The following is a 112,685-nucleotide window of genomic DNA, read 5'->3' on the forward strand; positions in this document are numbered from 1 at the left end:
AATGTAACCGTGAATGCGGTCGCGCCGGGCTTTATCGAGACCGACATGACCGCCGCCCTGCCGGAAGCCGTCCGTGCCGAAATGGCAAAGGGCATCCCCGCAGGCCGCGCAGGAAAGCCGGAGGATGTGGCAAATGCAGTGGCATTTTTCGCCGCAGAACAAAGCAGCTATCTCACCGGGCAGGTGCTCTGTGCAGACGGCGGCATGGCAATGTAAAAGGAGAAAACTCTCATGGAAAAACGCAGAGTCGTGATCACCGGCCTTGGCACCGTGAACCCGCTGGGCAACAACACCGCCGACAGCTGGGCCGCTGCCAAAGCGGGCAAATGCGGCATCGGCCCCATTACCCAGTTCGATACCACCGATTTTAAATGCAAGCTGGCAGGCGAGGTGAAGGGCTTTGACCCGGAAACCATCGTGGACAAAAAGGAAGCCCGCAAGATGGCCCGCTTTACCGTTCTGGCCCTTGCTGCCGCCGCCGAAGCAGTTGCAGACAGCGGTCTGGACACCGAAGCGGAAGCCAAACAGATCGGTGTCATCCTTTCCAGCGGCATCGGCGGTCTGCCCACCATTGAGGAGCAGCACACCCGTGGTGAAGAGAAGGGCATGGAAAAGGTAAGCCCCTATTTCGTGCCCATGTCCATTGCCAACATGGCAGCGGCACAGGTGGCCATCCGCTTTGGTCTGAAGGGCATGTGCACCTGCCCGGTGACGGCCTGCGCCGGCGGCACCAATGCCGTAGGCGATGCCTTCCACCGCATCCGTGACGGCTACGAGACCGCCATGGTCTGCGGCGGTGCAGAGAGCTGCATCAGCCCTCTGGGCATCGGCGGCTTTACCAGCATGAAAGCGCTTTCCACCGCGACCGATCCGGATGCAGCCAGCCTGCCCTTTGACGCACGGCGCGGCGGCTTCGTGATGGGCGAAGGCAGCGGCGTGCTGGTGCTGGAAGAGCTGGAGCATGCCCGTGCCCGCGGTGCGCACATCTACGCCGAGGTGGTGGGCTACGGTGCCAACTGCGATGCCTACCACTTCACCGCCCCCGCCCCCGGCGGCGCAGGTGCCATCGACTGCATGGCGCTGACGCTGGCGGATGCAGGCATCGCACCGGAGCAGGTGGACCACATCAACGCCCACGGCACCGGCACCCACATGAACGATGCCTGCGAGACCGCCGCCATCCATGCAGTGTTCGGCGAACACGCAAAGCAGCTGACTGTGGTGAGCACCAAGAGCATGACCGGCCATCTGCTGGGCGGTGCGGGCGGCATCGAAGCCGTATTTACAGCACTGGCCCTGCATGACCAGTTTGCGCCGCCCACCATCCACTATGATCAGCCCGATCCCGAATGTGATCTGGACTATGTGCCGAACGCTGGCCGTGCACAGGCCATGACCTACGCACTGAGCAACAGTCTGGGCTTTGGCGGGCACAACGCCTGCATCGCCCTGCGCAGATGGGAGGGCTGACCCATGGCAGAACCCCGCACCGTGCGTGCAGACGCAAACGCCCTGAACAGTGAGCAGATCGCGGCACTTCTGCCGCACCGCTACCCCTTTGCCCTTGTGGACCGCATTCTGGACTATGAGCCGGGCCAGTGGGCCATCGGCCGCAAGTGCGTGAGCCGCAACGAGGAATTTTTCTGCGGGCATTTTCCCGGCCAGCCGGTGATGCCGGGAGTGCTCATTCTGGAAGCACTGGCCCAGACCGGTGCCGTTGCGGCGCTCAGCCTGCCGGAGAACAAGGGCAAACTGGCCCTCTTCGGCGGCATCAAGAATGCCCGTTTCCGCAAACAGGTCACCCCCGGCGATGTGCTCACCCTGCACTGTGAACTGGTAGAGCAGCACGGCCCGGTGGGCGTGGGCAAAGCCTCGGCATGGGTGGACGGCAAGTGCGCCGCCACCGCCGAGCTGACCTTTGTGCTGACCGACCCCAACGCCTAACAACACCCCTGTGAGTTTAAAAAAGCTCACAGGGGTGTTTTTTTCGTTATTTTGCCATTGAGAAGCCGCTTCGCTCTCTCAGCCAAGCGCCACATCCAGAACCATCATCAGGTGGGCCGGATCACCCTGCAGGGCGCGCTCGCAGCAATGACCCCCGCCGGAATGTCATGGGGCACCACGCTTCCGGCACCGATCACCGAGCCTGCATCATCTGTATTTGTTCAGGACAGCATCCGGGATATGGCAGTAACTGCAGTCTTCAGGGTGCCGTTCCAGATGGTGCTGATGCTCCTCAGCGCTCCGGACATAATTTGTCAGCGGCAGCACTTCCAGCATGATCTTGTCCCGGTCCTCCCGGCCGTTTATAAAAGCTCTTGCTTCTTCCAGATGTCTGGGATCTGTACTGTACAGCCCTGTCCGGTACTTTTTTCCAACGTCCACGCCCTGTTTGTTCAGGCTGTAGGGGTCGATGATCTCAAACAGGTGTGCCATCAGTTCTGAAATGCTTGTGCTTTTCTCATCATAGACCACTTTTACGCATTCTGCATATCCATCGTATGGGCCATCCAGAGAACTCGTTGTTCCGTTGGCTCTGCCGGCTTCAGTCATCTGTACACCAGGCACTGTGTCAAAAAAATGCTGTACGCCCCAAAGGCATCCGCCTGCGATATAGACCGTTTCCATCTTGATTTTCCCCTCCTGTTGATCATATATCAGCTTTGCTCCTATTCTACCACGCTTTCCCACTGTCGGAAAGATGTCGGAAAACAAAAATGGCCCCGGAGGGCTTATCGCAGCTCTCCGGGGCCGCTTTATGTGCGTTTTGCTTCTTTTGAGGTCATTTTACTGAAAGAGCTGTCCCCATAAAAATCGCTTTCAGCATTTTCTCTCATCTCATTCTTCTCCGATGCCCAGATACGCATCAATGTCCATGATACCCTCCCCGCCGAGTTTCACCAGATTTTCAAAGGGCACCACGGTATTGCCCACCTGTAGGGTGCGGAACACCGGGTCGATGCGGTCTGCTTTTCCTGTCAGTGTGATATAGTTGCCCACTGCCGGAATCTCCGGGTGGGCGGTGTCCTCCTTGAAGTACCGCACTGTGATGGTCATGCCCTTGGTGACCTGTATCAGACGATCGGACAGAGCCGACATTTCTTCCTCGGTCAAAATGCGCTTGGTCACCCGCTCGGTGCGCTGCTTTTCTGCGGCAAGCTGCTCGTCATAGCCCCGCAGCGGAGAGAAGGGCGAAAAGATTTTGGCACGGTTCTGAAGGGTCATGCGGGGGTGCTTGCGAAGGGATTCTTCCGTCCGGGGGCGTTCCATCTCTATGATGTCCCCGTACTTTTGGGCGGTCTCCCGCCCAATTTTGCTATTTTTGTAGTTTTTCATCCGAACCTCCTGCGCTGTGACCGCCGATCTGCGCATTGCGCTGGCGCATGGTGGCACCCTCCTCGTAGCTGCTGGCTTTCAGCACAGCGTTTTTGCCGTACTTGTTCTTGATGCCCAGCATGGCTTGCTGGAGTTTTTTCTCCTTTTCCAGCTTCTTGGTGTCGGTGAAAAAGTCCACCTGATAGATGCCCTCGTCCGGGGTGACCTTGTTGGCATTGATGGTAATGCGCCGCACCGTCAGCGCCGGGTCGGTGATACGCTCAAACAGCTTTGCGCTTTCGTTGATGAGGGTGCTGCCCAGATTGGTGGGGACCTCAAACCGGACGGTGCCGTGTGCCGCCTTGGGGATGATTCTGCCGTAGCGGTCGGTCTGGGTCAGACCACGGTAGCCGCCCTTGTCCACATTCTCCCGGTCGTAGCCTACTTCCAAGGTGATGGATTCCGTCACCAGCTTTTTTTCGGTGAGCCGGAACATCAAGATTTCCGCCATTTCCCGGACAATGAGCTTTGCCTTATCGTTGGGGTAAGGGCAGGTCAGCACCTGCCCCTCGCTGATGCTGTTGGTGCTGGGCTTGTAGCTTTTGATTTGCTCTATGCCGCAGGGCTCGCAGCCCCATGCGTGGTCAATAAGGATCTCTGCATCTACGCCGAAAATCTCATACAGTCGATCTTCTCCGTGGATAGAAAACCGTGCCAAGTCCCCCATTGTATAAATGCCGTGTGCTTCCAGCTTTTTCACTGTTCCGGGACCGGTCATCCAGAAATCCGTCAGAGGTCTGTGGTTCCACAGCAGATACCGATAGGACTGCTCGTCCAGCTCCGCAATGCGGACACCATCCTTGTCCGCCGGGATGTGCTTGGCTACGATGTCCATGGCCAGCTTTGCAAGGTAGAGGTTGGTGCCGATGCCTGCCGTTGCGGTGATGCCGGTGTTGTACAGCACCTCCCGCACCATGGTCATGGCAAGTTCATGGGCACTCATGTGGTAATAGGGCAGATAGCCCGTCACATCAATAAAAACCTCGTCGATGGAGTAGGGGTAGATGTCTGCCGGGGACACATATTTGAGGTAAGTTTTGTAGATTTGGGTGGACACGTCCAGATACCGCTGCATCCGGGGCGGTGCAACGATGTAGCTCAAGCCCAGCGCCGGGTCTGCGTTCAGGGCGTTGGCATCGAAAGAGGTGCTGGCAAAGTGGTACTTGCCATCCTCTCCCCGAACTGCCTTTTTCTGCCGGATGGCAGTCTGCAGCCGCTGGGCGTTGACCTCTTTCACCCGCTGGACAGCTTCAAACAGCCGCGCTCTTCCGGGTATCTTATATGCCTTTAAGGAGGGCGACACCGCAAGGCAGATGGTCTTTTCCGTGCGGGATGCGTCTGCCACCACGAGATTGGTGGTCAGGGGGTCCAGATGGCGGTCTACGCACTCCACCGAGGCATAGAAGCTTTTCAGGTCGATTGCCAGATAGGTGCGCGGCGCTGCCATACTTCAGCCCTCCTTTGTATAAGGCACAACCATTTATCTTATTATAATAAATCTTTACGCTGTTTTCAAGATGAAGCGGCTATTTTATCTGTGATTCAGACAACAAAAAAGAGTGAAAGCATTTCAATCTGAAACGCTGTCACTCTTTTTAAGGGCTGCTGCCCTGTTTAATACAAGATTCCTCAAAATGTGATGTCCCTGTTTGCCCAGATACAGCTCCACGATCATCCGTCCGTTTTCGGTGTTGCAGAAATCCTCTCTGCAATAGCCGCAGAGCTTTCCATCTGCCTGTGCCACATATATAAACTGAAAATACCGCTGAGGACATCTTCCAACCGGAAAAGTTCCTCGGCGGTATTCGTTTAGCGGGTGCATTACGGCCTGCGGAGGTTCTTATGCAAAACTTTCTGTCCGCATCAAAGGTATTTCTGGATGGTCGGCACAAGGATATTCATATTGATCGGCTTTGCGATATGATCGTTCATTCCGACATCCAATGCTGCCTGTTTATCTTCGGAAAAAGCATTTGCCGTCATGGCGATGATAGGGATGCCCGCCTTTTGGGGGTCATCCATCCTCCGTATCTTCTTTGCCGCATCGTAGCCGTTCATCACAGGCATCTGGATATCCATAAGGATCATCTGATACGTTCCGTTCGCAGCCTTTTCCAGCATATCCACACATTCCACGCCGTCTTTGGCGCGGTCTACCGTGCAGCCCTCTTCCCGCAGCAGTTCGACGGCGATCTCCGCATTGAGGTCGTTGTCCTCGGTCAGCAGGATCCTTGTACCGCACAGGCACTTTTGATCCGAAGGGTTTGTTTCTCGTTTCGCCTGTGTTTCATCCCCGGACGCAATGCGGCAGGGAATGGTCACAGTAAACTTGGAACCAACACCGATCTTGCTCTCCACTTCCACGGTGCCGCTCATCAGCTCAACCAGTTTTTTCACAATGCCCATTCCGATGCCGCTGCCCTCCACCTTGCTGACGGTGGAAGTACGTTCCCGTTCAAAGGGTTCAAAGATATGCTTCTGGAACTCCTGCGACATTCCGATGCCGTTATCGGCAACCGTGACCACCATATCGCCCCAGCCCTCTTTTTTGCCGGGCTTCTGCGTGACATCGCAGTGGATCGTGCCGCCGGCTCCCGTGTATTTGACCGCGTTGCTGACAAGGTTTGTACAGACCTCGGTCAGGTGCGGAATATCCGCATAGACATACGGATACAGCAGATGTGCTGTCACCGTAAGCGTCTGCCCCTTGCTGTCTGCCTGATTCTGGAACATCGCAACGCAATTACGGAAATCCTTATCGACATCCGAAACAGAATACTCCATCTCCGTCTTGTCATTCTCGATCCGGGCAAGATCCAGAACGTTGTTCAGCAGCATCAGCAGGTTCTGTCCGCACACCTGAATGTTCTCCATGTATTTTTCCAGCTTTGCAGGGTCGTCCAGATGCCGGGAGGCAAGGTCTGCATAGCCGATAATGGCGTTCATGGGCGTGCGGATATCATGCGACATATTGAACAGGAAGGTGGATTTGGCGCGGTTCGCACTCTCCGCGTTTTCCACAGCGACCTGCAATTTTGCATTCAGTTCCTGCGTATCGTTTGCGGCTTTTCTTGCAGCAGCTTCGGCTTTACGCGCCTTCTGGAGCAGCTTCAAAATCGTGAGCAGAACAACTGCAACCGCAATGCTGCTGACCAGCAGAACCATAAAGAAGTTATCCTTTATAAAATCGATCAGGGTAACCTTCCGCGAGGAGCTCTTATACATCGCCAGAGAGCTGGTAAGCATATTGGCTGGCATTGCCTTGATCGTTTTGTTCAGGATGGACAGCAGGCTGCGGTTTCCGCTATTGACCGCAAAGCAGGAATTGGCAGGGTTAGGCAGCGGAACGCTGTAAAAGCCGTATTTCTTACTGTAATTTCCCTCACTGCTGATCCCGGTGACAAAACAGTCTGCCTGTCCGTCCTTGACCAGTTTTATCGCATCCTCCTGTGTATCGCAGTCCACGATTTCCCACTGCGGATAATAAAACGCAATGTACCTTGTTAGGGAAATCTTGTTTTGGGGAACGGCAACGCGGTTCACTTCGTTTTCGATAAAGAGCTGTTTGTTCGTGACCGCCATCATATTGGAGGTCCACGTTGTGTTGGTGCAGGCAACGCGATATTCTTCAGCCAGATTGGGACTCTGGTCGAAATGGAAGACCATGTCGATCTCGCCTGATTTCAGCGCATTGAGTTCCGCCTCTTTGTCGTCATAGCCGACCAGATGGAATTCCAGCTCCTGATTGCCCAGACAATCTGTTGCAAACTGAATATAATCCGTGATTGTCCCGGTAATCTCCCCGGTGGCAGGGTCATAGGTGCTGACGCCGCGATCACTCGTCAGAAAGCCCATTCGGATCGCACCGTGCTTTCTGAGCCACGCCTTTTCCTCTCCCGTAAGGATGGGCTTATAATCCAGCGAGAAATACTTTTTACACAGATCCGCTGTATAAAAAGGAGCCGCTTCGTCCAACGCGCGCATCGCATTGTCCAGTTCTTCCTTGAGATCAGAACGGTCTTTGTTGAGCACATAGTAGATGCTGGATTTTCCCACGCGGGTTATGGTCGAGATGCCAAGCTCTGCCCATAAGGATTCTTCCAGCGAAACAAAGCAGTCGATCTCGTGGTTTGCCAGCTTTTGCTTCACATCCTCGTTGTTGGAGATGTTGACGTGCTGCGTTTTTATGCCGTATTTTTCCTCCCATTCGGTCAGCATCACTTCCGGTTCCGTTCCCATCAGAACACCGACCTTTTTGCCGTTCAGCGTTTTGAAGTTGGAGGCGGAGATGTCTGCACGCGAAAGATCGACGTAGAGGTAATATTTTTCTTCCCCCATCGGCTCGTCCGAAAACAGCATTTCCTCAGCGCGATCCTCCGTATAAGAAATACCGCCCATGATGTCGATTTCGTCGTTTTTGAGCTTTTCGAAGCAGTCTGACCAGTCGCAGGTCACATATTCGAACTGCCAGCCTGTATAGCCGGATAAGGTCTGCAGTAATTCGTAGCCGTAGCCCTTTCTTGCGCCCTTCTCGTTGCAATAGTTGAAGGTGTCCTCAAACGAGCCGACGCGGATGATCTTTATTGGGGCGGTTTCTGCGACAGCCTTCACAGGGAGCACGACTGACAGCAACAGCAGCAGACTCAGCAGCGCACAGACGCTTTTCCGTGTCAGGGAGCGCATGGTTTCGCTCATTCCAGAGTTTTTCATTTCATCCAATCTTTCTCCGCCCTAGACGGTCTCATTCCGTTTTATTTCCATTGCACAGGTTTCAAGAAGTTCATGGCAGCCTTGATCGCATCCTGTTGTCAGCAGCTTTTTGAACAGTATATATACCAACGTATCTAGCATGTATTGTAACATTATGACAGAAGCATTTCAAGAGTTTATGCTTGTGAACACTATTTGGTCAGAAGTTCTGCGAACTCTGCATCCAACTCCTTGACCTTCAGCAGTTTTTGCAGCCCGGCTTCGTCAAAGGCAGCTTTCGCCGCCTTGTGCAGGGTGATTGCCTCCCGGTGAGCTTCCAGAAAGGCCTTGCTGTAATCAGCTTGCGTGAACCACAGCGGAAAGACCCTCATAAGATACAGAAAAGATTTCTGTATTTTTCTTGACAGTTTTCCCATATTCTGTTTTAATACATCTGATAAAAGGGAGTAAAGGGCAGTGTTCCGGCTTATTCTTCGGGAGACTGCTGCATGGCAGCGTCATCACGGCAGAAATGCCCGATGTCATGTGTTCGCTTGAGACTTTTGTCACAGACAAGGTGCTGTGGCAGGAGTCTCTTTTTTCTTGTCACCGTACCGGAGCACAATAGGAGGCAAGAAAACTATGAACTTTCTGAACACATTCGCAAGTCTATTTTCCAATTTTGGAAACCTGACTTGGCAGATGGTGGTGATGTGGGGCATTGGTGCATTGCTCATCTACTTTGCCATCGCCAAAAAGATGGAGCCGAGCCTGCTGCTGCCCATGGGCTTCGGAGCCATTCTGGTCAATCTGCCGCTGTCCGGTGCCATCACGCAGGGCGATACCGTAGGCCCCATTTCCGCCCTGTTTGAAGCAGGCATGTCCAACGAGCTGTTTCCCCTGCTGCTTTTCATCGGCATTGGTGCTATGATCGACTTTGGCCCCCTGCTGGAAAAGCCGTGGCTCATGCTCTTTGGTGCCGCAGCGCAGTTTGGTATTTTCTTCACCCTGTTTCTGGCAGGCTTCTTCTTTGATTTGAAGGATGCTGCTTCCATCGCTGTCATTGGTGCAGCGGACGGTCCCACCGCCATTTTTGTAGCTAACACCCTCAACTCCCAGTACCTTGGTGCCATCATGGTGGCAGCGTACAGTTACATGGCTCTGGTGCCCATCGTGCAGCCGCCGGTCATTAAACTGCTGACCACCCAGAAGGACCGCCGCATCCGGATGCCCTATGAAAAGGGCAATGTCAGCCAGCTGACGAAGATCCTGTTCCCCATTGTGGTAACCATCATTGCCGGTATGGTAGCTCCTGCCAGCGTAGCTCTAGTTGGTTTTCTGATGTTCGGCAACCTGCTGCGGGAGTGCGGCGTACTGAATGCCCTCAGCGAAACCGCGCAGAATGTGCTAGCAAACCTCATCACCATCGTGCTGGGCCTGACCGTGGCCGGACAGATGACCGCTGACAAGTTTGTCCGGCCCGATACCCTGCTCATCCTTGCACTGGGTCTGGTAGCCTTCGTTTTTGATACCGCAGGCGGCGTGCTGTTTGCAAAGCTGCTGAACCTGTTCCTGCCCGAAGGCAAAAAACTGAACCCGATGATCGGTGCAGCCGGCATCTCCGCCTTCCCCATGAGTGGCCGTGTGGTCAACAAGATGGGATTGGAAGAAGATAACCAGAATTTCCTGCTGATGTACTCCATCAGCGTCAACGTTTCGGGGCAGATCGCATCCGTCATTGCAGGCGGCCTGATTCTGACCCTGATGGCTTAACGGAGGTACACTTATGCTTCATCTTTCTTCGTGGATGACCACCCTGCCCATGATGCTCATCGGCATGGTCGGCATTCTTCTCGTCATTGGTGTCATTGTTCTGGCTGTGATGCTGCTCAACCGGCTGACAAGTCGGAAATAATTCATCCCATCAAGTAGAGATGTCAGAACACAAAAACCCCCGAAGAGCTTTTTACGGTTCTCCGGGGGCTGGTTCTATGCGCCGGTGTTCCTCACACCGGTGCACAAACGTTATTCGATTTCAATGAGATTGGGATTCGCAGGCAGAGCCTTCTGCTGCTGCGGTGCGGGCAGCACGATGTGCAGGATGCCATCCTCGAACTTTGCGTGGATGTCCTCCTTCTTCACGGCATCACCCACATAGAAGCTGCGGGCACAGGTACCGGAGAAGGTCTCACGGCGCAGATAACGGCCATCGTTGTCCTTCTCATCATTGGAGTGGCTGCGGACGGCCTGAATGGTCAGGTAGCCGTCGCTCAGTTCCATCTGAACGTCTTCCTTCTTGCAGCCGGGCAGGTCAACAGCCACATCATAGTTGCCATCGGCGGTCTGCTTCACATCGGTTTTCATCATGTTTGCGCCGCGCTTGCCGAAGGCTTCACGCTCTTCACGATTCATTGCACGCTCCAGCGCACCGTCGTTCCAGAACGGATCAAAGAAATCATCGAACAGATTTTCATGGAAAACAGCAGGCATAAACATAAAACAACCCTCCAATCCCGGCGTTCGGGTCGGGCATAAAATCAAGATCGTGCATCAGGAGCGGAGTCTTCCCGGGAGCCTTGCGGTTCCCTCATGCCCCTTTCTCCTGAGCACGCCACTGTTATAACACTGTTTATTAGCAGTGTCAATAGTAGAGTGCTAAAATTCATAAAAGAATAATACTTTTATAATATTTCATGCAATTCTCGGCAAAATCGTTTGCACTGGATTCAATTTTTTCTTCTCTGATCGTAGTCTTTCGCTGTGACAGAACGGATGCAAGCCGTTTCTTCAGAACCAGACGATCCATTGCCCGCGTAAACAATGCAGTTGTCAAAAAGTCTCTCTGTCCTTGCAGCGTCTTGCGTTCTGCCGGTCCACCCGCTATAATAATGTAGAAACCGAGATGAAAAGAGCGTGATATTGTGGAAGAGACCGAGATCAGTCATTTTCTCCACATTCTGGTCCGAATGGGCGAAGCTTTACAAAACAGTGGCGCAGAAGTATTCCGCGTTGAGGACACTTTGAACCGGATCGCAATCGCCTATGGGGCAGAAGATGTGAATGTATTCGTGATCACATCCAGCATCGTGGTCACGCTTACCATGCCCTCGCTGCCGCCGCAGACCGAGACCCGCCGCCTGCGTCACGCTGCCAGCAATGACCTGCTGACATTGGAAAAGCTCAATGCGCTCAGCCGCCGTATCTGCACAGCACCTCCTTCCATAGAAGAGTTTCAGCGCCAGCTGAATGACATTCTGGCACAGCATCCGGACCCAAAACTGCATCTTACCGGCAGTGTGTTGGCTGCTTCCAGTTTTGCCATTTTCTTTGGTGGAAATCTCTGGGACGGCCTGCTGGCCGGCGGTATTGCCGTTCTGATTTGCTGGATGGAGCGCTATCTCTCGCCTTTTTGTATGAATGGCGTAGAATTTCAGTTTATAGCATCATTTCTCAGCGGTGTCTCCACTCTGCTGCTCTGCCGCTTTGGGATGCAGTTTCATGCCGATAAAGTTCTGATTGGCATCATCATGCTGCTGATTCCCGGCATCATGCTGACAAATTCCATCCGGGACATCCTACTTGGGGACATTATTTCCGGCTCTCTTCGGCTGGTGGAAGCCATTCTGATGGCCGCCACCCTTGCACTCGGCATAATGGCCGCCATCTGGTTGATGGGAGGGATTTCCGCATGATACAGGTTTTTTCGCAGTTGCTCAGTGCTGCCCTTGGTTCGGTCGGTTTTGGACTGATCTTCAATCTGAACCGGCGCTACTTACCCGCCGCCGGTGTAGGCGGACTTCTGGCATGGCTGGCTTATCTTCTTGCCGCCAACACCCTGCGCAGCGTCTTTCTTGCCAATCTGTTGGCCGGTTTCTGTACCGCTCTGTATGCCGAAATTCTTGCCCGATGCTGCAATGCACCCTCTACGCCTTTCTTCATCACCGCTGCCATTCCTCTCATTCCCGGAAGCACCCTCTACTACTGCATGAACGCAGTCGTCTCCAATGATTTGTCTGCTGCAGGGCATTTCGGAGAGCAGACCTTTCTGGCCGCTCTTGGAATTGCCGGCGGTATGGCAATCGCATGGTGTCTGGCCGATTTGAGCCGGAAGCTGCACGCACTTGCAATCCGTTCTTCGGGAAAGCAGTGATCTTCCACATTGAAAAATGCCCCTGTCAGCTTTGGTTTCATCCCACACAGCTGACAGGGGCAATATTGTTATAACATTTTGATAAAATCGCTTTTGACGCTCATTCTGAAGGGCTTTCCGGGGAGCCTTTCAGCTCTCCTTTTTTTGCCTTCTCCCGAGCACGCCACTGTTCTATACCGCGCCGTTTATCAGCAGCGTCCATAGCAGAGTGCCAAAGTCCGCAAAAGAATCATACTTTTTTAAATCCATGGAATCTTTTTTATACAAATCACCGTATTTTTTCGTGCAAAAGCCAAATTGTCAATCGGGAACGGATCCTATAACGCCAACTGTGATTGCATCAATAGCCGCTGATGTAGGCGGCAGGGCATCCTGTGCGCTGTAATCCATTTTTCGTTCCTCCCTCATGTGGTTTTCTTCATCCTAAAAAAATGAGATAGGCAACCCCTTTTGGGGAAGTCTATCTCATTTTTTTGTTGGGGCTTTTTTGCAACAGCCCCCCTTTTATAACAACCCTGCCTTACAGTTTGGGAGAAATGCTTAGTGCTTCAGTTCCAGCAGCGCATCGCCCTGCTTTACGGTGCCACTGGCTTTAGCCACGACAGCGGCATAGTCATCAGTATTGCAGACAATGAGCGGCGTAGTCACGGGATAGCCTTCGGCCTTAATGGCTTCCAGTTCAAAGCGGATCAACGGCTGACCTTTCTTTACCTTGTCGCCCTCGTTGACGAGGTAGGTGAAGTGCTTTCCGCCCAGCTTGACCGTATCGATGCCGATGTGCATCAGCAACTCCGCGCCGTCAACGGTGGTCATGCCCACGGCATGGTGGGTGTCGAAGGTGGAAGAGATCTCACCGTCAGCAGGTGCCACCAGTTCACCATCGGTGGGCTCAATGGCAATGCCATCCCCCAGTGCACCGCTGGCAAAGGCTTCATCCTTCACCTCGGCCAGCGGCACTACAGTGCCGTTCAGGCAGGCAGACAGCACGGTATCCTTTGCTGCGGGGGCCGCCGGGGCGGGTGCTGCGGGCGCCGCCGGGGTCTTAGGTACATTTTCCAGATAATCTTCCAGCTTTGCCTTGATGACGGCCACCTTGGGGCCGTATACCACCTGCACACCGTCGCCCTTGCAGATCACGCCGGAGGCACCGGAGGCCTTGAGCACATCCTGTTTGACCAGCGCAACATCCTTGACGGTGCAGCGCAGGCGGGTGGCGCAGCAGTCCACGTCGGACAGGTTGTCGGCACCGCCCAGACCTTCTACGATCAGGGCGCTGACCGGATCATCCCCTGCGGGAGCGGTGCTGCCGGAAGCGGCGCTGCGGGCGTTCACGTCCGCACGGGTGTACAGCTTGACTTCCTCGGCATCGTCACGGCCCGGGGTCTTGTAGTTGAACTTGGAGATCATAAAACGGAAAATGATGTAGTACAGTACAAAGTACACCGCACCGACCACGACCACCCAGATCCAGTGGGTCTTGGCGTTGCCCTGCATCGCGCCGAACAGCACCAGATCGATCAGACCGCCGGAGAAAGTCATGCCCACGCCCACGTTCAGGATATGCATGAGCATGAAGGACAGGCCCGCCAGCACGCAGTGCACGGCGTACATGGGCAGAGCCACAAAGATAAAGGTAAATTCCAGCGGCTCGGTGATGCCGGTGAGGAAGGCGGTCAGGGCTGCGGAAAGCAGCAGGCCGCCTGCCGCCTTTTTCTTTTCCGGCTTGGCGCACTGGTACATCGCCAGCGCCGCGCCGGGCAGACCGAACATCATAAAGGGGAACTTACCGGCCATGAAGCGGGTAGCGCTGACCGAGAACACCGTGGTGGACTTGGAGGCCAGCTCTGCAAAGAAGATGTTCTGGGCGCCGGTCACGGTCACACCGTCGATGATGGCGGTGCCGCCCACAGCGGTCTGCCAGAACGGCATATAGAACACATGGTGCAGGCCGAAGGGGATCAGTGCGCGCTCCAGCAGGCCGTAGATAAAGGTGCCTGCGTAGCCGGAAGCCAGCACCAGTGCGCCCAGCGCAGCAATGCCATTCTGCACCACCGGCCAGATGTAGAACATGGCGATGCCGACCACCAGATACACGATGGAACTGATGATGGGCACAAAGCGGGTGCCGCCGAAGAAGGCCAGCACCTGCGGCAGCTCGATCTTATAGAACTTGTTGTGCAGGGCTGCCACGCCCAGACCGACCACGATACCGCCGAACACGCCCATCTGCAGGGTGGTGATGCCCAGCATGGTGGTGGTGGAGTTGGCGGGCATTGCGTCCACGCCGCCTGCGGCGTTGATCATGGCCTGAATGGCCGTATTCATAATGATATAGGCCACCGCACCGGACAGAGCGGCCACCTCTTTTTCCTTGCGGGCCATGCCGATGGCCACGCCCATGGCGAACAGCAGGGCCAGGTTGTTGAACACGGCGCTGCCGGTCTGGCTCATCACGTCCAGAATGGTGTAGATCAGGGTACCGGGGTGGATGACGCTGTTCAGGCCATAAGCCGCCAGCATCGTCTCGTTGGTGAACGAGCTGCCAATGCCCAGCAGCAGGCCCGCCACGGGCAGCAGTGCAATGGGCAGCATAAAGCTGCGTCCGACACGCTGCAGCACGCCAAAGATCTTGTCTTTCATCTTCAGTTCTCCTTTTCTCAAGTTCGTATCCAGCATATATATCCACACGCAGGCGTGGCCTGCGGAGAATCAAAGGTACGGCAGGCGGGCGGCTTATTTCCCCATCCGAATCCGTTTCAGATGGATCGTAAGGAACACCAGTTCCTCGTCCGAAAGCTCCTTGTGCCAGGTGTTGCGGACATATTCCGCAATGCAGCAGGCGCATTTGTAGTGTTCGCTGCAATTGCGGGCGATCAGGGCGCGGAACACTTCGTCGTGGGTATCGTTTTCCTGCTCCTGTTTTCCTTGAAATACACGTTGCGCAAAAAAGCGCAAATGCACTGTAAAGCGGCTGAAATCCAGCGCATCCCGGTCAAAATGGCAGTCGTAGAAGCACTCCACCACCTGCACGCAGCCGTCCACAAAGCGGGTGACATCGTTCACCACGCTCATGGTGGTGTTGAGCTCCGCATTGACGATGTGCAGGGCGATGAAGCCGCCCTCGTCATCCGAGAGATCTGCCCGGCAGCGCTGGCGGATGATCGCCAGACAGTCCATGCCAAGACGGTACTCCTGCGGATAGAACTCCCGGATCGGTGCCATGAGCGGGTTGGAAAAGCGAATCCCCTGCTCACTGCGCTGGATGGCAAAACTGATATGGTCGGCCAGCGTGATGAGCATGCTCTCGTTCAGCGGGTAATTCACCCGACTGCGGATCATCTCCACCAGCTCGTCGGTGAGCAGCAGATGCTCATAGGGGATCTGTTCCAGCAGCTCCACCAGCTTCTGCTGCACGGCAGGGCTGGTCATGCGGTAGCTGCGCTCCACCTTTCCGGCGTCCAGCTTGTACCCCGGCTTTGCGCCAAAGCCCAGCCCGCGCCCGGTAACGATCAGCTCGCAGCCGGTGGGGTCCACCACCCGCAGGATGTTGTTGTTGATTGGTTTTTTGACGGTATATTGCATCGTTTCTCCTCCTCAGGTTGAAAAAGGCAATAAAAAAAGACCACTCTTGACACAGCAAACATACCGAAGGCTGAAACACGCTTTCGGCTTGTGCTATGCAGAGTTGGTCTAGCCCGCCAAACGGTAACAATCCAACGACGCTGCTCACGTACATTTTTCTTTTTTGTAAGGCACGAACAAATTAAGCACTTGAATGGAAATTTATTCTATGCTTGATTACAATACCATATTCTTTGCGGAGTGTCAAGATGGGAACGGGTTTCTTTTTCACTTTATCAATTTTGCCCAAACTCAGGTGATTTTCTACAGCAGATTGACAAGTAAGAATATTCCTTTTTTGCTTTATATGTGCAGTTGTTTTCAATCGAGATCATTGCGGAGAAAGCTGTGCTCCATCTCGTAACTCATCACCTTCACAAAAATTCTTTTCATTGTTTCTCGTTGCAACCACCTGCTTGGCACACCCTGTTTTCATTTAACTGCGTTTTCTTCTTCCTCAACGACCTGTTCCGCGCATTTCGTTGCACTGGCATACTGCGGATATGCTGTTTCGATGCGGTAGATCTTCCAGGACGCCCGGTTGCCGTCATAGGCAAACTCCACACCGGTATCTACGGTGGCTCTCACAAAATGGATCGCATCCGGGTTTCTTGCCACCAGATTGGCACGCAGACGTTCGCCCGCCGTCAGGCAGGTGGAAATGCCGGTCTGCAGCGCAAAGAGCGTTGCTTCATCCTCCTTGCTCAGACCGAGGAAAACCTTGCAGCGAATGGGCAGATCCTTGCCGCCGTTGCAGGCCCGGCGTGCCTCCACCGTGTTCTGCCCATCAAAGACGTAATAGCGGCCATCCCGAAAGCTGACCTTCGGATCATACTCCTTTTCGCTGATATATAAAAACGCCGTCCGGGTTCCCCCTGAACGGCGTTTGGAAAAGGTTTTGTATGGTCTCTCTTAATTTGCCCCCGGCACCCCTGAGAAAGGGAAACATTCAGGCGGTGGATTTGCACCACTCCATTGGCCTCTCGGCCACCCCGTCTTCTTTATGACCGGGCCGCGAATTACGGAAGTATCATTGTCTGGAAGTACCTGAAGCTGCATATTCAATTTTCAAGGTTCGTCGGCTCCGGTTTCCGTTCCCTCTCGGGCCCGGTCCGTTTCCGTGACATGATTGTATCGTACTTTCGCAGAAAAGTTTATGGACTTGTAGTCCAAGTTGCCCACCCTCTTAGTCCAAGTTCTGGGATACAACAGACAAAAAAGAGGAGTTGAGTCCATTCATCAGACTCAACTCCTAAGTAAGACGAGAAAATTCGTCTTTCTGTTAATTGTCAAAGGTGCATTTTCCGCTCGACTTCATAACGCAATCGAGATATTACACTTATAGGATAGCATAATTTAAAATTGCCACTTTCTAATAGTCCCCTGATGTCAAGATATCACAGCGCAAAAAGAGTGTCAACAAATTATTTATTGACAGATTTTCAATGAAACATCCAACTTTTTGAATTGCGCTGTTCCATCACTCACCGCTGCAAAAAACTTGCATTTTGTTCCACATCTACTATACTAAAGGATGTATCGATTATTCTTGAAAGAAAGCGGATGCTATGGAATTTCAAATGAAGTTAAAGCGATTTCTCAAACAGGAGACCGTTCTTTCGGTCGCCGCCGTACTGGCCGTGCTCTCCATGTTCTTTGTGCCGCCGGATGCAGACTACCTCGGTTACATCGACCTGCGCACGCTCGCTATTCTATTTTCCCTAATGACCATCATGGCCGGACTGCGGCGGCAGGGCGTTTTTGACCGGATGGGCCGGGCGCTGTTGGCACGGACCGGCAGCACCTTGCAGCTGGTGCTCGTTCTGGTCGGACTGTGCTTCTTCGGGAGCATGATCATCACCAACGACGTTTCCCTGCTGACCTTTGTCCCCTTTACCTTTGTGGTGCTGAGCGGCCTTGCGCCGGACACCCGCCGGGCGCTGACCATCCCGGTGGTGTGCATGCAGACCATCGCGGCCAACCTTGGCAGTATGCTCACGCCCATCGGCAACCCACAGAACCTCTACCTCTATGGCAAAAGCGGAATGAGCATGGCGGAGTTCCTCCTGCTCATGTTCCCCTACACGGTCGTTTCTCTGCTGCTTCTGGTGGGCTGGGCGGTCATGGTTTGCCGCAAACAGGCATCCTCCTGCATCGGTGCGCTCCCGGAGCAGCCGAACACCACCGCAGACCGGAAAATCATCCTGCTGGATGTGGTGCTGTTTGCGGTCTGTCTGCTGGCGGTCGTCCGGGTATTGCCCTACGGCGTTGCCTTTTCCGCTGTGCTGGTCTGTACCCTCTGCGCTGACCGCTCCACTCTCCGCAATGTGGATTACTCCCTGCTGCTGACCTTTGTGGCATTCTTCGTTTTCATCGGCAATCTGGGGCGCATCCCGGCCTTTTCGGGCTGGCTGCAAGCCATCCTCGCCGGGCGGGAAGTGCTGGTGGCAGTTCTGGCTTCGCAGGTCACCAGCAATGTTCCCGCTGCCCTGCTCCTGTCCGGGTTCACGGATGAAACCGCCGCGCTTATCATCGGCACGAATCTCGGCGGCCTTGGCACCCTGATCGCGTCCATGGCCAGCCTGATTTCCTACCGCCAGATCGCGCGGGAGCTGCCGGAGGAAAAAGGCCGCTACTTCAAGCTGTTCACCCTGTCCAACCTGATTTTTCTGGTGATCCTGCTGGCTGAATGGAGGATCTTCGGGCGATAAGACCGAAACGTGGAGGTTCCGAAATGAAGTATCGTATTGTCACGGCTGCACAGATGAAGGCCATCGAACAGGCCGGAAATGCTCACGGCCTGCCCTATCTGCAGATGATGGAGAACGCCGGGCTTGCAGCCTACGCCGAACTGAAAAACGTCCTTCCGCAGCCCGGCTCTCTGCTGGTGGTCTGCGGAAAGGGCAACAACGGCGGGGACGGTTTTGTCATCGCCCGCGCCGCCGCAAAAGAGGGCTGGAAGGTGACCGTCCTTCTGGCCGAGGGTGAGCCGAAAACGCCCGATGCCATCACAAATTTTGAACGCCTGCACGGTCTGCCGGTGGAAATTTGCTCCGACGGCTCCGGGCTTTCGCATGAACCATTTACTGCTGTCGTGGATGCGCTCTACGGCACCGGATTCCATGGCAGTCTGCGTCCTTCCGGCCTTGCCGCCTGTGCGCTGATGAATTGTCAACACGAAAACGGCGCGTTTGTTCTGGCAGTAGACCTGCCCAGCGGCATCAACACCGACACCGGCGAGGTGGCCGAAGGTGCTGTCCGCGCCGACCTGACCGTCACCTTTGACAGTTACAAGCCGTTGCACACGGCAGTATCGTCCGCACCGCTCTGCGGCAAAATCGTCTGTGACGACATCGGCATCCGAGACGAGTGGCACCCGGTGTTTTAATGGGAGGTGGTCATCCTGCACGATATCTGGAATCCGTGGCACGGCTGCGGCAAATGCCTGTGACAGCTCTGAAACAACGCACGTCCCCTCCGTGCAGGCCTGGATCTCACGTTCCGGGTATCTGCGCGGAAGGGACGTTTCGTTTTATCAGAGTTTTGTCATCCACAGGCCGGGAGCCATCGGTTCCTTTTTCAGGAAATGGCATAGAACTGCTTCATAAACGCAAAAAAGTGCGCCGTCTGTTCCGACATAAACTGTGTGGAAGAATACACGATATAGAGTTTCCGCAAGAAAGCCGACTGTTCCAGAGGAATGATCAACAGCTTTCCAAGCTGTGCATCGTTCTGAACCGTTGCGCGGGAAAGGATGGAGATGCCCATCCCCAGTGTGATGCAGCGGATCAGCGAAGCGGCATCATCCATTACAGCGATCACATTCAGATCGTCCAGCGAAAGTCCCCGGTTTTTCAGATAATAGAGCGTTTCCTGTTTTGTCCCCGAAGTATCCTCCCGCAGGAGAAATGGTTCTTTTAGCAGCATGGAAACCGGATCTTTCAATTCCAGGCAGGCCTGAAAATGCGGTGTAGCCGGGGCCGCGATCACAAGTTCATCCGAAGTGACCGGCAGAAAGCGGCAGGGTGTATCCGAAATTTTCGTGCCGACCAGCCCGATATCGCAGGTTCCATCTGTTACTTTCCGAATGACATCCAGACTGTCCGAGCAGCTGGTACGGAAGCGGACATCCGGCATTTCCTGATGGTACGCCGACAGCAGTTCCGGCAGAAGATAGAGGGACGGAACGGAGGAAACACCGATGTGCAGCAGCTTCTGATTTTTATCGGAAAGTTCCAGAATCGCTTTCTGCTGGAGATTCAGGATCTCAGCTGCGTAGTTGTAAAGGGTCTGCCCTGCGGGCGTGACCGACAAACTCTTGGTCGTTCGCTTCAAAAGCTGTGTATGAAGTTCTTTTTCTAGATTGTTGATATGCGAACTGACGGTCGGCTGCGAAAGATAAAGCTTTTGAGCCGCAAGGGAAAAACTCTGGTATTTTACGGTATACACAAAGGCTTCCAGTTGGCGGATATCCATGCTGCGCTCCTTTTTTGTGCTGAAAAGGCTTTTTCTTCTATTATAGTTTCATTCATCGATTATATCAATAAGTACATACATATTATCAATAAAATCAATTTCACCTGAAAAATCGTGTGTGTTATACTGAACTGGTAAAGTTCACCCGCTAAAAAAGGAGGCAATCATGAAATTATTCGACAAAACATGGAAGCTGGCCTTGTCCGGTGTGGTCATCGGACTTCTGGTCATGCTTCTGGCCATGTCTGGCAACCCGGCCAACATGGCAATCTGCGTGGCCTGTTTCATCCGCGACGCGGCAGGCGCGCTCAAACTGCACACCGCTGCACCCGTTCAGTATTTCCGCCCTGAGATCGTCGGCTTTGTCTGCGGCTCGTTCCTGATTTCCATGGCAACCAAAGAGTATCGCTCTACCGCCGGTTCTGCGCCGATGGTGCGTTTTCTGCTGGGTGCCGTTATGATGATCGGTGCACTGGTCTTTCTGGGCTGCCCGCTGCGCATGGTGCTACGGATGTCTGCCGGTGACCTGAATGCGTATGTGGCGCTCATCGGCTTTGCTGGCGGTGTCGCCACTGGCTCCTGCTTCTTGAAAAAAGGCTTTTCTCTGGGAAGAGCCTATGAAACCAAGTCGCTCAGCGGTGCGGTGCTGCCGGTTCTGCTGGCTGCTCTGCTGGTGATTGGTGTGGCAACGGGTGCTTATGCGGCAAGCACGGAAGGCCCCGGCAGCAAGCACGCTCCGCTGCTGCTGGCACTGATGGTCGCGTTGGTCATCGGTGCCCTCGCACAGAAAAGCCGTATGTGCTTTGCCGGAAGCATCCGCGATGTGATCCTGATGAAGAATTTCGACCTGCTCAGCATTATTGCCGCGCTGTTTGCGGTCATGACCATTTATAACATTGCCACCAGCAATTTCCATCTGAGCTTCTCCGGCCAGCCCATTGCACATTCGCAGCATCTGTGGAACATCCTTGGCATGTACGTTGTCGGTTTTGCAGCGGTATTGGCCGGTGGCTGCCCGCTGCGTCAGCTGATCCTTGCAGGGCAGGGTTCCTCCGACAGCGCGGTAACGTTCCTCGGTATGCTTCTGGGTGCCGCTTTTGCACACAATTTTAATCTGGTCGGCAGCGCCGCCAAAGCTGCCACAGCGACCGATGCCGCTGTTCCCGGTGGCCCGGCCATGCCCGGCAAGATTGCAGTCATCGTTTGCATTGTACTGTTGTTTATGATTGCAGCAACCAACCTGCGCCGTAAAAAAGCGGCAAAGTGATCTGAAAAAGGAGAAAGCACAATGGCTAAATTTGTTGAAGTGGACGTTCGCGGCCTTTCCTGCCCTGAACCGGTGTTGCTGACGATGGATGCGATGGAAGAGCATCCGGGCGAGATGATCCGCGTTCTCGGTGATGAAGCGCACACCCGCAAAAACATTGAAAAAATGCTGGAATATGAACACAAGGACGGTCAGACGACCACGCGGGCGGATGGCTGTTTTGAGATCACCTTTCAGGCATAACGGCAGCGTATGAGAGCAAAAAAGCCCTATCAGGTTTTGACATTCTACACTACTTCTGCGGTCATGGAACTGGAAGCCTTTTGCAAACAGAACGGGATTCCCGGCAGGCTGATCCCTGTTCCGCGGGAACTTTCTGCTGGCTGCGGGATCGCATGGCGGATGGAACCGGATGCGTACCGGCAGCATTCCGGCCTGCTTGCAGAGTGCCCTGTTGAAATCGAACAGACCAAAGAAGTTCTGCTATAACAAAATCGTCCCCTCCGTGCAGACCCGGATCTCGCTTTCCGGGTATCTGCGCGGAGGGGACTTATTGTTTTATCAGAGTTTTGTCGTCCACAGGCCATGCAGATTGCAGTAGGCATAAACTGCCACCGGCGTTTCCTCCCCCAGCTCAAAAACCGCTCTGGGTGCCTCGCCCGGATGGAGATAACGGATGTGGCCGCCCTGCGCCGTTTCCACATAGAGCCACTGGATATGGTGGACATCCACCATCGGGTGCTCCACCGCGCCCACCGTGACGGTCAGGGTGCTGCCGGAGCGCTCGACCACCGGCAGATGCTTTTCTCCGCCGGCTTCCACGGTGTTGGGAATCAGCTCCCGCAGTTTTTCACCGCAGCAGAGCATCGGAACGCCTGCATCGTGGAGTGTGGTGATGAGGTTACCACAGTGGTCACAGATGTAAAACTTTGCACTCATATCGAAATCCTCCCTGAGAATGTTTTGTGTTTCTTGTGTCTATATGATAACAATTCTCAGTTTTAATTTCCGTGATTGGGTCACAGAAGGAAGGATTATTTTGTCAGACACGCAGGAATTGGATCACTTTTTTCCTTTTCGGAGATAAAGAATTGCGGTAACAAGACACATCCCTGCAATTCCTGCCAGAAATGAATTGGAATAGTTCTTTGTCAAAATGGCCCAAAGGTTGATTGACACAAAGACAATTAAAAATATAACACCGATTATCCTATTTTTCATCTCTGTTACCCCCTGCAACTTCCGATTTATCGTCACAAGTATATCATACTACCACCTGCAGGAAAAGGCACAGACGCAATAAATATCCCCCGGCTCCGCCGGGGGATATTTATTTGTTTATGAGTCTCTTGGAAAAAGGCGTTCTCACCCTTCCATCTTCTGGATCACCGCACCCAGCCAGCGGCACAGGGTCTCCCCGGCCTGATTGGCGATCTCCAGCACGCGGGCGTGGCTGTGCTTCACCGTCTGGATGCCGGTGGCCATGTTCGTGATACAGCTGACGGCCAGCACCTTCATCCCCAGATAATTGCAGACCATGGTTTCCGGCACGGTGCTCATTCCCACAGCATCGGCACCCATGCCCGCAAAGGCACGGATCTCAGCGGCCGTTTCGTAGCAGGGACCCATGAAGCCCAGATAAACGCCCTCTTGATAGGAAATGCCCAGCTCGTCGGCGGTCTGTTTGGCGAGATTCCGCAGTTCCAGACTGTACGGCTCGGTCATGTCCGGGAAACGCGGGCCGAAGCGCTCGTCGTTGGGGCCGATGAGCGGGTTCGTACCCATCATGTTGATGAAGTCGGTAATGAGCATCAGGGTGCCCGGCGCAAACTCCCGGTTGATGCCGCCGCAGGCATTGGTCAGCACCACCTGTTCCACACCCAGCAGTTTCAGGACATAGAACGGGTAGCAGACTTCCTTCATGGAGTAGCCCTCATAAAAGTGGAACCGTCCTTCCAGCGCATAGACCTCTTTCTCGCCCAGCTTGCCTGCCAGCAACGCACCTTTGTGGCCTGCTACTGTAGACACCGGGAAATTCGGAATGTCTTTATAGGGCAGTTCTTCCGTCTCGGAAAAGTCTGCGGTCAGATTACCAAGGCCGGAGCCGAGCACCACCGCGATTTTCGGGCGTTTGGTGGTATGCATTTTGATATACTCGGCGCTCTCCTGTGCTTTTTCATAAAGATATTCCATAGGTTTTCTCCTTTGCTGTTGTATGCATTCACTCTTCCATTCGTTCCTGTAGCTGTTTCACCGCGTCTTGCAATACATTGCTGAATTGCTTCAGGTCATCTTCCGTGATAATTTTCTCATGCAGCAGATTGACCAGCGTATACGGCAGATCCGTTTTACGAAGTTCCATCTGAACACCCAGACTTTTTCGATCCTCACGGATGCGTCGATTCAGCCCCCAGAACTTATCAGATGCCAGACCATCCCCGTTCAGCAGATCAATATATTGATGATTCAACTTTTCAATATACTCGACGGCCTCTTTGGGGCAATCGCAGATGCAGGCCATGCAGTGGGTGCAATGTTTGCCCCAGACCGGCTTGCCGTTTTCCAGCCGGATATTGTTCAGGGGGCACAGCTCCACGCACTTGCCGCATCCGATACAGGCATCCGTTGCCCGGAAGGCATCCGCCTTCACAAAAAAGCGATAGAACGCCGGGTTTACCGGGCCGCTCATAAAGCGGTCGTAGCGGGTGTCTCTCAGTGGAGAAAATTCCTGCCCAGCTCTGACCTGCGCCAGCGCCTTCTGAAGCGCAGGCTCTGCCTGCTCCACGATGCTCCGGGCCTGCTCTTTTTGCGGCGCATTGAACATGGCAATGTAGTTTTCCGGCATGATGATCTGAGCTGTACCCATGTACCGCAGGTGCTTTTGCGCCGCAAGCTGCCGGTTATATTTTGCCGCATTGCCGATCTCGCTGCCGCAATCCATCACAAACCAGATGCGCTCTGCCCCGGTCAGCTCGGTGTTGCCCAGCCACTGGGACACCACCCGGGGAATACGCCATGCGTAGGTAGGCGTGACCAGCACCACATCCTGCCCGGTCTGCACCGGGGCGGTATCCCCTGCCTTGATGCAGGTGTTCAGGTCGTAAAGCGGCATATCCAGCCCTTCGGCAATGCGCCGTGCCAGATACCGTCTGTTGCCGGTTCCTGTAAAATAAAGTACCATGGCTGTTCCCTCGTTTTTGTATGGTTTTTTAGATGCCTGTCTGCCCGGCAAACTGGAAGTTGTCGATTTCAAACAGCAAGAAATAAATCTCTCCACCCTCATCAGTTTAATTTTCGTTTGGATTAACGATTTCTTTTTCCTGTATTCTCTGTCCCTCGGATTTCCTCATGATAGAAATAATCTACGATCACCGGATGTCCCTGCGGGACTCTGCCATAAGGCATTTCATTATCCACAAAGGGACAATCATACTTCTTAGCCATTTCCTCAGCTTTTACTTCAAGTGCTTCAAAGTAGCTGCGGTTATGCTTGTTATAAATCTCGTCGTAAAGCGGCACAAGATCAGGATATTTTCCGGCGATATAATCCATAATTGTCTTTTTGAAACCACCTCGAAGATTGAGATTTTCGAGCCAGAACAGATCGCACTGATCCTTTACCCGCTCAAAGATTGCTTCAAAATCCGTGATACCGGGGAATACCGGGGATACGAAACAGACTGTACGGATACCTGCTTCATATACCTGCTTCATAGCAGCGATACGGCGCTCAATGCTAGAAGCAGAGTCCATATCGTTCTTGAAATTTTCATCTAGTGTGTTGATCGACCATGAAACGGTTACTCGTCCAAGCTTCTTCAGCAGATCAATATCCCGTACCACAAGATCCGACTTTGTGCAGATCAGAATATCTGCGTCACTGCCAATTAGCTGCTCCAGAAGTTTTCTGGTATTCCCAAAATGCTCCTCCTGTGGATTGTAGCCATCTGTCACAGAACCGATGACCACCCGCTGTCCGGCATATTTCTTCAGATTCTTAATTTCCGGCCAATGCTTCACATCAAGGAAAGTGCCCCATTCCTCCTTATGTCCGGTAAAGCGCTTCATAAAAGAAGCATAGCAATACTTGCAGGCATGTGTACAGCCTACATATGGATTGACCGAGTAACCGCCTACCGGCAGACTGGACTTAGTCATGATGTCCTTTGTTTCCACTTCATTAATGAGGATTCCATTTATTACTTTTGCCATAATCTCTGTACCTCCAACACTTTATTGAATTCTTCCGGCATTTCCTGAATCATATTTTCATCCCCTATGATAGGAACAAGGTCTTCCTTCATAAACACCGGAATGTCAAGCACATGCGCCTGATCTGCCAGAGACCATGCCCACTCCGGCTCCGTATGAACCTTCCTGCTCTGAACTCCGGTCATGGTGCCGACAACGATCCAGTTGATTCCGGAAAGATCAACTGAACCAGGATTGTCGAATAGCGGCTCAAAGGTAACATGGTAGTGTTTTGCTCTGACATTTTCCCGTAGTGCGTCAATACGCCACAGTTCTGCTTTTCTCGTCACCGTAACGCCAAACCATGCGTTTTCCAGCTCGGTATCAAAATCCAGCAGATCTGGTCGCTTTGTAAGGAACAAGAACTGATGCTGTGGATTTTCACGGATTTTTGCAAATACCTCGTCTCTCCATTCTGGCTTCCAGCCGGAAAAATCGCTCATGCCGGTAAGAAAAAAGTTCTGCGGACGTTTCTTTTCCATCATCTTGAGCTTACCCGGAAAGAATTCAGGGGCAGCAAAGTCATCAATCATATGCCAGCGTTTCACATTATTGCGGGCATAGCAATATACACACCCCACTGTACATCCGATGACGATATTCATGTTTTGAATCTGATCTTTGATGCAAATACTCATGATTTCTGCCACTCCTCAAGATTCTTTCTGATACGGTCGAGGCATTCCTCAAACCGGGTAATTTCTTCCTCCGAAAAACCTTTGTAGTAAATACTGCCCATTTCATCAGATACAGAATCGTATTCGTCCTTTAAGGCATCTGCTTTTTCAGTCAGAAACAGGAGTGTTTTCCTTTTGTCCGTTTCAGACTGAACGCGTCTTATCAGCCCTTGATTTTCCATTCTTTCCAGCATCGTAGTAAGAGAAGTTAACGCTAATCCACATTTGATTGAGAGTGACCTGATTGAGATTCCATCTTCCTGCCACAGTACATAAAGAATACGCCCTTGGGCTCCGTTAAACGCATCAATATTCTTTTCGCTGAGAATCTTCTCAAAGATTCGATCTCCAAGTTGTTTTATTTTGGTAACAAGAAATCCGCCATTCACTTTCACACAAAAACTCCTATATAGTATTTTATCAAATAATACTATATAGGAGTTTTACTGTCAACAGTTTGTATGTCTAAGTAGAAGTAAATTCCGAGTTGCCGCTCTCTGTATATCATAGTTTTCGCACGCAAAAGACCTGCGGCAAGGTGTGCGCTTACACCTCGCCCACAAACTTCATGCCCCAGCTCATGCGGGTGTCGTACATCAGACGGGTCAGGGCAAGGCTATCCTGCGGGGTGTAGCGGTCGCTTCCGGTACGCCCCAGCTTGACGCAGCGGCTTGCTTCCCGGATCTCATACTCAAAGCCGTTGATGTCCACCGGGCAGCGGATGACCTCCGGCTCTTTGCCCTCCACTACCAGCGTCATGGTCTCGGCGTGCTGGAAATCAGGCAGAAAGATGCTGCCCTTGGTGCCCACGATACGGGCGTTGCGCTCCAGCTCCTGCCCAATGGTCTGGACAGACTCCGCCTTGCAGCCGCCGGGGTAGGTCAGCGCAAGGCGACTGTAATCGTCGGTGCTGTACTCGTTGATGTGGACCTCTTTGGTCTCCACCTTCTCCGGGTCCTGTCCGGTGAGGATGCGCAGAAAGCCCAGATTGTAGATGCCGATATCCAGCAGCGCACCACCGCCCAGACTGGAATCAAACTTGCGGTCCTTCCGGGCACCGGAGGCCACAAAGCCGTACTGACAGGTGATCTGCTTCAGTTCCCCGATGGTGCCAGCAGTAAGGATCTCGCGCATTCGGTCGTACAGCGGCAGCAGCCAGATCCAGAATGCCTCCATGAGAAAGAGGTGCTTTTCCTCCGCCAGACGATACAGCTCCTGCGCCTGCTCCGGGTTGATGGTAAAGGGCTTTTCGCACAGAACGTGCTTGCCATGCCCCAAGCAGAGCTTGCAGTTTTCGTAGTGCAGGGTGTTGGGAGTGGCAACATAGATAGCCTCCACCTCCGGGTCGGCGGCAAGGGCTTCGTAGGAGTCATAGCAGCGGGGAATGCCGTACTGCTGTGCAAACGCCTGTGCGCTTTTCAGATGCCGTGAGCCCACGGCAACAAGCTGCTCCCCTTCTGCGCCCATCTGTTCCACCGTAGACGCAAACTTTTTGGCAATGGTGCCGGTCGCTAAAATTCCCCACTTCATAACGGTACCTCCCATTTGATAGCTTTGGATCCAGTATACCATGATTTCTCTCTGCGGAAAAGATTCCGCTCCCATAAAGCCCTATTTTTCTGCCAAAAAACACCGCCTCCAAACAAAATCCTTGCAATTTTTGCTCTATCCGTTATACTGATAGAAAAAGGTGTCTTGACACATCAGTTTGGGAGGTACCCCCTATGAAATTTCTGATCGTAGTGGATATGCAGAACGACTTTATCACCGGCTCGCTGGGCACAAAAGAGGCCGAAGCCATCCTGCCGAAGGTGCTGGAAAAGATCCGCACCTATCGCCCGGAGCAGATCTTTGTCACCCAGGATACCCACCCGGACAACTATCTGGAGACCAACGAGGGGCGTCATCTCCCGGTGGCTCACTGCATCGCCGGCAGCGAGGGGCACGCTCTAAATCCGCTGGTGGCGGAGGCGCTGGAGGGCGTACCTGCAGACCACTTTATCTGCAAGCCCACCTTTGGCTCCACCCTGCTGGCGGAAAAGCTCAAGACCGCCGCCGGGACCGAAACCCCGGAGATCGAGCTGGTGGGTCTGTGCACCGGCATCTGTGTGCTTTCCAACGCCATCCTGTGCAAAGCGACCTTCCCGGAAAGCGACGTTTCCGTGGACGCTGCCTGCTGCGCCTGCGTCACGCCCCAGTCCCATGACACGGCACTTTCTGCCATGAAGCTGTGCCAAATTGATATCAACAACCAGGGCAGCGAGCCTTGGAGACCGTGAGAGCTGCTTAGGGTTCGAGAGAAGGTGCCAACATGAAACATCGCATTGTGACGGCTGCGCAGATGAAGGAAATTGAACGAGCCGGGGATGCCCACGGTCTGCCCTACCTGCAAATGATGGAAAACGCTGGGCTGGCTGCTTAGTGGTCGTCGATGTACTCCTCCACCGAGGCAGACAGCTTGCGGCTCACCGTCAGAGAGTCCCGGTCGTAGAGCACCAGATATCTCTGGTACGCAATTCGACCGACCCGGATTTCAGAAGATGATTGCCGAAGTCAAAGCTGACCGAATCTCCGTTGTTATCATATGGTAATTTTTCTCCGGCCAAACGAAAAAGCTCGTCTGCAAGCCACGATATGTGGCAGCGCAGACGGGCTTTCGTTATGGAATCATTCTGTTTCAGTTATCCTGATATTCGCTCTGACTTACATGGCGTTCCGTAAAACACGCAGTCGTTCTTCAAACGTTGCTTTCCATGCCGGATGCTCGGAGAATACGGTGTGCTCCACCTGACGGACTTGGTTCAGTCCGATGTTCCGCACCGCTTCCACTGCAGCATCTTTTTGGCTCAGATGGCATTTTCCCACGGTCAGACAGTTTGCGCCTTCTGGCGTGTCGTACTGCTGAAACGCCCGGTTGAAGTCCATCAGGTCATGCAGACGGATGGGCTGATTGGTTTCGTTGTCTACCAGCAGACCCCAATTTTCCCAATGACGGTCGGTATTGCCCACCAGATAATCCAGAATGTTCATCATATAGTAGCTGGGAGCATCCAACTCTAAGATCTTATCCAGCGTGTTCCAATCATGGTTCGTGCAGTAGACGTCATAGGCTGCATAGGTCACAAGACTGTATTGCTGAGATGTCATGATTTTGCTGATAGAAACCGGCTCATTTTCAAACATCCCCTGCTCATACAGTACCTGATGGCAGTCAAAGCACCGGCAGATTTTGCTTGCCAGCACTTCACGTTCCACCGCTTCCCTGCCACCATCCTTGTAAAGATAGAAGCCATCCTCTTTTCGCACCCACGCCTTGGGGTACAAGCCGCCCGTAGACAGGTCATTTGCCAGAAGATGGGCGTTGGTCACCGTCATTTGATGCCCCCGCAGCGCAATATCCACAAGCGCATTGCTTAAAGAGTGTGCGAAAAGGTTGATATCCTCGAATCGAATCTTCTCGTTTTCTTCTTTCACCCAGAACACATCCAGCAAAGACAGACAATGGTAGGATAATGCGATCTGTGCTCGTTCCCTGTCCGTAGCACTCTGAGATGCACCGATACTGTTCAGGATTTCCTTGGCGTAGGTGCGATCCAACGTCAACATCCGGGAGGCGCACCAATAGTAAAAGTTCGTTACATTATTGATGCGCTCGTCAAAATCATCCGATTCCACCAGAACCAGATCATAGGGCATGAAATCCTCGAGGCAGACCCTGCATTCCCCTGTCGTGCTGAGTTGTGCCACACAGCTTTCCCGGTGCATGATCTCGTAAAACATGGTTTTCATCCCTCCCTGCGTTCTGTGTCTTGCTCTGTATTTATATTACCTTCTTTTTTCACGGGACGCAAGAGCTTTTACTTTTCAAAAAGCTTTTTCTGCTGCTCCATCAGGACGGTTTCGATACGCTCTTTCAGCAAAAAGTGGAACTGTTTTGGGTAATAGCATGCAGCGTCAAATAATTTCCAGCCATTTGTGATCCTCCGCCATTCTTCCCTGCGTCTTTTCAACAAGCAGAACCGGGTCATATTCCGGAACGCCAACAGCATCCAGATAGTAATCCAAGCCCTTTCGTGTTTTCGGAATGCATCGGTCTGCCAGAAAGGCCAGGAAGTCTTCCCATGAGGGCGTTTCGTTCACACCAAACGCAGTATCCAGTATTTCGTCAACTTTGTTTTCGATGCAGATCTGCTCCGCTGTAAAATCTGCCAAAATCACGGTACACAACGCATCTCCGTCATAATACCGATATTCTTTCAGCTGATGTCCTTTCTGTTCTGCATTTCTGCGGAACAGTTCCGAGTCTGTTGATGCAAGCGGTCGGACGGTGATTTTTTCACCGTCAAAAGAAAGTTCTACCCGGTCCTCTTTTGAAAGTCCCATCGCATGAAGCCACACTGCCGGGAGATTGACCGAATACTTTTCTGCATTCTTTCCTGCTGTTCCCCCTGCTTTTCTTCTCATAATTTTCACGCTGCGACGATTCATGCACTTCACCTTCCCTTACAAAAAGAATACCATATTGGCCGCCAACAATCAACGATTTTTTTGTCAGCAAAATTCCAAAAACTTATATAACACAAAAAGCCCCACGCTCAACACTGCCTCTGAATCTGACCGTCTCTGGTCAGAGCAGAAAAGCATATGTTGAGCGTGGGGCTTTGTTTATCGGCTCGGCTGCCAGCCGGGCTTTTGGTGTTCCTTGGGTTTGTAGGTTCCTTTGGTAGTATCGATCACCGCCTGCAGCAATTCGAGCTTCTGCCATGTGGGGCAGTTCAGACGGTCGATTTTTTCGATCACATAGTTGGCGTGGGCGGTTGCGACCCGTTTTCCGAGTTCGTCCCATCCCTCTTTCGTTTTGGGGTAATGTACCACCACTTCAATGGGGGCACTCTTTCGCATGGCTCACTCACCTCCGATTACATCGCTATCACCTCATTTTTACGGGTTACTGGTTGTCCGCTATTCGCTGCGGTTTCCGCTCAGAACGTTCAGAGCCAGACTGACCAGCAAAGCCATATCCATGCGGAGCATTTCAGCCTTGCTGGCATAGCCCATAAAGCGTTCGATGTTCTACGGCGATTCGTTCGCAAGTGCGTTTTTCTGAATCGATGTGATCATTTTGATCACATCGATCAACCAATAAAGGCCTCCGAATCTCTTTCTTATTAGGGAAAGATTCAGAGGCCTCTGTTTTACAATTTTTTCGGAATAGCGGCTTTCACCAGCAGCATCATGGGACGGCGCAGTTCATCCTTCATTCCGGGAATCCTCAGCATCTCTGCAGAGGTTCGTTGTCATATTCGCTGGTATGGAGTGGTTTCACTGGCTGCATTGAGCTTCTAATGGCCTCCAAAATGGTCCGATCCGCCGGGAGCCACGGAACGGAATCAATGTCATCTTTTGTCAGCCATCGTGCAGCTTCCGCTTCTTTCAGAACAAGATCGCCGGAAACCACTTCACACCAGAAGCAGTCCATGGAAAGATGAAACGCCGGATAATCGTACTCGATTGTCCCAATTAAATCCTCCACGGTGATTTCCGTGTCCAGTTCTTCTTTGATTTCCCGCTTCAGAGCCTGCTGCGGGGTTTCGCCCGGCTCGATTTTGCCGCCCGGAAACTCCCACTGGCCTTTATAGTCGCCATAACCGCGGGCAGTGGCGTAGATTTTGCGTTTTGCCTGCATGGAGTCGCAGATCACAGCGGCCACAACACGAATCGTTTTCATAACGTTCTCCTTTTGGATTCATTAGGCCGACCGTCAAGAAGTCCCACCGACACGATAGAACACCCTGTTTCCTGCTTTTCTTGCAGTAAGCAGCCCCATCTCATGGAATTTCATCACAAACGTCCGAATAGTTGCATACGCAGCGTTTCGGAAATCCTTTTCCAGCTGCTTTGTGGTAAACTCCTCTGCACCATAAGCAGACAGAACATACTCCCAGAGCAGCCGTTCTTTTTCTGTGATTTTTCCTTCCGCAAGAGCAGTTTGATATACCTCAAGATCAGTTTTCGGCGGGACTGCATCCACCTGCAGGCGGTTATAGACCTCATTGCAGAAGTAGAACAGAAAGGGAGTCATATCCGTATAGCCGGAAATCAGAGCATTTCTCTCCACGCGTTCGTAGGCTTTGTAATATGCGTCCTTGTTTTCAGCGATGTATCGGGAAAACGGCGTGAACAGTGCCGCAGGATAGCCCTGCTGAACAAGATACCAGAGGTGGAATAGCCGTGCAGTGCGTCCATTCCCGTCAAAATTCCCGTGGTTCCGTCACGGATCACATCTCCATCGGCTTATTCCCCACTTCGTCCAGATACGCATTCAAAAATTCCACTGCAAGGCTGTTGGGACGGATGTTTTCTCTGGCTTCCTGTGGGGTGAACCACTTGCAGCGGTCCAATTCGTGGTTGATATGCAGCGCCTTTGCGGTTCTGACGAAAGCCGTAAAGTTGCACATCAGCGTATTGGACGGCTCAAAAAACTTGGTACGGTTGAACCGGAGGTGTTCTACTTCCAGCCCGGTTTCTTCCCGGACCTCCCGCACCACGGCGTGTTCTTCTGCCTCACCGCGGTTCACATATCCAGCCACCAGAATATAAGAGGGCTTGCCGTACTGCTGGATGAGCAGAATTTTCCCGGTTTCCTCATCCACAACAATCATGCTGACCGCCACATTGTACATCGGGAAACGGTATTGCTGGCATTTCGGGCAGTAAGGCACAATGCCCTCTTCTTCCAGTTCTTTTTCAATCAATGCCGTACCGCATTCAAAGCAATGCTTCTGAATCATTTTTACACTCCAAACACCGTTTTTGTCAGTCGGATGCCTGCCGCCGTTTTCATCGTATGTTCCATAAAGGTTCGGATTGCCTGCTGGTCGTACCCGCTTTCGGACGCATTGACGATATAATCTGCCTCAATCAGAATCTGATAGTCAATGCCGTCGATCTGCGCCGGACTATGGTGGTGCCCTACCAGATACGCCACCCTATCAATTTGTGCAGCCGTCATGCCGGTATCCGCCAAGAACTCCCGCACCAGCGGGGCACCCTCCTGCTCCTGATATTTACCATTGGTGTTGCCGTACTTTTTGCGGCAGAGCGGGCAGGCGATATCGTGGGTGATGGCCGCCACCTCCAGAATAAACTGCGTGTCTGCGTCCAGCCCCTCCAGCTCACCAATGGTTTTGGCATAGGTCCACACACAGCTCAGGTGCGTGATGTCATGGATATTCCCTTCGGAAAAGGCGATCATCTTTTCCATGATCTGTGCAATGGTCATCATTTGTTTTCACTCCCGTTTTTAATACTTAAATGTTCACCTTGATAAACGCGAAGTTACAGAACCATTTCTCGTAACCAAAATGTGTATGTGATATTTTCGTATATTCCATCTACGTTTTTTCGGTAAAACACCTGATTCGTAGAGGGTGAATCCAAGGAACCCAAGAATTGCTGGTAGCTGCCAACCTTGATATAATCAAACACATTCATCCAATTTTCCGGCTCAATATCACGTCCAGAGTACAAACAAACCCTCTTTCCCATTTTTGAAGCCTGCTTTGCAAATATTGCTAGCTCTCTGCGACTTTGTGGTGTGTTTTCGCCTTCTCCCAAAAAGCAAACACACGTTGCCTGATAAAAATACAGCTCCAGCAGTTTTTCAAAGAAGTCAATAAGTGGTTCTCCATAATTTGCTTTTCTTAAATCTGGATAGTGACAATTCTGACAGACTTGCTGACATCCTGAAATGTAAATGCAAAGGCTTTGCTCATTAGGAACTTCATATGGACTCAAATCTACTTCTGTGTAATAGATTGATGCCATGGTGCTCCTCCAAATTCCGAGTTGTCGGTTTCAGTATACCATGCCTTCTCCCCACAGAAAAGCATGGCGAAAAACAAAAATGTCCCCGGAGGGCTTGTGCGTATGTTTTTCCAGCGTTTCCAATCTGAATTTCTCAGAACAGAATATCCTCCGGCTTGAACTTATCTTTTTCGGTAATGGGGCGGATCACCTTGCAGGGCACCCCCGCAGCGATGACGCCGGCGGGAATGTCATGAGTGACGACGCTTCCCGCCCCGATAACCGAGCCTGCCCCGATGGTAACGCCGCCGCAGACGGTGGAATTTGCACCGATCCAGACGTTTTCCTCCAGCGTAATGGGTGCCGAGGTGCCAATGCCGTGGCTGCGCTGCTCCGGGTCGATGGCATGACCGGAGCAGGCAAGGCATACGCCGGGGGCAATAAAGGCGCCTGCTCCGATGTTTACCGGAGAGGTATCCAGAATGACGCAGTTATAATTGATGACCGCCAAGCCGTGGGTATGGATATTGAAGCCATAGTCACAGTGGAAATCTGGCTCAATGCCGGTCATGGGAGAGCAGGTGCCCAGCAGGGTCTGCAGGATACTGCGCCGCTTTTCCTGTTCGTTAGGAGCGGTGCGGTTGTACTCCCAGCACAGTTGCTTTGCACGGTTCTGTTCCTCCGTGGGGGTGTTTTCATAGCCGCTGACGTAGGCGGCAGGGCGTTTCATAATATCCAGAGCGTTCATCGTGTTTGTCCTTTCCATACAGTGTTTTTTCAAGGATTATACCACATTCTCTGTCGGTGTGTAATAGGCTGCTTTTCCTCATTTGTTTGTCCGCTTGATCTTCTCCATCGCTTTGCCCTTAGCCAGCTTGTCCAAATAGCGGATCTCCTTCATCAGCGGCTCTTCGATGCTCTCCAGCTTTACGCCGCAGATGCTGCCCTTTATGAGCACCCGGTCCGGATTGAGCTGCGGAGCATCTCGAAAGAAATCTCCATACAGCGTTCCATTCTGCACCGCAGCCTCAATTTGCGGGGCGCTGTAACCCGTCAGCCACCCAATAATTTCATCTACTTCTGCCTGCGTCCGCCCCTTGCGGACTGCCTTTGCCACCAGCATAGGATATATTTTTGCAAATGGCATGGAGACGGCCCATCGGGTCGATCTCCGGCAGTATTTTTGTTATCGCGTATTAAAAAACAGCCGGAACGACTTTCTGCTGCGCTACATCGATGATGCCGTATGTATTCAGTCTGAGTTTTGGAATGACCGGAAGGCTGACGAAGGCGAGGGTCATAAAGATGCCGATATCTTCCGCTACACCATGTGCCTTGAGGGCATCGTTCAGCGCCTGCATTTTCGCCGCAACGCTCTCTGCGCTTTCGGTGCTCATCAATCCGGCCACCGGAAGCGCAAGTTCTGCCACGACCTGTCCATCTGCCACAAACGCAAGTCCGCCTTTGTTTTTCCGCACGGTGTTGCCGGCCAGCATCATATCGGTATCGTTGTCCCCTGCCACAATCAGGTTATGGGAATCATGTGCGATGCTCGATGCAACGGCTCCGCATTTCAGGCTGAAGTTCCCTAAAAAGCCAATGCCCACATGGCCGGAGTGATGATGCCGCTCAAAAACGGCCAGTTTTACGATGTTGTGTTCCGGGTCCACACCGGGAGCCTTGCCCGGCTGCCGTTGGAACGGGATGATTTTTTCCTCCGTAAGCAGCTCGCCCCGGTTCAGGCAGATGACACGCTCCTGCTCCCCGCTTTCCCGAAGTTCCAGGTCCTGCAGTGTGATCTCATCCAGATCAAAGGAATCCATAACGTGGGAAAATCTCACACGGTCGATGTCAAGCGGTGCGGGTTTCAGCGTTTTTCCGTGCTCGGCCACCAGCGTGCCATTCTTGTAAACCTGTTCGACCGTAAAGGATTCCAGATCAGGAACCACAACCAGATCTGCCCGGTACCCCGGTGCTACGGCACCGCGCTGCTTGAACCCAAAATACTGTGCCGGGACCAGCGTTGCCATTTTGACGGCCACCGCCGGGTCTGCCCCCAACCGGATCGCTTTACGGATGTTGGAATCGATGTGTCCGCTGTCCAGCAGGTCACCGGGGTGCTTATCATCCGTCACCAGCATACAGCGGCTGCAATAAGGCTCCCGGAACAGCGGCATCAGGGCCTCCATATTTTTGGCAGCCGTTCCTTCCCGGATCATGATATATTGTCCGCGCCGGAGTTTTTCCATGGCTTCCTCAATGTTGGAGCACTCGTGATCAGACTGAACGCCTGCCGCAATATAAGCATTCAGGTCCTTATCGCTCAAGAGCGGTGCGTGTCCATCCACAATCTTTCCCGCTTCGGTGCAGTCGCGGATCTTCTGCAGGATCTTCGGGTCACAGCGCACCGTCCCATAGGCATTCATCAGCTCTGCAAGCCCCAGCACACGGGGATCGCCGTAGTAAGGCCGGAGCTGTTCTGCGTTCAGCACCGCACCGGATTCATCCAGATCCGTGGCCGGAACACAGGAGGGCAGCATGAAATAAACCGAAAGGGTCAGATTTTTTGTCGTTTCCAGCATAAAATCCAAGCCTTCCAGCCCAGCAACATTCGAGATCTCGTGTGGGTCTGTGACCACCGCAGTGGTACCGTGGGGCAGCACTGCCTGCTCGAAAGCCGGACCACAGAGCATGGAGCTTTCGATGTGGATATGCCCATCGATCAGGCTCGGGCAGACATATTTGCCGTGCAGATCAACTTCTTTCCGGCCATGATACGTGCCCACGCCCACGATCGAATTTCCGCTGATGGCAATATCAGCGGTGTCGATCTCATCGGTAAACACATTGACGATTCTTGCATTTTTCAAAACCAGATCGGCCAAAGCATCTCCTCTGCCTGCCGAGATCCGGCGTTTCAGCTCATCAGACTGCATAGAAGCATCTCCTCTCTCTGAAGTTCGATTTTCTCACCTGTGGATCGGTTCTGCCCTTATTCTACCACGCCCTGCCGCTGCGGAAAAGATGTCGGGAAACAAAAATGGCCCCGGAGGGCTTGTTACAGCTCTCCGGGGCCACTTTATGTGCGTTGTGCCTTGGCGCACACGACCGGCGTTTTACTCGATCTCGATCAGGTTCGGGTTCTCAGGCAAAGCCTTCGTCTGCTGAGGAGCAGGCAGCTCGACGTGCAGGACGCCATCCTCGAACTTTGCGTGGATGTCTTCCTTCTTCACATCGCCCACGTAGAAACTGCGCGCGCAGGTGCCGGAGAAGGATTCGCGCCGCAGATAGCGGCCCTTCTTATCCTTTTCGTCGCTGCTGTGGCTGCGCACTGCCTGAATGGTCAGGTAGCCGTCGTTCAGATCCATCTGGACGTCTTCCTTCTTGCAGCCCGGCAGGTCAACCGCTACTTCGTAGCCGTTGTCCGTCTGTTTGACATCGGTCTTCATCATGTTTGCACCACGCTTACCAAAGGCGCCACGAGCCTCACGGTTCATAGCACGTTCCAGTGCAGCGTCATTCCAGAACGGATCGAAGAAATCATCGAACAGGTTTTCATGGAAAACAGTCGGCATAAGCATAAATCATTCCTCCAATCCCGGCGTTCGGGTCGGGGCAAAAAATCTGAAGCGTCCATTCAGAAGGGCTTTCCGGGGAGCCTAGCGGCTCTCCTTTTGCCCTTCCTCCTGAGCACGCCACTGTTATAGCACCGTTCATTAGCAGTGTCAATAGAAGAGTGCTAAAATTCATAAAAGAATAATACTTTTATAAAATCCTATGCAATCTTTTCAAAATTCAGTCGCATCATCGCATTTTATATCATCTTGGCAATCATGAAGCACAACAGCTCATACCCTTCCCGGATATCCTCCGGCAGACGTTTCAAAGTCTCGTCCCGCAGTTCCTGCGGCATCCCGTAAAAAGCTTCGGCAATGCCGCCGGTGATGCAGGCAAGGGTGTCGCTGTCGCCGCCCAGAGAGACCGCATTGCGAAGTGCATCCTCAAAACTGACGCTTTCCAGAAAAGCAATGATTGCTTCCGGCACAGTTTCCTGACAGGTCTCCACATGATGATAGGTCGGCCGAATTTCATCGCAGGTACGGTTCAGGTCATAACCGAAGGTCTGCTCCACATATTGTTTGATTTCCGGCTTGCTGTGGCCGGTACGGGCCAGAAAAATCACTGCCGCCGTGGCCTGCGCGCCTTTGATGCCCTCCGGGTGGTTGTGGGTGACTTCAGCGGTCACTTTTGCCATTTCCAGCGTTTTGTCCAGCGTATCGAACAGCCAGCCCGCTGCCGACACCCGCATAGCCGAGCCGTTACCGAAACTGCCATAGGGATTCGGATTTTCTGCGTGCAGCCACCGGCGGAACATCCCGCCGTAACCGGCATGAGGGTATGTTTCTCCCCAAATGCGCATCTCGCTCTTTGTTTCTTCAAATGTTCTCTCCGGGATGCCCTTACCTGCAATCAATCCCCGTGCCACCGCAGCGGTCATGACGGTATCATCGGTGAAGTGCGATTTCTCGCTCAGCAGCGGAAAATCCTTGTGCTTGTAATTGTTGTGGTCAAATTCATAGGGACTGCCCACGATGTCACCCAAGATTGCTCCTAACATGGCTGTTTCCTCCCTTATCTATGATGCCGCTTCTGGAAATCAGCTTCGATTTGTTCTTTCCACTCTGCGCCGATGGCCGCGCAGCAGGGTGCCTCCCGCATCCGGGAAACCGTCTCGCTGACAACGTGGTAGTTGACCGCCACGCCCTGTGCGTCATTCTCGAACCGCACAGCCCGGTCGGACGAGATGCCGAAGCGGGCAGCTTCCTTCACGGCGTCCATGTTGGCACCGAGGAACAGGAACTCCCAGCCGTACTGCTCTTTTTCCCGCTCGATCATCCGGCGGATCTTCTCATAGCTAAACCGTTTGCTGGCGTTTTCCAAGCCGTCCGTGGTGATGACAAAGATGACCTTTTCGGCACGCTCGCTCTCCGGCAGATGGCGCTGAATGTTCGCCATCTTCTCCACGCCGTAGCCAATGGCGTCCAGCAGCGCCGTACAGCCCCGGACGTAGTACACGGTGGAGTCCTTCAGCCCCCGCTCGTCAATGAGCCGCAGCAGCCGGGTGGTGAAGCTTTCACCGAGATTATCCATCAGGCTTTCCAGACTGCGGGCTGTCCTGGGTGCCGCGGCGGGTGCCGGAACTGCACCTAGCATCGGCACGGCGGCATCTTCTTCCAGAAGCCTCCGCCGCTCTGACAATTCCCTGCGCCGACGGCCAAATCCGTAGCTTTCATCGTTCTGTGCTACATAGTGGTCGTCAATGTACTCCTCCACCGAGGCGAACAGCTTCCGGCTCACGGCCAGCGAGTCCCGGTCGTAAAGCACCAAATACACGGTCAGGTCATGCTCCATGACGTACTGTGTGATGGTGTCCACCGCAATGCGGAAGGCCTGTTCTTTGGGGTAGCCATAGTTTCCGCTGGACAGCAGCGGAAAAGCCACGCTCTCACAGTGGTACTCTGCGGCTAATTCCAATGCGGAGTGGTATGCACCGGCTAATTGTTCAGCTTCGCCGAACCCGCCGCCGTGCCACGCTGGGCAGACTGCATGGAAAATATATTTTGCGGGCAGACCGAATGCCGGAGTACACACGGCTCTGCCCAAATCGCAACGGCCGATGGCTTCGCAGGCGGCGGTCAGCTCCTGCTCCCCTGCCGCCTGATAAATGGCACGGCTGGTGCCGCTGCCCTGCAAAAGGTTCCGGTTGGCCGGGTTGACAATGGCATCCGCCGCCACTTTGGTGATGTCATTGCGGATCATCAGAAACGGCATGGTGGTTCCTCCCTCACATGGTTTTCTTCATCCTATCACATCCGGCGGGGCGGTGCAAGGGGTGCTCTTGTTTCCTGTCCGCGCAGCTATTATAATAATAGGTATCGAAAGAAGGTGAGCTTCCTGCACGACATCTGGAATCCATGGCACGGCTGCGTCAAGTGCAGCGAGGGCTGCCAGAACTGCTACATGTATTTTCTCGACCGGATGCGGGACCAGAACGGAGCCGAGATCTACAAAACGAAAAGCGGCTTTTCCTATCCGCTCCAGAAAGACCGCACCGGACACTACAAAATCCAGAGTGGTGAGCAGATCCGGGTCTGCATGACCTCGGATTTCTTCTTGGAAGAAGCCGACCCGTGGCGGGCTGAGGCATGGGACATCATGCGCCAGCGCAGCGATGTGGTGTTTTTTCTGCTCACCAAACGGCCGCAGCGGGTACGGGAGTGCCTGCCGCCGGACTGGGGCAGCGGTTGGGACAACATCTTTTTCAACGTCACCTGTGAAAATCAGCGCCGCGCCGATGAGCGCATTCCCATTCTGTTTGACCTGCCCTTCAAGCACAAGGGCATCATGTGCGCACCCTTCATCGGGCCAGTAAGCATCCGGCAGTACCTTACCGCCGGGCAAATCGAGCAGGTCATCTGCGGCGGCGAAAACTACGATGGTGCCCGCCCCTGCAATTTTGATTGGGTCAAGTCTCTCCGGCAGGAATGCGTGGATGCCAACGTGACCTTCTGCTTTATCGAGACCGGCACCGTGTTCATCAAGGACGGCAGGCGCTACCACCTGCCAAACAAGCAGCTGCAAAGCCGAATGGCCTGTAAATCCGGCATGAATTTTCAGGGCAGGCCCATTCATTTTGACCTCGTGGACGACTGGGGCTACCCCATCCCGCAGGAAGATCTCTATGTGCCCCATTTCCGCGCAAACTGCGAGACCTGCGGCAGCAAGTTGATCTGCAACGGCTGCAGCGATTGCGGAAAATGCTTATAAAATAAAGGAGTTCCAGGAATCAATACAAATGAAATTTATGGCTGATCTGATGTGCAATTTCATCCGGCAGCGGGCGGAAACCGATGCAGGTCAGGGTCATGCCCTCTCCGTTTTCATCAAATTCTTCCGGTTCCAGCTCGGTGTGGCAGGCATCCCGGATAAGGAAGAAGTCTTTGTTTTCCACAAGGCCCAATTCCTCGGCAATTGTCTTTGCTTTCAGCAGTTGATTGCGGTTCTTTGCCCCGCAGATAGTTTTGGTAAAAGAGCCATCGAACCATTCTTCATAGGTTGCTTTCTCCAACATGATTTCTGCCCGATAGCCGGTAATTTCTCCGTCTTTCTCAATGGGTTCCACGCCCTGTCCCATGCCGATGGGGTCGGTGAGGAATGCCAGCGAAGCATGGCAGCACTGCGCCGCCAGCTTACCGGGAGACATCTGCAGGTCCTTTCGGGCAATGATGAGTTGACGCATTTTCTCTCCTTCTTATGACAGCTTGATCTTCAAATCTGCCAGCAGATTCACTGCTTCCGGCAGGGAAAATTTCGCATCCTTCAGGCGGCTGCCCAGAATGTCCACCCTATAACCGGCGGCATCCCGGAAATCCGCCTTGCGCAGGTCACACTGGTAGAATTCCGTTTCGTGAAGTTCCGCGCCCTTGAAATTCGCCAGCTGCATCTCGCATTTGGCAAACATTGAGCCGACAATTTCGTTGCCATCCGAAAAGTCGAAGCGGTTGAAGTTCATTTCGGTGAAGGTGTTATATTTCAGACTGCACTCTTTCAGCGTGTGAATGGGGTCTGGGAAGGCACCATTGGACATCAGCGGTGCCCACTCGATTTCATTCAGGCGGCAGTCCTCAAAATCCAGCGACTGCACCGAGGAATGGGTACTGCGCAGACCTGTGATCTCACACCGCACGAATTTGCACTCGTTCAGCGTGGTATGATCCAGTTCGCACTTGGTAAAAGAGCAATCCGCAAATACGCAGTCGGTAAAGTCGCAGTCCTCAAAAGTCTCCTCGGTGAACGACAGGTCAGCAAACCGTTCACCCTCACAATAACGCTCTGTCATAAAATTCTCCTGTCAGCGCAGTTCTTCCAGCAGAGCCGTGCAGCTTGTATCGTATCATTTCAAATTTGGAACGTGCGCGTTCCAAATTTACGCTTGCTTCAAGAACTCCCGCAGCACATCCTCTGGGCGGGGTGTATGGTTCGGGTACTTTTCCCGCAGCGGTGCGGCGGCACCATCCATAATGTAGGGCACACCCACAATGTCCAGCATCGACACATCGTTATAATTGTCGCCAAAAGCCATCACATCGGCAAGGTCGATGTCCAGCGTCTTGCAGATGCTGCGCACACCGATGCCCTTGTTGGCAAAGGTGGTGTCGATCCAGTACGGCCCTGCCACAGCGCAGTTCGCCTCTTTCCATCGTGGGACAAACCGTTCCGTGTAAGATTCTACGCCTTCGTGCAGATACACCGATACTTTTGTGATCTCCTCCGGCACCTCAGACGGGGCATGAATGATCTGATAGTTGTTCCCGATGAACTGGATGCGCTGGAGCATTCCCATGCCCCGCTCCATCAGGTAGGCGGTATTCTGACCGGAGAGCATCACTTCGCCCTGCCCGTCGCTGCGGGTCCACAGGTCGTTGGCGATTTCTTCGGCCAATGCACGGGGCATCGGATTCTTGGCGATGCACTGTTCGTCCTTATAGATCACGCCGCCGTTTTCGCAGAGAAACACACAGCAGTCCGCCACCGGTGCAAAGAGCTTGCGCAGGCTGGTATACTGCCGGCCGGATGCCGGGCAAAACAGAATGCCGCGCCGATGCAGCTCCCGTATCTGCTCAAAGATCTCGTCTTCCAGTTCCTTTTTGCCGTATTGCAGCAGCGTACCGTCAATGTCGCTGCAAATCAGTCTGATTGACATTTTCCGTCCTCATTTTTCAAGATAATTTTAGGCAATTCCCCGGCATCCAGAATACGGACGCCTTCGTCCATCAGCATCTTGGCAAAAACGCCCTGTCCGGGAATCTTTGTCCCGGAAAACGTTCCATCGTAAATTTCCTTCACGCCGCAGCTGGGACTGCGGGATTGCAGGATGGCAAGCTCCACCCCATTTTCTTTTGCAATGGCAAGGGCTTTCGCTGCACCTGCCCGGAACTCCCGGTCCACATTGATGCCCTCTTTGTTCGTGACAACGCCCTGCACGATTTCCGCCGGGCACCGCGGTGTGGGCAGGCCGCCCAGCACCTCCGGGCAGACCGGAACCACCTGATGCCCCCGCGCAAAATCACAGACCGCCTGATTGTAATTGTTTCCGCCGCTGTATTTGCAGTTTTCGCCCAGCAGGCAGGCGCTGACCAGAATCTTCATTGTTGCGCGCTCCGTTTTTCAGATACTGAATCTTTTCCCTATTCTACCACGCTTTTGGGCATTGAAAAAGAGGATTCTGCTTTTTCCTATCCCCATACCGGGAGGTCCGCCGTAATCTTTTCTAATTCCTGTGCAAGAAACGTCAGTCTTTCCCTCAGATGGTTGTTATGCGGTGCATCTCCGTTCAGCAGATAGTCCGTTCTGACATTCAGGCAGGACGAAGGATCCTGCAGCAACTCAATCGAGCAGCAGCGGCTTCCCGTTTCAACTTTTGCAAGATGATTCGCACTAACGTTCAGCATTATACTCAACTGTTCCTGTGTAATCCCCTTCTTTTTCCGCAAATCGCGGATACGTCCGCCGAATTCTTTTGCATCAAATCGCATTGTTCAATCCTTTCCTTTGCGCCGAAAACACAAACAGGCCGAGACTCCTTTTCCGAGTTCCGGCCTGTTTTCAGCTTGAAAATGCACAATGACCGCGACTCGATGGAGCTGCTCTTGTGAGCAGCTCACGGAGTATTATCAGCCTTTAATGCATTTCAGGCAATTTTCCCTCTTGCGCAACTGAAACTTGCGCCATGGCGATATTATAGCAAGTATTTTCATCACTGTATCCATCCCATTTATACACAGTTCCGAACCAAAAGAACCGCATAAAGTTCTCATCAAAAAACAGGGAGTGACATCAAATCACTCCCCGTTTGCATTGATTGTATCAGAGTTTCGTCATCCAAAGGCCATGCAGGTTGCAGTATGCGTAAACAGCCACCGGCTTTTCACTTCCCAGTTCAAACCCCACGTTGGGAGCCTGCCCCGGATTCAGATAGCGGATCTGCCCGCCGTTCTCAGTCTCCACAAAAATCCACTGAATATAGTGAACATCCGCCATGGGGTGCTCCACCGCGCCCACTGTGACCGTGAGACGACTGCCGGAAAGCTCTGCCACCGGCAGATGCTTCTCGCCGCTGGCTTCCACCGTATTGGGAACCAGCTCTTTCATCTTCTCCCCGCAGCAGACCAGCGGAACGCCTGCGTTATGGATGGTATAGAGCCACGTTATCATAGCGGACAGATCGTATGGGTAAAGCGCTGCGAAGAACTTGAATGCGGAGATATCGGGATATTCGTATATGATGACTGCAGATACCTGTAAATATGACAGCAAAAAACTCCCCGGCATCCTTCTTGGAAGGAATGCCGGGGAGACGTTCAATGTTTTATGGGCTCAGTTGTCCGGTATCAGCCGCTGACGAAGTACTTATCAGTGCAGCTCCGGCCAGTAAGCCTTGTTGGCAACGATCATATCGTCCAAGATCTTCTTGGCGACCAGCAGGCTGGGCACGGTCTTGGACAGAGTAAAGGCCATCAGTGCCTTCTCGTAGGAGTGCTCCACAGCAGCATCCACGATCAGCTTCTCCACAGCCTCCTGCTGCTCGATCAGACCCTTGTAGAAGGTGGGAATCTCGCCCACACGCACGGGTTCCGGGCCGCGGTCGGTGATGTAAGCGGGAACCTCCACCATGGCGTCGGAGGGCAGGTTCTCCACAGCACCGTTGTTTTCCACCATGACCAGATAGCGCTTGCGCAGGTCGAAGGCAAGGCTCATGGCAACGTCCACGATGAACTCGCCGTGCACACCGCCGAAGAACTTGGTCAGGTCTACGTCCTTACCTGCACGATAATCTGCCACAGCATCAAAGATGCGCTTCTCGCGGCCTTCCATGACCTCATTGGCACGGGTGTGGTTGGGATTGCTGCTCTTTACAACTTCATCGCCCAGCAGGTAGTACTGCATATAGGTGTTGGGCAGATAGTCATGGAAAGCAGAGCAGATGTTCTTGGCGTTTGCGTAGGTGTGCAGCCAGGACGGATCGCTGTGCAGCACATCGCTCTTGGCGTTCTGGGGCATATAGCCGTGCTCTGCTACATAGCTCTTGAGCTTCTCGGTCACATCCTCACCGTTCAGGCGCACCTTGGTGAACCAGCCGAAGTGGTTCAGACCAAAGTAGTCCACTTCCAGATCATGACGGTCGCACTCCAGAATCTCGGCCATGTTGCGCTCGATGGCAACCGGCATATCGCAGATGTTCAGGATACGAGCCTTCGGGCGCAGACGGAAGGTTGCCTTTGCCACGATGGCAGCGGGGTTGGAGTAGTTGACGATCCAGTAGGTGGGCTTTGCGTACTTCTCGCAGTAATCGATCAGCTCCACCATGGGGTAGATGGTACGCAGACCGTAAGCCAGACCGCCAGGGCCGCAGGTCTCCTGACCCACAACGCCGTACTTCAGCGGGATTTTCTCGTCCTGCTCACGCATAGCGTACAGGCCGACACGCATCTGTGCAAAGATGAAATCTGCATCGGTCATGGCAACTTCCGGGTCGGTGGTCAGGGTCAGCTTCAGTTCCGGGTCGAACATTTCCACCACATGGCGGACGATGACACCCACAGCCTCCTGACGCTCTGCGTTGTTATCGTAGAGCACCAGCTCATTCAGCTTGAAGCGATCCTTCTGCACCAGCAGGCTCTTGACGATGCCGGGGGTATAAGTGCTGCCGCCGCCGGCGATGACCAGTTTGAACGTTTTCATAAGGCAAGCCTCCTATTATAATGTTTTTTGTATGATGAATAAAAGCGGATATCTTATTCTGCGCGACCAAGGTAGCTGTCCACGATGGCACGCATCTTTCCCACTTTGGGGCCGTAAATGATCTGGATGTTGTTGCCCTTTACCACAAGACCTGCGGAGCCGGTGGGCTTGAACCACTCCTTGTCCTTGACCAGAGCGGCATCCTTGACCTGCACTCGCAGACGGGTCATGCAGTTATCGGTGTTCAGGATGTTCTCTGCACCGCCCAGTCCTTCCACGATATGGGCTGCGGTCTGTGCATCGTTTGCGCTGGCAGCAGTCTTTTCGGCTGCGCCGCTGCGAATCTGCTGCTTGACGGCAGCTGCGTTTGCGGCAAGGTCGGTGACTTCTTCGCCGTCCTCACGGCCGGGGGTCTTGAGGTTCATCTTCACGATGAGGAAGCGGAAAACGAGGTACATTACCACGATCTCCACCAGACCCACCAGCACGTACAGCGGCCAGTGGGTGCGGCCAATGCCTGCGGGCAGGTTCAGCACCAGAAAGTCAATGATGCCGTTGGTGGCGCAGACCCGGACGCCAATAAGGTAAACGATCATCTGGAACAGACCGTCCAGAACCGAGTACACCAGCCACAGCGCAGGAGCTGCAAACAGGAAGGTAAATTCCAGCGGCTCGGTCACGCCCACCAGACAGGCGGTAAGGGTAGCCGGGATGATCTGTGCCTTGGTGGCAGCCTTCTTCTCCTTTTTGGCGGTGGAGATAAAAGCCATTGCCACGCCGATCACGCCGAAGGTCTTCATCAGACCGTAGGTCAGAAAACGTGCGGAATCCCGCATCATTGCCACGCTGGGGTCACTGAGCAGGGCAAGGAACACAGGCTTTGCGCCAACGATCTGCTCACCGCCGATGATCATGCTGTCGCCCAGTGCGGAGTAGAGGAAGGGCGACCAGACCAGATGATGCAGACCCGTGGGGATCAGCACGCGGTTCAAGAAACCGTACAGGAACACGCCGAACGCGCCTGCACTTGCCATGACACCGGTCAGGGCGTTGATACCCGCCGCAGCCACAGGCCAGACGTAGCTGGCAACCACCGCCATGACCAGAACGATGGGCAGCAGCACCACAAAGACGAACTTGCTGTTGCCGTACATGGCCATGGCACCTTCAAACTCGGTGTCGATGAAGCGGTTGTGGACCAGCGCCACCACCACGCCAAGGATCATGCCCAGAAATACGCCCATGTCGGTAACGTGATAGCCGAGGCAGATGGTCTGACCGGTGCCGTACAAAGCGCTTGCCGTATCACCGGCGATGGTCAGTCCTGCCACATCCAGCCAGCGGGCATTGGCTGCCAGCCAGACCAGATAGCTGACCAGTGCCAGAAATGCCGCATCTGCCTTGCGCTTTTTGGCAAGGCTCATTGCGATGCCCACGCAGAACAGGATACCCAGATTGCCAATGACTGCACTAACGCCGCCATTGATGAATTTGCCGAGGGTCCAGACAACACCGCCCTCTGTCACCAGTGCCGTGTTGCTCATGACCGAAGAAATCGCCTGCAGCATACCCGCAATGGGCAGGAACAGAACGGGGCCCATCAAAGCTTTGGAAAAGCTCTGCATCGCATCCATAACTTTTTGTTTCATTGGTGTTCTCCTAACGTTCCATGAATCTCTCTTTTCAAATTGTCTCTTCGTTTCGGGGGTGCACCTTACCGTTTCGATGGCTTGATTATATCACTCTGCACAAAAAAATCTACCGAATTGGACTTTTTTTGAACTTGTTCGCAAAAGCTGAAACATGTTTCGCTTTCATGTTGGATACATCGAAATGTTTATTGACAAAATACGCGATTCAGCGTATACTTTATGGAATCAAGCCGTTCTTTGATTCGAAAATCGGAGTAAAATATGAAACACGACCTTTACAAACTGGCAGATCAGCACCATCTGAATGCCAACGAGCAGCAGCTTTTGCAGGCGGTGCTGGAAACCGCAAAAAACGGCGGTCAGTGCAGCGTGCGAGAGTTTGCAGCGCAGAATTATACCTCCCCGGCGGCCGTGATCCGGCTGAGCAAAAAGATGGGCTATACCGGCTACACCGATATGATCTACCGCATCGGTTTTCTGATCCAGAACGAGATCGATAACAAAAACCACGCCTCCGACATTACCGCCTTTATCGGGGATATCCCCGAAGAAAAAATGCGCAGCTTTGTGGAGCTGCTCCACGAAAACCGGCAAAAGCCCATTCTTGTGACCGGCACCGGGTTCTGTGCCCCTTTGCAGGAATTTATGGTGCGGAAGCTGCTGGTTCTGGGCTACTGCGCCATCGGCTCCAACAGTTATGAGGTCTACGAAAGCGGTGCACTGAATGCCGGGCTGGTCATCGCCATCAGCAAAAGCGGAAAGACCAATACCATCCTGAAGCCGGTGCAGGACTCCTTTGCACAGCACCGGAGCATCATTGCCTTTGTGGGTGCCGACAATTCTCCCATCGCCCGCTGTGCAGACCCTGCCTTTGTGCTGCTGGACGACAAGATGCTGGACGACCGGAACCTTACCGCCAACTATTTCTATGCGCGCGTGCTTATCACCTTTGAATACCTCATGGATCTTGTTCTGGAGAAGGACGAGCATCCGAACGGAAAAGAAGGGCAGTGAGCGGTTTTCACGCCTGAGAATACGGTCTCTCCTTTCCAATGCCATCAGAAAAGCCGCCCCGGCTAAACCCGGAGCGGCTTTTCTGGTGCAGATATAAAAAGCTAATTATTCAATTTTGACCCGGTGTCCAGAAAACTGGGTACACATTATTTCAAGCTGAAACGCTGTCACTCTGTAGGAACTGCGTAATGTCTGACGATTATCCTTCTACTTTGACCGTAGCACGATTGCTCTTTGCGTTTCCATCCGCATCCAGCGTGATCTGCACAAAATGTTCCGGCTTGTCGTAATCCTTTGTCTCGCCGTCATCGGTAAGAAACTCTGACATTGGCTGGAGCACTTGTGGCTTCAGCCTTATTTTCAATCCAATAGCTGCGGTTGTGCAGCTATTTCAATACAATATCCTCGAAACGTGATGTTCCTGTTTGCCCAGATACAGTTCCACGACCATCCTGCCGCTTTCACTGTTGCAGAGTTCTTCCTTGCAGTAGCCGCAGAGTTTTCCTTCCGCTTCCGATACATAGCGGTGCAGCGGTTCCTGCAGGTCTTTCGGGATGCTGCTCCACGGAATGACATAGCTCATGCCGGTTTCCCCCACATCCACGGTGCAGGCCCGCTCACTGTCCTCATCGGACAAAATCAGACTGACCAAAAACACGTCTGCGAACGGTGCGCCCTGATACTCTACCTTTTGCCGCCTGCGCTCCGTCCGAAGCTCATCCAGCGCTTGATTCAGGTCATTTTCTGGCAGCGTGGACTTGTACAACAGGACATGCAGTTTCTGCTCCGCTGACCCACTGTCATTCTGACCGTTGGCCGAGAGTTCTACATCTGCATGGATGGCGCAAATTTGTTTCTGCATCGCAGTGCGCAGAGTTTCCAGTTTCTGCTGCCGTTCTGCTTCCAATTGCTGTGCGGACTTTTGATGTACTTCTTTGGCTTCTGACTGTTGCGCAGCATGCTCCTGCTTGGGCTCTGGCTTAGGCTTTGACCATTCGCTGTGCTTTTCTGCGTCAGCCTCCGAAACGTTTTGCCCTAGTACAGTCGGCACCGACACGCTTTTGGCACCGCTTTGTGCTACCGATGCTTTCTGTGCCGCAGAAGGACGCTCCGTTCTCCTTGGTTTTACCGACCGCGTTGCACCTGTGCCCGTGTTTTTCGCTTCCGGCCTTGGTGTTTTCACTTCAGGAGCAGAATTCTTGACACTTGCCGGTCGAGCCTGTGTCTGCATCTGCCAGAAATCGCCGCCGGTGCGCTGACAATAGGACGTCTCCGCTCGTTTCCGGCTGCTGCGCACACCTTCACAGATCCACGAAAAAATCAGGTAGCGCTCCAATGTGTTCCAAAAGCTGCTGCGCCGATGGCAGGGTTTATGCCGTCCACGGGACGCATACACAATCACTGACAAGCATCCGAAGAACAGAAAACCTGCCGCAAACCCGATTCCTGTAAACAGCTTTTTGAAAAAGCCCATCTCTCACACCTCTTCCGGTTACAGTTTCGCCTGATATACCCGCTCTGTCCGGGCATCAAAGCAGCAGAAAATCACCTGCATTGCGTAATCCGCATGTGCTTCCAGCCACTGCGCCACTGTTTTGACCGCAATCTCCGTGGCATCTTCCAGCGGGTAGCCATACACGCCGGTCGAAATTGCCGGGAAGGCAATGCTGTGGAGTTCATGCTCTTTGGCAAGGTTCAGCGAGTTGCGGTAGCAGTCCGCCAGCTGCGCGGCATCCTCTGCTGTGCCGGAATAAATCGGCCCTACCGTATGAATGATATACTTTGCTTTCAACCGGTAGCCCTTAGTGATTTTTGCTTCTCCGGTGCGGCAGCCGTGCAGCGTGCGGCACTCCGCCAGCAGTTCCGGCCCTGCTGCCCGGTGGATAGCACCGTCCACACCGCCGCCACCCAGCAGACTGCGATTGGCCGCATTTACGATGCCGTCACAGTCCAGTTTGGTAATATCACCCTGCACCACTTGAATCTGATTTTTTACTTTTTCAGAAATCATTGTAAACACCTCACTTTTTGAGCAGCTCCAGCGCCTTGTCCATGGGCACACAATCGGCATAGCGGTCCGGCCAGAGGAATTCATTGTAATAGTGGTAGCTCTGCTCCCCTGTCATGTACTCGTTGTCCTGCGTGGAATTTGCATAGGCAGGGACGATCATGTGCAGGCCATGCTCAGAGCCCGCCTCCACCGTTGCATTGATGCAGAAGTCGGTCATGATGCCGCAGACCATCACATCTTTTTCGCCCTTTTTCGTCAGATATTCCAGCAGACCGCTTTCTTTTTTGAACGCACTGCATACGGTTTTGACGAACCGTTTTTCAGTCAGCAGCGGTGCAAACCCGGAATAGACCTCAAATTCATCGTCTCCGATGGAAAAGCCTGTACCGGGCCCATCGTCATGCTGGACATAGACGACCTCGATTCCCTGTTCGCGGGCAGTCCGGATCAGCTCCTTGATGTTGCTGACAAACTTTTCAAACGCATACAGGCGTTCATCCACGATACCTTTCTGTGTATCCACAACCAGTAAAACCATGTGTAAGCCCCTCCTGTGTATCTTTGGTTTCATCCTACCATAGACCGTTGCTTTCTACAAGCGGATTCAAAAAATCCCCACAGGGAAAACCTGTGTTTCACCTGCAGGGATTGATTCAGCCACCCAAGACGATCAGGATCAGCACCACGACCACTGCAATAGCGATCAGGCAGCCGCATCCGCTGCCGTCCCCGCCGCCACCGCCATTGTTGTTGTGGTTTCCGCCACCACCACCGCCGCCGGACGAGCCGCCGAAGTTGCGGTTGAACGCCGTCATGTACTGGGCATAGCCCGTATCGCCCTTGCCGAAGTAGCCATAATCACCGTTTGACATTGTTTTGTTCTCCTCAGAAATATATTTTTTCCCTTCTGAGGTTCATTTTATCGAAAGTGATGTCCAACAAGCATCTCTTTCAAAGCATTTTATGCAAAAATCTTTGAAAGCCATGGAAATAACGATTTCTTAAAAGTGATACCAAAGAACTTCTGCGCCTCCTCCAGATTCATCATCAGGCAGTCTCTGGACTTACGTACTTCCAATGTCTCTGGCAATTCTTTCAAAATTCTGTCGGCCTCATATGTCGCACCCGCATTATAGCAGAGTTCATTTGTTCGGGGATAAATTTCAAATGAATCCTTGCTGGTTTTCCATGCATTTTGAATTGTTTTTATTGCGTAGCTTCCCGTTACTTTCTCGCTGAAATAATCCTCAAGACTCAAAACTCGAATATATTCTGGCAGCGTTTCCGGCCCATACTCTTTAAAAATATTCATAAGGACCTGTGACGATGCTTTCAGAATATCAGGCGCTTCATCTTGTTCATCATCTTTCATCAATTCCAGCAATTCCGGAACAATTTCAAGCATCTGTCGCAGATATTCCCGATAAAGTGCCGTCCCAACCTCCCGCTGAACCGTACGCACAATATTGCTGCTCATCACTTCTGTGTTGGTCAGTCCTGCCTGAACACGACAGATCACTGTCCGGCGAATCACTTCCGGTGCAACAGCTTTGACATCTTCATTTGCACTGATCACAACAGCCGGATAGTTTACCAAATGCTCTGCAATCCCAAAATCATCATTCTTGATTGTTTCGATCGCATGTTGACTGAATCTTGTATTTGTCAGATCGTCCACAATAATCGGTGCTCCATGCACCGTTTGTTTAAGGCTACCTTCGGAAGTTTTTTCAGCCCAGCCTCATCGAAAGCCGCTTTGGCCGCCTTGTGCAACGCAATGCTCTCCCGATTTGCTTCCAAGAATCGCTTGCTATATCCTGCTTTTCGATAGGCCTCATAGATGGACCTTGTTTTGGCATAGTTGATAATGTGCGTTTTCATTACCGCAATTTCTGCCATCCGCGCTTCCGCAGCTTTGATGGAGTCGCCCAGTTCGTGATAGCGCATCGTTGCAGCACGCACCTGTTCTTCCATTTCATCCATACTCCCGATTTTGTTTTCCTGCAGAAAAATCAGCGTCTTGGACATCTCCTTCAGGTTGTACCGCTTCGCCCATCGCGCATAGAAAGCGTAACAGGCAGTTCATCGGGCTGCTGCCAGCCCATGCTGATGGCAATGTCTGCGCAGCGGACAACTATGAATCCGCATGCAGTGCGCACAACTGGCCATAGGAGCGAAGCAACTATGGTAAGCGACCCCTGCGGGTCGGCATCCACCAGCAGCACCTTTTTGCCTTCCCGTGCAAGCCCCACGCCCAGATTTTCGCAGGTCGTGGTTTTGCCGGTTCCGCCTTTCTGATTGACGATGGCAATCGTGGTTGCTTTTTTCGACATTTTCATCACCCCCTGTTCGATAAATCATGATTGGTTTGGTTCTGGTAATAAAGCTGCATGGTCGTGGGTGCATTGTAGAGTGCAGCCAGCAGATACTGCTTCATGTTCCGGACCGGTGCGGTACTTTCTGCAAGACACTTCAGCACAAAGCGGATATGGTCTGCATTCAGCTTCATGAATCGGCTGCGCACGACCTCCGCAGGCTTGTCATCCCCTGCCACCCGCAGCATTCTGCGTTTCGAAGAGCAGGTATCCACCAGAAGATTCACGATTTGATGGATGGTGTCCTCCTCATCCGGGCAGACCCGGAGCAGCAAGTCCACCTCCAACGACTGCATAAAATACGCTTCCAGCCGTGTGCGCTCATCTGGTTCGCTTTCCGCATCGGAAGAGAAAGGATCAGGTTCACTCCCCTCGGTTTTATTCCACTCAGTCTTATTTCCTCGTGATTTTGCCGCCTCCGGCTGCGCTGAATCCGCGGCACCGGAACCGTTCTTTTCACGATTCCGGAAACGCGGGTCTGCAAAGTTTTTGACATAAATCAGGTTGGGTTTGCCAAGGCCTCGCCGCTTGCGTTCCACCAGCCCGCACTGTTCCAGTTCCCGGAACAGCTTGGTTGCTTTATTGTCTGCACATCCCAGCGCATCCATGACCGCCTGCACGGGGAAGATGATATACACTCTCCCCTGCTCATCCAGCCAACCGTTTTTCACGGACAGGCTCATGCGGTCCAACAGGATGCCGTACAGCGTTTTGGCATCAGTGGACAGGTCCTTGAATTTTATGTCCCGGAATAAAATTTTGGGCACCCGGAAATACGAGAACATCTCGCCCGACTGCCCATAGAAATAGTCAAGCATCCTGATTTCCTCGCTTGTTCTGCCTTGTCACATCCTTGACACCTCCGTTCGTAGTATGATGAAATATGTATGACTATCGTTATTTTTCTTTGCAAAGATGGCCTGCCATGCTACAATAGCCGCATCTACGGCCACCGGACAACAGGAAAGGAGTATCTCATGGCCAAAACTGCCGACACCATTGCCATCTATTCCCGCAAATCCCGCTATACCGGCAAGGGCGAAAGTATCGGAAATCAGATCGACCTCTGCCGCGAATATATCTGCACTCACTACGGCGATGCCGCTGCGGAACATGCCGTTGTCTTTGAGGACGAGGGCTTTTCCGGCGGCAACCTGAACCGCCCAGATTTCAAAAAGATGATGACTGCGGCCAAGGACCGGAAATTCAAGGCCATTGTGGTCTACCGTCTGGACCGCATCAGCCGCAACATCAGCGACTTTTCCAGCCTGATTGAAGAACTGGGACGGCTGGGCATCGACTTTGTGTCCATCCGGGAAAGTTTTGACACGTCCAGCCCCATGGGCCGCGCGATGATGTACATCGCATCGGTATTCAGTCAGCTGGAGCGCGAGACCATTGCGGAGCGCATCCGGGACAACATGCACGAATTGGCAAAGACCGGGCGCTGGCTGGGCGGCACGACCCCCACGGGCTATGCTTCCGAGAGCGTCAAGAGCATCACGGTGGACGGCAAGACCAAAAAGGCCTGCAAGCTCAAGCTGCTGCCGGACGAAGCAGAGATCATCTACAAAATTTTTGACCTCTACGAGCAGTACGATTCCCTGACCATGACCGAGACCGAACTGCTGCGGCAGGGCATCAAAACAAAAACCGGGCGTTCGTTCACCCGGTTTTCCATCAAGTCTATTTTGCAGAATCCCGTCTACCTCATTGCAGACAAGGACGCTTATCCGTATTTTATGGACAACGAAGCGGAGCTGTTCGCATCGTTGTCAGGAAAATAGGCAAGCCCTCCTTCATAGATTACAGTAACCGTTTATGATACTATGGGGAGGGGTCGGCATGTTTTTATCTCTTCTGCAATTTTTTGCCACAAAGTTTCTGGTCCTGGCGCTTCATCTGGAAAGCGGCAGCTTCCCGCGGCCCCTCTCTGCCCGGGAGGAAAACGAAACCTTTGCCGCACTGCGTGCCGGTGACCCTGCCGCACGGGAAAAACTGATCCGGCACAATCTGCGTCTGGTGGCACACATCGTAAAAAAATACTACGCCCTGCCCGGCGATCAGGACGACCTTATTTCCATCGGCACCATCGGCCTGATGAAAGCGGTAGACACCTTCGACTCTGACCGTCGGGCACGCTTTTCCACCTACGCCAGCCGGTGCATTGAAAATGAGATCCGGATGCAGTTCCGCCGGAACCGCAAAACCGGCGGGACCGTCTCGCTGCAGGAAGCGCTGGAATCAGATGGTGACTCTGCGCTGACGCTGGCCGATGTGCTGCAGGACAGCTTCTGCATGGAGGACACCTGCGAAACGCAGGACGATATCCGCCGGATGCGGCAGCTGCTGGACGGCCTGCCCGCCAGGGAGCGACAGATCATTCTGCTGCGGTATGGTCTTTCCGGCCAGCCGCCGCTGACCCAGCTGGAAACTGCAAAACTGCTGGACATCAGCCGCAGCTATGTTTCCCGTCTGGAAACTCATGCGCTGGAACTTCTGCGCCAGCGGTGGGATGTTCCGAGCACAAAAACAGCGCAGAGGTGAACGGTGTGCTCACCCCTGCGCCATGCAGTCAGCTGTCCAGAATTTTCAGCTGCAGTTCGTCCAATTGTTCAAAAGTATACAGTCGGTTCAGCGCTTCCACCAGTTCCTTTTTGGAAAGACGCGGCGGCAGGCCCAGCGCGTTCAGAAGCTTTGCCTTGCGCTCGGCGCTGCCCGGCCTGCCGGAAAGCCCCCACTCGTAGAGGTCGGTATAGGTAATCTGCCGTCCTTCCGGGCGGGCCGCTGCGGCACCCGCCTCAGCGCCAAGGGCATCCCGCAGCGCCTGTAGAACAATGGCATCGTCCACGCCCTCGACCCCCAGCAGGCCCTCCTTGCCGGGCTGTTCCTTGCGCTTTTCCTTGCCGTGGATCGCGGGCACGTAAGCCTGAACCACATTCTTTTCTCCCACCAGATTGGTGATGTAGGTGCGGATGCGGAAGCCTGCTGCGTCCGAATCCGTCAGCAGGATCAGGCCGTTTTTCTGCGCCAGCGCTTTGAACAGCTGCTGGCGCTTTTTGTCGCTGTAAATGCCAAAGCCATCCGTCAGCAGGATCATGGCATCGGTCAGATGGGAGAGCCGGGCCGCATCGTACTTGCCCTCCACAATGAGCACCCGGCTGGTATGGATCATTTCGTTTTCCTTCATCGTCCGCTCCCCGCCATTGCCAACCGGCACAGCGCTGTTTCCAGCAGGATCTGGTCATCGGTAGGCTGGCTTTTCAGGCTCTGGTCCAGTTCCAGCAGCACCTGCATACAGTTTTCGATCTGGCCCAGCGTGTAATGCGAGGCTGTTTCGGTCGACCGCTTGAGCCGGTAATCACTGCCCTTATAGCCAAAATCCTTGAATACCGTGCTGTAATTTTTCCGTTTTGCTGCCCCCAGCTTGACCCGGTACAGATCCACATAGCTGCCGATCATGGCCGCTGTAATGGCAATGGGCTCCTGCTGCAGGCGCAGCAAAGTCTGCAGCTTTTTGCAGGCACCTGTGGCGTTTTTGGTCGTGATCATGCGGATCATCTCGAACACGTCTGCTTCCAGACTGACCGTGCCCATTTCCGCCACCATCGCTGCCGTGACCGTCTGATACCCGGACAATGCACAGAGTTTGTCCACCTCATTTTCCAAAAGGAACGGATCCTCGCCGCAGCGCTCCAGCAGCGCCGCCGCTGCGCCGTCCGGCAGGGTGGTTTTCTGCTCCTTTGCGCGGTCGATCATCATCATTTTCAGTTCAAAGGGCTTGGGCTTAGCCAATTCTTCGGTGTAGCCAAGCGCCTTGCACTGCGCGATCAGCTTCTGTGCGCGCTTGCCTGTTTTGAGCTTGCTGCGCTCCAGTTCAAACACACTTCCCAGCACCACCACAGCATTTTCCAGACTGGAAAGGGTGCTGTTCAGCTCTTCCAGATCCTTGTCACTGTAAGCTGCAGGGTCGATCTCCGGCAGCACCACCACACGCCGGGTACCAAAAAATGAGATGGTGCCCGCCGCCATGATGAGCTGTTCGATCTCCGGCGCAGCTCCATCCAGAACCGTGGCATCCTCGTCGCTGTCTGCGGTCAGGATGCGGGTGATGGCCGTGATCGCCTGCCGGACAAGATACCGCTCGCTGGAATAAAAATAATATACCGGACAGCCCTTGTCGGCCAGCTGCCGCAATTTTGCTTCCGTTGCCAAACGGCTCTCCCCTTTCTGCTGTAGCTGGTACTATACTTATAGCAAATGTTATTGTACCACACTCGGCCCGGATTGCAAAGCATCAGTGCAGTTTCAGCCCGCCGCGCCGCCGCAGGCTGATGGATGCCGCCCGTTCTTTTCTGTTGTCCATCCAGTCATAGCTGCGCAGGGCCAGAACATTTTTATACTGCACAGCATCTGGCTTTGCAGGGGATGCCAGCAGCCACTGCACTGTGACCTGTTTTGCCAGTTCTACAGTTTCATTGACCACGGCAAACTGCCGGTTGCCCACAGTCAGCCGCACAAGACAGCCATTCCGGGTGCGCAGCATTTCTACCAGAGCCGGTGTGCACCGCAGCTTTTGTGCTGTGTTCACCGCCATTTCTGCTGCCGGAAGTGTCCGCTCTGCTTCCAGTGTACAGGCCGTTTTAGGGTTTGTACGCAGGTCTGCCACAAGCTCCACAGTCTGCACGCCCCGTCGGGCAAGCTGGTTTTCCACTGCGTTCTGGGCAGAAGCTCCGCCCCGGAACAGCACCACGGCGGTATCGTTCTGGGTGACGACCACTGCCGGCGCGTTGGCGCTGCCTACAAGGTCGATGTGCACCACATCCCGGCTGAGAGCATTGCCCAGCCCGATGGAAACAGCTGCCGCCAGCAGGATGCATGGTCCTGCCACCCGCAGCCGTACTCTCCAGTGGAACGCCAGCCAGCCCAACAGGATCAGCACCAGACACACGATGGCTGCATAGGCCGTATCGAAGTAGATTCCCGCGCCCGGTTTTGCAGAGATCCAGACGGCCCAGCGGTCGAGCAGGCCGGTCAACGCCGCAGACGCTGCGGACAGCACCCCATACAGCGGAGCAAGAGCGGGTACCAGGCCGGCAAAGGCCGTGCCAAGGCCCAGCAGCATCATGGGCTGGATGAGCCACAGCACCGCCACGCTGGATGCCACCGCATAAATGCTCACACTCAGCCCGCGCAGCACCAGCACCGGGAATGTGGCCACCGAAGCACAAAACGAGATGCAAATGCTTTCCGCAAGGCCCCAAAGACGTTCCGGCAGTTTGAAATACCATGGGCGCTTCACCGGATTTTTCGCGTTTTTCCAGAACTGGCGGTACCACGCATCCCGGGCGCGGCGGATGCACACACCGCCTGCCACCGTGCCCACCACCGCCGCAAACGAAAGTTCAAAGCCGATATCGCACACTGCATAGCTGTTGCCTGCGGTCATAACGATACCTGCCACCGCCAGAGAGGTAAGGGTATCCGGCGGGCCGTACAGCCACACACCCAGTGCACCGACCCAGACCGCCACTGCGGCGCGGCATACCGAGGGTGTGAAGCCGGTCACGCCCATCAGCAAAAAGGCCAGCAGACTTCGGAATACCGCCCGGCGTCTGCGCCTGCGGTAGCTCTGCTCCCACTCGTAGGGCAGGAGTGTGCTGAGGATATCACCGCACAAAATGGACACATGCATTCCGCTTACCACCAGCACATGGGCAAGACCCGCGCCCCGGTAGGCGCTGCGCATGGCCGAAGACAGATAACTCCGGTCGCCGGTAGTCATGGCAGCCAGCACACCGCCGGTCTTGCCGTCCATACGGCGGCGCAGCGACGCACTGAGCCTTTGCTGCAGGCGGTGGGTGCGGGCGCGGAAGCTGCCGCTTTCGCCCAGAACTGTAAGCTCCGGCCCGTCCTCGTCCATTTCCGCCTGCAGAGCGATGCCGTCCGCATACAGGCTGACCCGGCTTCCGGATGCCGGGGCCGACAGTATAAATCTTCCCTGCACCCTTTCCCCGGCTTTGCACTCCGGCAAAGCACTGCACTCCACCCGGAAGGATGCCGCGCTGCCGTTCACTTTCTCTACATGCAAAACCGCATCCACGATACCGGGATCGTAGGAATCCGCCGTGCTTTCCACCTCTGCGGTCAGCATCAGCGGACGGCCTGCATACTGCACACGGATGCGCTCCAGCCGGTTTGCCGTGTGCAGCACCGATGCCATACCCACAACAGCACCCAGCAGGATGCAGAGCGCTGCTTTGCGGGCAGCATCAAAGATGCACAGCACCAGACAAACGGCAACAAAAAATGCCGCAAACGGCACAAAAAGCTCCGTTTGCGGCAAAAAAGCACACACTAACTCCACACCCAGCATTCCAGCGCAGAAAACGCAGAGCGGGCGGCGCATTGCAGCTTAGTGGAAGAACAGGGGCAGCGGCTCAAGGAAGATGATATCCTTGCGCTCAGCTGCATCGCCCTCGGCCAGAACAGCGGCCTGACCCACAATGGTGCACTGGGTCCGCTCAGCCAGCGCATCCAGAGCCTTGAGCGAACCGCCGGTGGAAATGACATCGTCCACCACCAGAACGCGCTTGCCGCTCATCTTGTCCAGCTCCTTGCGGTCGATGACCAGCTTCTGCTTGCCGGCGGTGGTAATGGACTGATCCTCCACCACCACGGGGTCGGTCATATACAGCTTTTCGCCCTTGCGTGCGCAGACGTAGGGCTTGCCGCTCTGGCGGCTCATCTCGTGTGCCAGAGGGATGCCCTTTGCCTCGGCGGTCAGCAGGATATCAAAATCCGGGCACTTCTTCAGCAGTTCAGCGGCAGCAGCCACGGTCAGCTCGGCATCACCCAGCATGATAAAAGCAGCAATGTCCATGTGGTCATTCACCTTGCAGATGGTCAGCTCACGGGTCAGGCCTGCAACGTGCAGAGTATAGGTCTCAGCCATAATTCAACGCTCCCTTTTTATTGGAATCAGACAGGCAGCTTTTCGCCGCCCAGAACATGGAAATGCAGATGTTTCACGGTCTGGCCTGCGTCCTCGCCAACATTGGAGATGACGCGGTAGCCGTTGTTCAGGCCCTGCTCCGCAGCCAGCTTTGCGATCACTGCAAAGATATGGCCCAGCAGTGCGCCGTCCTCTTCGGTCAGCGCAGCGGCAGAGACAATGTGCTTTTTGGGCACCACCAGAAAGTGCACCTTGGCCTGCGGGTTGATGTCGTAAAACGCCACCACCTGCTCGTCCTCGTACAGCTTCTTGGAGGGGATTTTCCCCTCCGCGATCATACAGAACAGACAATCTTCCATGGGAAACAACTCCTTCCTGATATTTTATAAACGTCCCCGCCCTCTCAGGCCGCTTTGCGTCCAGCTCTCCCAAAGAGAGAGCCCTTGGCAAAACCATAAACTTTGGCAGCGCGTCAGCGCTGACGGAGAGGGCGAACCCGTTTTCTTATTCGCCCAGAGCCTTCTTGACGATGGCGCCGACAGCAGCCAGAGCTTCGTCGATCTTGGTCTCGTCCTTCAGGCCGGCCATTGCAAAGTCCGGCTTGCCGCCGCCCTTGCCGCCGGCAATGGCAGCGATCTCCTTGACCAGAGCACCGGCCTTCAGGCCCTTTTCCTGTGCCTGTTTGGTCACAGTGACAGCCATGGTGATCTTATCCTCAGCCTTGCCCACCAGAACCGCCACAGCGGGCTTCACAGCCTTGTCGCGGATGGTATCGCACATGCCGCGCAGGGTGTCGCCGGTGGTGCCGGTGAAGTATGCAGAAGCGATCTTCACACCGCCGATCTCCTCGGCGTTGTCGAACAGGCTGGTCACCTTGGAAGCGGCGACCTGTGCCTTGATCTCTTCCAGCTCCTTGGCCAGAGCCTTGTTCTCAGCCATCACGGCCTCGGCACGGACGGGCAGAGCGGTCACGTTATTTGCCTTCAGGGTGTTTGCCACGGTATGCAGCATAGCCTCCTGCAGGTTTGCACGGATCAGCAGGTTGCGGCCGGTGACAGCCTCGATACGGCGGATGCCCGCAGCAACGGAGGCCTCGCTCACGATCTTGAAGCCGCCGATCTGGGCGGTGTTCTTCACGTGGGTGCCGCCGCAGAACTCGGTAGACCAACCCTCGATGTCCACAACACGCACGACCTTGCCGTACTTTTCGCCGAACAGAGCCATTGCACCCAGCTTCTTGGCTTCCTCAATGGGCATTTCCCGGACGGTGACGTTCATGGACTCGTAGATCTTGTCGTTCACGATCTTCTGCACGCGGGCCAGCTCCTCGGGAGTGACAGCGCTGAAGTGGGTAAAGTCGAAGTGAGTGATCTCTGCATCCTGATAGGAGCCTGCCTGATGGACGTGGTCGCCCAGCACTTCACGCAGAGCTGCCTGCAGCAGATGGGTGGCGGTGTGGTTGCGGGCAATGGCCATGCGGTATTCCTTATCCACCTGAGCGGTCAGGTGGTCGCCCACCTTCACGATGCCGCTCTCCAGCACGCAGGTGTGGACGTAGTATCCCTTGGGGGTCTTCTTCACATCCAGCACGCGCAGGCTGCAGTCGGCGCTGTTCAGCATGCCGTGGTCCGCAGCCTGACCGCCCATCTCAGCGTAGAAGGGAGTCTTATCCAGAACCACCAGCACGCCGTCCTTCGCTTTCTCGTCGGTAGCAATGGCATCGGTCAGGGTCTCCTCGTCGCTCAGGGCGACCACAACACCGGTGTCGTTCAGGGTCTCGTAGCCGGTAAAGACGGTGGGCTCTGCATCCAGCGCACCGAACAGATCCTCGCTCCAGCCGGAGATGTTCTTCTTCAGGCGCTCTGCACGGGCACGCTCCTTCTGCTTGGTCATTTCGGCGTGGAAGCCTTCCTCGTCGATCTCAATGCCCTGCTCTGCAGCGATCTCCTTGGTCAGATCCAGCGGGAAGCCGAAGGTATCGTTCAGCTTGAACACATCCAGACCCTTCAGCAGATGCTCATGTGCCTTTTCCAGACCGTCGATCATGTTGTTCAGGATGTTCATGCCGGCATCAATGGTGCGGGCAAAGTTTGCCTCCTCGGTGCCGATGACCTTCTTGATATAAGCATCGTGCTCGCGCAGCTCAGGGTATGCGGTCTCGCTGGACTGGATGACAGTCTCCACCAGCTCCACCAGGAACGGGTGAGTGATGCCCAGCATACGGCCATGGCGGGCAGCACGGCGCAACAGGCGGCGCAGCACATAGCCGCGGCCCTCGTTGGAGGGCAGGATGCCGTCGGACACCATGAAGGTGCAGCTGCGGATGTGGTCGGTGATGACGCGGATGGAAATATCGGTCTTGTCGTCCTCGCCGTAGGTCTTGTTGGCGATGTGCTCCACATGATGCAGCACGCTCTGGACGGTATCGACCTCAAACAGATTACCCACGCCCTGCATCACGCAGGCCAGACGCTCCAGACCCATGCCGGTATCGATGTTGGGGCGTGCCAGACGCTCGTAGTGGCCCTTGCCGTCGGCGTCGAACTGGCTGAACACCAGATTCCAGATCTCCATATAGCGGTCGCAGTCGCAGCCCACGCCGCAGGTCGGCTTGCCGCAGCCGTACTCGGGGCCGCGGTCAAAGTAGATCTCGGAGCAGGGGCCGCACGGGCCGGAGCCATGCTCCCAGAAGTTGTCTTCCTTGCCAAGACGCACCATGTGGTCAGGGGCGATGCCCACCTTCTTGGTCCAGATATCGTAAGCCTCGTCGTCCTCTTCGTACACAGAGATGTGCAGGCGGTCCTTCGGAATGGCCATCCACTCGTCAGAAGTCAGGAACTCCCATGCCCAAGGAATGACCTCCTCTTTGAAGTAATCCTGGAAGGAGAAGTTGCCCAGCATCTCAAAGAAGGTGCCGTGGCGGGCAGTGATGCCAACACGCTCGATATCCGGGGTGCGGATGCACTTCTGGCAGGTGGTCACGCGGTGACGGGGCGGCTCTTCCTGAGCCAGAAACCACTTTTTCATGGGGGCCATGCCGCTGTTGATCAGCAGCAGGCTGGGGTCGTTCTTGGGCACCAGCGGGAAGCTGTCCAGACGCAGGTGGCCCTTGCTCTCAAAGAAGCTCAGGTACTTTTCACGCAGTTCATTCAAACCGGTCCATTGCATAAGTTTTCTCTCCTCAATCGTCTTTGGCGCTCAGGCGCCGTTTTTATGCTGTTATGGCAGAGGGGCGGCACGGTGAAAAAACAAAAAGCAGCCCTCATCCCAAAAGGGACGAAGGCTGCTTGTGCATCAAACTCCGTGGTACCACCCAAATTGCAAAGGATAAAATGTGTCCCCTGCCGCTTTCGGCGCGTTAACGCTGCGCTGCGTCCGACTTGTGTCGCCGGAAGCTCCGGGGCGGCGCAAAATGGAACCGACCGGAACGCCTTGCAGCTGGAAGCGCTCTCTCTGAACGGCGGTGTGCATTTCTGACCCCATCATTGCCATCTGTCATAATTTTACATTCCGCAAAGCAGACACAATGCCCCTTTGCGTACAGCTAAATTATAGCATACGCAAAACGTTTGTCAACGGTTTTGAGCAAAATTTACGGCACCCAGATGCGGCGCACCTCCAGCACCTTGCCGCCCTGCACCACCAGCGTGGTATTATAGGTGGTCCAGTTATCGGGGTCTGCATTGATCGCTGCTGCCACCGCATCCGCACCCGTAGTCTCCACGGCTTCGGCCTGCGGGTCGGCAGAACTGTCCTTCAGCACTACATCCTCTGCCAGCGGCATCGTCTTTTCTCCCATCTCGTAATAGAGCGGGTAATCGTCAAAGGTCATCGTCCGGTAGGTGTCATCATCCTCCAGCTTCAAGTCCAGTCCGCCGGGCTGCTCCATGCCGCCGTTGATGCTTACAAGATGGTGCTGGTCATTCCGTTCAATGCTTTTCACCTCGGTTGTCACACATTGATCCTGCGCCGCACCCTCTTCATGGAAGGCGATCTTATCGCCGACAGCAAGCTTTTCAATCTCCTCTTTCTTATAAATGTCGTAGCCGAACACCTTTGCAGTCAATTTACCGTTCTGCACACCGGAGGTAATGGAGGCAGAAACAAATGTGGTGGTCTGCGTGTCATCAAGGTCATCTAGTGTCCATGTCCGCAGATTGATCGGTTCCGTAACGCCTTCTTCTGCCACATGGGACGAGGCCGGCACTACACTGGATGCGGGGGCGCTGGCGGGGGCACCGGAGCCGCCGCAGGCCGTCAATGCGATGCCAGCAGCCAGAACAGCCAGAATCTTATATTTCAGGTTCATAAAAATACCTTCTTTCTTGACGCGGTAGATTTATTCCGCTACAATAAAAACGAATCAAGAACCCATTCTATTGCAACTGATTTTAAGATAGAGAGGAATTTCCCGTGAAAATTTTAAAAGTAAAATGTCTTGCCCCCACCCGGCTGGACAATTATCTAATCCAGCAGTACCCCGCCCTGACCCCCGGCCGCCTGAACAAGGCCCTGCGGGAGAACAAGATCAAGCTGAACGGCAAAAAGCAGCCGCTTTCCACCCGCGTGATGGCCGGTGACGAGATCAAGCTGTTCATTCTGGATGAAGTTCTGGATGCGGACAGGCGTGTGGACGGCCCGGCGTGGAAGAACGCCCGCGGCCCGGCACAGGTGGTCTACGACTGCCCGCAGATCGTCGTTGTGAACAAGCCCGCCGGTCTTGCCGTGGATGGTCCGGAGGACGACACCCTGCTGAACCGCACCCTGCTCTACCTGAACCAGCAGGGCGAGTACAGGGAGAACGACCTGTACACCCCGGCGCTGTGCCACCGGCTGGACACCGGCACCAGCGGCCTTGTCATCGTTGCCAAGACCCCGGAGGCCGAGGAGCTGTTCCTTGCAGCCATCAAGAACCGCGAAGTGAAAAAGACCTACCTCTGCGTCACCTTCGGCCGTCCGATGCCGCCGGATGCCACTCTGGGCGGCTATCTGCTCAAGGACGCGGACCGCGGCATCGTGAAGATCGTGGAAGAAAAGCAGCCTGGTGCCAAGGAAGTGGAGACCCGGTACGAGACCATCGCCGTCTCCGGCCGTCTGGCCCTGCTGAAGGTGCAGCTGATCACCGGCCGCACCCATCAGATCCGCGCACACATGGCCAGCATCGGCTGTCCCATTCTGGGCGACAGCAAATACGGCAACAACACAGCCAACCGCGAGCTGAAACTCAAGTATCAGGCCCTGTGCGCATGGGAACTCACCATGCCCCACTTCAACCAGCCGGATTTCGAGTTCCTCAGCGGCAAGACCTTCCGCGCACCAAAGCCCTGGTATTACAGTCAGGTACTGGACGGGACCCTGAAATAAGCTTTTTTTACAACAAATTACAGCAAAAAAAGAAATCCCGGAAGTGTATTCCGGGACTTCTTTTTTTCGTTTATGATTTTACTGGAATAGACCGCCAAACCAGCCCAGAGTGGACTCAGTTGCATTTGCAAAGGCATCCTGAACCTCCTGAATGCTGTCCAGCAGCTTGGTGCCCTCGGTATCCTTCACCGACCAGTAAACGCCGCTGCTTGCCGAGCCATCCGAAACCGTGAAGTCACTGGTAAAGCAGAGGTTATCGCCCTGAGAATCGGTCACGACCACCATGTAGGTGTAATTGCCTGCGGGCAGTTCACCAAAGCGGATGGAGCTGTCCAGCGACTTGAAGGAGAAGATTGCCGTATTGGGTGCTGCCTGTGCAGTGAACACCGTCTGGTCGTTCTCGTCCAGCACTGCCACCTGCACATTGGTCAGGGTGGTGCCCAGCGCAGCATTTGCAGTGCCGGTCAGTGCCATGCCCTTGCCCGCACGAACATTGATGGGGTAGCTCATGCCTTCCAGACGCAGGCCGTCAGCCTCTGCAGCAATGGAGTTGTGATCTGATGCCACATACCAGTAGCAGGAGGACCTATTGACTGAAACGCTGGAGTTTTCCAGCGGGATGCGTCCGGAAGAGATATTGCCTGCCGGATCGGAGCAATAGAAGGTGCCGTTGGTGTAGTCGGTGAGCAGCACTGCATGGGGCTGGCCGCGGTCATACAGCACGATGCCCTCCGGGTGCTGCGAAAGCAGGGTAATCAGGGTCTGCACTTTTTCCTGTTTGCGGGAGGGCAGTGTGCCGTAGCCCACCTGCATCTCCTTATATGTAAAGCTGTGGGAAAGCCCGTTGGACCATGCTGTGGAACGGACACTGTTCTCGGTCACAGTGGACCAGTCGGTCAGGCCATCAAAATAAGCACGGCGGCGCAGCATCATGGCTGCGGATGCCAGCGTGCAGGTGCCGCCGCGGCTCTGCTTGAAGTAGAAGCCTGCGTCCACATTCAGATCAACCGCCAAGGCAGCCGGCAGGCAGGTGAGCATAAACACCAGTGTCAGCACAAGGCTCAGCAGTTTTTTACGGGACGGTGCAGCGGTATTCACGGGTAGGTTCTCCTTTCAGCTTCCATGGTTTGTTACGTTTACCACCATAAAGTATACCAACCTGTTACCTTTTTGTAAACGTTTGTGAAGCTTTTTTCTCAATATCAACACGTTTTGGCAGTTTTTGTTGGAGAGAATGCACAGTTTCCGGCAAGATATTCTACATTTTTTACAAAAATCCCGTCCTGACATTTTTCAAGCACACCGCATTTTGCATTCTTTTTTCATTTTCTGACCACGCTGTGGGCAAACAAAAAAGCTCCACAGACGAACTTTCGCATTTATGCTGCGCCAAAGTATTTTTTGCTTTTTGAACCCTACCGCGCCGCCGATGGTCGCCGGTCTGCGTAAACTGTAATATTTTTGTAACCATTCCGGCAAACAAAAAATCCCCCACCAGCTTTCCGTCTTTCGGATTGCCAGCGGGAGATTTTCATTTCAGTGCAGAATCATCGTCAGCTCATAGGCCACAAGGCCGGAAACCAACGCCGCAATTACAGCCCACCAAAGTTTGTTTCCAAGTGTTCCTGGGGCTTTTTCCAGCGCAGTCAGGCGGTCGTCCTGTTTTTTGTTTTGAGCCGTTACAATTTCAAGGCTCTTGTTTGTGTTTTCGAGTTGCTGAATCGTCAGCTTGATGTTGGTGTTCATGCCATTCACCGCATCAGTCAGCTTTTCCAAGTCGTCTAGCGAAGTAACCAATCCACTTTATCAAAGGCCAGCGCATAGAGGAACAGCGGTTCTTTCAGGCGGGGATTTTCAGCCATATGATCTGCCAGCTTATGGGCGCTTGCCGTCTGAACCCCGGAAAGCTCTGCCACATACTGCTTCAAAAAACCTTCAAATGTCAGCTTTCGCATGGTCTCCACCTCTCCACATACTCCTGATAACGGATATAAAAATCTCGACAATGACCGTGCTGATTGCCGTATCATAATCTTCCGATGGATACTTATACTTTTTCAAGAGGTGCTTCACCATCTTCCGCATACTGGCACGAGCGGTTTCTTTTTTCTGCAGGTCTATTACGCTCGCATTACTGAATTTCTGCGTTCCCAGCCATCTCCATTGCAGCGTTCGATTGACACAGGTTGAGTTATCGGCAGATACAGAAAACACAACGGGCGGCTCTGGTAACAGAGCAGCCCGTTGTGTTCGTTTATGAAAAGGAGAACTTAGATCTCATACCACTTGATCTCGTTGGCATCCAGATGCAGAGCAAAGCTGCTGCCGTCTGTGGTGTAAACGGTGGTGTCCTGCGGCTCGTACGTGTTGTTCACAACGCAATACTTGCCATTTTTGACATAAGCATGGACTTCCACATTGTAGTTGGAACTGAACCAAGTGTGCAGTTCATCCTCGCTGTGGGCACTCCACAAGATGGCTCGGTAAAGGGTGCGGCTGTTGGCAAAACTATACGGTACACCGCTGATGTATACGGCACGTCCCTTGCCGAAATCATGCGCCGCCATCTGCACTTCCTTATTCCGCTGCACCAGCACTTCCGTGCCTTCCAGGGCATAAATGTTCTTCTTTCCCTCACCGAAGTCGATGGGTTTGTCAGCATCCTGCAAGATGAAATGATTTGGATGCTCTTCCCAGTTGTACTTGTCGTAGTTCAGGGTAAAGCCATTTTCTTCCTCCACGCCCAGAACACTGGCCATCTGGAGGATATGACCCTGATATGGATGACCGGACGGTTCTCCAACACCGATGAAGCCGCCACCGTTCCAGACGAACCGGCGAATGGCGGAGGAGATTTCCGGGTCTTCCCACCAGATACCGCCAGTGTGGGCGGTGTCGGCATCGCCTACATTGATGATGACATCCACCGTTTCCAGCAGCTTCGGATCGTTCTTGATATCCTCAAAGCTGATAAACTTCACATCAAACGGTGCGCCAGAAAGCATTTCAATCACGCCCGAATAGCTGTAATTCTGCTTGTAGTAGAGGGCATGATGCACCATATGACAGCCCCATGCCCGCATTTTACCCCAGCAGTTCAGCACAGCCACCCGTTTGACGCAGTAAGGCGTAGTGCCCTTGATATTCTCGTACAGTTCGCGGAACTCCTTGCAGACGCTCTCTACATAATCCACGAACTCCGGGAACTGCAAGGCCAGTTTCAGATAGCCGCCATAGCCGATGCGGTCGATGGGCTTGCGCAGGATGGCACGGCGGGCTGTGACCCAGTTTTCTTTGGCTTCTTTCACCGGGTCGCCGCCCTCATGGAAAGTGTCCGGGAAGAAGTAAGGCAGAAAGCGTCCTTCCGTGTACTTCACGCCCTCGATGTCGGAGATCAGACGCAGCGTGGAGCCATTGCCCACGCTGCCCACCACGGCATCCAGCCCGATGGTCTTGAACTCCGGCATAAAAGGCTCGGTGCCGATCCAGTGATCGCCCAGGAACATCATCGCCTCGCAGCCGCACTCGTGCGTGATGTCCACCATTTCTTTGGCCAGCTTTGCTACTTCGCGCCGCTGGAACGCCTGAAAATCACGGTATTCCTTGCTGGGCACACGATACTGGTTGTTGTAGTAGCCCTGGTCGATGATATACTCCGGGCGGAACTTGTAACCCACTTCCTGCTCAAACTGATTGAGGATATATGGGCTGACGGAAGCAGAATAGCCATACCAGTCCACAAATTTTTCCCGCTTGAGTTCATCGAAGATCAAGGTGAACTGATGGAAGAACGTGGTATAGCGGATGACGTTCACATACGGATGATCTGCAATGAATTTTCGCAGACGTTCCATCGAATATTTGTGGGTTTTCGGCTGGCGCACATCAAATGTGATCTGATGCTCGAAATTCGTCCAGCCGTTGGTGGTGGCATTGTACATATGCACCGGATCCCAGATGAGGTAGGCAAGGAAACTCACGGTATACTCATGGAACGGCACCGCCTGCACGGTCACGCTGCCATCCGCATAGCTCCATTGTTCTGGCGGCACAGGCTGACCCGTGGAGCGATCCATGACCTCCCACCAGCGGGTGATGTCATCGTGATCGTTCACTTTCATCAGCTCCGGGCTGATGCCTTTCATCAGAGGGATGGTCACGGTCTCGCCGGGGGCAGTGTAGAAACCCGTCATAATGTAGCACTGCTGCACCTCGTCCGGGTTCGCTTTGGCCCATGCGTTATCCTTGCGCGTGGTATAATAGGTGGAATAGATCTTTGCATCGGCATTTTTCAGTTCCTGCGGAAAATCCGTACCATCGCAGTCACGGATGGCATCCGCACCCCACTTTTTCAGAATCTCCAACGTTTCGGGCACCACATCCAGGTCGGTCGGAATGGTAACGCGCCCGGTCTTGCACTTATCTTCCATAGTTTTCCTCTCTTATCCTCAATCCTGATAGGTTGCGTTGTAAATGGCCAGTACCGCCAGCAGCAGTGCCACGCCCACAAGCATGATGCCCAGCCCTGCCAGCTGTCCGGTCATTTTCCAGCCTGCCACAACCAATGCAATGGACAGCACAAACAGCACGATCATCAGCACGATGCGCAGGGCAGGATGTGTTTTCCAGAATGTTTTCATGTTTTGTCACCTTATCCTTTCAAGCCGCCCACCGTCATGCCCTGCGTCAGCTGCTTCTGCACACAGATGTACAAAATCAGAGTAGGCAGCATCACCAGCACAAGACCTGCGTACATGGTGCCGTACTGCGCAGCACTCTGCTGAGCCTGCATCAGATTCAGCAGACCCACCGGCAGAGTACGGGGTGCGCTGGTGGAACTCATAAGGGTCATGGAGATGATGTACTCATTCCAGAAAGACAGGAAGTTGAACAGAATAATGGTGATGATAGACGGCTTCGCCATTGGGAAAATGATACGGGTCATTGCAGAGAAATAGCTGGCACCGTCGATGTAGGCTGCTTCTTCAAAGTCGTGGGGCAAAGTGGCAAAATAGCCTGACAGCAGATAGATGGTAAAGGGCAGTGCCGTAGCTGCATACACGACCGCCAGAACGAACAGGTTGTTCAGCAAAAAGCCGCTGCCGATATGGTTTTTCAGCCACACATCACCGTCACGCAGCATCAGGAAGATGGGAACTACGATATAGTTGACATTGATGAACAGACCTGCCATAAACAGCGTGTTCAGCAGCTTGCAGCCCTTGAACCGGAAACGGGACAGGCAGTAAGCTGCCGGCAGCGCAATCACCAGCAACAGCACCAGAGCCAGTGCTGTGACCAGAACGGAGTTGAGCATATATTCGCCCATCTTGGCTCCATTCCACGCATTGACGAAGTTCTGCCAGTAGAATCCGGCAGGCAGTGCCCACGGATTGCCGTAGAACTCTGAGTTCTGCTTGATGGATGCCATAAACACCCATGCCACCGGCACAATAATCGTCACAGCCAGCAGGATCAGTACAAAATAGATGAAAAATTTGTACAGGCCCTCCGCCGAACGGGAGGATTTTTCTTCCGTTTTCTTCATGTTTTTCCTCCTTAAAATTCCAGCGGTTCACGGCTGGTGGCACGATTGACACAGGCAGACAAAGCGAACGAGAACAGGAAGATAACCACACCGATTGCCATGCTGTAACCGTACAGACCTGCATCTTTCTGGCTGTACATATAGTTCAGGGCCACATCCGAGGCACCGTTCGGCCCGCCGCTGGTCATCGCCTTGACGAACAGGAACGCCATATTGATGGTGGAAATGATAAAGAAGGTCAGGGTGGTACGGATGTTCGTCCAGACCAGCGGAATCGTGATCTGGAAGAACTGGGTCAGACGGCCCGCTCCGTCCAGATTGGCGCTCTCGTACAAGCTGGCAGGCACCGAGGACATGGAAGCCATATACATCACCATATAGTAGCCCACAGCCTGCCAGACCATTGCAATGATGATGGACGGAATGACCAGCTTTTCGCCTTTCCAGAGGATAGGGTCAGTCATATCCCGGAACAGCCCGATGATGCTGTTCAGCATACCATTCTCCGGCTTATAGATGGCAGAGAAGATACCGGAGATGACGACCACAGACAGGATGTTCGGGATGTAGAAAATGATGCGGAAGAAATTCTGCCCCTTGATTTTTTCGCGGGTCAGGATGGCTGCAAACACCAGCGCAAACGCAAAGGTGATGATGGTAACGACCACCACCAGCAGGATCATGTTCTGCATGGAGCGGATGAACTGGGTGTCCTTCAGCAGATGCTGAAAATTTCTCAGCCCGACAAAGGTTTCGTTTGGCGAGTAGGCTCCACGCTCATACAGGCTCATGCGGAACACATTGAGGGTTGGCAAAATCATAAAAATGAAAAACAGGATGGTGGCCGGTGCCACACAGAGGAACACGAACCGTTTGCGGCTTTTGTCAGATTTCATAGACAAACCGTTCCTTTCTACTGGAATCCAGAAACCCAAAAAAGCGGAGGCGGTCAAAACCGCCTCCGCTGGGCAGGGCCTTGGAAGCTGTTTTCGGATGCAGCTTCGTTCTTACTCGATGATGTTGGCGCGCATCTGGTCGCTGGCGGACTTGATGCCATCGATCCACTGCTGTTCCGTCGTGCTGCCGGAAACCAGAGAGTTGACAGGGTCAAAGAACACCGTGCGGACTTCCACACCGGGGATAGCGGTGAAGGAAGCAAAGTTGCCCATAGCTGCCTTTGCGCCGTTGTCGTAGATGGAGTAGAACATCTTGTTGTCGCCGTCCAGATCATCGGCAATCCCCAGCACAGGCTGGATCGCGCCGCTTTCGGCAAACAGCTTGCAGGCTTCGTCGCTGTACAGGTAGGCTACAAACTGCTTGGCAGCATCCAGATGCTCCGCACCTGCCGGAATCCATGCCTGCTCAAACCATGTATAGCTGTACTGATCGCCGCCAGCCTTGACTGCAGGCAGAGCAGTCATGCCCCACTCGAAGCCATCCGCGCGGGGAGCTTCGCCCATTTCGCCCACGATCCATGTACCGTTGGGCATGAACAGAGCCTTGTTATCCAGCACCAGCTGCTGATTCTGGGTAAAGTCCTGATCGTTCGCCTGTGCCGGAGTGATGGGGTTGGTGTAGGAGGCCAGTTTGGTCACGATGTCAAAGCAGGTCTGTGCTTCGGCAGTGTCCCAGATGCCTTCTTCATAATGGGTCGCCTTGTTGAAGAAGTCGGGGCCGCCTGCTGCATACATCAGCGCATAGAAGAATGCATCAAAGTAGCCGGTGGTGGGGTAAGTGAACAGGTAGGTGCCCTCCGCAGCCGCCTTGTCACCCAGTTCCCACATTTCATCCCATGTGGTGGGCACATCCCAGCCTTTTTCTTTCAGGAACCCTGCGTTGTAGAACAGACCGCAGGGGCTGTAGAACATGGGAGCCAGATAGGTCTTGCCATCGCCGTAAGGGTTGGTAAGAGAAGTATCGGTAAAGCCGCCGGCGATCTTCTCGCTGACTTTCTTGCTCTCACCGGGAACCGTCATGCTCAGCACATCGGTGATGTCAGCGATCAGGTTGCCCTTGATGAACTGCTCGGTCAGAGCAGCTTCACGGCCGGTAGCCAGATGGACCACGTCGGGGTAGTCGCCGCCCTGCATGGAGGGGCCGATGACATCTTCCAGGTTCTTGTCGGTGGTCAGTTCCACCTTGATGCCCGTCTGGGCGGTAAAGGCTTCGGTGACTTTCTGCCACATCTCGGAGCCGTAAGCGGTCTCAATGGCAGCGACTTTGATGGTCACATCCTCCGCAGGCGTGGCAGAGGCAGCAGCCGAAGAAGTCGTGCTGGAACCGGTAGAGCTGGAAGAACTGCCGCAGGCGGCCAGCCCCAGTGCAGCGGCACCCACGCCAGCCGCTTTCAGGAAATTGCGACGAGAAATGCGTTTCATAGTGTATCCTCCATCATAAAGATTCCGTTCAAAACCACAACCGGGACAAACAGGTTTTGTCCGAGAGGGTCGTGTGATTTATTGATTTCAATATAGAGGTTTTTACCCTTTGCAACAAGATGTTTGTTGTTTCGTTTTTTATAAATCTTGCTTTTTAGAAATTTCTTTCAGCAAAAGCGCTAAATTCGTCCCGTCTGTTTTGGTACATTCTTCCCGTTTGTAACCAGTTTGACATATTTTTATTCTTTAATGGCATCAAAAATATTTATCCTGTCCAAAATCAGGGCTTGCATTTTTTCTTCTTTGCCCCTATAATGAGAAAAACGCACGATTCAACGCATCGGTTTTGCGATTATATTTTTAGTCTCTTGTTTTTATTTTTATGTTTATTGCGTTTCGCTGTAAAGGAGCCTGTTATGAGCACCGAACGCTTTGATATCCGTCATGCTCCCGCTCCCCGTGAGTCCTTTCGCTTGCTGTACATCAGCAAAAGCAAATTCGGCGGCGACTGGAACAGCACGGCTCACACCCATTCCTGCACGGAGCTGTTCTATTGCCTGAGCGGAGAAGGACAGTTCTACCTAAGCGGGCAGCTGTACCCGGTCAAGCCGGATGATATGGTCATCGTCAATCCACAGGTGGAGCACACGGAATTGAGTCTGAACGCTTCACCGCTTGAATATATCGTTCTGGGTGTGGCTGGCATTGAGATCTTATTCGGCAAGGCTGAATCTTCTTATGCTATCTTCAACTGCCGTGAAAACCGGGAACGGATGGTCACTCTGCTGCATATGCTGCTTGCCGAAGCCGACCGCAGTCTGGATGGCTGCGAAACCGTCTGTCAGGACTTGCTGGAGGTGCTGCTGATCTGGCTGGTACGCTGCACAACGCTCTCTTTGCAGGTGGAAGAAACGCCACAGTCTGACAGCCGGGAGTGTGTAGAGATCAAGCGATATCTGGACAGCAACTTCCGAGAGGACATCTCACTTGACCGTCTGGCAGAGATCGCACACATCAACAAATATTATCTGGCCCACACCTTTCAAAAGGAGTACGGCATCTCTCCCATCACCTATCTGAATCGCCGCCGCATTGAGGAAAGCAAATATATGCTGGGCAATACAGGTTACAGCTTGGCTCAGATCAGCGAACTGATGGGCTTTTCGTCCCCCAGCTATTTTTCCCAGTGCTTCCGCAAAGCGGAGGGGCTGACTCCCAACGAATACCGCCGTCAGGTACGGCAGGGACAACGCCCTGCCCCGGCAAAACGGCATGAAAGATAAAGAAACGAGGAACTTCAAATGAAACCTGTCACCGAACCCATTCTCTGCGCTGCTGCATCCGCCTTTGATTTTGGTGGGCCGATGGTCTGCGATCCACACCACTATGGTGAGGGCCACATCAATGACACCTTTGTGGTCTGGCGGGCAGATCATACCAAACGCTTTATCTTACAGCGCATCAACACCGATACATTCACCGATCCAGCAGGACTGATGGAAAATATCTGTGGCGTGACCCGGCATTTACGGGCAAAGATTCAGGCAGAGGGCGGCGATCCTGGCCGGGAATGCCTGAACGTCATTCCCACTCTGTCCGGTGCATCCTACTATATCGACACGGAAGGCAATGCATGGAGAGCTTATGATTTTGTAGAGAATACCGTCTGTCTGCAACAGGTCGGTTGTGAGGCAGACTTCCGCACTGTGGCAGAAACACTGGGCAAGTTCCAGAACCAGCTGGCCGATTATCCTGCTTCCACCCTCCACGAAACCATTGCACGTTTTCACGATACGCCCAACCGTTACGCAAACTTTGAAAAAGCCCTTGCAGCCGATGCACTGGGTCGAGCCAAAACCATTGCGCCGGAGATTGCTTTTATCCATGCACGGGAAAAGGACTGCCACGTTCTGCTGGATCAGCTGGCCGCTGGTGAGATCCCGCTGCGTGTCACCCATAATGATACCAAAATCAACAATGTTCTGCTCGATGAAGCCACCGGCAAAGGCATCTGTGTCATTGACCTCGACACCGTGATGCCGGGTCTGTCGGCTTATGATTTCGGCGATTCCATCCGCACCGGTGCCAACGACTGCGCCGAGGACGAACCCGACCAGAGCAGAGTCCACTTTGACCTGCATCTGTATGAAGTGTTTGCCAAAGGCTATCTTTCCACTGCTGGCTCCACCATGCACACAGCTGAAAAAAGGAGTCTTGCTTGGGGTGCCAAACTCATGACGTTGGAATGCGGCATCCGTTTCCTGACCGACTATCTGGAGGGCGACCATTATTTCCATATTGCCCGCCCGAACCACAACCTCGACCGTGCCCGCACCCAGTTCACGCTGGTACGACAGATGGAAGATGTATTCGATCAGATGCTGGAAATCGTCTGCCCGGACAATCACTGATTTCGCAATCTCCTCCATTCGGATACAGCAAGAAGCATGGACGCTCTCCTTTTCGGGGGCGTCCATGCTTCTTTTTAGTCCAACTCCGGCCTCTGCGCCATGGTCACGTCCAGCGCATCCTCGACCCCGGTGCAGTCAATAGAGATTTTTCTGCCATCCCGGAGTAGCAGCTCCACGCAGCCGGTGTCCATATTGAAATGACAAGCTCTTGCATCGTAAAGGTCGTAAAAGGTACGGTCAGCATCGGCAGTCCGAAATCCAAAGACAGTATCCGGGATATTCCGGTGCCGCTGAATGTCCGCCCCTGTGCCATCAAGCTGCGGGATACCACCGACCAGTTCATCTGGGAAAGCCCCAAGACCGGCTTGCCCTGCAACCCCACCCATTTCCGGGATGTGTTCCGCAAATCTCTGGAAGAAGCGGGCGATGTCCGCTTGCTCACGCCCCACAGTTGCCGCCACACCTATGTGTCGCAGATGCAGGCGTTGGGCGTGGACATCCAGACCATCCAGAGCATCGTAGGCCATGCCGACACCGAGATGACTGAGCATTATCTCCATGTTCAGGAATCCATTCGGCAGAGTGCGATCCAGTTGTTCAGCGAGGCGTTTTCGGCTTGAAAATTGGACGGAACAGCACTAATTAGACCAGATAAAATCGTTGGCATTGTGGTCATAATTGTGGTCAAAACCAAATGAGGCCAGGCTATAAACAAAAAATCCAACGATTTCTAACGTGAAATCGTTGGATTTATGGTCCGAGTGGCGAGAATCGAACTCACGGCCTCTTGAACCCCATTCAAGCGCGCTACCAAAACTGCGCTACACCCGGATATCTGCAAGCGGTTATCGCTCACAGCTCAATTAGTATACTTGATTCAGGGTGTTTTGTCAAGCTTTTTCTGCCAGTTTTTTGCAAATAAATTTTCAAAACTCCGGCTCGTTTTCCTGCAGCGGCTGATTCCCTGCGGGAAACGTTTCAAATTCAACAGTGGCAAGTGCAATTGCAAACACACTTTCGGCACCGGCTGCCAGCAGCGCCTGTGTGCAGGCTGCTGCCGTGGCACCGGTGGTGATCACATCGTCTACCAAAAGCACTTTTCTGCCCTCCACAAGTTCCGTATCCGTCACCCGGAAGGCACCCGCCACATTGGCAAGGCGCTGCTCAAAGGGCAGGCCCGCCTGATGCCGCTTTGCACGAGTGCGTCCCAGTGCTTTCGGGTACAGCGGTACCCCCAGTGCGCGGGCCAGCGGCACCGCCATGAGCTGCGGCACATTATAGCCGCGCGCTCTGCCGGATGCCGGTACGGGAACGATGCAGTCGTACCCAAGGGACATGCCTTCCACAAGCTCCGGCACCGGTTCTGCACCGGCCATATGCATCTCGCTGCCAAAGGCCAGCTTTGCCAGCCAGAGGCCCAGCTCCACCGCTGTCCACGGTGCAGCATGGTATTTGGTATGCAGGATGCCGCGCCGCACACAGCCCTCATACCGGAACGGTGCTGCTGCACCGGTCAGTTCCCCTAAATAATGCTGAGAAGCGTCCAGCCGCATTCCTGGCTTCCGGCGCAGCTCTTCCAGCTCTGCGGCACAATCCGGGCAGACAGGCACACTGCCCAGCACCCGATCACAAAACGGGCAGCGGCGTGGGTACACCAACTGCCTTGCCCCGCGCAGAATGCGGCGCGGGACGCTGTAATAATCCATCAGTCCTTTTTAACGGCCACGATCACACGCACGCGCTTGCCCGCAGCACAGCCAAAGTTATCGTACCAGCCGGTCAGGTAGTAGCCCTCCGAGTTGACCTCGGTCAGCTTGGTGGCGTAGTACTGACCCTTGTACCACAGATACACCTGTGCGTCGTCCGCCATCTCAAAGCGGGTGCCGTTGCTCATGACCGACGCTGCACCCACCTGATCGATCTTCATGGGCATGAGCTGGACCATCGTCCGCACGCTGCCGGTCGTCTCTCTGCGGGCTGCAACACCGCCTACCAGCACCGGATATTTGACGTTGGTGGTGAAAGCTACCTGCGAACCATTGACATAGCACACATAGGTAGCACCGCCGCCAATATAGCGGAAGATGGACGCATACGGTTCGCCTACAAGGCTGCCCACCTGCCGCAGACCAAGGCTGAGCAGGCTATCCGTGTTGGCTGTGATCTTCTGCCACAGAGTGGAGAGGATGTCGCCGTTGATCACACCCCACAGCACTTCGCTGGTGGTGGGCACCAGAACATCCTTCAGGTCGTCCACAATCTTATCCTGCGTATCCGTGCTGTCGCTCTTGCCGGTGGAAATGATCTTGGCCAGCGTCTGCAGTTCCGAGTAGTTGACTGCCACATTCTTGATATCATCCAGCACGCCGTAGGTCCACAGGTCGCCGGTGACATCATTCAGGATCAGGCGGTCGATCTCGCCCTTCTCATTCAGCGTATAGTAGCGGACGTTCAGAAGATTCAGGTCTGTCCCCGCTAGGCGGCTGGGACGAACCGTCCCAGCCACACCCTCCGCAGTTGTATCCAGAATTTGTACATCGTCGGCAAGGGCATAGCTGCCCAGTGCCGTTGCATCTGCATTGACCTTGCCGGCAACGACCTTGTTCTCGATGCCGCTCACGGACTCGCCTTCCGGCGTTACGCGGATCTCTACCAGCCAGCCCTTGGGGTAGTTCAGGCTTTTGTCCACATTCACAGTGCGTTGAACACCATCGGTGCACATGACAGCCACGCGCTGCAGCACATCCGCGCCGTTATCTTCCACAAGGCTGCGGGCTGCGCCCTGCACCACGCCGTAGAACACCTCGTCGGCCTCTGCGCCGGTAATAACATCCGCCGCCTCATTGTTCATGCCCAGCAGCAGAGTAACCACTTCGCCCACGCCGCCGCCGTTCAGGCTGGACACCTTGGAAGCCACTGCTGTGCTGCCCAGCTTATAGCTGGTGCCCGCCACTGTAACCGCCGTGGGAGCGCTTGCACTGGGCGAAACCGCAGTGATGCGGCCCGCAGCACGGCGAGTATAGATCCATACCGTCTGCAGACTCTCGCTGTAATAATACACATCGTAACGGTTCAACTCTGCCGAAGCCGAGACCTTATCGTTGCGGTACACGCTCAACGGCGTAAAAGGCAGCTGGGTGCCTTCCGCTGCCACAAAGGGGCCCTTCAGACTCTTGAGCATCACGGTAGAGGTGTCCACCTGGCCATTGGAGACGGTAAAGCCCAGACTGGTACCGTAAGCGCTGCCGGAAGCGGTGTTGGCGGTGAGGGTATTATACAGCAGCAGAGCACAGTCCTCATAGTTCATGGCCTCGCTCTGGCTGCGGTTCAGCTGGTTGCGCAGGCCCAGTTCCTGCGCCTTGTTCAGCTGTGCCGTCGGGAACACGCCGTTGAGGTCGGTCATTTTATAGCCCAGCAGCTTGAGCGCTGCGGTGCAGGCTTCTTCCAGCGTGACCACATTATCCGGGCGGAATGTACCATCGGTATAGCCGTTCATCCAGCCCTGCTGCACCGCAATGCGCACATAGGGTGCCCACTGAGAGCTGCCGGGCACATCCTTATACAGTGTGCCCAGATTACCCTGCTGGCTGGCGCTTTCGCGGTAGGCCGAAAAGGAGACCAGCATCTTGGCAAATGCACCGCGGGTGACGGCAGCATCCAGACTGCCGGTCTGGCTGGTATCCATAGCGCCCAGCGTGATGGCCGTCTGGATGGCCGAGTTGTTCAGGCTGGCTGCTGATGCCGGAAGCACCAGCACGGATACAGCCAGGCATGCTGCAAGCAGACATGCGAAAAGACGTTTTTTCATAGGTATATTCCCCTTCCTTGGTGTTTGGCAGTCCGGCGCAACGCCGGCTGAGAAGAGTTCAGTCATAGCGCAATGCTTCAATGGGGTTGAGCCGCGCTGCGCGCTTTGCGGGCAGGTAGCCGAACAGCACGCCAATCCCCACCGAGATGCCAAAGGCCACCGCAATGGAGTTGAAGGACGGGCTGACCGTGACCGTTGTGCCGCTGGTGAACATGGGCAGCACCTTGTTTGCTCCCATGGATACGATGTAGCCCAGTGCAATGCCCAGTGCGCCGCCGAGGGCCGAGGTGGTGGCTGCTTCCACCACGAACTGCGACAGAATGGTGCGTTCCTTGGCACCCAGTGCCTTGCGAATACCAATCTCGCGGGTGCGCTCAGTCACCGACACCAGCATGATGTTCATGATGCCAATGCCGCCCACCAGCAGCGAAATGCTGGCAATGCCGGTCAGGATCACGATGACCATGTTGATCATCTTGTTCATTTCCTCCAGCCACTCGCTGGCGCTGTAGACATAGTAGCCGTTATCCGAGCCAAGCAGGTGCTGCAGCTCGCCTTCCACTGCAGACTTTGCTTCGTTGGCGCGGCTCTCATCCTCCATGACTGCAGCATAGTTGCTCACTATGCTCTGGCTGGACAGGCGCATGGCCGTGGTATAGGGCAGATAAACGCAGTCGTCGTCGCTGCCCTGCTGCATGTCCGGGTCGCTCACCTTTGCCGCCAGCACGCCCACGATGCGGAACTTGTTGGCTCCGATCTTGAGCGTCTGGCCCAAGCCGTTGCCGCCAAAGGCTACGCGGTTCAGATAATCGCCGATGACGCACACCTGCTTGTTGTCCTTGATATCCATGTACTGCAGACCGCGTCCCTGCGCGATCTGGTAGTTCTTCATAACGGAATAGTTTTCGTCCACACCGCTGATGTTGGACCAGCGGTAGCTGTTGGTTCCAATCTTCAGCGTGCCGCTGCCGCTGAAATCGATCTGCGGCGAAATGGACTGGATCAGCTCCGGGTACTTCGTGGGCAGCTTGTACATTTCCTCCACCGGAACAGTGCGGGAGCCGTTGCCCCACACCTGCACCGAAAGGGTGTTGGTGCCCAGTGCCGAAAAGCTGTCGCGCATGCTCTTGGTCATGCCGTTGCCCAAGCCCACGATGACGATGACTGCCATAACACCGATGATGATGCCCAGCATGGTAAGGAAGGTGCGCAGCTTGTTGCTCCACACGTTCTGGATGGCCTGACGGAAGGTTTCAATGATCATGCTTTCTCCTCCTCATCCGGCGTTTCCGGCAGCAGCGTGGGCTGCACCATGGCTTCCGGTGCATGGGCATCACCATCGTAGACCACCCGCCCGTCCTCCAGACGGATGATGCGGTCTGCCTGCACCGCAATGGAATTATCGTGGGTGATGAGCACCACGGTGTGGCCCTCATCGTGCATCTGCTGCAGCATTCCCAGCACTTCGCGGCCGGTGTGGCTGTCCAGTGCGCCGGTAGGCTCGTCGGCCAGAATGACCGCCGGGTTCCGCACCAGTGCCCGGGCGATGGAAACACGCTGCTGCTGGCCGCCGGAAAGCTGGTTGGGGCGGTTCCTGAGCTTATCGCCCAGACCCACCTGCTCCAGCACCTCTTTGGCCCGGGCGTGGCGCTCGGCGCGGCCGATGCCCGCATACACCAGCGGCACCTCCACGTTCTCCATCAGGTTGAGCCTTGGCAAAAGATTGTACTGCTGGAAGATAAAGCCCAGCATCTCGTTGCGGATCGCAGCCAGCTCGTTGCGGTTCATCTTGCCCACATCCCTGCCGTTGAGCCGGTAGGTTCCGTGGGTGGGCACATCCAGACAGCCGATGATGTTCATACAGGTGGACTTGCCGGAACCGGACTGGCCGACGATGGCCACGAACTCGCCTTTTTCGATTTTCATGGTGATGTGGTCTGCTGCTTTTACCGTGGTATCACCCATCTGGTAATACTTGCACACCTCATCAAACTCGATCAGAGCGCTCATCGCTTCCTCCTGCGTTAAAACATCATGACACTGCTGCCATCGTCGTAATAGTCATCGGTGCTCACAGAGCTGGGATCATAGGCCACGGTGTCATTACCGGTGACACCGCTGATGATCTGGGTATAGTCATCGTCGCTCACACCAGTCTTGACCGGAACGTACACATAGCCTTCCGGTGCGGTCATATCGGGGGCTGCATTGGCGGCACTGGGCGAATCCTTGGTCACCAACACATAGCCGCCGCGCACGATGGCTGCATTGGGCACCGCCAGAGCGTTCCCTGCCTCCGCGGTCACGATCTCTGCGTTGGCATTCATGCCGGGGCGCAGACCCTCGGTCTCATCGATGCGCACCGTGACCGGGTAGGTGGTGGTGCCGCCGCTGGAGGTACCCTTCATGGAAACACGGGTCACTGTGCCGGTATAGGTCTTATCCGGCACTGCATCAGCCGTCACCTGTACGCTCTGGCCCACTGAGACATCGCTGACCTGCAGCTCGTCCACATTGATGACCATGACCAGATAGCTCAGGTCGTAGATGGTGCACAGGTCGGCACCGGTGGCCAGTGCATCACCGGCCTTGGCGTTCTTTTCAATGATGGTGCCGCTGATGGGCGAAGTGACCGTGTAGTTGTTCATGGCCTCCTGCAGGTTGTCCATGTTCAGCTCTGCGCTGCGCAAGGTCTCGGCTGCGGACTGGATGGCCTCGGTAAGGTCCTCGCCGCTGATCTGCAGCACGATATCGTCCTTGTTCACGGCTCCGCCTTCCGGCACATTGATGGCCGTCACGGTACCGGCGGCAAGGGCAGTCAGGGTGCGCTCCGCCTGATACTCAAAGCACTTGGCAGCAATGCAGTTCACGCCATTGATGGTTGCCGTTGCTGCCTGCGCAGTGGTCAGGCCGCCTGCATTGCGCACAGCAATGGTCACGGTGCGGGTGAGCAGGTTGCCGGTGCTCAGGGCATCGGTACCGGTCACAGCGGTCACGGTGCCGGTCAGCATTTCAAAGGTACCGTCCAGCGTCACCTCTGCGCTCTGGCCCACCGAGAAGGTGGCGGCATCCGCTGCCGGGAACTCCAGCTGCAGCACCATTTTGGAGCTGTCACGGATGACCGCCACTTCCTGACCGCTGGTCACTTCGTCGCCCTTGGCTACCTTGAGGGTACTCACAACACCTGCCACCTCGGCGCGCACATATTGGCGGTCCACGGTCTTATCGTAGCTGCGCTGTGCCTGCTGCAGGGTGATGGATGCCTGCTCTGCCTTGGTGGTGGCATCGGAGGCATCCACCGTGTACAGCACAGTGCCTTCCTCTACAATGTCGCCTTCCTCAATGGTGCTGGTGAGCACCTTGCCTGCCACCAGCGATTTGACGTTATATGTATTGGCCGGGTTCAGAGTGCCGGTGCCGCTGAGGGAGTTGGACAGATCCCGCTTTTCCGGCGTGGTCTGCACATAGCTCACATCCACATTGGTGTCCTGTGCCTTGTCCGGGCGCAGGATGAACCATCCGCCCAGCACGGCCACGCACACCACCGGCACCATCCATTTCCAGTTCTTGCGGAAAAAGGCTGCTGCTTTGCCGCCCTTCGCTGCGGGCTTTGCCTCACCCGCAGCCGTCTGCTGTACCGTAGCATCCTGCTTCTTTTTAAAGATCATGCTTGCTGTTTCCTCCTGTATCTTTCAGGGCATGCCCTGGTTTCGGTATCGGGCGCAGGCTTTGCAAAAGCGCGCGATAAAGAGTTTATTGTTAGTTTATCGCATTTTCGTCTATTACACAAGCGTCTAAATTTTGTTTTGACGCATTTATGTCAAAGTTTTATCCAACTTTCACACCGTGCCCTCTTTTGCCTTCCAGACAAAACAAAAGAGACAGTGCCCCGCTCTTGCAGGGTACTGCCTCTTTTTTGAAGCACGATCTTTATTCAGCTGTAGTTTCCACTACCACATACACCCCGGCAGGGACGCATGCAGCCCATGCGCCGTCCTTGTCCAGCCAGCCGAATTGCTCGCACACATGATCCGGGCACTGACTGTCCAAAAATGCGATGGCACCATCCTTTACCTGCAGATGCACGACATAATTGCCCACATCATACAGGTAATCGTGGTCTGTATCCAGCGGCAGAGTCTCGGTGATGCCATCGCCAAAATCGACGGTGGCCTGCAAACCGCTGCCCTTGCTGCTGTGTGCTGCGCGCACGCCGAAATACAGCGCTGCTGCCAGCACAAGAATCACTGCAGCAAAGATCAGGTTCTTCATCCATGGTTTCAGGCCTTTGGAGCCGGAAGCGTTTTCAGGTGCTTTGCGGGTACTCATGCAGCGTAGTCGCTGGCAGCCTTACCTGCAATGCGGCCAAACACGGTGAAGTCTGCAACAGCGTTGCCGCCCAGACGGTTTGCACCGTGCACACCGCCAGTGACCTCACCTGCTGCAAACAGGCCAGGGATCACAGTGCCGTCCTCCTTGAGGACTTCGGTGTTGGTGTTGATGGTCAGGCCGCCCATGGTGTGGTGCACACCAGCAGTGACCTTGATTGCATAGTACGGAGCAGTATCCAGCGGGTTTGCAAAGCTGGTGCGGCCAAAGTCGGGGTCATTCTTGGCCTCAACATAGCCATTCCAAGTCTTCATGGTCTCGGCAAAAGCAGCCTCATCAACGCCCATTGCCTTGCCCAGCTCCTCGTAGGTCTCGCCGGTCACGGTGAAGCCCTTCTTGATGTAGCCCTGAATGACGCTGGAAGCATCCACCATAGCCTGATCGACCACCAGCCAGCTGTAGCTGCCGGTCTGAGCGATCTCAGCAGCAGAGACCACGTCACGGGTGCCCACTTCGTCGATGAAGCGCTTGCCCTCGGCGTTGATCAGCACAGCGCCGTCGCCGCGCAGACCCTCGGTGATCAGGGCAGCGGTGTTGGCCTCAACGGTGGGGTGGATCTGGATCTGGTCCATATCCACGGTGCCAGCGCCGATCGCGGTGGCCATCTCAATGCCCTGACCCTGAGCGCCGGCAGCGTTGGTGGTCATGAAGCCCTTCAGCTCAGGCTTGTACTCGGTGACCATGTCCAGATTTGCGCCGAAGCCGCCGGTGGTCAGCACCACAGCCTTGGCGTTCACAGTGACGGTCTCGCCGGTAGAACCGGTGGCCTTGATGCCCACAGCAGCGCCGCTCGCATCGGTCAGGATCTCGTTGGCGGTGGTGTTCAGCAGGATCTGAACACCAGCCTTCTCACAGTTCTCCTCCAGCAGGGGGATCATGTAGGAACCGACAGAAACGGTCTTGCCCTCTGCGTTCACAGGGCGATGGATGCGCTTGACGGATGCGCCGCCAAAGCTGGAAACACTGTGCAGGGTGATGCCGTGCTCGTCCAGCCAGTCGATGGCATCAGCAGAGTTGGAGCACAGGGTCTCCACCAGAGCAGGGTCGTTGATGCCCTTGCCGCCGATCATGGTGTCCAGCTCCATCAGCTCAACAGAGTCGAAGTAGCCGGTGGGGTTCTTCTGGTACTCTTCCCACTGCTCAGAGACGGTCTTTGCCAGAGCGGTGATGGTCTCGTTGTCAGCGTACTTTTCAGCAGCAGTCTTCAGGGTCTTTTCGACACCGGCAGATTCGCCGAACTCGTTCTCATCCTGATACACGGTCTTGCCGGCGTTCATGCCGCCAGTAGCGCGCACAGAGTTGCCGCCCACCATGGCCTGGCTCTCCACGATCACAACGCTCTTGCCCTCGGCAGCAGCGGTGATGGCAGCGGTCATGCCTGCGCCACCTGCACCCACGATGACAACGTCAGCGTCAACGGTGGAATCCTCGGCCTTGGTCGCGTCGGCCTTGACCTCGATCTTATAGTCGTCGGCGTTCAGGCCGGCGGCAGTCAGGGCAGCGGCTGCTGCCTCCTTGATGGCGTTGGAGGTGATGGTCGCGGTGGACACGCCGTCCACGGCGATACTGCCGGTCTCAGCGATCTGAGCGGGCAGCTGCTCCAGTGCCAGCGTACCGATGCCGGGGGTCTCATCCTTGCCCTCAGCGGTGCAGCCGGTGATCTTGCCGTCTTCCAGCGTCAGGGTAACGGTAACATCGCCGCCCATACCCTTGGCAGTGCCGATGAAATCACCGGACACGCCGCCTGCGGTGGAAGCGGGCTTGCTGCCGCAGCCGTAGCCCAGCAGACTGACACCCACAACAACCGCCATGGCCAGCGCAGCCACGCTCTTGCGGATCTGATTCTTTTTCATTGTTTCTTCCTTCTCATATTCGGGTTGCTTGTGTTCGGACATCTATCAGCAAAAAAGGGGGAGCTGCTCATTCGGAAAGCAGTTCCCCCTCGCTGAAACTTAGAAAAGACTTAGGCGTTAGCCTGAGCTGCAGCAACAGCGCATGCGACGGTAGCGCCGACCATGGGGTTGTTGCCCATACCGATCAGGCCCATCATCTCAACGTGTGCGGGCACGGAGGAAGAGCCAGCGAACTGAGCATCACCGTGCACACGGCCCAGAGAGTCGGTCAGGCCATAGCTTGCGGGGCCTGCGGCCACGTTATCGGGGTGCAGGGTACGGCCCGTGCCGCCGCCGGAAGCGACGGAGAAGTACTTCTTGCCGTTCTCGATGGCCCACTTCTTGTAGGTGCCGGCAACCAGATGCTGGAAGCGGACGGGGTTGGTGGAGTTGCCGGTGATGGAGCACTGAACGTCCTCTTTCTTCATGATGGCAACGCCTTCCATAACGTCGTTTGCACCGTAGCACTTGACGGCTGCGCGCTCGCCCTCAGAGAAGGGGATCTCCTTGACGACGGTCAGGGTCTGAGTGGGGATGTCGTACTCAGTCTGAACATAGGTGAAGCCGTTGATACGGGAAATGATGTAAGCTGCATCCTTGCCCAGGCCGTTCAGGATGACGCGCAGGGGGGTCTTGCGGACCTTGTTTGCAGTGCGGGCGATGCCGATAGCACCCTCAGCAGCAGCAAAGGACTCGTGGCCTGCCAGGAAAGCGAAGCAGGTGGTGTCCTCGCTCAGCAGACGAGCGCCCAGATTGCCGTGGCCCAGACCGACCTGACGCTGCTCAGCGACAGAGCCAGGGATGGTGAAGGCTTCCAGACCTTCGCCGATGGCAGCAGCGCACTCGGCAGCATCGGTCAGGCCGCGCTTGACGGCGATAGCGGTGCCCAGGGTGTATGCCCAGACAGCGTTATCAAAGCAGATGGGCTGAACGCCGCGCACGATCTTGTCGCAGTCGATGCCCTTAGCGAGGAGCATCTCGTTGCAAGCGTCCAGAGACTCCAGGCCGTTAGCCTTCAGGCATGCCTCGATTTTCGGCATGCGGCGATCCATAGATTCAAAAGTTGCCATGAGTTGTTCCTCCTCTCTTATTCCTCACGCGGGTCAATGTACTTCACAGCACCCTGCTCCTTGCTGAAGCGGCCGTAAGTACCCACGTTCTTCTCATAAGCCTCGTTGGGGGTCTTGCCGTGACGGATATCCTCCATCATCTTGCCCAGCTTGACGAACTGATAGCCGATGACCTCATCGTTGGCATCCACAGCCAGCTTGTTGATATAGCCCTCGGTCAGCTCCAGATAACGGACGCCCTTCTCCTTGGTGGAGAAGATGGTGCCGGTCATGGAGCGCAGGCCCTTGCCCAGGTCGTCCAGACCTGCGCCGATGGGCAGACCGTCCTCAGAGAAAGCGGTCTGGCTGCGGCCGTAGACGATCTGCAGGAACAGCTCGCGCATAGCAACGTTGATGGCGTCGCACACCAGGTCGGTGTTCAGAGCTTCCAGAATGGTCTTGCCGGGCAGGATCTCGCCTGCCATAGCAGCAGAGTGGGTCATACCGGAGCAGCCGATGGTCTCCACCAGAGCCTCCTCGATGACACCGTTCTTGATGTTCAGGGACAGCTTGCAGGTACCCTGCTGAGGTGCGCACCAGCCCACACCGTGGGTGTAGCCGCTGATGTCCTTGATCTCATAGGCCTTGACCCATGCGCCCTCTTCGGGGATGGGAGCCGGACCATGCTTAGGACCTTTGGTGATCGGGCACATATTCTGTACTTGCTGCGAATAGGTCATAATCATACTCTCCTTTTGACAAATGTTGCTTTGCAGCACAAAGCCGCCGCCGCGCCCTGCCGGCACAGCCGCTGCCCTTTGCTGCTTGCATCTGACCGGGCGCGCCGCTCTCTTTCAGCGCCTTAACCGGTACTACCACGCATGATTTTATTATAGAGAAAGCTGACGGATTTTGCAATACATTTCCGGTAAAAAACATCAAAACTATTTGCAGTTGCCTTCCGCTAACTGTCAATTCGGATGCTTTTGTCATTTCATTCGTCAAGTTTTTGTCAACTATGTCAAGAGGGCAAATTTCACGCTCCTGTGTCCTGCCTGCGCGGTGTCTGCCCGGCAGGCTTCAGTACCCACATGGCCGCAAAGCCCGCCGCTGCGCCGCCCACGGCAAGCCAGTGCCGCCCGGCTTCCAACCCCCAGAGATTTGCTGCAAACGGAAAGGCCAGACTGCCCACGCTCTGCCCCAGTGCCAGAAAACCGTAGTTCACCCCTGCGTGCGGCAGGCCGAACAGATCGGTGGAAAGGGCGGGCAGCACTGCTGCAAGGCCGGAATAGCAGAAGGTAAGCCCCGCATAACAGGCGATCACCCACCAGCCCTGCGCAAACGCAAACCCTGCCGAAAGCCCCAGCGACACCGCAAACAGCAGCAGATCGGTGGGCCTGCGGCCAATTTTATCGCTGAGCATGGGCATCAGCAGGCGGCCCGCCGCACTGCCCACGCTGCCCAGCACCACGCTCCACAGAGCAGCGTTCTCGTCCAGCCCCCGCTCCACGCCCAGCTTCAGGATGATGGGGCTGAACAGAAGCACCGCCGGGGTGGAAAAGCACACCGCGCCTGCGCACAGCCAGTACTGCTTTGTTTTCAGCATCTGCCACGGGGAAAGGTCGATCTCATTTTTGCCGTTCCCCTGCTGGTTTTGTTTGCTTTCCGGCGGGTCCTGCAGCAGCAGACTGCCCGCAAGGCAGACGGGCAGCGTTATGGCCCCCAGCGCCCAGAACGCGCCCCGGATGCCCTGCACGATCCCAAAGCCGCTGACCGCCGTGCGCACGAACACGGTGAGGAACGCACCGGAAAGGCCCACCGCCCCGCCGATCACGCCGGTGGCAAGGCCCTTGCGCCCGGCATACCACTTCTGTGCGCAGGACTGGATGGATGGGTACAGAAACGCCGTGCCCAGCCCCGCCGGGATGCTGAATGCCAGAAAAAAGCTGACCGCACTGCCGCCCGGCAGCATGGCCGCCGCAAAAAATCCGCCGCACAGCAGTGCTGTTCCCCACAGAGCCGCACACCGCGGGCCTCGGCTGTCCTGCAGAAAGCCGCCGAGGACGCACCCCACGCCGAACGCCGCAATGAGGATGCCGAAGGCATAGCCTGCCCCCTGCTCGCTCAGGCCGTACTCGTCCATGACCGGCTGCTGGAATACGCCCCACGCCGCCGGGATGCCCGTGAGCACCTGAATGGCTGCGCCCGCCGCAAGGATGGTCCACGGATGTTTTGCTGTAAATTGCTGTTTCATCGTCTGTCCTCCGAATGGTTTTTCCTTTACAGTGTGCCCATTTCAATTGACAAAACGGCAGATTTCTTTATAATGAATAAGGTAAAAGTATTTACATTGATTTATATAGAGAGGAACCATCTTATGAAAACACAGGCATTGAAGGGCATGCGCGACCTGCTGCCCGCAGAGCAGACCCTGCGCGATTACATTCAGGGCAAAATTCTGGAGACCTACCGTGCGTCCGGCTTCGAGCGCATTTCCACCCCCATGCTGGAGGATATGGAGAATCTGGACAAATCCGACGGCGGCGACAACCTGAACCTGATCTTCAAGGTGCTCAAGCGCGGCGATAAGCTCACCGCTGCCCTGAACACCGGCGATCCCAAGCAGCTGTCCGATATGGGCCTGCGCTATGACCTGACCCTGCCGCTGAGCCGTTACTATGCCGCCAACAAGGATAAGCTGCCCAGCCCCTTCAAGGTGATCCAGACCGACCGTGTGTTCCGCGCCGAGCGCCCGCAGAAGGGCCGTCTGCGCGAGTTCGTACAGTGCGATATCGACATTCTGGGCGATTCTTCCCCCAACGCCGAGGTGGAACTGATCGACGTGACCACCCGTGCCCTGCTGAACATCGGCTTCACCGGCTTCACCGTCAACATCAATGACCGCCGCATCCTGCGCGGGATGCTGGAGAGCATGGGTTTTTCCGCTGATACGCTGGATTCCGTCTGCATCACCTTTGATAAGATGGACAAGATCGGTGCCGATGGTGTGAAGGCTGAGCTGACCGAAAAGCAGCTGCCGGAAAATGCCATCAACGCACTGGCCGACTTCATTGCCGCAGGCGAAGTCACGCTGGATGCCGTGGCTGCCCGCTGCGCAGACCCCGCCATTGCCGACGACCTCAAGTATGTCCTTGCTACCGCCAACGCCATGGCTGCAGGCCGCTATCAGGTAGCCTACTGCCCCAGTCTGGTGCGCGGTCAGGGCTACTACACTGGCATGGTGTTTGAGATCACCTGCCCGCAGTTCAGCGGTGCCGTGGCCGGCGGCGGCCGCTACGACAACATGGTGGGCAAGTTCCTGGGCACTCAGGTGCCCGCCGTGGGCTTCTCCATCGGCTTCGAGCGGGTGTGCGGCATCCTGCTGGAGCAGGGCTACCAGATCCCCGGCGCAAAGCAGAAGATCGCCCTGCTGTACGGCAAGGATGCCGATTTCACCGCCGTTCTTGCCAAGGCTGCAGACCTGCGCAGCAGCTACAATGTCACCGTTCTGCAGCAGGCCAAGAAGCTGGGCAAACAGTTGGGCCAGCTGGAAGCTTCCGGTTTTTCCGGTGCCGCCTTTATGGATAAGGATGAGATCAAAATTTTTGCGCAGCAGTAAATAATTGCACACAAAGCCCCTTTACTTTTGATATGCTACCCCTAGAGTAGCCAGAGTAAAAACAAAACTCTGAGTACTCTTGGGGTATTTTCATGTCAAGAAAAAACACCTCAGAAAATCGAGCGATTTTCTGAGGTGTTCTTGTTTTTTCTGGTTTAAAAGCCGGTAGGCGGCACATAGTAACTGGGGATCGAGGCTGTTTTCTGCACATTTGCCTGCTGGCGCAGTGCTGAACGGGTCACCTCTGCCCAAGAATACTGGGTCATATACTCGCCGCGATAGGAATTGGTGGCCGAGCGGCTGCCCCGCAGGAAATTGTAATAATCACAATCCACCTTGCTGGTGTCCAGCGCCAGTGTGCTGCGGCCGCGGATGAGCAGGCCGGTAACACCTGCATCCTCCAGCGTATGGCTCAGGTCAAAGATCAGATTGCGGAGATGGCTGTGCAGCGATGCGGTGTCGGGCTTATCCTCCCACAGCACGGCCAGCATTTCGCCGTTGGTGCAGGTGGCACCATTGCGATCCACCAGATAGGCCAGCAGCTCCTTGCTCTTGCTGCGCTTGAAGGCCAAAGCGCGCCCGCCCACGAAGATCTCAAAATTGCCAAAGCACTGGATCTTGATGCCGACAGGGGCATTCTCCGGCGGGTAGCGCAGATGCTCCAGCACATTGCGCACATCCGCCTCGTTTGCAGGCTTGAGTAAAAAGCCGCTCACGAAGATCTGCAGCGCTTCCAGCGCATACTCCGGGTGCTCTGTTACCACAATGATGTTGCAGCGCGGCTGCAGCTTCTGGATCATGCGCGTCAAAGCAAGCCCGTTCATGCCGGGCATTTCCAGATTGAGGAAAGCCGCGTCCATCGGCCCCTGACGCATCCAGCTCAGTGCATCCTCGGTCGTCATGGCGCTGATATAGTCGCAGTCGGGTGCAACGCGGCACAGGATGCGGATCAGCGAGTTGATCGCAAGCTGTCCATCATCGACGACCAGTATCTTCATTCGTACACCCCCGCAAGTTTACCATACATGTTCTCTTTTTCAGTTTAACACTTTGTCCTTTGATTCGCAAGTTTTTTTGCACAAAAAGACAGAAGCTCCACACTTCTTTACAAAAAGACGTTCCTTCCCCATCAGTTTCCTCATGAAGCAGCTGGCTGAAAGAGGCATCTTTCCCAAGGCGAAGTGCGCATTATAATCCATAGATCCGCTCATTTTTTCTCTGCTTCGTGGCTCCGCTTATAATACTTTTTGTAATAACCGTACTTTCCATACTTTGAGTAGGATTTGTAGTACTTGCGGCCCATATAGTTGTCGTAGTCCACCTGATTGAGCACGGTAAAAATCGATGCTCTCGCCCTGCAGCAGGCGCGAGACTGCGTCGCGGGCGTAGCCGCAGCTTTCTTCCCTGCCATCGCCAAAGCCATGGGCAAGGCTGATCTGCATTTGGGTGGTGCCTACCGGGTTGCCCAGTATATCCAGCACCGTAACCTCTGCCATGGTGTCGCAGTCGATCTTGAGCTGACGGACAGTCTTGTTTTTGCTGTCTATCACGATCAGCCGACTGTCCATGCATTTTCATTATTTTCCGGCAGGAAATTTCGCATTTTCAGCCTTTAGGGAGCCACAGATAAACACAAACCCCCGGCCATGCAAAGTTCATCCGCACAGCCGGGGCCAATTGGTATTTTATTTGATATCCAGTTCAGGCGGCACATCGATCTGGTCCGAGACATACTTGCCGTTCTTTTTGCGCTGCCGCACGCACTCCGTCAGCAGATATTCGATCTGCCCGTTCACCGAGCGGAAGTCATCTTCGGCCCAGGCGGCAAGGGCATCGTAGAGCTTCGCGTTCAGGCGCAGGGGCACCTGCTTTTTTGGTTCTGCCATCAGTACAGGCTGCCGCTGTTCACGATGGGCTGGGCATCACGGTTGCCGCACAGCACCACCAGCAGGTTGGAGACCATTGCCGCCTTGCGCTCGTCGTCCAGCTCCACTACCTTGTTCTCATTCAGGCGTTCAAGGGCCATTTCCACCATGCCCACAGCACCGTCCACGATCATCTTGCGGGCATCGATGATGGCGCTTGCCTGCTGGCGCTGCAGCATCACGGCTGCGATCTCCGGCGCATAGGCCAGATAGGTGATGCGGGCTTCCACTACCTCGATGCCGGCCTCGGCTACATTCTTCTGGATCTCGTCCCGGATGCGGGCGGCTACCACCTCCGAGGAGCCGCGCAGACTGCCCTCATCGGCTACGCCGTCGCCGGTGGTGTCCACATTGGGAGCCACATCATAGGGGTAAACGCGCACCACATTGCGCAGAGCGCTGTCGCACTGCAGGGAGAGGTACTCCTTGTAGTTGTCCACATTGAACACGGCCTTTGCGGTATCGGTCACGCGCCAGATGACCGCAATGCCGATCTCCACCGGGTTGCCCAGACAATCGTTGATCTTCTGGCGGGAGTTGTTGAGGGTCATCATTTTTAGCGAGATCTTCTTGCTGGTCGATTCTGCGGTCTGGGGACTGCTGTTACCTGCCTTAAGCAGGGCCGCCATGCCGGTCTCGCCGCTGTTCACATCGCCGCTCTGGCTCAGTTTGGTGCCAGCTGCCGGGTTGACTGCGGTGCAGAAGGGGTTCACCCAGTAAAAGCCCTGTCCCTTCAGAGTGCCGATGTAATCGCCGAACAGGGTGAGCACCAGTGCTTCCTGGGGCTTTAACACCTTCAGGCCGCAGAACAGGAAGATGCCCGCCACCCAGTATGCGATGGACAAGATCATGAGCAGGATGCCCGGAAACAGGCTTTCGTCCAGCAGAATGATGCTGTAGAAAAACAGCGGGACGGTAACAGCATAGCCCAGCAGGGTGAGCAGCAGCATGACCATGCCGTTCTTTTTCGTCTGCAGAATTTTCTCTTCCATAACAGTTCCCTCCTTCACAAGGTGTGGAAGCGTTTCTTCGTGATATCAAAATAATATCACTTTATATCATTCTTGTCAAGTCCTCCGCAGGCAAAAAAAGAGCCGCCGCACAAACACTGTGCAGCAGCTCCTTTTTGTTTATCTTTTTATAATGTAAAGGACACTTGCTCTCAGGCGAAGGTCAGCACCACCTTGCCAGCGCCGCTGTTGCGGTCTGCAAGGGTATCGAATGCCTTCTGGAACTCCTCTGCCTTGAACACATATTTTACCGATATCTTTCCGAAGCTTCCCATATATTACTCTTCTCCGATATTTATGTACAGATCCGGCGTGATTTTTGCTGCATTTATTTTGATGATGAAATCACCCAACAACTGGCCAAGCAGAATTCCTGCCCCGTTTCCAACTGTTGTGATCAGAGCTGCATTATACATTTCCGGAAAACAGAAAATGCCAGATGCAGCCCATAGACACAAATAATAATGGTCTGCTGTCCATTTATCGCAATTTTCAAAAATAGTGCCTATTAAAACGGCATATTTGCGATATGCAGTTTGCGGATGTTGCTTGTGCATTAAAAACGCAAACTGCTATAAACAGATAAATCTCACGAAGCACTGTTTGAGAGAGAAGATAGCATAGCATATATGCTGAAAATACGATCAGCAAAAATCCGGAGCAAGTTTTATTTTTTGAAAATGTGTTCTTCATACGACGTTTGAATCCTATCTGCAATGTATACTGCTCATCTCCGCGTTTTCTTGTAAAGCAGCTTGGCAGCTTACTTCAATACGATTTCAACCGTTGGCAGCTTGCTATCCGTTCCGAGTTCATCATCTTCTGCAGCTCTATAACCGGTAACATTTATTGAATACATATAATCTAAAATATCCAGATCTTCTTCATCCTCGGGAAGTTCAACTTGAAAAGTTTCAAACTCAAACACATAAGATGTTCCTTCAATCAGTTCGCCTGTCAAGTCCTTCTGGAAATGAAGCAAAAATGGCCTGTCCTGAAAGAAGTGAACAACGGCAATCGTTTTTCCCGGAAGTGCGTAATAATCAGGCAGGAGCTGCTCAACAGTAGCTGTAAAAGAACCCGAAAACTGCGCAAATCGCTTTTTATTTCCGGTCACTTGCTGTTTTCCATCATGATACCCTGCTTCGTAGCCAGCAGTGTATCCCTCTTCGTAGTTCGCATTACATGTATCTGAACTTTGAGCATTTGTTCCGCAGCCAGATAATGAAAGTGCCAGCACAAGACAGAGAATTCCTGCAATCATCTTTTTCATACTGTTTCCTCCATCGAAGAGAAGAAGTCCGCGAATTTCAGAACACTATCTACTGTAGCTTAAATTTAATCCAAGTTTGTTCACTCGTCTACAAAATTTCTCAAAATCGTATAGCTGCATATAATTTCATAAAAATTTGTAGCACAATCACGATACCCCGCGCAATGATTCTCAGGTTTATATAACAAAAAAGGGGCTGTTGCAAAATAAAAATGCGATAGCAATTTGCACAAACGAATCTACAAACAAAAAATCCCCCTACACTGGCCGATGAAGTCAGCGAAGGGGAATTTTGTATGCCGCCGGAGCGGCGAAATGTAAAAAATCAAGAGCGGAACTGCAAACGGTTATCGGTCTTGGCAGAGACGGCACGGTCAATGTATCGCAAATATACTATTTGTATGTTGCGTTAATTTTTATCTTGTGACGGTTTTGCAATAAGACCAAAGTGAATTTTTATTTTTGGATCATAAAACGGAACGAGGTTCCCTTCTCCACCGCAAAGCAGGTGTCCGCATGGGGCTTTGCGCCCCAGCTATTATCGCCGCCCACGCCCCGCTGGAAGGCCGCGCAGCGGACAACAGTCTTGTTGTCGTCCCTGGGCAGTTCATAGAGGTGGCGGGCGTTTTCCAGCTCATGGGGCGTATAGGGCAGTGCCGAGAAGGTCATGCCGTCCCCTGCAAAACCGATACCCGGGATGCTGCCGGTGACAGTTGCACTGTACACGCCGGTGCGGCTGCCGCACTCCTGCGGATAGACCGGAGTGTACTGGGCAAAATCCTGCCGGACGTTGTAGTTCCACACACCCATCTTACCGCCTGCGGTGCGGTCAGCGGTGGTCTCCCGGGGGCCAAGCCCCAGATAGGAGACCTCGGTCAGTTCCCGCCGCAGCGGGAAGAGCAGCCCGAACTCCGGCAGTTCGGTGTGCTCGCCCTGCCATGTCATAGTGATATCGCAGCGACCTGCGCCGTCGATGGCAAAATCAATGGGCAGCGTCTGCCCATCTGGCAGGGTGTAGTTTGCGCGGACGGTGACGAACTCACCCTTTGCTTCGGCAGTCAGGTTATCGCAGCGGGCATACAGTCCAGCGGTTTTCCAGAAGGCAGATGCAAACGGCTCTGCGCAGCCCTCGTCGTTGTTGGTAGGCGCACGCCAGAAGTTGGGGCGCACGGTATCGTCCAGCAGCTGCACGCCGTTATAGCGGATGGACACAAGCCCCTTGCCCCGGCTGAAGATGTACTCAAAGCCCTCGCCCTTTACGCCGATGTTGTAATCCATCTCCACCAGCTGCGGGGCGGGCAGGGTCAGCCGGGCAGTGGTGTGGTCGTGCCACACCTGCCCAAAGGCGGCTTCATAGCCCGCCGTGATTCCGGGCAGCGCAGCCCGCTGGATAGCGGTAATGGTCATGCAGGAAAGCCCTGTTTCCGGCAGAGCGAACGGGAACACGATGTGCACAGTCTTGCCGGGTGCGCAGTCTGCCCGCAGTACCGCGCGACGCTCCGGCTTGCCGTTGACCGAGGATGCAAACACAAGGTCGTAGGCGTTCAGGTCGGTAAAGAGGTTCCGGTTTTCAATCACGGCTTCGGTGTCGGTCAGGGTGATTTTCAGCGGCGCGTATGCCGCCTTGACCGCATCCATCTTGGGGGTATTGCGGCGGTCGGGCAGCACAAGGCCGTCCACGCAGAACTCCCGGTCGGTGGGGCGGTCGCCAAAGTCCCCGCCGTAGGCAAAGCCGGGCTTGCCGTCCGGTTCTGTCACCGCGATGCCGTGGTCCATGTACTCCCAGATAAACCCGCCCTGATACAGCGGCTCTTCGTAGGCATACTCGGTGTAGTCGGTGATGCCGCCGTTGGAGTTGCCCATGGCGTGGCTGTACTCGCACATGATGAAAGGCTTTTCCGGGTGCTCTGCCAGAAACTTTTTGATGTCCGCCACCGGGGTATACATCTGGCTTTCCATATCGGAGGTGGCGGGGTATTCCCGGTTCCAGAAAATGCCCTCGTAGTGCACAAGGCGGCTGGGGTCGGTGTGGCGGAAGTATTCGCTCATCTCCCACAGGGTCTTGCCGCCGTGGCTCTCGTTGCCGCAAGACCAAATGAGGATGGCCGGGTGGTTTTTGTCCCGTTCCAGCATGGCTTCGGCCCGGGCAAGCACATTCTCCCGCCACTCCGGCCGGGCACCGGGCAGCGTCCATTTGTCCGAGCCGTCCGCACCCAGCTTCTGCCATGTGCCGTGGCTTTCCAGATTGGTCTCCCCGATGACATACAAGCCGTATTCATCGCAAAGCTGTAAGAAATACGGGTCGTCCGGGTAGTGACTGGTGCGCACGGCGTTGACGTTGTGGGTCTTGAGGTTCTGCACATCCCACAGCATCTCTTCCCGGCTGACGGTGCGGCCGGTGCGGCAGCTCCACTCGTGGCGGTTGACCCCCTTGAACACGATGCGCTTGCCGTTCAAAAGCATCTGACGGTCTTTCAACTCAAACCTGCGCAGACCGACCTTCAGCCCGGTGCGTTCCACGAGAGCACCCTCGCGCAGCAGGGCAATTTCTGCCTCGTACAGGTTCGGCTGTTCGGCGCTCCACAGGGCAGGGTGCTCCACCGCAAAGGTAAAGGAAACATCCTGCACGTCCTCCTCCACATCCGGGTCAGCCTCGCCCTTGCCGAACACCACACCGCTGTCGTATTCGGCAGGCTCACCCACCTCGGCAGACTGCTCCTCGCCGTCAAACACCACCGAGATGGTGCCTGCGCCGCTGACCTTGCAATCAAAGGTGACGGTTGCGCTGGAAAAATCATCTGCAAAACTCTGCTTCACAAAGACATCCTCGAGGTGAACTTCCGGTTTTGTGAACAGCTCCACCGAGCGGAACAAACCGCTCATGCGCCAGAAATCCTGATCTTCCAGCCAGCTGCCGGAGCAAAAACGATACACCTGCACAGTCAGGGTATTTTCGCCGGGGTGGATGGCGGCGGTCATATCAAATTCAGCGGGGGTAAAGGTATCCTCGGTGTAGCCGATGTACACCCCGTTGCACCAGACGGCGGCGGCGCTGTCCGCACCGTTCAACCGCAGGTAGCAGCTTGCCCAGTTTTCCGGCAGGGTGAAGCTGCGCCGGTACTCCCCGATGGGGTTATACGCCTGCGGGATCTCGCCGGGATGCAGCTTTTCATGACCATCCCATGGGTACTGGGTGTTGACGTAATGGGGCGTGCCGTAGGGGTGACCGGGCTTTTGCAGACTCTGCAGCTGGATAAAGCCCGGCACGGTCAGGGTGTCCCACTCCGAGAAGGGGGCGGTGAGATTTTCTGCATAGCGGAAGCTCCACGCGCCGTCCAAGCTGACGACGAGCGGCATTTCTGGGCTGGTCTGGTCCGCAAAATGGGCGTGGAAAGGCAGGCGGTTCTGCTGAAAAATTTCCGGGTCGGCCAGCAGCGCCGGGGTGATCGGGTTATTCAAGGGCATAAATTTCACCTCGCAGCATAATTCTGCTCTCATTATAGCACAGCAAATAGGAAAATCAGCCGTACAAAAACGACTTTTTCCCGGAGAGAAGCGGCATCAGTATGCTTCGTCAAAAATCTCGGTATCCAGCTCTGTATGCCCCTTGGGGATGTGGTACTTTACGGCAGGCAGGTGGACGTTGGTAAAATACAGGCTGGTGTTGGGGTCACAGCCAATGACAACGGCCTCTCCCCTGCCTGCCACGGCACTGCGCAAGGTATCGCAGCTGGCGGTGGCAAGGCCATCCTCGGCGCATTCCTTGTAGTCCGGCGCAAAATTGGGCACGGCAAAGCCGCAGTCGTAGGCATCGCATTCGTATATGCTGTCAATTTCGTGGTGGCGGCGGTGGCCGGTGGAAGTGGGGGTAATGGTGGTGGTCACCTCAATGCCGGGGAAAGGTGACCACTGCGCAGTCACAGCCCCTGCTTCAATTTTCCACGTTTTGCTCACCTTGCGCACAAACACATTGTCGTCGATGACAAAGGCCAGCATACTGTCCGGTGCAGCCTGATTGAGCACCTCACGGCTGCGGGAGGCGCAGAAGCCAAAGCGGGTATCGTAGGCAAATTTTGCGTACTTTTCCGGGAACTGCCCATGCCCGTGTCCCTCGTTGACACCGGCGGCGTAGGCCGTCACCCGGCCTGCACGGCGCTGCACCAGCATATTGGCGTAGGGCATGGGTTTGAGCCATTCTAATGCGGGCATGGGAGCGGCCTCTGCAGACCAGAAGGGGTGGTCGTCCGGCAGAGCAAGCAGCAAAAAGCTCTTCATGCCCCAGTAAGGGCTGCCCGGGGCGTTGTACCGCTCGGCCATATACATCTGCGGGTAGCAGTAGCCGATGGTCAGAATGCCGTCCCGGTCGAACATCTTCTGTTCCAGCCACCAGTTGAAGTTGCGGACGATGAGCCCCTTCATTACCGGCAGAGGCAGCGGTTCCAACCCAGCCCAGATGCAGGCTGCCCAGAAGCTGTTCTGGGCAAACCGGTAGGTCAGGCTGCGGCCAAAGGGCAGCGCTGCACCGTTGGCATCGAACCAATAGACGAACTGCTGTGCAAACAGCTGGGCGCGCCGACGGTAGAGTTCTGCGCGCCGGGGGTCGGTGTCGGCGGCAAGCTTAGAGTACAGCAGCCCGTAATACTGGATGGCCCAAGGAATGTAGTAATCCTTCTGGATGCTGGCACCATCGGTAGACCAGCCGTCGCCGCTGTAATAGCTGTCGATCTTGCAAAGGCCGTCCTCCAGCAGCTCCGGGCTGTAGGACATCCCCACACTCTTGAGGGCAAGGTTTACCAGAATGCGGAAGAACTGCCAATTGCAGTCCGGGATGGTGTGGGCATTGATCTGCCCCAGCCATGCGGCAAGGTTCTGCTTTTCGGTGTCCGAAAGCGGTGTCCAGAGCTTTTCCGGCGCGGTGAGGATGCCGCAGGCAATGGCAGCCATTTCCACATAGCACTGGTCGTACTCCCCGGTAGTGCCCCAGTATTCGGGGTTTTCCGGGTCGGCACCGGCGGCAAGACCCTTGCGGTAGATTTCTTCAAATTGCGGGTCAGAGCCACCGCCCACCCAGAAGGGTACCAGTGCCCACAGCGGGCGGCTGAAGGCTTCCAGCTCAATGGCGATCCGGTTGTAGGTCACGCCGGTCTCGCCCAGATGCAGCCGGGCACAGCCTGCGGAATAATACGGTTTGAGCGGGTCGAGAAATTTGTGCATCAGCGCGGTAAAATCCGCTTTGGTCTGCAAGTTCATCACCAGTACATCTCCCAGTCTTTGGTCAGGCGGGTCAGCGCCTCCATGTAGAAATAATCGCCCCAGCTCGTGCATTCATCCACGCCCTCCGGGGTGCAGGTGTTGTAGGGGCTTTTTTTGCTGTAAGTGCCGTGGAGCAGTTGGCCGGAGCCCAGAGTGCCGGGCTTGACGGCATAGTGTGCCGCAAGGCTGCCCAGCATCTGCCGGGCCAGAGTGCGCCACTGGGCAGCTTCTGTTTCGTCCACATATTTTGCAGCCTCCAGCAGGCCGCAGGCCACGATAGCCGCCGAGGAACTGTCCCTCGGCTCGCCGCTTTCCGGGGCAAAGACCATATCCCAGCAGGGCACCAGATCCTCCGGCAGGCGGGAGAGATAAAACTCCAGCGCCTTGCGGAACACCTCGAGGAACTTTTCATCATGGGTGTAGGTGTAGCCGATGGCGCTGCCGTACACGCCCCATGCCTGCCCTCTGGCCCAAAAGCTGTCATCCTTGTAGCCCTGACAGGTGCGGCCACCCTTGGGGGTGCCGTCCGGATTCATGAAGAAGGTGTGGTAGGTGCTGCCATCCGGCCGGAAGGAATTTGCCAGTGTGGTTGCTGTATGCGCTGCCGCGATCTCCCGGTAGTGGTCGTTTCCGGTGGTCTCGCCGGCCCAGTACAGCAGCGGAACATTCAGCATACAGTCGATAATATAGCGGTAATTGTCGGGGTCATCCATGGTGCCCCAGGCCTGCAAAAACTTTCCGCTGGGCTGGTAACGGGTCAGCAGCTGGTCGGCGGCAGCGATGGCGGCATTTTTGCCTTTTTCGCTGCCCACCAGCTTCCACGCTGCCACGCAGGTGGGGCTGTACAAAAAGCCCATGTCGTGGTGGTCTACCTCCACCTTGCGGGCAATGCGGTCGGCAAAGCTGTCCACCTGAATGAGGGCAGCGGTCTTGAATTTCTCATCGCCGGTAGCCTCGTAGGCCAGCCAGATCTCCCCCGGCCAGAAGCCGCAGGTCCACTGATCGTTAGCGCAGCCGGGGTAGATATTGTTCACGCTGGAATGGTTCTGACACTGGTAGGTGTACAGCGGCAGATTGGTCTCCACCTGCTTGCAGGCATCGGCCAGACCCTGCCTTGCCTCGGCGTCGGTCATAGCGTGGTTTTGGTAGGTTTTCATCGTGATCACTCCTTAAATCCAAAGGTCGGAATATCGTGCCATCGTTGGCGCAAAAAGTGCATTCCCAGCTTGGGGCGGCGATCCCGGGTGAACAGACCCTTTTTGTTACCGTCCACCCGCATGGGGCCCTGCACGGTGTCGTAGTCTGCAAAGTTCCAGACAAATTCTCCCACAAACCACGGGCGCTTGTCAAACTCTGCATCCAGACGGCGGTAAAACTCCACCTGAAACTCCTCGCTGAACATCTCTGCTCCGGCGGTGTGCAAGCCTGCCACGGTGTCTGCGCCGTATTCGCTCATCATCACGGGCTTGTGCTGAGATCCCCAGAAATCCAGCTCCTGATTCAAGCCATAGCAGGCAGCGTCCATGTCTCCGGAAAGGTTGTACCAGCCGTAGTAGCGGTTGATGCAGACGATATCCATGGTGCGGGTGGTGATATCCCTGGTATAGTCGTTCTGGCAGCAGACGAGGGTGACCGGGCGATCCTGCGGGTCCAGCTGATGCGCCAGCTCATACAGCGGGTGCCAGTAGTCGTAGGCATCCTGCGGGAAGTGCTCCAGATCCGGCTCGTTGCCAAGGCTCCACAGCACCACGCAGGGGTGGTTTTTGTCCCGTTGGATCATCTCGGCAAGCACCTGCCGGTGATGCTCCGCAAGGGGGTATTCCTTGTAGGGGTTCAGCGCAGCTCCGCCGCCGATGCCCACCGCCGGGGTCTCGTCCATGACCAGAATGCCCTCCCGGTCGCACAGGTCGTAAAACTCCTCGGCATAGGGATAGTGGCTGGTGCGCACAGCGTTGGCGTTTGCCCAGTGGATCAGGTTCACGTCCTTTACGTTCAGCACCGGGTCAAATCCGCGGCCGTGGGCGGTAAAGTCCTCGTGCTTGCAAAAACCCTTGAAGTAAAACGGCTTGCCGTTCAAAAGCACCCGGGTGCCCTTCACCTCAATGCTGCGAACCCCAAAGGTCTGGTCGTAGACGTCTGCCCCACAGGTGATGTGGAGGGTGTACAGGTAGGGCGTGCCGGGTCTTGGCTCCCAAAGGTGCACTTCCGGGATGGTGATCGTGCCCGCTGCGCCCTCTGCCTGTGCTACGGCGTTGCCGTCAGCGTCCAGCACGGTGACATGGACAGGTGCGCCGCCGGTGGTTTTTACCGTGTACTGCACCGTGCCGTCCACGGCGGGCACTACGGTCACATCCTCAATGTACTCTTTAGGGGTAGTGTAGAGCACCACCGAGCGGTGGATGCCGGCATAGTTGAAGAAATCAAAGTTGGGGCGGTTCTGGGGTGCGGCGGCACGCTTTGCAGCCTCCACACTGGGAATGCCCGCATTGTCCGAGCCAAAGAAGGCCAGCTGCCCGTCCTCGTTGCCCACCGGCAGGGTGCTGTGGTTCACCCGGTTGTCGCAGGCTACGGTCAGCAGTGCAGTCTTGCCGGGGCGCAGCAGGGCGGTGACATCTGCTTCAAAGGGAGTAAAGCCGCCCTTGTGCTGCGCAATGAGCCGGCCGTTCAGCCAGACCTTTGCGGTGTGGGTCACCGAGCCAAACCGCAGCACCACCCGCTGCCCGGTGCAGAAGGCGGGCAGGGTGACCTGCCGCTGATACCACGCCCAGCCGTAGTGGCGGCGCAGGGCGGTGGTCTGGTCGTTCTGGTCGTTGTAGCTGGCAGGCACGGCGATGGGCTGGGCATCCGGCAGCGGCTCTGCGGGGTCGAACCGATTTTCCTCGCAGTTGCCCAGCATAAACTCCCATGTACCGTCAAGGCTCAGCTTCAGGCGAGCTTCATTCTGTTCAGGATATAACATAACGCATTTCCTCTATTCAAACAAAACTGCGGGGCGCAGGTACTGCCCACGCCCCGCTTACGGGTGATTTGTTTAACCCTTGATGCCGGTGGATGCCACGCCCTGCACAAAGTATTTCTGCAGGGAGAGGAACACGATCAGCACCGGGATCAGTGCCACCACAGAGGCTGCCATGATCAAGCCGTACTCTGCGGAATACTGGGTGATGAACATGCGCAGACCGATCTGGATGGTCTTGAGCTCGGTCTTGGTCAGATAGATCAGGGGGCCAAGGAAGTCGTTCCAGGTGTTCACGAAGGTGAAGATGGTCAGGGTGGACAGCGCGGGCAGGCTGAGGGGCAGCATGATGTGCCACCAGATGCCGTACTCGCTCAGGCCATCGATACGGGCAGCCTCACACAGCTCAGTGGGCACGCCCTCGTAAAACTGCTTCATCAGGAACACACCAAAGGCACTGAAGGCCTGCAGGCACATGATGGCCAGATGGGTGTTGTTCAGGTGCCACGAGCTCATCATCATGAACTGCGGCACCATGTAGGCCTGCCAAGGTACGGCAATGGTGGCAATGTAGCCGAGGAAGAGCACATTCTTGCCCTTGAACTGCATCTTGGCAAAGGCGTAGGCCGCAAAGGAGGAGGTGAACAGCTGCAGCAGGGTGACCACCACGGTGATCTTGACCGTGTTCTTCACAAAGGTGAGCAGCGGGATCTGCGTCCAGATGTCCACATAGTTCTGCCAGCGCGGATTTTTGGGGATCCACTGGATGGGGAAGCCGAACACGTCCTTATTCAGCTTAAAGGAGGAGGACAGCATCCACAAAAAGGGCAGCAGCATACAGGCTGTGATGACGATGAGGAAGAAATAGATCAGGAACTTGGAGATGAAGTTGCGGCGCTTCTGGGAAGCGTGGTCTTTAATAACAGCGGTTGCCATAGCTTCTTCCTCCTTTCTCAGTTATCGCCCTTGGAGCCGCGGAACTGGATGATGGTAACGATCAGCACCAGTACGAACAACACCATGGCAATAGCACTTGCGTAGCCGTATTTCGGGGTATTCACGAAGGCCACATTGTAGATGTAGTACACCAGCGTCATGGTAGCCGTACCGGGGCCGCCCTGCGTGATCATGTACATCTGGTCGTAGACCTTGAAGCCGGAGATGGTGAGCATGATGACCACAAAAAAGGTGGTGGGGCGCAGCTGCGGCAGGGTGATATGCCAGAACTGCTGCCAGCGGTTTGCACCGTCCAGCTCAGCGGCTTCGTTCAGATCCGGGTTGCAGCCCTGCAGGCCGGCCAGATAGATGACCATGTAGTAGCCCATGTTCTTCCACACGCTGAACAGGATGACCGTCAGCATGGCGGTATCCTTGCCGGCAGCCCAGCGGGGCAGGTTTTCCACTGCCACGCCGAAGAACTGGTTCAGGAGCATGTTGATGGGGCCCATGGAGGGGTTGAAGATCATATTCCACACCGCTGCCACCGCAACCAGCGAGGCAACGTAGGGGAAGAACGCCACGGTGCGGAAGAAGTTGCGCAGCTTCACATTCTGGTTCAGCAGCACGGCCATCGCCAGTGAGCAGGCCAGCGTCAGCGGCACAGTGCCGATGACATAGACAATGGTGTTTTTCAGCGCCGCCTGAAAGATCTTATCGGTGGTGAAGAGCTTTACAAAGTTCTTCAGGCCGATAAATTCGATGGCGTGGCGGCCGTCCCATGCGCAGAAGGCCAGCGCAATGGCAAACACCATGGGCACCAGCGTAAACACGCAGAAACCGATGAAGTTTGGCGCAATAAAGGAATACGCGATGAGAGAATCGCGGGTCGATTTTTTTAGCACTTTACGGGGAGTTTTATTCCGGACAGCAGCACTCGCCATAAAAGAGCCTCCTTTCCAGGAAGTATAACAGCTTACCAAAAAATGAGCGGGGCGGGCGCTGTGCATACCCGCCCCGCTCGGACAGGGCTTTTTCCAATGTGTGTTTATTGGAAAATAAATGGGGAATGAAAATGATGAAGAAGGAGAAACGCTAAGCAATGCGAGAAACGCTTTATCAGCCGAGAACTGCGGGAACCTGATCGTTCATGTTCTGGATGCCCTCGTCCACGGTCTCGCTCATGGTCATAATGGCATCGTGCTCGGCGTTCAGGATGGTCTCGATATCAGATGCATACTGGGTGTAGGGCATTTCCAGATAGACATTGCTGGTGGTCAGTGCATCCACGGAATTGCTGTCCTCAGGGAAGCCCTCGGTGGACTTGATGATCTCGGCGGTAGCATCGGAGCCGCAAGCCGGGAAGGTGCCGGTCTTGGCAATGGCCTGTGCGCCCTCCTCGGAGACACACCAGTTGATGAAGTCGGCAGCGGCCTCAGCCTTGGGAGAATCGGCGTTGATGGCCAGGCTGGTCACAGTGCCCAGCGTAGAACCGGCAGCTGCACCGGCGGGGTGCGGGTACTTGACGATGCCCCAGTTGAACTTGGTCTCAGCATCCTTCATGTAGGCTTCCAGCGTGGAGATGAACCAGCTTCCCATGTTGACCATTGCGCACTGCTGGTTCTCAAAGGCTGCGGAGTAGTGCAGAGAGGATGTCTTGAGGTAGCCGTAGTCCATGCAGATGCCGTCCTTCTGCTGGGCAATGACCATATCGTAGGTGGGCTTCATGAAGTCGTAGGTGCCGTCGATGATGGTGTTCTTGCCGTCCAGAATGGAGAACAGAGAAGCGGCGGAGCGCCAGGTGTGGTAGTGGCAGCCATAGACCTTGGTATCGCCGGAGCCGCTGGTCATCTTGCGAGCCAGAGCATCGTAATCTTCCAGCGTCATGTCGTTGGAGGGATACTCCACACCGGCCTTATCGAACAGGTCCTTGTTGTAGTACACCACCCAGAAGTCGCTGCGGAAGGGCACGGCGTAGAAGTTGCCGTCGTCGGTGGTCAGCTGCTCGATGGTGCCGTTGAAATCGCCGGCATCGCGGGTCAGCACCTCGTTCAGGGGCTTGAGGTAGTCCAGATTGATCAGGTTTGCGTAGCCGGGGATATCCTTGACGGTCACGACATCCAGATCGGCGCTGCCGGCCAGCTGGGTAGCCAGAACGGTCATGTAATCGCTGGAGCCAAGGTCCACCATCTCGATGGTAACATCCTTGTGGCTTGCCATGTAGCCGTCGGCCATGGCCTGCCAGTAGGGGGTGGACTCCTTATCCCACACCGACCACTGCAGGGTAACAGGGCCTGCGGCTGCGGATGCAGCGGTGGAACTGGCAGCGGAGGAAGCAGCCGTGGAGCTGGCGGAAGAGCCGCCGCAGGCGCTCAGGGCAGCAGCTGCGCCGCAGGCGGCGGCAGCGGTAAGGAACGAACGGCGAGAAATCTTTTTCATAAGTGTGTCCTCCTTCAGGGCAGTGTGTGTTTCGTGCGGCGGTGTCCCCCGTGCTTGGGAGCCGCTTGCTTTTGTTGACACTAGGATACCGCACAGGCGCAAAAACCGGAATGGAAAAAATTCTGGAACTGTTGCAGTTTTTCTGCGTCTTTTTGAAAAAGATGCACTTTCTTACACTGGGGTCTGCACTTTCTTGCTTTCTTGCACAGTTTACATCCTCATCGCAAGAAAAAAGCGTATAAAGCGCACAATTTTCATGCAAAAAGCCGTTGACAAACAGCGTCGGAATCAGTACTGTATAAAGGAAAGAATACAAAATATTACCGGAAAGGAGGCTCCGTCATGAAAAGCAGTCATCGTTTCCCGCTGCGGCGGCAGATCATGTGGGGAATGCGTTTTTTTACCCTCCTTACCTCGCTGGCTGTGGGCGCAGCACTGTTCATCCTCTCCAACCAGTATGTGCGTGCCAACTCTCTGCAGGCAGCGGAGTTCAACCTGCGGCTGGTGGCTACCTCCATCGAGACCAGTCTGGACAGCGCCGATGACCTTTTGAACTGGGCTTCCATCAACAGCACCGTGCGGCGGTACATCTCGCAGGAGGATGTCAATGGCGCCCAGACCATTGCCGCCTACAAAGCTGTGCAGGAAAAATACTATTCCAGCACCCTGTACAGCCACATCCTCCGCTTCTTTATTACCAACGAGAATGACCGGCATTTGCAGTTCGGCACGCTGAACGCCTCGGCGGCGCTCAACCGCACCAGCGTAAAGCAGTTTTTCTCCAAGGGGTACGGGATGCAGTTCACCACCGACCCGCTGCTGCCCGGCAACCCGGATTGCATTGCCATCAGTCAGCCTATCCGCTGCGGCAAGGGCACTCTGCACCGGGGCAGCACCTACCTTGCACTGGATACCGCCATCGTCACCGACCCGGCGGCGGGTTACAGCCTGACCGACGGCAGCGCGCTGTACTGGGAGACGGGCAGCCGCCTGTGGCAGATCGAAAATGGCAGCCTGACCGAGACCGAAAACCGGCTGCGGGAGGTAGCCTACACCCTGCGCACCGAAAGCAATAACGGCATGACCGAGCAGACCGCGTGGCAGGGCAAGGTGCAGCTGAACGGCCAGAGCTACTATGTTGTCAAGGTTACGCTGAACGGCCGCAGCGCGGCGCTGGTGCAGCTTTTGCCCGCAAGCACCTTTTTGCAGCACTACGGCGTGTACCTGTGGCTCATCGCCCTTGGCATAGCCATCATCTGGGGACTAAGCTTTTTTATACAGTATTGGCTGGAATTGGTCATCACCCGCCCGGTGGAGGCGCTGCAAAAGCGCATCGAGACCGTGGGCAGCGGCAACTTTGCCCCGGACCGCGCGGTGGAGTGGAACAACGAGCTGGGCGACATTGGCCGCGGCATCAACCAGCTTGCCGAAAACGTAGACAGCCTGATGACCCGCCGCGTGGAGGACGAGCGCCGCAAGCAGGAACTGGAATACCGGATGCTGCAAAACGAGGTAAACCCGCACTTTATCTATAATACCCTCAACAGCATCCGCTGGATGGCCACCATCCAGAATGCGCCCGGCATTGCCGAGATGGTGACCGCCTTTGCGCGGCTGACCAAAAGCATCTCCAAGGGTACCCAGAAGCTGGTGCCCCTGCAGGAGGAGCTGGCATTGCTCAACGATTACTTTACCATCCAGCAGTACCGTTACGGCGGCGACTTAGAGATAGAGGTCTCCCGCATTGAAAGCGAGACCCTGTGCTGCGACTGTCTGATCCCCCGGTTCACCCTGCAGCCGCTGGTGGAAAATGCCATCTTCCATGGGTTAGAGCCCAAGGGCGGCCATGGCAGCGTACTGCTGGATATCTCCACCGACCTGGAAAACGGGGATGTGCTGCTGCGCATTACGGATGACGGCGTGGGTATGCCGCCGGAGCTGGTGGCGCACCTTCTGGACGAGCCCACCGAGGAAGCCGAAAAGACTGAAAAGTTCCGCCATGTCGGCCTGTGGAACGTAAACCGCCGCATCCGGTATTCCTTTGGCGAGAGCTATGGCCTGACCATTGAAAGCGAAGAGGACGTGGGCACCGAGGTCACCATCCGGCTGCCCTATCAGAAGAAAGGAGACAGCCATGCTGCGGATATTACTGGTGGATGACGAGCCGCTGGTGCTCATTGGTCTGCAGGGCATGCTGGAATGGGAAAAGCTGGGCTACACCGTCTGCGGCACCGCCCGCAACGGCAAGCTGGCGCTGGAGCTGATCGAGCGGGAAAAGCCGGATATCGTCATCGCAGACGTAAAAATGCCGGTGATGGACGGCCTTACCCTTGCCCGCACCTGCCGGGAGCGCAGCGCCCTGCCCGCCTTTATTATGCTGACAAGCTTTGAGGAATTTGATTACATCAAGCAGGCCATGGGTGCCGGGGTGGTGGATTATTTGGTCAAATTAGACCTGACCCCCGAGAACCTGCAGACCGCCCTTGCCAAGGCCGCCGAAAAGGTAAAAAAGGAACATACCCTGCTGGGCGAAGTACCGGTGCAGGAAAACCTTGCCGAGAGCGTGCGCAGCTATCAGGAGCGGTTTTTCGTGCGGCTGTACGCCGGGCTGTTCCCGGACGAACAATCTTTGGAGCAGCCCTTGCAGCACATGGAGCTGGAGCTTACAAGCGACAACTACCTTGTAGCCAGCTGCGAGATCATTGCCAACACAGAGCTGACCCCCGCCCAGCAGCTGAAGCTGAGCTTTTCCTGCGGGCGTATGCTGGAGACCACTCTGCAAAGCTATCTGCCCTGCTATGTGACCGGCGCAGATGCGCTGCGCGGCAATGTGCTGTTCTGTCTGACAGCGCAGCAGGCGCAAAGCTACCGGACGGTGCTGCGCCCGCTGCTGGAACGCGCCAGCCAGATCCTATACAACTACTTCACGGTACGGCTGCTCTGGGCGGTGGGACGCCCCACCGGCTCGCTGCTGGGGCTGGCGCGCTGCTGCCGGGAAAACGCCCACCTGCAGCCCCTGCTCACGGTGGAACAGCCCATCCAGTTCGTAGAGGTCAACGAGGGCGATGCCACAGCCGGAAAGATGCAGGTAGTGGCACAGGTGCAGGAGTATATCAAGAATCACCTTTCGGAAAAGCTGACGCTGGCAGATGTGGCTGCGGTGTTCAATTTTTCGCCCAACTACCTCAGTCAGCTGTTTGGCAAATACGGCGACAGCGGCTTTGTGGAGTACATCACCGAGACCCGCATTGCTGCGGCCAAGGAAATGCTGGAACAGGGTGATTTGAAGGTCTACGAAATTGCGGAAAAACTGGGCTACGAAAGCGCCTTCTATTTTTCCAAGGTGTTCAAAAAGGTCACCGGGCTCAGCCCGCGGGAATATCAGCAAAGTATTTGAAGTCGGAGGCTTTTATGATACAGGAACAGCTTGCCTTTCTGCCGGAATTTCTTCCCGACTACCGCCCCTTTCCCCCTGCCAAAGAACGCCCCGCATGGCTGGCTTTACCCCCGCGGGCAAAGCAGCGCTTTTTGAAAGCCGGAGAAGCCGCGCTGCAAACACCCCTTGCGCCCCTGCCGCTCTCCCTCTGGCTGGATTTCACCCGCACCGGGCAGCGTGCCGCATGGGAGGCGGCTTATTTTTCCCGCCGGGCGCGGCTGTGCGCACTGGTATGCGCCGAGTGCGTAGAGCACAGCGGGCGCTTTCTGGATGCCATTGCGGATACCGTATGGGCGCTCTGCGAGGAAAGCGCATGGCAGCTGCCTGCCCACAACAGCTATGTGCGGGACACCCCGCAGCTGCCCCTGCCGGACACTTCGAAGCCTATTGTAGAGCTTTTTGCCGCCGAGACCGGGGCGCTGCTGGCGCTGACCCGCTACCTGCTGCACGACGAACTGGATACCACCGCGCCGGGCATTGCAGCGCGGATGGAGCGGGAGCTGAACGCCCGCATCCTGACGCCCTATTTTACAGGCCACTTCTGGTGGATGGGAAACGGTGCGGAAGCCATGTGCAACTGGACGAGCTGGTGTTCCCAGAACGTGCTGCTTGCCGTTTTTCTGCTGCCCACCTCGCAGGAACAGCGCTGCGCAGCGGTAAAACAGGCCGCGTATAGCCTGGACTGCTTTTTGAAGGACTACGGCGCGGACGGCTGCTGCAACGAGGGCGCACAGTATTATCGCCACGCCGGGCTGACCCTGTGGGGCTGCCTTGAAATTTTATCTGCCGTAGCACCGCAGGCCTTCTGCGCCCTGTTCCATGAGCCTAAAATCAAAAATATTGCGGAGTACATCTGCAATGTCCATGTAGAAGGGCCTTACTACCTGAACTTTGGCGATTGCAGTCCCCTTGCCGGGCGGTGCGGTGCGCGGGAATACCGCTTTGGGCAGGCCGTTGGCAGCGATGCTTTGCAGGCACTTGCGGCGGCAGACTTCCGTGCCGATGCCGACCCCGACCACCTGCAGAACCCGGACGGCAGCACCCACATCAACCTGTGGTACCGGCTCATCACCGCCTTTGCAGAGCAGGAGCTGATGGAATGCGCTGCAATTCCCCAGCATCTACCCACGGTGTGGTACCCCAGTGTGGGCATTTACGCCGCACGGCAGGGTCGCTGGGTGTTAGGGGCAAAGTTTGGCTCCAACGGCGACAGCCACAACCACAACGATACCGGCAGCATTACTGTATACAAAGACGGCAGACCGTTCCTCATTGATATCGGGGTGGAGAGCTACACCAAAAAGACCTTCAGCCCTCAGCGATACGAAATTTGGACGATGCAGAGCGCATGGCACAACCTGCCAACCTTTGACGGCATCCAGCAGCTGCCCGGCGCAGAATACGCCGCCCGGGAGGTGCACACCACGGAAAACAGCATCACCGCCGAGCTGGCAGGCGCGTACCCGCCTATCCCAGGGCTTACCACCTACCGCCGCTGTGTATCGGCCAGTGAACAGAGCATCACCCTGCGGGACGAAACAGATTATCCCGGCACGGTGGATCTGACCCTGCTCACCGAGCAGCAGCCTGCCGCCACCGCAGATGGCTTTGCGGTGGGCACGCTGGGCGGTATCCGGTTTGACCCGGAAAAGGTCGCTGCCAAGGTCACACCGGTACCCATCACCGACCCGCGCCTGCGCACCGCATGGCCGGAAACGATCTATAGGATCACCCTGCATTTCAAAAAATCACTGAATGTCGTGCTATATTAAGGAGAACCGCCATGGAGACCATCAAGCTGAAAATTCTGGACGAAGTGGGTCACACCCTGATGACCTGCGATGCCGACACCAACGTATCCCTTGTTTACACCAACTCCTACAAGCCCGGTGACCGGGTGGCGCTGGAAATCGACCATCCCGGGCAATACTGCGTCATTCAGTTTGAGGACACCATGCCCGAAGCCCTTGTGTATGTGGTAAAACGGGAGATCAATTTCCATATTCCATTCGGGGAGCAGGCCATCACCTACTCGCCCAAAAGCTTTGTGGGCAGCCGCCATGTCGTCCGCGCGCGCCTTGCGCTGCCGGAAGAAATTGCTGCACGTCGGAACTTAGCCTTCAACTGCTACGATGAGCACGGCGACACCGGCTTTTATCCCCACGCCAGTGCCAACGTGGAAACGCGCGGCGAGGCGGTGTTTGCCGCCCGCAACGCCATCGACGGCATCTTTGAAAACAGCGCCCATGGGGAATACCCCTACCAGAGCTGGGGTATCAACCGGGACCCCAACGCCGCCCTGACCCTGGATTTTGGCCGCGAGGTATTATTGGAGGAGCTGCGCATCACCGAGCGGGCAGATTTTCCGCACGACAACTACTGGGTAAAGGCTACGGTAGAATTTTCTGATGGCAGTCAGCTGGACATTCCGCTGGTAAAAAGCGCCAAGCCCCAGAGCGTTGCCTTTGAGCCCAAGCGGGTGCGCAGCCTTGTGCTGAAAGACCTCATTCAGGCCGAGGGTACCTCGCCCTTCCCTGCCCTGACCCAAATCGAAGCCTTTGGCACCGAGGTGAAATAAAATGAGCCTATACAATTCTCTCTATGAGCGGGAAGGGCATGGCATCAGCCCCAACGAGCCGGAGAAAAAGGGCTTTGCGCGCTTCTGCCAGATGGTCGGCCGCGACCTTGGTCAGCTGCTGGGCACAAACCTGATAGTCTGCGTGCTTTGTCTGCCCGCCGCGCTGGGGGTCTCGCTGGGCGTGACCCTGTTTTCCCTGCCGATCACGGTGGTGTGCAGTCTCCTCACCGGTCTGCTGGTCGGCCCTGCCATGCTGTTGCTGGCAGATTGCGCCCTGCGCAGCTTGCAGAACGACCCCTC

Annotated in this window: 111 protein-coding genes, 1 tRNA gene and 6 pseudogenes (2 of these 118 cut by a window edge); 27 read left to right on the forward strand and 91 right to left on the reverse strand. The window is 55.1% G+C overall.

What is annotated here, in order from left to right; genetic code table 11:
• The 3 genes in view from fabG to fabZ are tightly spaced (at most 15 nt apart) and all read left to right on the forward strand, a layout consistent with a single transcriptional unit that may run on beyond the window.
• On the forward strand, nt 1–216 hold the 3' portion of the coding sequence (gene fabG / locus DXA66_RS08285; RefSeq protein ID WP_097778259.1) for a 3-oxoacyl-[acyl-carrier-protein] reductase. It extends 534 nt beyond the left edge of the window; only the last 216 of its 750 coding nucleotides appear in the window; the start codon falls outside the window, past its left edge; it ends in the stop codon at nt 214–216.
• A gap of 15 nt (nt 217–231) precedes the next feature.
• On the forward strand, nt 232–1,470 hold the full coding sequence (gene fabF, locus DXA66_RS08290) for a beta-ketoacyl-ACP synthase II (protein ID WP_118528133.1): 1,239 nt from the start codon (nt 232–234) through the stop codon (nt 1,468–1,470).
• Nucleotides 1,471–1,473: 3 nt separating this feature from the next.
• Entirely contained in the window at nt 1,474–1,944 is a 471-nt protein-coding gene (fabZ, locus tag DXA66_RS08295) for a 3-hydroxyacyl-ACP dehydratase FabZ (RefSeq protein ID WP_118528135.1), read from the forward strand.
• 107 nt (nt 1,945–2,051) lie between these two features.
• Here fabZ and DXA66_RS14545 read toward each other — a convergent pair.
• The 6 genes and pseudogenes from DXA66_RS14545 to DXA66_RS08325 form a co-directional block, all read right to left on the reverse strand.
• Nucleotides 2,052–2,147, reverse strand: a pseudogene (locus DXA66_RS14545) (sugar O-acetyltransferase); the annotation flags it as partial.
• 4 nt (nt 2,148–2,151) lie between these two features.
• On the reverse strand, nt 2,152–2,628 hold the full coding sequence (locus DXA66_RS08305) for a peptide-methionine (S)-S-oxide reductase (RefSeq protein WP_118528137.1): 477 nt from the start codon (nt 2,626–2,628) through the stop codon (nt 2,152–2,154).
• Between the two features lie 210 nt (nt 2,629–2,838).
• Entirely contained in the window at nt 2,839–3,336 is a 498-nt protein-coding gene (locus DXA66_RS08310) for a hypothetical protein (RefSeq protein ID WP_118528139.1), read from the reverse strand.
• A complete protein-coding gene (locus DXA66_RS08315; protein WP_118528141.1) occupies nt 3,317–4,822 on the reverse strand; it encodes a DNA methylase in 1,506 nt (501 codons plus the stop codon). Before DXA66_RS08315 ends, DXA66_RS08310 begins: the two co-directional genes overlap by 20 nt.
• A gap of 416 nt (nt 4,823–5,238) precedes the next feature.
• Nucleotides 5,239–8,085 carry an ATP-binding protein gene (locus tag DXA66_RS08320; protein WP_118528143.1) on the reverse strand — a complete coding sequence of 949 codons (2,847 nt, stop codon included), beginning with the start codon at nt 8,083–8,085 and terminating at the stop codon, nt 5,239–5,241.
• A gap of 194 nt (nt 8,086–8,279) precedes the next feature.
• Nucleotides 8,280–8,426: pseudogene (locus tag DXA66_RS08325) on the reverse strand (relaxase); the annotation flags it as partial.
• Between the two features lie 280 nt (nt 8,427–8,706).
• Here DXA66_RS08325 and DXA66_RS08330 point away from each other — a divergent pair.
• Both DXA66_RS08330 and DXA66_RS08335 read left to right on the forward strand, forming a co-directional pair.
• The gene (locus DXA66_RS08330) at nt 8,707–9,837 is read left to right on the forward strand and encodes a sodium ion-translocating decarboxylase subunit beta (protein ID WP_118528145.1); all 1,131 of its coding nucleotides are present in this window, start codon (nt 8,707–8,709) and stop codon (nt 9,835–9,837) included.
• Nucleotides 9,838–9,850: 13 nt separating this feature from the next.
• Nucleotides 9,851–9,979, forward strand: coding sequence for an oxaloacetate decarboxylase (locus tag DXA66_RS08335; protein WP_097782029.1), 129 nt, complete (start codon nt 9,851–9,853; stop codon nt 9,977–9,979).
• A 110-nt stretch (nt 9,980–10,089) separates the two neighbouring features.
• Here DXA66_RS08335 and DXA66_RS08340 read toward each other — a convergent pair whose 3' ends face one another.
• Nucleotides 10,090–10,560: an Hsp20/alpha crystallin family protein gene (locus tag DXA66_RS08340; RefSeq protein ID WP_097778265.1), complete on the reverse strand. Its 471-nt coding sequence runs from the start codon at nt 10,558–10,560 to the stop codon at nt 10,090–10,092.
• A gap of 425 nt (nt 10,561–10,985) precedes the next feature.
• On the opposite strand from DXA66_RS08340, the gene DXA66_RS08345 reads away from it, so the two are divergent.
• A complete protein-coding gene (locus DXA66_RS08345) occupies nt 10,986–11,756 on the forward strand; it encodes a threonine/serine exporter family protein (RefSeq protein WP_118528147.1) in 771 nt (256 codons plus the stop codon).
• Nucleotides 11,753–12,214, forward strand: coding sequence for a threonine/serine exporter family protein (locus tag DXA66_RS08350; protein ID WP_097778267.1), 462 nt, complete (start codon nt 11,753–11,755; stop codon nt 12,212–12,214). The genes DXA66_RS08345 and DXA66_RS08350 overlap by 4 nt, the downstream gene beginning before the upstream one ends.
• A gap of 540 nt (nt 12,215–12,754) precedes the next feature.
• Here DXA66_RS08350 and DXA66_RS08355 read toward each other — a convergent pair.
• The 3 genes from DXA66_RS08355 to DXA66_RS08365 all read right to left on the reverse strand — a co-directional run bounded on the left by DXA66_RS08355 (nt 12,755) and on the right by DXA66_RS08365 (nt 16,684).
• Nucleotides 12,755–14,854 (reverse strand): PTS transporter subunit IIABC, encoded by a 2,100-nt coding sequence (locus DXA66_RS08355; protein WP_118528149.1) that lies wholly within the window; start codon nt 14,852–14,854, stop codon nt 12,755–12,757.
• A gap of 93 nt (nt 14,855–14,947) precedes the next feature.
• The gene (locus tag DXA66_RS08360; protein ID WP_097778269.1) at nt 14,948–15,796 is read right to left on the reverse strand and encodes a PRD domain-containing protein; all 849 of its coding nucleotides are present in this window, start codon (nt 15,794–15,796) and stop codon (nt 14,948–14,950) included.
• A 471-nt stretch (nt 15,797–16,267) separates the two neighbouring features.
• A complete protein-coding gene (locus DXA66_RS08365) occupies nt 16,268–16,684 on the reverse strand; it encodes a DUF6551 family protein (protein ID WP_347562868.1) in 417 nt (138 codons plus the stop codon).
• Between the two features lie 731 nt (nt 16,685–17,415).
• On the opposite strand from DXA66_RS08365, the gene DXA66_RS08370 reads away from it, so the two are divergent.
• Nucleotides 17,416–18,546 carry an SLC13 family permease gene (locus tag DXA66_RS08370; RefSeq protein WP_118528333.1) on the forward strand — a complete coding sequence of 377 codons (1,131 nt, stop codon included), beginning with the start codon at nt 17,416–17,418 and terminating at the stop codon, nt 18,544–18,546.
• 23 nt (nt 18,547–18,569) lie between these two features.
• Nucleotides 18,570–19,223: an NAD(P)H-hydrate epimerase gene (locus tag DXA66_RS08375; RefSeq protein ID WP_118528151.1), complete on the forward strand. Its 654-nt coding sequence runs from the start codon at nt 18,570–18,572 to the stop codon at nt 19,221–19,223.
• A 191-nt stretch (nt 19,224–19,414) separates the two neighbouring features.
• Here the strand turns inward: DXA66_RS08375 and DXA66_RS08380 are convergent, their stop codons facing one another.
• Nucleotides 19,415–20,311 carry a selenium metabolism-associated LysR family transcriptional regulator gene (locus DXA66_RS08380; protein WP_118528153.1) on the reverse strand — a complete coding sequence of 299 codons (897 nt, stop codon included), beginning with the start codon at nt 20,309–20,311 and terminating at the stop codon, nt 19,415–19,417.
• Nucleotides 20,312–20,477: 166 nt separating this feature from the next.
• On the opposite strand from DXA66_RS08380, the gene yedE reads away from it, so the two are divergent.
• From yedE to DXA66_RS08395, 3 genes are read left to right on the forward strand one after another with little or no spacing between them, the layout of a single operon-like run.
• The gene (gene yedE / locus DXA66_RS08385; RefSeq protein WP_118528155.1) at nt 20,478–21,578 is read left to right on the forward strand and encodes a YedE family putative selenium transporter; all 1,101 of its coding nucleotides are present in this window, start codon (nt 20,478–20,480) and stop codon (nt 21,576–21,578) included.
• Nucleotides 21,579–21,599: 21 nt separating this feature from the next.
• Nucleotides 21,600–21,821: a sulfurtransferase TusA family protein gene (locus DXA66_RS08390; protein WP_097778273.1), complete on the forward strand. Its 222-nt coding sequence runs from the start codon at nt 21,600–21,602 to the stop codon at nt 21,819–21,821.
• Between the two features lie 9 nt (nt 21,822–21,830).
• On the forward strand, nt 21,831–22,067 hold the full coding sequence (locus DXA66_RS08395; protein WP_097778274.1) for a DUF3343 domain-containing protein: 237 nt from the start codon (nt 21,831–21,833) through the stop codon (nt 22,065–22,067).
• 72 nt (nt 22,068–22,139) lie between these two features.
• On the opposite strand, the gene DXA66_RS08400 is transcribed toward DXA66_RS08395, so the two are convergent.
• The 7 genes from DXA66_RS08400 to DXA66_RS08430 form a co-directional block, all read right to left on the reverse strand.
• Nucleotides 22,140–22,517: a desulfoferrodoxin family protein gene (locus tag DXA66_RS08400; RefSeq protein WP_118528157.1), complete on the reverse strand. Its 378-nt coding sequence runs from the start codon at nt 22,515–22,517 to the stop codon at nt 22,140–22,142.
• Nucleotides 22,518–22,943: 426 nt separating this feature from the next.
• On the reverse strand, nt 22,944–23,771 hold the full coding sequence (locus DXA66_RS08405; RefSeq protein WP_118528159.1) for a purine-nucleoside phosphorylase: 828 nt from the start codon (nt 23,769–23,771) through the stop codon (nt 22,944–22,946).
• Nucleotides 23,772–23,799: 28 nt separating this feature from the next.
• The gene (locus DXA66_RS08410) at nt 23,800–24,759 is read right to left on the reverse strand and encodes an EFR1 family ferrodoxin (protein ID WP_347562860.1); all 960 of its coding nucleotides are present in this window, start codon (nt 24,757–24,759) and stop codon (nt 23,800–23,802) included.
• A gap of 122 nt (nt 24,760–24,881) precedes the next feature.
• Nucleotides 24,882–25,790, reverse strand: coding sequence for a radical SAM mobile pair protein B (locus DXA66_RS08415; RefSeq protein ID WP_118528161.1), 909 nt, complete (start codon nt 25,788–25,790; stop codon nt 24,882–24,884).
• The gene (locus tag DXA66_RS08420; RefSeq protein ID WP_118528163.1) at nt 25,778–26,467 is read right to left on the reverse strand and encodes a radical SAM mobile pair protein A; all 690 of its coding nucleotides are present in this window, start codon (nt 26,465–26,467) and stop codon (nt 25,778–25,780) included. Before DXA66_RS08420 ends, DXA66_RS08415 begins: the two co-directional genes overlap by 13 nt.
• The gene (locus DXA66_RS08425) at nt 26,464–26,901 is read right to left on the reverse strand and encodes a radical SAM mobile pair system MarR family transcriptional regulator (protein ID WP_118528165.1); all 438 of its coding nucleotides are present in this window, start codon (nt 26,899–26,901) and stop codon (nt 26,464–26,466) included. The genes DXA66_RS08420 and DXA66_RS08425 overlap by 4 nt, the downstream gene beginning before the upstream one ends.
• Nucleotides 26,902–27,052: 151 nt before the next feature.
• Nucleotides 27,053–28,036, reverse strand: coding sequence for a Gfo/Idh/MocA family protein (locus tag DXA66_RS08430; RefSeq protein ID WP_118528167.1), 984 nt, complete (start codon nt 28,034–28,036; stop codon nt 27,053–27,055).
• Nucleotides 28,037–28,230: 194 nt separating this feature from the next.
• On the opposite strand from DXA66_RS08430, the gene DXA66_RS08435 reads away from it, so the two are divergent.
• Complete coding sequence (locus tag DXA66_RS08435; protein WP_118528169.1) at nt 28,231–28,785, forward strand: cysteine hydrolase family protein; 555 nt, start codon at nt 28,231–28,233, stop codon at nt 28,783–28,785.
• A 424-nt stretch (nt 28,786–29,209) separates the two neighbouring features.
• Here DXA66_RS08435 and DXA66_RS08450 read toward each other — a convergent pair whose 3' ends face one another.
• The 14 genes from DXA66_RS08450 to DXA66_RS14550 all read right to left on the reverse strand — a co-directional run bounded on the left by DXA66_RS08450 (nt 29,210) and on the right by DXA66_RS14550 (nt 40,144).
• The gene (locus DXA66_RS08450) at nt 29,210–30,286 is read right to left on the reverse strand and encodes a hypothetical protein (RefSeq protein WP_347562862.1); all 1,077 of its coding nucleotides are present in this window, start codon (nt 30,284–30,286) and stop codon (nt 29,210–29,212) included.
• Nucleotides 30,287–30,460: 174 nt separating this feature from the next.
• Nucleotides 30,461–30,994 carry an AbrB/MazE/SpoVT family DNA-binding domain-containing protein gene (locus DXA66_RS08455; protein WP_118528173.1) on the reverse strand — a complete coding sequence of 178 codons (534 nt, stop codon included), beginning with the start codon at nt 30,992–30,994 and terminating at the stop codon, nt 30,461–30,463.
• Between the two features lie 177 nt (nt 30,995–31,171).
• On the reverse strand, nt 31,172–31,408 hold the full coding sequence (locus DXA66_RS08460) for a hypothetical protein (RefSeq protein ID WP_005922522.1): 237 nt from the start codon (nt 31,406–31,408) through the stop codon (nt 31,172–31,174).
• A 370-nt stretch (nt 31,409–31,778) separates the two neighbouring features.
• Nucleotides 31,779–32,234, reverse strand: coding sequence for a (deoxy)nucleoside triphosphate pyrophosphohydrolase (locus tag DXA66_RS08475; protein WP_118528175.1), 456 nt, complete (start codon nt 32,232–32,234; stop codon nt 31,779–31,781).
• Nucleotides 32,235–32,267: 33 nt separating this feature from the next.
• A complete protein-coding gene (locus DXA66_RS08480; RefSeq protein WP_187119391.1) occupies nt 32,268–32,624 on the reverse strand; it encodes a hypothetical protein in 357 nt (118 codons plus the stop codon).
• A gap of 160 nt (nt 32,625–32,784) precedes the next feature.
• Nucleotides 32,785–33,297: an NAD(+) diphosphatase gene (locus DXA66_RS08485; protein ID WP_118528177.1), complete on the reverse strand. Its 513-nt coding sequence runs from the start codon at nt 33,295–33,297 to the stop codon at nt 32,785–32,787.
• 2 nt (nt 33,298–33,299) lie between these two features.
• Complete coding sequence (locus DXA66_RS08490) at nt 33,300–33,791, reverse strand: HD domain-containing protein (RefSeq protein ID WP_118528179.1); 492 nt, start codon at nt 33,789–33,791, stop codon at nt 33,300–33,302.
• A 53-nt stretch (nt 33,792–33,844) separates the two neighbouring features.
• Nucleotides 33,845–34,333 carry a hypothetical protein gene (locus tag DXA66_RS08495; RefSeq protein ID WP_118528181.1) on the reverse strand — a complete coding sequence of 163 codons (489 nt, stop codon included), beginning with the start codon at nt 34,331–34,333 and terminating at the stop codon, nt 33,845–33,847.
• Between the two features lie 133 nt (nt 34,334–34,466).
• Nucleotides 34,467–35,060, reverse strand: coding sequence for a sugar O-acetyltransferase (locus DXA66_RS08500; protein ID WP_081458334.1), 594 nt, complete (start codon nt 35,058–35,060; stop codon nt 34,467–34,469).
• 78 nt (nt 35,061–35,138) lie between these two features.
• Complete coding sequence (locus tag DXA66_RS08505) at nt 35,139–35,459, reverse strand: DUF2200 domain-containing protein (protein WP_118528183.1); 321 nt, start codon at nt 35,457–35,459, stop codon at nt 35,139–35,141.
• 49 nt (nt 35,460–35,508) lie between these two features.
• Nucleotides 35,509–37,248 carry an adenine deaminase gene (ade, locus tag DXA66_RS08510; RefSeq protein WP_118528185.1) on the reverse strand — a complete coding sequence of 580 codons (1,740 nt, stop codon included), beginning with the start codon at nt 37,246–37,248 and terminating at the stop codon, nt 35,509–35,511.
• A 180-nt stretch (nt 37,249–37,428) separates the two neighbouring features.
• Entirely contained in the window at nt 37,429–37,893 is a 465-nt protein-coding gene (locus DXA66_RS08515) for an Hsp20/alpha crystallin family protein (protein WP_118528187.1), read from the reverse strand.
• 233 nt (nt 37,894–38,126) lie between these two features.
• On the reverse strand, nt 38,127–38,930 hold the full coding sequence (locus DXA66_RS08520) for an ADP-ribosylglycohydrolase family protein (protein WP_118528189.1): 804 nt from the start codon (nt 38,928–38,930) through the stop codon (nt 38,127–38,129).
• Nucleotides 38,931–38,944: 14 nt separating this feature from the next.
• Nucleotides 38,945–40,144 (reverse strand): macro domain-containing protein, encoded by a 1,200-nt coding sequence (locus tag DXA66_RS14550; RefSeq protein WP_118528191.1) that lies wholly within the window; start codon nt 40,142–40,144, stop codon nt 38,945–38,947.
• 114 nt (nt 40,145–40,258) lie between these two features.
• On the opposite strand from DXA66_RS14550, the gene DXA66_RS08530 reads away from it, so the two are divergent.
• The gene (locus tag DXA66_RS08530) at nt 40,259–41,140 is read left to right on the forward strand and encodes a DUF5131 family protein (RefSeq protein WP_347562863.1); all 882 of its coding nucleotides are present in this window, start codon (nt 40,259–40,261) and stop codon (nt 41,138–41,140) included.
• Between the two features lie 19 nt (nt 41,141–41,159).
• Here the strand turns inward: DXA66_RS08530 and DXA66_RS08535 are convergent, their stop codons facing one another.
• The 8 genes from DXA66_RS08535 to DXA66_RS08575 form a co-directional block, all read right to left on the reverse strand.
• A complete protein-coding gene (locus DXA66_RS08535) occupies nt 41,160–41,612 on the reverse strand; it encodes an aminoacyl-tRNA hydrolase (RefSeq protein WP_005946299.1) in 453 nt (150 codons plus the stop codon).
• Between the two features lie 12 nt (nt 41,613–41,624).
• Entirely contained in the window at nt 41,625–42,212 is a 588-nt protein-coding gene (locus DXA66_RS08540; RefSeq protein WP_118528193.1) for a pentapeptide repeat-containing protein, read from the reverse strand.
• A gap of 87 nt (nt 42,213–42,299) precedes the next feature.
• A complete protein-coding gene (locus DXA66_RS08545; protein ID WP_097778293.1) occupies nt 42,300–43,076 on the reverse strand; it encodes an HAD-IIB family hydrolase in 777 nt (258 codons plus the stop codon).
• Complete coding sequence (locus DXA66_RS08550; RefSeq protein WP_117949028.1) at nt 43,061–43,522, reverse strand: DUF523 domain-containing protein; 462 nt, start codon at nt 43,520–43,522, stop codon at nt 43,061–43,063. Before DXA66_RS08550 ends, DXA66_RS08545 begins: the two co-directional genes overlap by 16 nt.
• A gap of 86 nt (nt 43,523–43,608) precedes the next feature.
• Complete coding sequence (locus DXA66_RS08555; RefSeq protein ID WP_118528195.1) at nt 43,609–43,908, reverse strand: helix-turn-helix domain-containing protein; 300 nt, start codon at nt 43,906–43,908, stop codon at nt 43,609–43,611.
• A gap of 331 nt (nt 43,909–44,239) precedes the next feature.
• Nucleotides 44,240–44,587 carry a desulfoferrodoxin family protein gene (locus DXA66_RS08560; protein ID WP_097778394.1) on the reverse strand — a complete coding sequence of 116 codons (348 nt, stop codon included), beginning with the start codon at nt 44,585–44,587 and terminating at the stop codon, nt 44,240–44,242.
• Between the two features lie 198 nt (nt 44,588–44,785).
• Nucleotides 44,786–46,114, reverse strand: a complete 1,329-nt coding sequence (locus DXA66_RS08570; protein WP_118528197.1) for a 6-phospho-alpha-glucosidase — start codon at nt 46,112–46,114, stop codon at nt 44,786–44,788.
• Nucleotides 46,115–46,167: 53 nt separating this feature from the next.
• Nucleotides 46,168–47,763: a PTS transporter subunit EIIC gene (locus DXA66_RS08575; RefSeq protein ID WP_097778297.1), complete on the reverse strand. Its 1,596-nt coding sequence runs from the start codon at nt 47,761–47,763 to the stop codon at nt 46,168–46,170.
• A gap of 264 nt (nt 47,764–48,027) precedes the next feature.
• On the opposite strand from DXA66_RS08575, the gene DXA66_RS08580 reads away from it, so the two are divergent.
• Entirely contained in the window at nt 48,028–48,780 is a 753-nt protein-coding gene (locus DXA66_RS08580) for a MurR/RpiR family transcriptional regulator (RefSeq protein WP_118528199.1), read from the forward strand.
• Nucleotides 48,781–48,979: 199 nt separating this feature from the next.
• On the opposite strand, the gene DXA66_RS14665 is transcribed toward DXA66_RS08580, so the two are convergent.
• From DXA66_RS14665 to DXA66_RS08620, 9 genes and pseudogenes are all read right to left on the reverse strand, one after another.
• Nucleotides 48,980–49,108: a hypothetical protein gene (locus tag DXA66_RS14665; RefSeq protein WP_256372185.1), complete on the reverse strand. Its 129-nt coding sequence runs from the start codon at nt 49,106–49,108 to the stop codon at nt 48,980–48,982.
• Between the two features lie 63 nt (nt 49,109–49,171).
• Entirely contained in the window at nt 49,172–50,254 is a 1,083-nt protein-coding gene (locus tag DXA66_RS08585) for a hypothetical protein (protein WP_118528201.1), read from the reverse strand.
• Nucleotides 50,255–50,272: 18 nt separating this feature from the next.
• Nucleotides 50,273–50,791: an O-acetyl-ADP-ribose deacetylase gene (locus DXA66_RS08590; RefSeq protein ID WP_118528203.1), complete on the reverse strand. Its 519-nt coding sequence runs from the start codon at nt 50,789–50,791 to the stop codon at nt 50,273–50,275.
• Between the two features lie 10 nt (nt 50,792–50,801).
• Nucleotides 50,802–51,329 carry an isochorismatase family protein gene (locus tag DXA66_RS08595; protein WP_118528205.1) on the reverse strand — a complete coding sequence of 176 codons (528 nt, stop codon included), beginning with the start codon at nt 51,327–51,329 and terminating at the stop codon, nt 50,802–50,804.
• Between the two features lie 115 nt (nt 51,330–51,444).
• A complete protein-coding gene (locus DXA66_RS08600; protein ID WP_097793250.1) occupies nt 51,445–51,663 on the reverse strand; it encodes an HFLK protein in 219 nt (72 codons plus the stop codon).
• A gap of 89 nt (nt 51,664–51,752) precedes the next feature.
• Entirely contained in the window at nt 51,753–52,469 is a 717-nt protein-coding gene (locus DXA66_RS08605) for a hypothetical protein (RefSeq protein WP_118528207.1), read from the reverse strand.
• Nucleotides 52,470–52,504: 35 nt separating this feature from the next.
• Nucleotides 52,505–52,861: pseudogene (locus tag DXA66_RS08610) on the reverse strand (relaxase); the annotation flags it as partial.
• A pseudogene (locus DXA66_RS14715) lies at nt 52,855–53,130 on the reverse strand (ParA family protein); the annotation flags it as partial. The pseudogenes DXA66_RS08610 and DXA66_RS14715, both read right to left, overlap by 7 nt.
• Entirely contained in the window at nt 53,130–53,984 is an 855-nt protein-coding gene (locus DXA66_RS08620; RefSeq protein ID WP_118528209.1) for a DUF6017 domain-containing protein, read from the reverse strand. The gene DXA66_RS08620 and the pseudogene DXA66_RS14715, both read right to left, overlap by 1 nt.
• 159 nt (nt 53,985–54,143) lie before the next feature.
• Here DXA66_RS08620 and DXA66_RS08625 point away from each other — a divergent pair, with 159 nt between their 5' ends.
• Complete coding sequence (locus DXA66_RS08625) at nt 54,144–54,953, forward strand: recombinase family protein (RefSeq protein WP_243089066.1); 810 nt, start codon at nt 54,144–54,146, stop codon at nt 54,951–54,953.
• 58 nt (nt 54,954–55,011) lie between these two features.
• On the forward strand, nt 55,012–55,713 hold the full coding sequence (locus DXA66_RS08630) for a sigma-70 family RNA polymerase sigma factor (protein WP_243089067.1): 702 nt from the start codon (nt 55,012–55,014) through the stop codon (nt 55,711–55,713).
• A 28-nt stretch (nt 55,714–55,741) separates the two neighbouring features.
• Here DXA66_RS08630 and DXA66_RS08635 read toward each other — a convergent pair whose 3' ends face one another.
• The 7 genes from DXA66_RS08635 to DXA66_RS08670 all read right to left on the reverse strand — a co-directional run bounded on the left by DXA66_RS08635 (nt 55,742) and on the right by DXA66_RS08670 (nt 64,430).
• Nucleotides 55,742–56,356, reverse strand: a complete 615-nt coding sequence (locus tag DXA66_RS08635; RefSeq protein ID WP_118528213.1) for a toprim domain-containing protein — start codon at nt 56,354–56,356, stop codon at nt 55,742–55,744.
• Complete coding sequence (gene holA, locus DXA66_RS08640; protein WP_118528215.1) at nt 56,353–57,381, reverse strand: DNA polymerase III subunit delta; 1,029 nt, start codon at nt 57,379–57,381, stop codon at nt 56,353–56,355. The genes DXA66_RS08635 and holA overlap by 4 nt, the downstream gene beginning before the upstream one ends.
• Before the next feature lie 82 nt (nt 57,382–57,463).
• Nucleotides 57,464–59,491 (reverse strand): ComEC/Rec2 family competence protein, encoded by a 2,028-nt coding sequence (locus tag DXA66_RS08645; protein ID WP_243089068.1) that lies wholly within the window; start codon nt 59,489–59,491, stop codon nt 57,464–57,466.
• A gap of 90 nt (nt 59,492–59,581) precedes the next feature.
• Nucleotides 59,582–60,121, reverse strand: a complete 540-nt coding sequence (locus DXA66_RS08650) for a phosphoribosyltransferase family protein (protein ID WP_118528217.1) — start codon at nt 60,119–60,121, stop codon at nt 59,582–59,584.
• Between the two features lie 26 nt (nt 60,122–60,147).
• Nucleotides 60,148–60,480 (reverse strand): histidine triad nucleotide-binding protein, encoded by a 333-nt coding sequence (locus tag DXA66_RS08655; protein WP_005946271.1) that lies wholly within the window; start codon nt 60,478–60,480, stop codon nt 60,148–60,150.
• A 145-nt stretch (nt 60,481–60,625) separates the two neighbouring features.
• A complete protein-coding gene (gene alaS / locus DXA66_RS08660; RefSeq protein WP_118528219.1) occupies nt 60,626–63,289 on the reverse strand; it encodes an alanine--tRNA ligase in 2,664 nt (887 codons plus the stop codon).
• Between the two features lie 424 nt (nt 63,290–63,713).
• Nucleotides 63,714–64,430, reverse strand: coding sequence for a hypothetical protein (locus tag DXA66_RS08670; RefSeq protein WP_118528223.1), 717 nt, complete (start codon nt 64,428–64,430; stop codon nt 63,714–63,716).
• Between the two features lie 104 nt (nt 64,431–64,534).
• On the opposite strand from DXA66_RS08670, the gene DXA66_RS08675 reads away from it, so the two are divergent.
• A complete protein-coding gene (locus tag DXA66_RS08675; RefSeq protein ID WP_118528225.1) occupies nt 64,535–65,485 on the forward strand; it encodes an RluA family pseudouridine synthase in 951 nt (316 codons plus the stop codon).
• Nucleotides 65,486–65,563: 78 nt separating this feature from the next.
• On the opposite strand, the gene DXA66_RS08680 is transcribed toward DXA66_RS08675, so the two are convergent.
• From DXA66_RS08680 to DXA66_RS08720, 9 genes and pseudogenes are all read right to left on the reverse strand, one after another.
• Nucleotides 65,564–66,583 (reverse strand): hypothetical protein, encoded by a 1,020-nt coding sequence (locus tag DXA66_RS08680; protein ID WP_243089069.1) that lies wholly within the window; start codon nt 66,581–66,583, stop codon nt 65,564–65,566.
• Between the two features lie 438 nt (nt 66,584–67,021).
• Entirely contained in the window at nt 67,022–67,231 is a 210-nt protein-coding gene (locus tag DXA66_RS08685) for a hypothetical protein (protein WP_243089070.1), read from the reverse strand.
• Nucleotides 67,232–67,266: 35 nt separating this feature from the next.
• Nucleotides 67,267–67,440 carry a hypothetical protein gene (locus DXA66_RS08690; RefSeq protein ID WP_242959392.1) on the reverse strand — a complete coding sequence of 58 codons (174 nt, stop codon included), beginning with the start codon at nt 67,438–67,440 and terminating at the stop codon, nt 67,267–67,269.
• Nucleotides 67,421–67,606, reverse strand: a pseudogene (locus DXA66_RS14670) (type I restriction enzyme endonuclease domain-containing protein); the annotation flags it as partial. The gene DXA66_RS08690 and the pseudogene DXA66_RS14670, both read right to left, overlap by 20 nt.
• Nucleotides 67,607–67,755: 149 nt before the next feature.
• Entirely contained in the window at nt 67,756–69,915 is a 2,160-nt protein-coding gene (gene gnpA, locus DXA66_RS08700; protein WP_118528227.1) for a 1,3-beta-galactosyl-N-acetylhexosamine phosphorylase, read from the reverse strand.
• An 18-nt stretch (nt 69,916–69,933) separates the two neighbouring features.
• Nucleotides 69,934–70,125 carry a hypothetical protein gene (locus DXA66_RS08705; RefSeq protein ID WP_097778319.1) on the reverse strand — a complete coding sequence of 64 codons (192 nt, stop codon included), beginning with the start codon at nt 70,123–70,125 and terminating at the stop codon, nt 69,934–69,936.
• An 11-nt stretch (nt 70,126–70,136) separates the two neighbouring features.
• Entirely contained in the window at nt 70,137–71,033 is an 897-nt protein-coding gene (locus tag DXA66_RS08710) for a carbohydrate ABC transporter permease (protein ID WP_097778320.1), read from the reverse strand.
• An 11-nt stretch (nt 71,034–71,044) separates the two neighbouring features.
• Nucleotides 71,045–71,929, reverse strand: coding sequence for a carbohydrate ABC transporter permease (locus tag DXA66_RS08715; RefSeq protein WP_097778321.1), 885 nt, complete (start codon nt 71,927–71,929; stop codon nt 71,045–71,047).
• 111 nt (nt 71,930–72,040) lie between these two features.
• Nucleotides 72,041–73,411, reverse strand: coding sequence for a carbohydrate ABC transporter substrate-binding protein (locus DXA66_RS08720; protein WP_097778322.1), 1,371 nt, complete (start codon nt 73,409–73,411; stop codon nt 72,041–72,043).
• A gap of 416 nt (nt 73,412–73,827) precedes the next feature.
• Between DXA66_RS08720 and DXA66_RS08725 the strand changes: the two genes are divergently transcribed.
• Both DXA66_RS08725 and DXA66_RS08730 read left to right on the forward strand, forming a co-directional pair.
• Nucleotides 73,828–74,694, forward strand: a complete 867-nt coding sequence (locus DXA66_RS08725) for an AraC family transcriptional regulator (protein ID WP_097778323.1) — start codon at nt 73,828–73,830, stop codon at nt 74,692–74,694.
• Nucleotides 74,695–74,712: 18 nt separating this feature from the next.
• The gene (locus DXA66_RS08730; RefSeq protein WP_118528229.1) at nt 74,713–75,822 is read left to right on the forward strand and encodes a phosphotransferase enzyme family protein; all 1,110 of its coding nucleotides are present in this window, start codon (nt 74,713–74,715) and stop codon (nt 75,820–75,822) included.
• Nucleotides 75,823–75,899: 77 nt separating this feature from the next.
• Here DXA66_RS08730 and DXA66_RS14565 read toward each other — a convergent pair.
• Nucleotides 75,900–76,013, reverse strand: a pseudogene (locus DXA66_RS14565) (DUF6061 family protein); the annotation flags it as partial.
• 6 nt (nt 76,014–76,019) lie between these two features.
• On the opposite strand from DXA66_RS14565, the gene DXA66_RS08735 reads away from it, so the two are divergent.
• On the forward strand, nt 76,020–76,442 hold the full coding sequence (locus DXA66_RS08735; protein ID WP_243089071.1) for a site-specific integrase: 423 nt from the start codon (nt 76,020–76,022) through the stop codon (nt 76,440–76,442).
• Nucleotides 76,443–76,575: 133 nt separating this feature from the next.
• Here the strand turns inward: DXA66_RS08735 and DXA66_RS08740 are convergent.
• The 11 genes from DXA66_RS08740 to DXA66_RS08790 all read right to left on the reverse strand — a co-directional run bounded on the left by DXA66_RS08740 (nt 76,576) and on the right by DXA66_RS08790 (nt 89,214).
• Nucleotides 76,576–76,653: transfer RNA gene (locus DXA66_RS08740), tRNA-Pro, on the reverse strand.
• A 95-nt stretch (nt 76,654–76,748) separates the two neighbouring features.
• Entirely contained in the window at nt 76,749–77,528 is a 780-nt protein-coding gene (locus DXA66_RS08745; RefSeq protein ID WP_118528231.1) for a ComF family protein, read from the reverse strand.
• The gene (locus DXA66_RS08750) at nt 77,528–79,630 is read right to left on the reverse strand and encodes an S-layer homology domain-containing protein (protein ID WP_118528233.1); all 2,103 of its coding nucleotides are present in this window, start codon (nt 79,628–79,630) and stop codon (nt 77,528–77,530) included. The genes DXA66_RS08745 and DXA66_RS08750 overlap by 1 nt, the downstream gene beginning before the upstream one ends.
• A gap of 58 nt (nt 79,631–79,688) precedes the next feature.
• Entirely contained in the window at nt 79,689–80,894 is a 1,206-nt protein-coding gene (locus DXA66_RS08755) for an ABC transporter permease (RefSeq protein WP_097778327.1), read from the reverse strand.
• A complete protein-coding gene (locus DXA66_RS08760) occupies nt 80,891–81,640 on the reverse strand; it encodes an ABC transporter ATP-binding protein (RefSeq protein WP_118528235.1) in 750 nt (249 codons plus the stop codon). Before DXA66_RS08760 ends, DXA66_RS08755 begins: the two co-directional genes overlap by 4 nt.
• A gap of 14 nt (nt 81,641–81,654) precedes the next feature.
• Nucleotides 81,655–83,298: an HlyD family efflux transporter periplasmic adaptor subunit gene (locus DXA66_RS08765; protein ID WP_118528237.1), complete on the reverse strand. Its 1,644-nt coding sequence runs from the start codon at nt 83,296–83,298 to the stop codon at nt 81,655–81,657.
• A 262-nt stretch (nt 83,299–83,560) separates the two neighbouring features.
• Entirely contained in the window at nt 83,561–83,959 is a 399-nt protein-coding gene (locus DXA66_RS08770; RefSeq protein ID WP_005940526.1) for a NusG domain II-containing protein, read from the reverse strand.
• Nucleotides 83,956–85,872 carry a flavocytochrome c gene (locus DXA66_RS08775; RefSeq protein WP_118528239.1) on the reverse strand — a complete coding sequence of 639 codons (1,917 nt, stop codon included), beginning with the start codon at nt 85,870–85,872 and terminating at the stop codon, nt 83,956–83,958. Before DXA66_RS08775 ends, DXA66_RS08770 begins: the two co-directional genes overlap by 4 nt.
• A 110-nt stretch (nt 85,873–85,982) precedes the next feature.
• Entirely contained in the window at nt 85,983–86,981 is a 999-nt protein-coding gene (locus DXA66_RS08780) for a GGGtGRT protein (RefSeq protein ID WP_005935035.1), read from the reverse strand.
• A 17-nt stretch (nt 86,982–86,998) separates the two neighbouring features.
• A complete protein-coding gene (locus DXA66_RS08785; protein WP_015537775.1) occupies nt 86,999–87,700 on the reverse strand; it encodes an iron-sulfur cluster assembly scaffold protein in 702 nt (233 codons plus the stop codon).
• Between the two features lie 296 nt (nt 87,701–87,996).
• Nucleotides 87,997–89,214 (reverse strand): MFS transporter, encoded by a 1,218-nt coding sequence (locus DXA66_RS08790; protein WP_118528241.1) that lies wholly within the window; start codon nt 89,212–89,214, stop codon nt 87,997–87,999.
• Nucleotides 89,215–89,337: 123 nt separating this feature from the next.
• Between DXA66_RS08790 and hisS the strand changes: the two genes are divergently transcribed.
• On the forward strand, nt 89,338–90,579 hold the full coding sequence (gene hisS, locus DXA66_RS08795; protein WP_097774680.1) for a histidine--tRNA ligase: 1,242 nt from the start codon (nt 89,338–89,340) through the stop codon (nt 90,577–90,579).
• A gap of 155 nt (nt 90,580–90,734) precedes the next feature.
• On the opposite strand, the gene DXA66_RS08800 is transcribed toward hisS, so the two are convergent.
• The 14 genes from DXA66_RS08800 to DXA66_RS08860 form a co-directional block, all read right to left on the reverse strand.
• Nucleotides 90,735–91,577 carry a response regulator gene (locus DXA66_RS08800; RefSeq protein WP_005940544.1) on the reverse strand — a complete coding sequence of 281 codons (843 nt, stop codon included), beginning with the start codon at nt 91,575–91,577 and terminating at the stop codon, nt 90,735–90,737.
• 237 nt (nt 91,578–91,814) lie between these two features.
• A complete protein-coding gene (locus tag DXA66_RS08805; protein ID WP_118528243.1) occupies nt 91,815–92,147 on the reverse strand; it encodes a hypothetical protein in 333 nt (110 codons plus the stop codon).
• Nucleotides 92,148–92,264: 117 nt separating this feature from the next.
• Nucleotides 92,265–92,465: a PTS ascorbate transporter subunit IIC gene (locus DXA66_RS08810; protein WP_005940562.1), complete on the reverse strand. Its 201-nt coding sequence runs from the start codon at nt 92,463–92,465 to the stop codon at nt 92,265–92,267.
• Nucleotides 92,465–93,496, reverse strand: a complete 1,032-nt coding sequence (locus DXA66_RS08815; protein ID WP_118528245.1) for an SPFH domain-containing protein — start codon at nt 93,494–93,496, stop codon at nt 92,465–92,467. Before DXA66_RS08815 ends, DXA66_RS08810 begins: the two co-directional genes overlap by 1 nt.
• A 170-nt stretch (nt 93,497–93,666) precedes the next feature.
• Complete coding sequence (locus DXA66_RS14675) at nt 93,667–93,789, reverse strand: hypothetical protein (RefSeq protein WP_256372187.1); 123 nt, start codon at nt 93,787–93,789, stop codon at nt 93,667–93,669.
• 3 nt (nt 93,790–93,792) lie between these two features.
• A complete protein-coding gene (locus DXA66_RS08820) occupies nt 93,793–94,071 on the reverse strand; it encodes a hypothetical protein (RefSeq protein ID WP_242959396.1) in 279 nt (92 codons plus the stop codon).
• A gap of 206 nt (nt 94,072–94,277) precedes the next feature.
• On the reverse strand, nt 94,278–94,787 hold the full coding sequence (locus tag DXA66_RS08825) for a hypothetical protein (protein WP_243089072.1): 510 nt from the start codon (nt 94,785–94,787) through the stop codon (nt 94,278–94,280).
• A gap of 456 nt (nt 94,788–95,243) precedes the next feature.
• Nucleotides 95,244–98,252: a glycoside hydrolase family 2 TIM barrel-domain containing protein gene (locus DXA66_RS08830; protein WP_118528247.1), complete on the reverse strand. Its 3,009-nt coding sequence runs from the start codon at nt 98,250–98,252 to the stop codon at nt 95,244–95,246.
• A 96-nt stretch (nt 98,253–98,348) separates the two neighbouring features.
• The gene (locus tag DXA66_RS08835; protein WP_118528249.1) at nt 98,349–100,037 is read right to left on the reverse strand and encodes a DUF2264 domain-containing protein; all 1,689 of its coding nucleotides are present in this window, start codon (nt 100,035–100,037) and stop codon (nt 98,349–98,351) included.
• The gene (locus DXA66_RS08840) at nt 100,037–101,197 is read right to left on the reverse strand and encodes a glycoside hydrolase family 88 protein (RefSeq protein ID WP_118528251.1); all 1,161 of its coding nucleotides are present in this window, start codon (nt 101,195–101,197) and stop codon (nt 100,037–100,039) included. The genes DXA66_RS08835 and DXA66_RS08840 overlap by 1 nt, the downstream gene beginning before the upstream one ends.
• Before the next feature lie 5 nt (nt 101,198–101,202).
• Nucleotides 101,203–102,999, reverse strand: coding sequence for a beta-glucuronidase (gene uidA, locus DXA66_RS08845; protein WP_118528253.1), 1,797 nt, complete (start codon nt 102,997–102,999; stop codon nt 101,203–101,205).
• Nucleotides 103,000–103,071: 72 nt separating this feature from the next.
• Nucleotides 103,072–103,932 (reverse strand): carbohydrate ABC transporter permease, encoded by an 861-nt coding sequence (locus tag DXA66_RS08850; RefSeq protein WP_097778345.1) that lies wholly within the window; start codon nt 103,930–103,932, stop codon nt 103,072–103,074.
• Between the two features lie 17 nt (nt 103,933–103,949).
• Nucleotides 103,950–104,876, reverse strand: coding sequence for a carbohydrate ABC transporter permease (locus tag DXA66_RS08855; protein WP_118528255.1), 927 nt, complete (start codon nt 104,874–104,876; stop codon nt 103,950–103,952).
• 175 nt (nt 104,877–105,051) lie between these two features.
• Nucleotides 105,052–106,371 (reverse strand): sugar ABC transporter substrate-binding protein, encoded by a 1,320-nt coding sequence (locus DXA66_RS08860; RefSeq protein ID WP_097778347.1) that lies wholly within the window; start codon nt 106,369–106,371, stop codon nt 105,052–105,054.
• Nucleotides 106,372–106,713: 342 nt separating this feature from the next.
• Here DXA66_RS08860 and DXA66_RS08870 point away from each other — a divergent pair, with 342 nt between their 5' ends.
• The 5 genes in view from DXA66_RS08870 to DXA66_RS08890 are tightly spaced (at most 14 nt apart) and all read left to right on the forward strand, a layout consistent with a single transcriptional unit that may run on beyond the window.
• Nucleotides 106,714–108,531, forward strand: a complete 1,818-nt coding sequence (locus tag DXA66_RS08870; protein ID WP_118528257.1) for a sensor histidine kinase — start codon at nt 106,714–106,716, stop codon at nt 108,529–108,531.
• Nucleotides 108,506–109,768 carry a response regulator gene (locus DXA66_RS08875; protein ID WP_118528259.1) on the forward strand — a complete coding sequence of 421 codons (1,263 nt, stop codon included), beginning with the start codon at nt 108,506–108,508 and terminating at the stop codon, nt 109,766–109,768. Before DXA66_RS08870 ends, DXA66_RS08875 begins: the two co-directional genes overlap by 26 nt.
• A 14-nt stretch (nt 109,769–109,782) precedes the next feature.
• On the forward strand, nt 109,783–111,579 hold the full coding sequence (locus DXA66_RS08880; RefSeq protein ID WP_118528261.1) for a heparinase II/III family protein: 1,797 nt from the start codon (nt 109,783–109,785) through the stop codon (nt 111,577–111,579).
• Nucleotides 111,580–111,590: 11 nt separating this feature from the next.
• On the forward strand, nt 111,591–112,385 hold the full coding sequence (locus DXA66_RS08885) for a carbohydrate-binding protein (RefSeq protein WP_118528263.1): 795 nt from the start codon (nt 111,591–111,593) through the stop codon (nt 112,383–112,385).
• Nucleotide 112,386: 1 nt separating this feature from the next.
• Nucleotides 112,387–112,685: the start of a hypothetical protein gene (locus tag DXA66_RS08890; protein ID WP_118528265.1), read on the forward strand. The gene runs 1,099 nt beyond the window's last position; 299 of the gene's 1,398 nt are visible here — the first part of the coding sequence; its start codon is at nt 112,387–112,389; the stop codon falls past the right edge of the window.

It is taken from the genome of Faecalibacterium sp. OF03-6AC (assembly GCF_003478175.1).
Taxonomy (GTDB): domain Bacteria; phylum Bacillota; class Clostridia; order Oscillospirales; family Ruminococcaceae; genus Faecalibacterium; species Faecalibacterium taiwanense.

Excerpts from the sequence above, each read along its gene's own strand:
- DXA66_RS08335 (WP_097782029.1), top strand. The coding sequence starts at position 9,851 with ATGCTTCATCTTTCTTCGTGGATGACCACCCTGCCCATGATGCTCATC.
- DXA66_RS08745 (WP_118528231.1), bottom strand. The coding sequence starts at position 77,528 with ATGGATTATTACAGCGTCCCGCGCCGCATTCTGCGCGGGGCAAGGCAG.
- DXA66_RS08455 (WP_118528173.1), bottom strand. The coding sequence starts at position 30,994 with ATGAATCGTCGCAGCGTGAAAATTATGAGAAGAAAAGCAGGGGGAACA.
- DXA66_RS08330 (WP_118528145.1), top strand. The coding sequence starts at position 8,707 with ATGAACTTTCTGAACACATTCGCAAGTCTATTTTCCAATTTTGGAAAC.
- DXA66_RS08600 (WP_097793250.1), bottom strand. The coding sequence starts at position 51,663 with ATGTCAAACGGTGATTATGGCTACTTCGGCAAGGGCGATACGGGCTAT.
- DXA66_RS08410 (WP_347562860.1), bottom strand. The coding sequence starts at position 24,759 with ATGGTACTTTATTTTACAGGAACCGGCAACAGACGGTATCTGGCACGG.
- DXA66_RS08320 (WP_118528143.1), bottom strand. The coding sequence starts at position 8,085 with ATGAAAAACTCTGGAATGAGCGAAACCATGCGCTCCCTGACACGGAAA.
- DXA66_RS08715 (WP_097778321.1), bottom strand. The coding sequence starts at position 71,929 with ATGAAATCTGACAAAAGCCGCAAACGGTTCGTGTTCCTCTGTGTGGCA.
- DXA66_RS08375 (WP_118528151.1), top strand. The coding sequence starts at position 18,570 with ATGAAGTATCGTATTGTCACGGCTGCACAGATGAAGGCCATCGAACAG.
- DXA66_RS08405 (WP_118528159.1), bottom strand. The coding sequence starts at position 23,771 with ATGGAATATCTTTATGAAAAAGCACAGGAGAGCGCCGAGTATATCAAA.
- DXA66_RS08880 (WP_118528261.1), top strand. The coding sequence starts at position 109,783 with ATGATACAGGAACAGCTTGCCTTTCTGCCGGAATTTCTTCCCGACTAC.
- DXA66_RS08355 (WP_118528149.1), bottom strand. The coding sequence starts at position 14,854 with ATGAAAGACAAGATCTTTGGCGTGCTGCAGCGTGTCGGACGCAGCTTT.
- DXA66_RS08730 (WP_118528229.1), top strand. The coding sequence starts at position 74,713 with ATGAAACCTGTCACCGAACCCATTCTCTGCGCTGCTGCATCCGCCTTT.
- DXA66_RS08620 (WP_118528209.1), bottom strand. The coding sequence starts at position 53,984 with ATGCTTGACTATTTCTATGGGCAGTCGGGCGAGATGTTCTCGTATTTC.
- DXA66_RS08400 (WP_118528157.1), bottom strand. The coding sequence starts at position 22,517 with ATGAGTGCAAAGTTTTACATCTGTGACCACTGTGGTAACCTCATCACC.
- alaS (WP_118528219.1), bottom strand. The coding sequence starts at position 63,289 with ATGCAATGGACCGGTTTGAATGAACTGCGTGAAAAGTACCTGAGCTTC.
- DXA66_RS08505 (WP_118528183.1), bottom strand. The coding sequence starts at position 35,459 with ATGCCATTTGCAAAAATATATCCTATGCTGGTGGCAAAGGCAGTCCGC.
- DXA66_RS08560 (WP_097778394.1), bottom strand. The coding sequence starts at position 44,587 with ATGATAACGTGGCTCTATACCATCCATAACGCAGGCGTTCCGCTGGTC.
- DXA66_RS08805 (WP_118528243.1), bottom strand. The coding sequence starts at position 92,147 with ATGGACAGTCGGCTGATCGTGATAGACAGCAAAAACAAGACTGTCCGT.
- DXA66_RS08585 (WP_118528201.1), bottom strand. The coding sequence starts at position 50,254 with ATGGGCTTTTTCAAAAAGCTGTTTACAGGAATCGGGTTTGCGGCAGGT.
- DXA66_RS08770 (WP_005940526.1), bottom strand. The coding sequence starts at position 83,959 with ATGAGTACCCGCAAAGCACCTGAAAACGCTTCCGGCTCCAAAGGCCTG.
- uidA (WP_118528253.1), bottom strand. The coding sequence starts at position 102,999 with ATGTTATATCCTGAACAGAATGAAGCTCGCCTGAAGCTGAGCCTTGAC.
- DXA66_RS08775 (WP_118528239.1), bottom strand. The coding sequence starts at position 85,872 with ATGAAAAAGAATCAGATCCGCAAGAGCGTGGCTGCGCTGGCCATGGCG.
- DXA66_RS08490 (WP_118528179.1), bottom strand. The coding sequence starts at position 33,791 with ATGATGACCATTGCACAGATCATGGAAAAGATGATCGCCTTTTCCGAA.
- DXA66_RS08340 (WP_097778265.1), bottom strand. The coding sequence starts at position 10,560 with ATGTTTATGCCTGCTGTTTTCCATGAAAATCTGTTCGATGATTTCTTT.
- DXA66_RS08500 (WP_081458334.1), bottom strand. The coding sequence starts at position 35,060 with ATGAACGCTCTGGATATTATGAAACGCCCTGCCGCCTACGTCAGCGGC.
- DXA66_RS08575 (WP_097778297.1), bottom strand. The coding sequence starts at position 47,763 with ATGAAACAAAAAGTTATGGATGCGATGCAGAGCTTTTCCAAAGCTTTG.
- DXA66_RS08825 (WP_243089072.1), bottom strand. The coding sequence starts at position 94,787 with ATGAAAAAGATGATTGCAGGAATTCTCTGTCTTGTGCTGGCACTTTCA.
- DXA66_RS08690 (WP_242959392.1), bottom strand. The coding sequence starts at position 67,440 with ATGCGAAAGCTGACATTTGAAGGTTTTTTGAAGCAGTATGTGGCAGAG.
- DXA66_RS14675 (WP_256372187.1), bottom strand. The coding sequence starts at position 93,789 with ATGGGAAGCTTCGGAAAGATATCGGTAAAATATGTGTTCAAGGCAGAG.
- DXA66_RS08430 (WP_118528167.1), bottom strand. The coding sequence starts at position 28,036 with ATGAAGTGGGGAATTTTAGCGACCGGCACCATTGCCAAAAAGTTTGCG.
- DXA66_RS08395 (WP_097778274.1), top strand. The coding sequence starts at position 21,831 with ATGAGAGCAAAAAAGCCCTATCAGGTTTTGACATTCTACACTACTTCT.
- DXA66_RS08685 (WP_243089070.1), bottom strand. The coding sequence starts at position 67,231 with ATGAACACCAACATCAAGCTGACGATTCAGCAACTCGAAAACACAAAC.
- DXA66_RS08630 (WP_243089067.1), top strand. The coding sequence starts at position 55,012 with ATGTTTTTATCTCTTCTGCAATTTTTTGCCACAAAGTTTCTGGTCCTG.
- DXA66_RS08655 (WP_005946271.1), bottom strand. The coding sequence starts at position 60,480 with ATGGAAGATTGTCTGTTCTGTATGATCGCGGAGGGGAAAATCCCCTCC.
- ade (WP_118528185.1), bottom strand. The coding sequence starts at position 37,248 with ATGCAGTCTGATGAGCTGAAACGCCGGATCTCGGCAGGCAGAGGAGAT.
- DXA66_RS08765 (WP_118528237.1), bottom strand. The coding sequence starts at position 83,298 with ATGATCTTTAAAAAGAAGCAGGATGCTACGGTACAGCAGACGGCTGCG.
- DXA66_RS08420 (WP_118528163.1), bottom strand. The coding sequence starts at position 26,467 with ATGAGTATTTGCATCAAAGATCAGATTCAAAACATGAATATCGTCATC.
- DXA66_RS14665 (WP_256372185.1), bottom strand. The coding sequence starts at position 49,108 with ATGTCAGAGTTTCTTACCGATGACGGCGAGACAAAGGATTACGACAAG.
- DXA66_RS08380 (WP_118528153.1), bottom strand. The coding sequence starts at position 20,311 with ATGGATATCCGCCAACTGGAAGCCTTTGTGTATACCGTAAAATACCAG.
- DXA66_RS08840 (WP_118528251.1), bottom strand. The coding sequence starts at position 101,197 with ATGAAAACCTACCAAAACCACGCTATGACCGACGCCGAGGCAAGGCAG.
- DXA66_RS08820 (WP_242959396.1), bottom strand. The coding sequence starts at position 94,071 with ATGCACAAGCAACATCCGCAAACTGCATATCGCAAATATGCCGTTTTA.
- DXA66_RS08550 (WP_117949028.1), bottom strand. The coding sequence starts at position 43,522 with ATGAAGATTCTGGTCAGCGCCTGCCTGCTGGGCGAAAACTGCAAATAC.
- DXA66_RS08485 (WP_118528177.1), bottom strand. The coding sequence starts at position 33,297 with ATGATTCAGAAGCATTGCTTTGAATGCGGTACGGCATTGATTGAAAAA.
- DXA66_RS08835 (WP_118528249.1), bottom strand. The coding sequence starts at position 100,037 with ATGAACTTGCAGACCAAAGCGGATTTTACCGCGCTGATGCACAAATTT.
- DXA66_RS08870 (WP_118528257.1), top strand. The coding sequence starts at position 106,714 with ATGAAAAGCAGTCATCGTTTCCCGCTGCGGCGGCAGATCATGTGGGGA.
- DXA66_RS08705 (WP_097778319.1), bottom strand. The coding sequence starts at position 70,125 with ATGAAAACATTCTGGAAAACACATCCTGCCCTGCGCATCGTGCTGATG.
- DXA66_RS08360 (WP_097778269.1), bottom strand. The coding sequence starts at position 15,796 with ATGCAATATACCGTCAAAAAACCAATCAACAACAACATCCTGCGGGTG.
- DXA66_RS08475 (WP_118528175.1), bottom strand. The coding sequence starts at position 32,234 with ATGAAAACGATTCGTGTTGTGGCCGCTGTGATCTGCGACTCCATGCAG.
- DXA66_RS08810 (WP_005940562.1), bottom strand. The coding sequence starts at position 92,465 with ATGGCAGAACCAAAAAAGCAGGTGCCCCTGCGCCTGAACGCGAAGCTC.
- DXA66_RS08315 (WP_118528141.1), bottom strand. The coding sequence starts at position 4,822 with ATGGCAGCGCCGCGCACCTATCTGGCAATCGACCTGAAAAGCTTCTAT.
- DXA66_RS08390 (WP_097778273.1), top strand. The coding sequence starts at position 21,600 with ATGGCTAAATTTGTTGAAGTGGACGTTCGCGGCCTTTCCTGCCCTGAA.
- DXA66_RS08350 (WP_097778267.1), top strand. The coding sequence starts at position 11,753 with ATGATACAGGTTTTTTCGCAGTTGCTCAGTGCTGCCCTTGGTTCGGTC.
- DXA66_RS08515 (WP_118528187.1), bottom strand. The coding sequence starts at position 37,893 with ATGCTTATGCCGACTGTTTTCCATGAAAACCTGTTCGATGATTTCTTC.
- yedE (WP_118528155.1), top strand. The coding sequence starts at position 20,478 with ATGAAATTATTCGACAAAACATGGAAGCTGGCCTTGTCCGGTGTGGTC.
- DXA66_RS08635 (WP_118528213.1), bottom strand. The coding sequence starts at position 56,356 with ATGAAGGAAAACGAAATGATCCATACCAGCCGGGTGCTCATTGTGGAG.
- DXA66_RS08545 (WP_097778293.1), bottom strand. The coding sequence starts at position 43,076 with ATGTCAATCAGACTGATTTGCAGCGACATTGACGGTACGCTGCTGCAA.
- hisS (WP_097774680.1), top strand. The coding sequence starts at position 89,338 with ATGAAAACACAGGCATTGAAGGGCATGCGCGACCTGCTGCCCGCAGAG.
- DXA66_RS08760 (WP_118528235.1), bottom strand. The coding sequence starts at position 81,640 with ATGAGCGCTCTGATCGAGTTTGATGAGGTGTGCAAGTATTACCAGATG.
- DXA66_RS08435 (WP_118528169.1), top strand. The coding sequence starts at position 28,231 with ATGAAATTTCTGATCGTAGTGGATATGCAGAACGACTTTATCACCGGC.
- DXA66_RS08555 (WP_118528195.1), bottom strand. The coding sequence starts at position 43,908 with ATGCGATTTGATGCAAAAGAATTCGGCGGACGTATCCGCGATTTGCGG.
- DXA66_RS08790 (WP_118528241.1), bottom strand. The coding sequence starts at position 89,214 with ATGAAACAGCAATTTACAGCAAAACATCCGTGGACCATCCTTGCGGCG.
- DXA66_RS08460 (WP_005922522.1), bottom strand. The coding sequence starts at position 31,408 with ATGCGAAAGAGTGCCCCCATTGAAGTGGTGGTACATTACCCCAAAACG.
- gnpA (WP_118528227.1), bottom strand. The coding sequence starts at position 69,915 with ATGGAAGATAAGTGCAAGACCGGGCGCGTTACCATTCCGACCGACCTG.
- DXA66_RS08305 (WP_118528137.1), bottom strand. The coding sequence starts at position 2,628 with ATGGAAACGGTCTATATCGCAGGCGGATGCCTTTGGGGCGTACAGCAT.
- DXA66_RS08855 (WP_118528255.1), bottom strand. The coding sequence starts at position 104,876 with ATGGCGAGTGCTGCTGTCCGGAATAAAACTCCCCGTAAAGTGCTAAAA.
- DXA66_RS08520 (WP_118528189.1), bottom strand. The coding sequence starts at position 38,930 with ATGTTAGGAGCAATCTTGGGTGACATCGTGGGCAGTCCCTATGAATTT.
- DXA66_RS08815 (WP_118528245.1), bottom strand. The coding sequence starts at position 93,496 with ATGGAAGAGAAAATTCTGCAGACGAAAAAGAACGGCATGGTCATGCTG.
- DXA66_RS08415 (WP_118528161.1), bottom strand. The coding sequence starts at position 25,790 with ATGGCAAAAGTAATAAATGGAATCCTCATTAATGAAGTGGAAACAAAG.
- DXA66_RS08625 (WP_243089066.1), top strand. The coding sequence starts at position 54,144 with ATGGCCAAAACTGCCGACACCATTGCCATCTATTCCCGCAAATCCCGC.
- DXA66_RS08535 (WP_005946299.1), bottom strand. The coding sequence starts at position 41,612 with ATGCGTCAACTCATCATTGCCCGAAAGGACCTGCAGATGTCTCCCGGT.
- DXA66_RS08570 (WP_118528197.1), bottom strand. The coding sequence starts at position 46,114 with ATGAAAACGTTCAAACTGGTCATCGCCGGCGGCGGCAGCACTTATACC.
- DXA66_RS08875 (WP_118528259.1), top strand. The coding sequence starts at position 108,506 with ATGCTGCGGATATTACTGGTGGATGACGAGCCGCTGGTGCTCATTGGT.
- DXA66_RS08735 (WP_243089071.1), top strand. The coding sequence starts at position 76,020 with ATGACAAGCTCTTGCATCGTAAAGGTCGTAAAAGGTACGGTCAGCATC.
- DXA66_RS08450 (WP_347562862.1), bottom strand. The coding sequence starts at position 30,286 with ATGTTTTACGAGATCATGCACCGGGAAAGCTGTGTGGCACAACTCAGC.
- DXA66_RS08540 (WP_118528193.1), bottom strand. The coding sequence starts at position 42,212 with ATGACAGAGCGTTATTGTGAGGGTGAACGGTTTGCTGACCTGTCGTTC.
- DXA66_RS08755 (WP_097778327.1), bottom strand. The coding sequence starts at position 80,894 with ATGATCATTGAAACCTTCCGTCAGGCCATCCAGAACGTGTGGAGCAAC.
- DXA66_RS08830 (WP_118528247.1), bottom strand. The coding sequence starts at position 98,252 with ATGCCCTTGAATAACCCGATCACCCCGGCGCTGCTGGCCGACCCGGAA.
- DXA66_RS08595 (WP_118528205.1), bottom strand. The coding sequence starts at position 51,329 with ATGGTTTTACTGGTTGTGGATACACAGAAAGGTATCGTGGATGAACGC.
- DXA66_RS08885 (WP_118528263.1), top strand. The coding sequence starts at position 111,591 with ATGGAGACCATCAAGCTGAAAATTCTGGACGAAGTGGGTCACACCCTG.
- fabZ (WP_118528135.1), top strand. The coding sequence starts at position 1,474 with ATGGCAGAACCCCGCACCGTGCGTGCAGACGCAAACGCCCTGAACAGT.
- DXA66_RS08580 (WP_118528199.1), top strand. The coding sequence starts at position 48,028 with ATGAAACACGACCTTTACAAACTGGCAGATCAGCACCATCTGAATGCC.
- DXA66_RS08725 (WP_097778323.1), top strand. The coding sequence starts at position 73,828 with ATGAGCACCGAACGCTTTGATATCCGTCATGCTCCCGCTCCCCGTGAG.
- DXA66_RS08785 (WP_015537775.1), bottom strand. The coding sequence starts at position 87,700 with ATGACCTATTCGCAGCAAGTACAGAATATGTGCCCGATCACCAAAGGT.
- fabF (WP_118528133.1), top strand. The coding sequence starts at position 232 with ATGGAAAAACGCAGAGTCGTGATCACCGGCCTTGGCACCGTGAACCCG.
- DXA66_RS08310 (WP_118528139.1), bottom strand. The coding sequence starts at position 3,336 with ATGAAAAACTACAAAAATAGCAAAATTGGGCGGGAGACCGCCCAAAAG.
- DXA66_RS08850 (WP_097778345.1), bottom strand. The coding sequence starts at position 103,932 with ATGGCAACCGCTGTTATTAAAGACCACGCTTCCCAGAAGCGCCGCAAC.
- DXA66_RS14550 (WP_118528191.1), bottom strand. The coding sequence starts at position 40,144 with ATGCCGTTTCTGATGATCCGCAATGACATCACCAAAGTGGCGGCGGAT.
- DXA66_RS08780 (WP_005935035.1), bottom strand. The coding sequence starts at position 86,981 with ATGGCAACTTTTGAATCTATGGATCGCCGCATGCCGAAAATCGAGGCA.
- DXA66_RS08750 (WP_118528233.1), bottom strand. The coding sequence starts at position 79,630 with ATGAAAAAACGTCTTTTCGCATGTCTGCTTGCAGCATGCCTGGCTGTA.
- DXA66_RS08650 (WP_118528217.1), bottom strand. The coding sequence starts at position 60,121 with ATGGCTGAGACCTATACTCTGCACGTTGCAGGCCTGACCCGTGAGCTG.
- DXA66_RS08710 (WP_097778320.1), bottom strand. The coding sequence starts at position 71,033 with ATGAAGAAAACGGAAGAAAAATCCTCCCGTTCGGCGGAGGGCCTGTAC.
- DXA66_RS08860 (WP_097778347.1), bottom strand. The coding sequence starts at position 106,371 with ATGAAAAAGATTTCTCGCCGTTCGTTCCTTACCGCTGCCGCCGCCTGC.
- DXA66_RS08720 (WP_097778322.1), bottom strand. The coding sequence starts at position 73,411 with ATGAAACGCATTTCTCGTCGCAATTTCCTGAAAGCGGCTGGCGTGGGT.
- DXA66_RS08495 (WP_118528181.1), bottom strand. The coding sequence starts at position 34,333 with ATGGCATCAATCTATTACACAGAAGTAGATTTGAGTCCATATGAAGTT.
- DXA66_RS08800 (WP_005940544.1), bottom strand. The coding sequence starts at position 91,577 with ATGAAGATACTGGTCGTCGATGATGGACAGCTTGCGATCAACTCGCTG.
- DXA66_RS08590 (WP_118528203.1), bottom strand. The coding sequence starts at position 50,791 with ATGATTTCTGAAAAAGTAAAAAATCAGATTCAAGTGGTGCAGGGTGAT.
- DXA66_RS08370 (WP_118528333.1), top strand. The coding sequence starts at position 17,416 with ATGAAGTTAAAGCGATTTCTCAAACAGGAGACCGTTCTTTCGGTCGCC.
- DXA66_RS08670 (WP_118528223.1), bottom strand. The coding sequence starts at position 64,430 with ATGAACCTGAAATATAAGATTCTGGCTGTTCTGGCTGCTGGCATCGCA.